Source organism: Williamsia sp. SKLECPSW1 (assembly GCF_054332755.1).
The window spans coordinates 284,217-395,872 of the sequence record NZ_JBTGLI010000001.1 but is presented as its reverse complement, the minus strand read 5'-3'; the positions used below and the strand labels follow the sequence as shown (position 1 = coordinate 395,872).

Here is a 111,656-nt window from a genome sequence, read left to right as displayed (position 1 = left end):
GGCGCCGCTGGCCGATCGGTGAGACGCCCCCGAGCACGTAACCCGTCGACCGCGTGACCGTCGCCGGCTCGGCCAGGTCGACGCGACCGACGCCGAGCGCCGCCGCGACGGCCTTCGGGGCCATGCGCCTGTGCACCGGCACGACGGCCACCGCGAGACCGTGCCGACCGGCCCCCGGCGCGGCCACCACGAGCGTCTTGAACACCCGCGCTCCCTGCACCCCCAGTGCCGTCGTCAGGTGTTCCACGGCCTCCTCGCCGAACGATCCGACCCCGGTCACGGAACGGTAACGGTGCACCGCGAAGGGGGTCCCGGCCGCGGCGAGTGCGGCCGTCGCAGGAGTGCTCACGCCCACGTCAGGCGCCTGTCGGTGCAGTTCACAGCGACCGATCGTAGTGCTGCGGAACATTCCGCCACGTGGCACTGTTGTGCGATTCGGAGACAGGGTCTCGACCGCTCGATCTCGTGGAGTTCACCTCCCCGTTATCGATTTGCGATCGTTGATCCGACCGGTCGGTCCCGACCGGCACGACGACACGAGAAGGAGGTCGAGATGACGAGCACCGTCCTCGACGACCGCATCGGTGTCCGACCCGTGTTCGTCCACCACATGCCCTCGGTAGGCTCGTCTGATGGCCGTGACCACGACAGGTCACGCGTGAGCACAGCCGAGAGGGTGAAGGTGCGCGATCCCGAAGCGACGGCAGCGGCCGAACCGGAGGCGATCGACCAGGAGGTCGAGACGCCTGCGGAGCGGGATGCACGGTTCGAGCGGGACGCCCTCCCGCTCCTGGACCAGATGTACGGCGCGGCCCTGCGCATGACCCGGAACCCGGCCGACGCCGAGGACCTGGTGCAGGAGACCTTCGTGAAGGCGTTCTCGGCCTTCCATTCCTTCAAGGCCGGCACCAACCTGAAGGCCTGGCTGTACCGCATCCTGACCAACACCTACATCAACGGGTACCGCAAGCGTCAGCGCCAGCCCGCGCAGTACCCCACCGACGAGATCACCGACTGGCAGCTCGCCGCGACCGCGGAGCACACGTCGACGGGTCTGCGCTCGGCGGAGATCGAGGCGCTCGACGCGCTTCCCGACGACGACATCAAGAACGCCCTGCAAGAACTCCCGGAAGATTTCCGGATGGCCGTCTACTACGCCGATGTGGAAGGCCTGCCCTACAAGGAGATCGCCCAGATCATGGACACTCCCATCGGAACGGTCATGTCCCGACTCCACCGTGGCCGCAAGCAACTGCGTGCGCTGCTGGCCGACGTCGCCGCGGAACGCGGCTTCGCCCGTCGATCCGGTGGCGACACCGCGGAGGTGACCCGATGACCGCTGATCACACCGACCGGACGCAGGTGCCGCAGGACCTGAGCGCGGAGGAGAACGCCGAGTTCGAGCAGCTCGACTGCTCGGCCGTCATCGCCGACGTGTGGCTGCTGCTGGACAACGAGTGCGACGACGACGTCCGCGAGCGCCTGCAGTCGCACATCGACGAGTGCTCGAGCTGCCTCGCCCATTACGGCATCGAGTCGCAGCTCAAGAGCCTCGTCAACCGCAAGTGCGGGGGCGATCGTGCGCCGGACTCGCTGCGCGATCGGCTGACGTCGGAGATCCGCAAGACCGTCATCACCCGCGCCACCGAGGGCTGACACCCGAGACAGACGACGAGGGCCGGACCTGTGATCAGGTCCGGCCCTCGTCGTGTCTGCAACGCCTCAGGCGTTGGGTCGCTTGCCGTGGTTGGCGGCGTTCTTCTTGCGACTGCGCTTCTTGCGTCCTCGCTTGCCCATGGTGACTCCCTTCGTCGCAGGCCATTCTCCCACGACCGTGTGACCCCATCCCAATCCGTCGCGATAGGTTGTCTCCGACAGTCGGCGTCGCGGCGACCCCGCGGCGTCGCCGGATCGGTGTGGAGGGTTGGCTGTGGCAGAACCAGTGGTGGCCGAGATCGTGGCGAGTGTCCTCGAGGTGCGTGTGGAGGCGGGCCAGGAGATCGTCCCCGGCGACACCATCGTCCTGTTGGAGTCGATGAAGATGGAGATCCCGGTCCTCGCCGAGGAATCGGGCACCGTCGGCGAGGTGAAGGTCGCGGTCGGCGACGTCATCCAGGCCGGCGACGTCATCGCCACCATCGACTGAGCCCGCGCCACACCGCGGGGGTCGCATGTCGACGCTGACGGATCTGCTCGCCGAGCACACCGACCTGTCCGGGTCGGTCGCGGGACATCTGCAACGCGTGGTCGCCGAGTGGCAGATCCTCGCCGACCTCTCGTTCGCCGACCTGCTGATGGTCGTCGAGACCGACGACGACGGTCTGATCTGTGTGGCGCAGTGTCGCCCGAACACGGCGCCGACGGTGTACCCCGTCGATCAGGTGGGGCTCTCGACGTCGCTGTCGGACGACCGTCTCGTGGCCGAGGCGATGTCCGGACGACGGATCGTGCGGGCACCCGAACCCGCCACCCTCGACTCCGGCCTGCGCCGGGAGAACGGTCCGTTGGCGGTGCGGCGCGAGGCCGTGCCCGTGACGTTCGAGGGCCAGGTGGTCGCCACGGTCACCCGGACCGCGGACCTCGCGCAGCAGCGACTGCCGTCGTCACTGGAGATGGCCTACCAGGACTGCGCCGACGACCTCTGTCAGATGCTCTCCGACGGCACGTTCCCGCAGAACGAGGGCAACCCCCGCGGCCTGTCCACCCCGCGGGCCGGTGACGGGTTCATCCGCGTCGACGGCGACGGCGTCGTCGCGTTCGCCAGCCCGAACGCGCTGTCGGCCGTGCACCGGATGGGATGGACCGCCGATCTGACCGGCAACCGGCTCGTGGACGTCATGGCCGAACTGCTGACCGACCGCTTCGAGGCCGAGGAGGTGGTCGGGATGATCACCGACGCCGTCGCGGGCAGGTCGGGGATGCGGACCGAGGCCGACGCGCGACGCGCGACCGTGCTGTTGCGGGCGGTGCCGCTGCACCCCGGCGGGCAGCCTGCCGGTGCCGCCGTGCTGCTGCGCGACGTCACCGAGCTCAAGCGGCGCGATCGGGCCCTGATCAGCAAGGATGCCACGATCCGGGAGATCCATCACCGGGTCAAGAACAACCTGCAGAGCGTGTCCGCGCTGCTGCGCCTGCAGGCGCGACGGACCGACAACCCGGAGGCCCGGGGCGCCCTGAACGAGGCCGTGCGCCGCGTCGCCGCGATCGCGCTGGTGCACGAGTTGTTGTCGGGATCGGTCGACGAGGCCGTCGACCTCGACGTCGTCGTCGACCAACTGGTGCCCGTGCTGGCCGACGTCGCGGCAGGGGACGGGCATGCCGTGGTGCGTCGCGCCGGGCGCCTGGGCGTGCTGGCGTCGGACCTGGCGATGCCCATGGTCATGGTCCTCACCGAGCTGATCCAGAACGCGGTGGAACACGGCTACACCGACGGCGAGGAGGGCGAGGTCGTCATCGACGCCGACCGCAACACCCGACGGCTCGTCGTCGCGGTCCGCGACGACGGCGTCGGCCTGCCCCCCGGGTTCGACCACCGGGCCGTCGAACGTCTCGGGCTGCAGATCGTGCACACCCTGGTGCGCATCGAACTCGGCGGGACCCTGGAACTGAGCAACCGCCCCGAGGGCGGTGCCCAGGCGGTCCTCACCGTCCCGCTGCGCTGACGCAGCCACCGACCGGGCCCGGACATGCGACGAGCCCGGCGGTTTCCCGCCGGGCTCGTCGTGGTTCGCGGTCTTCTCAGACGACGGTGCTGCGGCTCCGGGTGCGCGCGTTGCGACGCTTCAACGCCCGACGCTCGTCCTCGCTCATGCCGCCCCACACGCCCGCGTCCTGGCCCGACTCGAGCGCCCACGACAGGCACTCGGCGGTCACGGGGCAGCGGTTGCAGACGAGCTTCGCGTCAGCGATCTGCGCGATGGCCGGGCCGCTGGTCCCCACGGGGAAGAACAGCTCCGGATCCTCGTCACGACAGATCGCCTTGTGCCGCCAGTCCATTCCTGCTCCTTCGCATGCGCGTACGTGACGCGCGCCGATGTCATGTGTCGTTCACTCGTGCGTAGTGAATGTTTCCGCACTGTTGCTTGTGAATGCTTTCACGAATCACGATGAAGTCAATGGTGTCGCCCTTACACGTGGGCAACGTCACTGATTTCACGGGGGTGCCCCGTCGTGTCCTCGAACCGTTGTACTACGGTCGGGCCAGCTGTGCCGAGAATTTTCCGATCGGGCCGGTGATCCCTGTCACGCCATCAACGGCGTGATCCAGCGGCGACCGGCGGGGCGACCACCTCGAGGCGATCGTGGACACACCCGAACTCCGCCAGTGTGCGTTCCCCGATGTAGTCGCCGTCCATCTGCAGGTCGACCGGCTCCGACGCCTCGATACGTACCGACGTGACGTCGTCGTCGCGCACCAGATGCCCCAGACCGGGCGGGATGCCCAGCAACAGCTGCGCCGCCAGCGGCAGGATCTTGTGCACCCGCATCGACCTCGATGCGAAGAGGCCGAGCCCGGTGTCGAAAGCGGTGTCGGGGTTGGTGCACACCGGACGGTCGCCGATGTAGGTCCAGGGACTCGTGTTGCTGACGAACGCGAAGTGCACGTCCTCGACGACTCGTCGCCCCCCGTCCGGCGTCGGGGTGGAGACGGTCAGCGACGGGGATCGTCGCGATCCGCGCAGGAAGTGCGACACGGTGGTGGCGATGTAGCGCGCGTCGCTGGCGGCCTTGCCCGCGCGTCGCTGGTCCTCGATGGAGTGCACGACCTCGGCGTCGACGCCCATGCCGGCGTTGAACAGGAACCACCGGCGGTCGACGTGGCCCAGGCTGATCCGACGACGCGACCCCACCGACAGCAACGTGATGAGCTGGCCGGTCGCCTGGAGCGGGTCGGCGAGCACCCCCAGGGACCGGGCGAAGACGTTGGCGCTCCCGCCCGGGACCACGGCGAGCGCGGGGACGGGGTCCGTCTCGACCCCGGCACCGGGCGGGGCGATCAGCCCGTTGACGACCTCGTTCACGGTCCCGTCGCCACCGTGGACGATGACGACCTCGAATCCGCGGACACCTGCGGTGGCGGCGATCTCGCCGGCGTGCCCACGGTGTGTGGTCAGTTCGACGGTCAGATCGCACCGCGCGGAGAGCGTGTTGGCCAACGCGTCGCGTCCTGCGCCGGTCGTCGACGTCGCGAACGGGTTCACGATCAGGAGGGCGCGCACGATGTCCGAGCCTAGAGGGTCACCGCCCGTCGGAGTCCGGCCCGTCGTGCCGACCGCGCTCGTCGGCGATCAGGTCGGTGACGTGGTCGAGTGCGCGCGCCGTCAGATGTGCGTAGCGCTCGGGGTCGGCGACCGGCAGATCGTGGTCGGCGTCGGCCTCGATCACCCGCGCGTCCAGCAGGGCGGCGGCCTCACGTTGCAGGCGAGGCGGGCACACCCGATCGGACCGCAGCACCATCACGACCCGGGGCATCTGCGGACGCAGATGTCGGTGGTCGGTGCCTCCGACCGCGGCGAACACGCTCGCGAGTCGCGCACGTCCGGTCACCGTCATCTGTCGGGAGATCCACTCCCACCGGGCGGCCGCGTGCGGACTCCGGCGCGCCGCGACGCGCCAGTAGCGCGTGGGCAGCGACTTGGTCGCATCGTCGAGACGCAGGCGGTGGACGGCCGACACCGCCTGCAGGAACACCCGCTCGCGCAGGTCGACGCCGTACCGCATCGCCGCGGCCTGCACGACGATCCCCGCGACGCGGGAGGGGTGACGATCCGCGGTCACCATCGCGGTGATGCCGCCGAGCGAGTACCCCACGAGCACCGCCCGGGGCACGCCGAGGTGATCGAGGACGGCCACGATGTCGTCCGCGAGATCGGTGAAGTCGAAGCGCCGCACCCGGATCCCGGTGCCGTGGTTCGGCAGGTCGAACACGATGGCGGGACGCCGCGTGCCCACGACGTCGGCGAGTGCGAAGAAGTTGAGGTCGGCGGTGAGGGTGACGCCGTGCAGGAGCACGACCGGTGGAACGTCGGAATCATGCAGCCCCGGGGTGTGACGGACCGTCACCCGACCGCGCGCGCCGAGGTCCACCAGGGTCGTCTCCGTCCACGGCAGCTCCGGCTCGGCGAGCTGCGGGACCGGTCGAACCGGGGCGAGCATGGTCGTCACCGACCGCAGATCCGACACCATCGGCGCCACGCTGCGGACCGCCGTCATGGTGCGGGTCACACCTCGGACGCTGGCACACGCCGACCGCGGCGTCAACGGCCCCCGCCGCGACGACCGCGGCGGGGCGTGGCCGTCGCCCGAACTAGGCTGGTCGCGTGACGTCGACCGATCCGTCGAGCCCGGACCCGCAGGAGACCCGCCGACTCGACCCGCCGCCGACCGCGGTGCGCCGGGCCGGCGTCGTGGTCGCACTGGAAGGTGCCGTCGGGGTGGTCGCGGGCATCGTGTTCGCGATCCGCGGGCTCACCGGCGCCGAGCACTCCGGCTTCATCAACGCCTACGGCACCGCGGCCTGGTTCGTGATCCTCGGCGGCGGCGTCATCGCCGGTGGCGTCGCGCTCGTCCTGGGTCGTCGCTGGGGTCGGGCGATCGCGGTGGTCGCGCAGATCCTTCTCATCCCCGTCGCGTTCGCGCTGCTCACCGACAGTGGACGGCCCTACTTCGGTGCGCCGCTGCTCATCGTCGTGCTCGTCGTGCTGGTGCTGCTCTTCTCACCGTCGTCGGTGCGATGGCTCTCCGGTGGCGACGCCCCCGACGCCGACGCCTGACCGCGACGCCTCGGCCACTCAGCTGATTCGACGGCTCGGCCGTCCTGCATCGACGTAATCCGCGCTGCGATACCCGGTGACGCCGAGCGCACTGAGGTTCCGCGTCCGCCCGTCGAAACCCAGCACGGCGATCGACGCGGGAAGCATCGTCAGGTGCTGTCCGAGGGCGATCGGGGCCCCGACCCACCGCGCGAGCAACGATCGCGAGAAGTGGCCGTGGGTGACGACCACGACGTCGCCCTCCTCGAGCCGCGGCACCATCGCGTCGATCACGCCGTCGACACGTCGGGTCATCTCCACCGGCGACTCCCCGCCCGGGCCGCCGTCGTCGAAGACGTTCCAGCCCGGCCGATCCCGGTGGATGTCCGGACTCGTCCGGCCCTCGTACTCGCCGTAGTCCCACTCGGTCACCGCGGGATCGATCTCGTCGACCTCGAGGCCCGCGAGGTCGGCGGTCCGTCGGGCGCGCACCCTCGGCGAGCTGATGACCCGTGGCGAGGTCAGCGACAGCTCACCGATCGGCCCGACGAGCGACCGCGCCTGCTCGACACCGTGGTCGGTGAGGTCGATGTCGCTGACGCCGGTGTGGCGCCCGGTCTTCGACCATTCGGTCTCGCCGTGTCGGATCACGATCAGCCGATGCGTCGGTGCCTCCGCCGGGGTCGACTCCGTCGTGTCCGACGGCGTCCGCGGCCGTGTCGTCTCGCCCATGCGCCCATCGTGGCACCCGGCACGCCTATCCTCGACAGCGCATGGTGCACGCGGGAGCGACGCGCCTGGCCCGCTGACGTCGCAGTGCTGGAGAGGGAGCCGCCCGATGACCGTCCCGACCTACGCCGAGCGCCGATGAGCCGCACCCTCGCCGTCGCGAACCAGAAGGGCGGCGTCGCCAAGACGACGACCGTCGCCTCTGTCGGTGCCGCGTTGACCGGGATGGACCTCTCGGTGCTCGTGGTCGACCTCGACCCCCAGGGCTCGCTCACCTTCTCCCTCGGCCACGACCCCGACCAGCTCGAGGTGTCCGTGCACGAGGTGCTCCTCGGTGAGACGGAGATCGTCGACGCCCTGCTGTCCACCGAGGACGGGATGACGCTGCTGCCCGCCACCATCGACCTCGCCGGCGCCGAGGCGTTGCTGCTGATGCGTCCCGGTCGCGAGTACGCCCTCAAGCGCGCGCTGGCGCAGGTCGCACAGGACTACGACGTCATCCTCGTCGACTGCCCGCCCTCACTGGGGGTGCTGACGCTCAACGGGCTGACCGCGGCGTCGGAGGTCGTGGTCCCGCTCCAGTGCGAGACCCTCGCGCACCGCGGCGTCGGCCAGCTGCTGCGGACGGTCACCGAGGTCCAGCAGATCACCAACCCCGACCTGACGCTGCTCGGCGTCGTCCCTACCCTCTACGACTCCCGCACCACGCACAGCCGCGACGTCCTCGCCGACGTCTCCGACCGGTACGACCTGCCCGTGCTCCACCCCCCGATCCCGCGAACCGTCCGCTTCGCCGAGGCGTCCGCGTCGGGGACGAGCGTCATGACGGGTCGCAAGAACAAGGGCTCGGAGGCGTATCGCGAACTGGCGGAGAACCTCTGGGCGCACTGGGATGCGGGCAAGCCGCTGGCGGTCGTCGAGGCCGTCGTCTGAGCGGTCGCGCTCAGCTGGTCCCGCGCAGCACGTGCACGGTGCCGTCGTACTCGGCGGCGATGTCGGTGCCGATCGGCATCAGGCCCACGGTCCCGCCGGTGTAGCCCGGACGGGACACGGCGATCGTGCGACGCTGCGCCCCGGTGGCCGGGTCGACGACGGTGATCCCCGACGGGCCGGGGACGATCAGGTCGGCGCCCATCAGCACCGCCGGCCCCAGGGTGCCGGGGATCTGATAGCGCGGCGTCAGATCGGTCGGGTCCAGCACGACGGTGGCGCTGCCGGTGAAGACGGTGAGCACGGTCCCCGCCTCGGCGCTCGTCGAGCGCACGGGCACCGAGTTCGGCGGGATGTCGCCGGAACCGAGCACCTCGTGGGTGCTGCGCAGGCCGGCGTCGGTCCCGTAGACACGGATCTCCGGTCCGTTCGCCGGTGACGGCGTGGGCCCGGAGGTCGCGGTGGGGGAGCCGCCACGGTAGACGGCCACCGCCGACGAGGAGACCGCGACGACCTGCGGCACCGGGCCGGCGACGCTGTCGGTGATCAGGCGCGAGCCGAGCTGCGAGACCTTGCCGTCCTTGTCCTGTGCCGCCGAGATCACGGTGAGGCGGTAGCCGGCCTCGTCGGGGCACCGTTCGACGACGGCGATCTGGTCGGCCCCGGTGGCACTGGACAGCAGACGGCACCCCGAGCGCGGTTGGGTGTTCGGCTGCACGGATGCGGTCACCCGGCCGTACTCGACGCCGCGCACCAGTGTCGAGCCCCACGACTCGAGCCGCGTGGCGCCCTGGGCGACCACGTAGTCCGACGCGGTCTCCAGCGAGACCTGCGCGTCGGCGAGGCTGCTGCGCGTGGAGGCGCGGCGCCCGTCGTCGGATCGCAGCGCGGTGACCTCGCCGCAGCCGCGGCTGTTCCGATAGGCCGCGACGACACGGGGTGCGGACGGGAACGCGGCGATGACCCCGCACAACGACAGGTTCCGTCGGTAACTCCACAGCACCGACCCGTCGTCCGGGTCGTGCGCGACGACCGCACCGCCGTCGGCGGTGACGACGGCGGAGTCGGTGACGACCGGCATCGGGGTCACCGGCGAGGGTGCGGACCACGCGGGGACGAGCGCGGTGGGGGCCGCGGTCGCGTCGGCGACAGGCTGCAGCGGGGCTGCCGCGGAGTCGATGGACGTGTGCCGCGACGGGCTGACGTACCAGACCAGCGCGGCGACGACGATCACCACGACGACGATCACCGCGGTGACGACGAGGTCGGTGCGGGTCCGACGTTCCGGACGAAGCCGACGTCCCGATCCCGGGGGACGGGTGAGGGTCATCGCGTCGGTCCCACTCGCGTCGCTCCCACTCGGGTCGGGCTCACACGGTCACTGGTCGGAGGAGCCCGAGGGTGTCGACGACGCGTTCTCAGCCCCGGCGCCCGCGCCACGGCCACGACCGCGACGGCGCCGACGACGCGGTCGCGACGACCCGTCGCCCTCGCCCTGCTCCGTCGACGGTGCGGCGGAGTCGGTGCCCGAGGACGCCGTGGTCGTCGAGCTCGTGGTGGCGCCACCATTGCCGTTGCCGCCGCTGGTGCCGCCACTACGGGCGCCCCGTGTGCGACGACGTTCCCGATCGGCGCGCGGTGCACGCCGCTCACGCGACCCGCCGTCGGACGATCCGTCGCGCTCGCGGGCCGGTGGCGGCGCGATGCGGCCGGTGGCCGAGGTGGGGATGTCGAGGTCGGTGTGCAGGTGATCCGAGCTGGAGTACGTCTCGACGGGCTCGGGGATGTCGAGGTCGAGGGCGTCGTTGATGAGCTTCCACTTGTGCAGCTCGTCCCAGTCGACGAGCGTCACGGCGATACCGGTACGACCCGCACGCCCGGTGCGGCCGATGCGGTGCACGTACGCCTTGTCGTCCTCGGGGCACTGGTAGTTGATGACGTGGGTGACGTCGTCGATGTCGATGCCGCGGGCGGCGACGTCGGTCGCGACGATCACGTCGATGGTGCCGTCGCGGAACCGACCGAGCGCCTTCTCACGGGCGACCTGACCGAGGTCGCCGTGCACCGCGCCGACCTTGAATCCGCGCTCGGCGAGGTCGTCGGCGACCTTCTGCGCCGTCCGTTTGGTGCGGGTGAAGATCATCGTCGCGCCGCGGCCTTCGGCCTGCAGCACCCGCGCCACCAGCTCGGCCTTGTCCAGCGCGTGCGCGCGGTAGGCGTACTGCTTGGTCCGGTCGTGCACGGCGGAGTCGCCGGCGTGCTCGGCCCGGATGTGCGTCGGCCGGTTCAGGAACGTCCGCGCCAGCGTGACGATCGGGCCGGGCATGGTGGCCGAGAAGAGCATCGTCTGACGCTGGTCGGGCAGGGCGCGCATGATGCGCTCGATGTCGGGCAGGAACCCGAGGTCGAGCATCTCGTCGGCCTCGTCGAGGACGAGGATCTGCACCTTGCCGAGGATGAGGTGGCCCTGCTGGGCGAGGTCGAGCAGACGGCCCGGGGTGCCGACCACGACGTCGGCGCCGGCCTGCAGCTCGGCGATCTGCGACTCGTACGGCCGACCGCCGTAGATCGACACGATCGACAGCTTGCGCTTCGGGTTCGGCTGCGGGTCGACCTCGATGTCCTTGCCGGCGACCTGGAGGTCGCCGGTGACCTGCAGACACAGCTCGCGGGTCGGGACGATGACGAGTGCGCGCGGGGTGCCGTCGAGCGGACGCAGCGGGCCGTCGCTGCCGGGCGCGACCTGGGTGATGCGGTGCAGCAGCGGGACGCCGAACCCGAAGGTCTTGCCCATGCCGGTGCGTGCCTGACCGATGAGGTCGTCGCCGGCGAGCGCGAGGGGGAGTGTCAGCTCCTGGATGGCGAACGTGCGGGTCTTGCCGTCGGCCTCGAGGGCGGCGACGATCTCGTCGCTGACGCCCAGCTCGGCGAAGGTCGGTGCCACATGCGTTTCGGTGTCGACGATCGTCGTCTGGGGCACGTCGGGGTCGATGGGGGACTCGCCGGTGACGACGGTGGTCCCGTCGGTCGCGGTGCTCTCGTCGGTGACGGCGCTGATGTTGTCTGTACTGATGTGATTGCCTTCCGGTGTCGCGTCTGCGCGTACCCGGGGTGGTGGCGTTCTCTGGGGCGGGGGACCGCCCGCGGAATCCGATGGTTCGGGTCGTGCCTCCGGCGGTCCGGCCGGGATCGGCGGCTCGCGCGGGGCGTCGACGTACTCGGTACGCGCGCATCTTCTCGCGACGGTCGGTGTCCGCCGCGGCGACGCGGACCCGGGTCTCGTGTCGCCGGTCGCAGCGGCGACCGTCACGGCGAGTGTACGTCCCCGCAGCGTGGACGCCGCATCCGCGCGTCCGGACAGCCACGATCGATCGCTCGGGGCGGTCCGCGGGCGGGGGTCGCCTACGATCGGCGCATGGCCGCCTCGACCCCCGGAGAAGCCCCGCAGTCGTCGACCGGCGGGATGCTGCCCGGGTCGTCGGCGTCCCTCGCCCCGGAGGTCCGTCCCCGCGGGGAGATCCCGCCCCTGCCCGACGACCACCCCGGCATCACCGCGCTGTTCGGAGTCCTGCTGGCGGGGGAGATCGCCGCGTTCTACCGCCTCGTGTCCGAGGCAGAGATGGCGCCCGACCTGCGGGGTCGAGTCGCGATGGCGCAGATGGCCGGCGCCGAGATGGTGCACTTCGAGATCCTCGCCGACGAACTCGTCCGCCGAGGCTGCGACGTCGACGAGACGGTGGCGCACTACGCGCCCGTGCTCGACCGCTATCACGGCTCGACGACCCCCAACACCTGGCTCGAGTCGATGGTGAAGGCCTACATCGGGGACGGGCTGGCCGCGGACTTCTATCTCGAGGTGGCGCACACCCTGCCCCGCGACGCCGAGATCATCGTGCAGAAGGTGATGGCCGAGACGGGGCACTCGGCGTTCGCCCGCGACCAGGTCCGCGCGGCCGTCGCAGCCGACCCGGCGATGACGTCGCCGCTGCGTCTGTGGGGACGCAGGCTGCTCGGCGAGGCCATCACCCAGGCGCAGCACGTCCTGGCCTCGGAGGAGGCGCTGACCGACGTCCTGTTCAGCGAGTCCGCCGACCTCGGTCGTGTCTCGGCGTTCTTCGGCTCCATCCAGGACCGGCACGCGGCCCGGATGAACGACCTCGACCTGGGCTGACCGACCGGAGGTACGCCCACAGCGGAGTGCGCTGGGGTGGCGTCGTCGCGCTCCACTAGCCTTGGGTCGAGATCCCGACCGGGTGACGCGTGGAGGAGGACGACCGTGGCTGTGGACGTGAAGATCGGTATCTCGGACAGCTCTCGCGAGCTGCTCGTGCAGACCGATCAGACCAGCGACGACGTGCACGCCGCCGTCGAGGCCGCGCTGTCCGGCAAGGAGTCGCTTCTGCGGCTGACCGACGACAAGGGCGCCCGCTACCTGATCCCGGTCACCAAGATCGCCTACGTCGAGGTCGGTTCCGCCGAGCGTCCCCGCGTCGGCTTCGGCGCGGCCTGAGGGCTCAGCCCCCGAACGTCCCGCCCTGCAGCGGCACCCGTGACAGTCCGCCCCACAGCAACGCCACCGTGGTCTCGACCGCGTCGGCCTTGCTGATGGGGCGCCGCGCGTCGAGCCAGTAGCGCGCGTTCACCTGGCTGGCGCCGACGAGTCCCGCGGCCAGCATCCGTGAGCGGTAGGGGTCGAGTCCGGAGTCGTGCATGACGAGTCCGTAGACGGCGTCGACGCATGCCTCGGTCGCGCTCTCGACCCGCCGGATGGCGGCCGGGTCCAGCGCGTCGGACTCGAAGATCAACCGGTAGCCCTGGTGGTCCTGGTCGATGAAGTCGAAGAAGGCCTGCACCGCGGCTCGCACACGCAGACGGTTGTCGGTGGTGGTCTCCAGCGCGTTGCGGACCTGGGACACCATCGCCTCGGCGTGCTCCTCGAGCACCGCGAGGTACAGGTCGAGCTTTCCCGGGAAGTGCTGGTAGAGAACGGGTTTGCTGACCCCGGCGTGGATGGCGATCTCGTCCATCCCGGCCGAGTGGTATCCGCGTTCGACGAAGATCTCGCTGGCCGCGTCGAGGAGTTGAACACGACGCGCGCTCCGCGGCATGCGGACGTTGCGGCGTGCGGTCTCGTCGGCCCTCCCGACGGAGTCACGCTGGGGGGCTCCGGGCATGCGACGACACTACTCGGCGGCCGAACCGGGTGAGAGGCATGCTGGAGCCGTGTCGACATCCCGGGCAGAGCCGACGTCCCTGCGTGACCGCCTCGCACCGCTCGACCGCACCAGCCCGCCGTGGCCCGGTGGTCGCGTCGAGCTCGACGGACGGGGTGTGTTCCTGCGCCGCGTGCCCCGACCGGCCGCCGAGGACCTCCCCGTGGGTCGCGCCCTCTACGTCCACGGTCTCGGGGGGTCGTCGCTGAACTGGACCGACCTCGGTGAGGTCCTCGCGCCGGTGCTCGACGGGTACGCGATGGACCTGCCCGGGTTCGGCTTCTCCGATCCACCCGCCGACGGCGACTACTCGCTGACGACGATGGTCGCGTCGGTGATCGCCGTCCTCGAGCACCTCGGCGGCGCCCACCTGGTGGGCAACTCCCTCGGCGGGGCGATCGTCGCGCGGGTCGCCGCGGCCCGTCCGGACCTCGTCACCACCCTCACCCTCATCTCGCCGGCGTTCCCCGACCTGCGGCCGCGTGTGCGTCGCCTCAGCTTCGTGCCGCTGACGCTCGCGTCGGTGCCCCGGGTCGGTCCGGCGGTCTTCGGCTACCTCGGCCGATCGCACCCCGAACGGCAGGTGGCGCAGACCCTGCGCGAGATCATGGTCGACCCGTCCCGACTCGGGCCGGTGCGCACCGCGCAGGCCGTCGAGCACGCGGTGGCCCGCGCGGCGCTGCCCTGGGCGCCGGTCGCCCTCTCGCGGACACTCACCGCGCTGGTCGCCAGTTGGGTGTGGATGTCGGGCCGTGCGCACTGGCGCGTCGCGCAGGCGATCGGCTCGCCGACGCTCGTCGTCTGGGGTGGTCGCGACAAGCTCGTCAGCTCCGCGATCGCCCCGCGACTGATCCGGGCGATCCCGGACTCGCGGCTCGTCATGTTCGGCGCCGTCGGGCACGTGTGTCAGATGGAGATCCCGGTCGAGACGGCCCGCGAGATCGCCCGACACGTCGAGGTCGCGGAGGCGTCGCGGACGTCCTGACGTCGCCCGACCGCCCGGCGAGCGTCCCGGGCGCGTCTGTCGCGGTGTGAGATGGTGACGACGTGAGCTCCGGCGGCGGTGGACATCCCCGCACCCCGACGGCGCCCGGGCCGCGTGGTCCGTCGGCGCCCGGTGGCCGGTACCCCGGGCCCGGACCGGGTCCGCATCCCGGCGGTCCCCCGTCCGGGGACCTCCCGTCGGGCATGCGCCCCCATCCGTCGGGTCCCGTGCCGACGGGGTCGCGGCAGGGGCCCGATCGTCGCCCGCTGCCTCCGCCGCCGGCGCTGCCGCCCGGCGCGCAGGTCCCCCCGCGCGCGGACCGTCCTCGGGACGACCAGCCGCTGCGCGCGCACTGGGATCCGATCGACCTCGGCACCCGAGGCCGTCGCGGACCGCGACCGCCACGCAAGACGCAGAGTGCGATCGGACGGTTCGTCTCGACGTACGGGTGGCGCGCCTACGCCATCCCCGTGCTCCTCGTCCTGACCGTCGTCCTGTTGGTCGTGACCATCGCCGACGGCGGCTCGTCGTCGTCGGCTCCGCCGGCCACGACACCGTCGGAGGCGCGCAACCCGGCGGTGAACACCGAGACCACGGCCATCGGCGCCCCGCGCGGATCGATCGCGGAGTCGAGCCTGCCCGCCGGTCAGCTCCCCGACGGGGGCGCGTTCACGACGATGGGCGCGAAGACGTGGCGAACGGTGCCGGGCACCACGGGCGTCGTCGGGAACCCTCGGGCGAGCCGGACGTACACCTACTCGATCCAGGTCGAGAACGGACTGAACCCGGCGGACTACGGCAGCGACAGCAGCTTCGGCAAGCTCGTCGACGCGACGCTGGCCAACCCACGCAGTTGGATCGGCGGGGGAGCGGTGGCCTTCCGCCGTGTCGACACCGGCACCCCCGACTTCCGGGTGGCGTTGACCTCCACCGGAACCACGCGCGAGTTGTGCGGCTACCAGATCAAGCTCGAGTCGAGCTGTTACTACCCGCCCGACGGCCGCGTCACGGTGAACGAGGCGCGGTGGGTCCGCGGCGCCGTGTCCTACCAGGGTGACGACCTGCTCTACCGGCAGTACCTGATCAACCACGAGGTCGGGCACGCCATCGGCTACGAACAGCACGAACCGTGCGGCGCCCAGGGCGCGCTGGCGCCGATCATGATGCAGCAGACCTTCGGGGTCTCGAACAGTCAGATCATGGCGCTCGACCCCGACATGCGCGCCGACCGTGACCTCACCTGCCGCGCCAACCCCTGGCCGTTCCCACAGGCCTAGCCTGGACCGGTGACATCGCTGCCGCCGCTCGTGGATCCCGCGCCACCGCTGGGACGCGAGGAGATCGCCCGGTACAGCCGCCATCTCGTCCTGCCCGACATCGGACCGGACGGTCAACGTCGTCTGACGGCGGCACGCGTCCTCGTGATCGGCGCGGGCGGTCTCGGCTCCCCGGTGCTGCTGTACCTCGCGGCCGCGGGTGTGGGAACCCTCGGCATCGTCGAGTTCGACGTCGTGGAGGAGTCGAACCTGCAGCGTCAGATCATCCACGGCCAGTCCGACATCGGACGGTCGAAGGCGGCCAGCGCCCGGGACGCGATCGCCGAGACCAACCCCCACGTGGCGGTCGAGCTGCACGAGCACGCACTCGACAACGACACCGCTGTCGCACTCTTCGAGCGCTACGACCTCGTCGTCGACGGCACGGACAACTTCGCCACCCGCTACCTCGTCAACGACGCGGCCGTGCTCGCCGGGGTGCCGTACGTCTGGGGATCGATCTACCGCTTCGAGGGTCAGGTGTCGGTCTTCTGGGACGCCGCCCCGGACGACCGCGGGCTCACCTACCGCGACCTCTACCCGCAGGCCCCGCCCGCCGGGTCGGTGCCGTCCTGCGCCGAGGGCGGTGTGCTCGGGATGCTCTGCGGGACCGTGGGGTCGATCATGGCGACCGAGGTGGTCAAGCTCGTCACCGGTACCGGCGACCCGCTGCTCGGGCGGGTGCTGCTCTACGACGCGCTGCGGATGCGCTTCCAGACCGTCGACGTCCGCAGGGACCCGGACAGCCCGCGGATCACCGCGCTCGACGACTACGACGCGTTCTGCGGGACCGCCGCGCACTCGGAGCCGACCGCCCTCCCCGACGTCGTGTCACCCACCGATCTGCGCGCCGATCTCGACGCGCCCGCCCCACCCGTCCTCATCGACGTGCGGGAACCCGTCGAATGGGACATCGCCCACATCGCCGGCGCCACGCTGATCCCCGTGGGCGACATCGAGTCCGGTGCCGCGCTGCACCGCATACCCCGGGACCGTCCGGCCGTCCTCTACTGCAAGACCGGCGTCCGATCGGCCCGCGCGCTCGCGGCGTTGCGCCGCGCCGGTGTCACCGACGTCCGGCACCTCGACGGCGGCATCGTCGCGTGGACCCGTCAGGTCGACCCGTCGCTGCCGGTCTACTGAGGTGAGTGCCGCCTCGGCCGACGCCGATCCGACCGCGGAGGGCTCGGCCGGGGTGGTGCTCGCCTCCGCGCAGGGGCGGTGGGTCGTGGCCGCTGCCGTCCTCGGCACGGCGATCGTCATGCTCGACTCGACGGTGGTCAACGTCGCGCTCCCGCGGATCGCCGCCGACCTCGACGCCGGTCTCGCGTCGCTGCAGTGGACGGTCACCGCCTACATGACCACGCTGTCGGCGCTGGTGCTGCTCGGCGGTTCGCTCGGCGACCGGTTCGGGCGTCGCCGGGTGTTCATCGTGGGCATCGTCCTGTTCGCCTTCGCGTCGCTGGCGTGCGGACTCGCCCCGGGGATCGAGGTGTTGGTCGCCGCCCGCGCGGTGCAGGGCGTCGGGGGAGCACTGCTGACACCGGGATCGCTGGCGATGATCCAGTCGTCGCTGCGGCCCGCGGACCGCGCCCGCGCGATCGGGCTGTGGTCGGGGCTGGGCGGTGTCGCCTCGGCGGTGGGTCCGTTCGTCGGCGGTGCGCTCGCCGACGGTCCCGGGTGGCGCTGGGTGTTCCTGGTCAACATCCCGGTCGCGGTCGCGTGCATCGTCGTCGCGGTGCGCCACGTGCCGGAGACGCGGGACACTCAGCAGCACCACGGATTCGACGTGCTCGGCGCCGGTGCGGCGATCGTCGCCCTCGCCGCCACGACGGTCGCGCTGATCCGCGCCGCCGACGGTGGGTCGACCGTGGAGATCGTCGCCGAGGCGGTCGTCGGGGTGGCGGCGGGAGCGGTGTTCGTCGTCGTCGAACGGCGCGTACCCGAACCGATGGTGCCCCCGCGCCTGTTCCGTTCCCGCACCTTCACCGTCGTCAACGTCATGACGTTCGCCGTGTACGCCGCGATCGGCGGGCAGTTGTTCCTGACGGCCCTGCAGCTGCAGGTGGTCGCCGGCTACCCGGCGATCTGGGCGGGCGCGGCGCTGCTTCCGGTCACCGTCCTCATGCTGGTGCTCTCGGCGCGATCGGCCGCGCTCGCCGCCCGGATCGGGCCCCGCGTGCCGTTGACCGTCGGGGCGGTGGCACTCGCCGGGGGGTTGCTGCTGTTCCTGCGGATCGGGCCGCACACCGACTACGTCACCGACGTCCTGCCGGGCGCGCTGCTCATGGGCATCGGTCTGGTGACTCTGGTCGCGCCGCTGACCGCCACGGTCCTCGCGGCGGTCGACGACGCGCACTCCGGCCTCGCCAGCGGGGTGAACAACGCCGTCGCCCGGGCGGCGGGGCTCATCGCCGTCGCCGCGATCCCCCTGATCGCCGGCACCTCGGCGGCGACCGGTCTGGACGCCTCGTTCGACATCACGTTCCGTCGAGCCGTCCCGGTGTTCGCCGCGGTGGCCCTGCTCGGTGCGGTGATCGCCGGGGTGGGGTTGCGCGGGCGCGGTCCGGCCACCGCGCGTGTGGTCGCGACGTCCGCGGACACCGCCGGGCGCCTCCCCGGCAACGACACCCCGGATCGGTAACGTGACCTCTCGTGAACGCACCGGAACCACCCGCGCACGTCGTCGCGACGTTCGGGCTGTCCGGGACGGAGCCGATCGCGCTCACCCGCGAGTGGGAGGGCGGCTGGCGCATCGGTGAGGTGGTGCTGTCCCTCGTCCCGGATCACGCCCGCGCGGCATGGTCGGCGACGGTCCGCGAGGACCTCTTCGTCGACGGTCTGCGCGTGGCGCGCCCGCTCCGGGGCACCGACGGGCGCTACGTGGTGTCCGGCTGGCGGGCGGACACCTACATCGCCGGCTCGCCCGAGCCCCGCCACGACGAGGTCGTCTCGGTGGCGAACCGTCTGCACCAGGTGACGTCGGCGATCGAGCGTCCGAGATTCCTGCTGCAGGCACCCGCGCCGCCCTACACCGATGTGGACGTCTTCACCGCGGCCGATCGGGCCGCGTGGGAGGACGTCCCGTTGCGGTCCGCGCGCGCAGCGGGTTTCGGCGAACCGACGTCTCCCGACGGCGCCCGCAGCATCGAGATGCTCAAGACGCTGGCGACCCTGCGGACACCGGTGTCCTCACCGCCGCAGCTGGTCCACGGCGACCTGTTCGGCACCGTGCTCTTCGCCGGTGCGGCGGCACCCGGGATCACCGACTTCGTCCCGTACTGGCGACCGGCGGCGTGGGCGTCGGCGGTCGTCGTCGTCGACGCCCTGGCGTGGGGCGGTGCCGACGAGGATCTCGTCACCCGCTGGTCCGACCTGCCCGAGTGGCCGCAGATGATGTTGCGCGCGCTGCTGTTCCGTCTCGCCGTGCACGCCCTGCACCCGCGGTCGTCGGCCGGCGCGCTGGCCGGCCTGTCGCGCGTGGTCGACATCGTCCGTCTGATGGTCTGAGGACGTGGGGCGCCGCTACTCGCACATCGCGTTCGGGCCGCACGCGCTCGGACGACAGGACCGTGTCGGCAGTGCGGTCGCCTACGGGGCCGATCTCGACACCCCCGACGACGGGCCTCAGGAGATCACCGACCGCGAGGTCCGTCTGCTCACGTCGGTGTTCCAGTTCCACCTCGCCTCGATCACACCGCAGGGGTGGCCGTACATCCAGTACCGCAGCGGCCCACCGGGTTTCCTGCATCATCTCGGGGGCAACCGCTTCGGGTTCCCCGACTTCCCCGGCAACCAGCAGTTCGTCTCGGTGGGCAACATCGACTCCGACGACCGTGTCGCCGTGTTCGTCGCCGACTTCCCGCGCCGCACCCGCATCAAGGTGTTCGCCCGCGCCCGGGTGGTCGACGCCGCCGACGACCCCGACCTCGCGACCACGCTGGGCCACATCGCCGGTCGGCCCGTCGCCGCGCGTGTGGAGCGGTGTGTGACACTGGATGTCGAGGCGTTCGACTGGAACTGCTCACGCAGCATGGTGCCCCAGTACACCGCGGAGATGGTGGCCGAGCGGACCGCGCCCTACGCCGCGCGCATCACCGAACTGCAGGACGAGAACGACCGCCTGCGTGCCGAACTCGCCGCGGTGCGCGGCGAGTCCGACCGCTGATCAGCTGCCGAAGCAGAACGGCGTGCACGGCCCGTCGTAGACGATGGTGACGCGGGCACCCTCGCCCGACTTGGCGACCTGTGTCGTCGCGGAGAACGGCAGCGGCGAACCGCCACCACCGCCGGCGCCCCTGTAGCCACCGCTGCCGCCGAAGAACCCGCCACCGCCGCCACCGCCACCGGTCGCCGACGCGGCACCGCCGACACCGAGCCGACCGGGTTGCGAGTCTCCTGCGGGGCTGCCGCCGTTGTCCGGGCCGCCGGCACCGCCACCGAGGCGCAGGCCGTTGCTGTCGCCGGGCCGTCCGCCGTCGCCGCCGCGGGTCGCCGCCGACCCGCCGGCACCGGGGGCCGCGACGAGCCGCGAGGCCAACGACTGCGGCGACATCGCATCCCCACCGACCGTGCGGACGTCGCTCGCGCCGCCGCCACCGTTCGGGTATCCCGCGCCGCCGCCGTTGTAGCCGCCGGCGCCGATCCGGCTGCCGGGCGCGTTGTGCTGGCCGTTGCCGCCGACGTAGACGAACAGGCGTTGCCCGCCGAACACCGGTGCGTAGGCGAAGGTCTTGCCGGGCTTGGTGGACGCGAAGCCCGATCCGCCGGTGTCGGCGCCGCCGGCACCGACCGCCTCCACCAGCACCCGTCGCAATCCCTGCGGCACGGTGAACACCTGCGGCGCACCGGTGTAGGTGAAGGTGCAGCGGATGTCGCTCTGGAACAGCGCCTGCGTGCAGTTGCGCGGCAGGGGCGCGGCCGACGCGGCCGGAGCCGTGACGATGGTGGCGGTGACCGCCGCGAGCAGGGCGGCGACGGTCGACAACCGCCTACGGCGTGGCATCGGATGGTCCTCCTCGAAGAGCCCCCGACGCGGGTGTACCGGCGTCGGAGGGGACTGCGTGTCGCCGCTGACTCTACGAGGTGCACCCCCGGCCCGGACTCGATTGCCCGACGCGCGTCTCACAGGCGCCTCGGACCAGGGGTGAGAACACCGTGACGCCGGGGTCATCGCGGGACGCATCACGGCAACACCGGCTCCCTAGCGTGAGCCGCGACCACCCGCCGTGCCACGAGAGGACTCCCGTGACGACCACCACGAGACGCAGACACCACATCACCGACTGGGATCCCGAGGACCGCGAGGCGTGGGACAACGGCAACGAGGCCATCGCCCGCCGCAACCTCGTGTGGTCGGTGATCTGTGAGCACGTCGGCTTCTCGGTGTGGTCGCTGTTCTCGGTGCTCGCGCTGTTCATGGGCCCCGAGTACGGCATCTCGCTGGACCAGAAGTTCGTCATCGCCGCGACGGCCACCTTCGTCGGTGCCTGCCTGCGCATCCCCTACACCCAGGCCACGGCCCGGTTCGGTGGGCGCAACTGGGCGATCTTCAGCGCCGTCGTGCTGCTCGTCCCGACGTCGCTCACGCTGATGTTGATGCTCAACCCCGGCGACTTCGGATTCGGGTGGTTCCTGCTCGTCGCCGCGCTGACCGGTCTCGGCGGCGGCAACTTCGCGTCGTCGATGACCAACATCAACGCCTTCTACCCCCAGCGGCTCAAGGGCTGGGCGCTGGGCCTCAACGCAGGTGGCGGCAACATCGGTGTGCCCGCGGTGCAGCTGATCGGTCTGCTGATCATCTCGATCGCGTCGGACCGCCCGGAGATCGTCTGCTCCATCTACCTCGTGCTGCTGGCCCTCGCGGGCGTCGGTGCGGCGATCTACATGGACAACCTCGACCATCAGACGTCGTCGGGGAAGGCGATGATCGACTGCCTGCGCTACCGCGACACCTGGCTGATCTCGCTGCTCTACGTCGGCACGTTCGGCTCGTTCATCGGATTCGGGTTCGCGTTCAGCCAGGTCCTCAACATCAGCTTCACCGCCTCCGGCGACCCGAAGCCCGCGCTGGCCGCCGCGCAGATCGCCTGGATCGGTCCGCTCCTCGGGTCGCTGTCGCGGCCGTACGGCGGCAAGCTCGCCGACCGCATGGGCGGCGGCCGGGTGACGATGTGGTGTTTCGTCGCGATGGTCGCCTCGTCGGTGATCCTGGTCGCCGCGGGCACGGTCTCGGACTCGAACGACAACAGCATCACCGGCGGGGTGCTGGCAGCGTTCATCGTCGGGTTCATCCTGCTGTTCCTGATCTCCGGGGTCGCCAACGGCTCGGTGTACAAGATCATCCCGGCCGTGTTCGAGGCCAAGGCGCAGGAGAACCGGGGACTCAACGCGTTCGGCAAGATCACCTGGTCGCGGTCGATGTCCGGTGCCCTCATCGGCATCGCCGGCGCGTTCGGCGGACTCGGCGGTGTCGCGATCAACCTGGTCCTGCGCGCGAGCTACAAGTCGCACGAGTCGGCGACGACGGCGTTCTGGGTCTTCCTCGCGTTCTACGTCGTGGCCGGGGTCATCACCTGGTGGTTCTACGCCCGTGGTGAGAAGTCCACGGTGAGTGCAGGATCGGGATCGACCGCGACGCCCGCGGTGGGTGTGGCATGAGCGTGAAGACCGTCGTCGTCGTCGGGCACGGGATGGTCGGCCACCGGTTCGTCACCGACCTGCGTCGCGCCGACATCACCGGTCAGTGGCGCGTGGTGGTGCTGGGGGAGGAGTCCGACGCCGCGTACGACCGTGTGGGTCTGTCGTCCTACGTCAGTTCCTGGGACCGCGGCGACCTGGCGCTGGCGGGCAACGACTACGCCGGCGACGATCTCGTGGAACTGCGACTCGGTGTCCGCGCCGAGACCGTCGACCGTGACGGCCATCGGGTGATCACCTCCGACGGCACCGAGATCGGTTACGACGCACTGGTCATCGCGACCGGGTCGTACGCCTTCGTGCCGCCTGTCACGGGCCGTGACCATCCGCGGTGTTTCGTCTACCGGACCCTCGACGACCTCGACGCGATCCGCGCGGCCGCGGAGTCGGTGGACCCCGGCGCGGTCGGCGTGGTCGTCGGCGGCGGTCTGCTCGGACTGGAGGCCGCGAACGCCCTGCGGTCGCTCGGGATGTCGGCGCACGTGGTGGAGTTCGCGCCCCGCCTGATGCCGCTGCAGGTCGACGACGGCGGCGGCGCGCTGCTGGCCAGAATCGTCGGCGAACTCGGCGTCGCCGTGCACACCGGGGTGTCGACGACGGCCGTGCAGGCCCGCCACGACGGCGGCGTCACCGTGAGCCTGTCCGACGACACCGAGATCGACGCCGAGCTGCTCGTGTTCGCCGCCGGTGTCCGTCCGCGTGACGAACTCGCCCGTGCCGCCGGACTCGACGTCGGTGAGCGGGGCGGTGTGCTCGTCGACTCCAGCTGTCGCAGCGTGGATCCCGACATCTATGCCATCGGTGAGGTCGCCGCCGTCGACGGCCGGTGTTACGGACTCGTCGCTCCCGGGTACTCGACCGCCGAGATCGTGGCCGATCGACTCCTCGGCGGGGACGCGGCCTTCGCCGGCGCCGACATGTCCACCAAGCTCAAGCTGCTCGGCGTGGACGTCGCCAGTTTTGGTGATGCCATGGGTGTCACCGAGGGCGCGCTGGAGATCGTCCACAGCGACCCGATCGCCGGGACCTACGCGAAGGTCGTGGTCTCCGACGACGCGACGACCCTGCTCGGCGGGATCCTCGTCGGGGACGCGAGCGCCTACGCCACGCTCAGACCCATGGTGGGACGGGCGATCCCGGGGGACCCCGCCGCTCTGATCACCCCCGCGACGTCCGGCGGCGGGATCGGTGTCGGCGCGCTGCCCGACGAGGCCGAGATCTGTTCGTGCAACGCGGTCTCCAAGGGCGCCATCTGTGCCGCCGTCGCCGACGGGGCCTGTGACGTCGCGGCCGTCAAGGGATGCACCGGCGCCGGGACGACCTGCGGCGGGTGCGTCCCCAGCATCACGACGCTGCTCGCCGAGTCGGGGGTGGAACTGTCCAGCGCACTCTGCGCGCACTTCTCGCAGTCCCGCCGCGAGCTGTTCGAGGTCGTCGCATCAACCGGCATCCGGACGTTCTCCGAGCTCATCGCACGCTTCGGGACCGGTTCCGGGTGCGAGGTGTGCAAGCCGACGGTCGCGTCGATCCTCGCGTCGACGTCGTCGGACCACATCCTCGACGGCGAGCAGGCCGCCCTGCAGGACACCAACGACCACTTCCTCGCCAACCTGCAGAAGAACGGGTCGTACTCGGTGGTGCCCCGGATGCCGGGCGGCGAGGTGACCGCCGAGCAACTCATCGTGATCGGTGAGATCGCACGGGACTTCGGTCTGTACACCAAGATCACCGGCGGGCAGCGCATCGACATGTTCGGCGCCCGCGTCGACCAGCTGCCGCAGATCTGGCGACGCCTGGTCGATGCGGGGATGGAGTCGGGGCAGGCCTACGGCAAGAGCCTGCGGACGGTGAAGAGCTGTGTCGGGTCGAGCTGGTGTCGGTACGGCGTGCAGGACTCGGTGGCGATGGCCGTCCGTCTGGAGACGCGGTATCGCGGGCTCCGCTCCCCGCACAAGATCAAGTTCGGGGTGTCCGGGTGTGCGCGCGAGTGCGCCGAGGCCCGTGGCAAGGACGTCGGTGTGATCGCGACCGAGTCGGGATGGAACCTCTACGTCGCCGGAAACGGCGGACAGCGGCCGGTGCACGCGCAGCAGTTGGCGTCCGGTCTCGACGACGAGACGCTCGTCGCCTACATCGATCGGTACCTGATGTTCTACATCCGTACCGCGGACCGGCTGCAGCGCACCGCGCCGTGGCTGGAGTCGCTGGAGGGTGGACTGGACCATCTGCGCGACGTCGTCTGCTCCGACAGCCTCGGGATCGCGGCACAGCTCGAGGCCGACATGGACCGTCACGTCGAGGGGTACCGGGACGAGTGGGCCGCCGTCCTCGAGGACGAGGAGAAGCTGTCGCGGTTCGTCTCGTTCGTCAACGCCCCCGACGAGCCCGACCCGACGATCGGGTTCACCGAGTCCGACGGGCGCCGCGTCCCGGTGCTGCTGGGGTCACCGGGGATGCCGACCAGGCACTGACACGCGGGGTGACCTGCGGCGTCACCTCCCACCGACACCGGCGAAACGTCGTCGTCACACGACGGCGACACACTGGACGCACACGAGGACCGAGGAGATCGACCATGACGCTCACCCACCACGACCATGCCGCCGCCGGCACCGCGGGTGACACGCAGTGGGTTCCGGCCTGCCGTCTGGACGCGCTGGTCCCCGGCCGCGGCGTCGCGGTCCTGCTGCCCGACGGCATGCAGGTGGCTCTCTTCCTGCTGTCCTCCGGCGATCTGCACGCCGTCGGCAACGTCGACCCGTTCGGGCGGGCCGCGGTGATGTCGCGTGGTCTCGTCGGTGACCGGGACGGTGAGCCGACCGTCGCCTCGCCGCTGCTCAAGCAGGTGTTCTCGCTGCGGACCGGCCTCTGTCTCGACGGGACCCCGACCGATCCGGACACCGACGACACCGTCGGTCTCGGCACCTTCGCCACCCGGGTGGTCGACGGCCGGGTCGACATCGCGGCGTGGTGAGCCCCGCCCCGCCGGCGGAGGCGGTCGACGAGGCCCCCGCGCCACCGCTGTCGGGGTTCACCATCGGCATCACCGCGGCGCGTCGGGCCGACGAGTTCGAGGCGCTGCTGACGCGACGGGGCGCCGAGGTGGTGCACGCACCCGCGATCCGCATCATCCCGCTCGCCGACGACGCCGAACTCGAACGGGTGACCGCCGAGATCACCGGCGATCCGCCCGACATCGTCATCGCCACCACCGGAATCGGCTTCCGCGGCTGGATGGAGGCCGCGGACGGCTGGGGCGCGGCCGAGGCGCTCACCGAGGCGCTGACGCGGTCGACGGTCGTCGCGCGCGGGCCGAAGGCCAAGGGCGCCATCCGTGCCGCCGGTCTGCGCGAGGAGTGGTCGCCGCCGAACGAGTCGTCGAGCGAGGTCATCGACCACCTGCTCACGCAGGGGGTCACGGGTCTGCGGATCGGCGTACAGCTGCACGGCGCCACCACCGAGTGGGAGCCGCTGCCCGACCTGTGCGCGGTGCTGCGCGAGGCCGGTGCCACGGTGGTGCCGATCCCGGTGTACCGCTGGACACCTCCCGCCGACACCACCGCGCTGGACCAGATGATCCGACTGACCATCGGACACGACATCGACGGCATCACCTTCACCAGTGCGCCCGCCGTCGCCTCGATGCTCGGCCGCGCCCGCGAACTCGGCGTGCTCGACGACTTCCTGCACGCGCTGCGCACGACGGTGCCCGCGCTCTGCGTCGGCGCCGTCACCGCGGCACCACTGCAGGCGCTGCAGGTGCCGACCGTCCAACCCGCACGGTTCCGTCTCGGTGCGCTCGCCCGCACGATCGCCGACGAACTCCCGCGTCGCACCCAGGTGCTGCGCGTGTCCGGACACGACATGGTCGTCCTCGCCCGCGGGGTCACCGTCGACGGGACGCTGCGCCCGCTGACCGCCGCCGGCCTCGCGCTGCTGCGTGCCCTGACCCGCGTACCCGGTCGTGTCGTCGACCGGCACACCCTGCTCGCCGCCCTGCCCGGAGGCGGTGGGGACACCCATGCGGTGGAGACCGCGATGGCCCGATTGCGTACCGCCCTGGGCGATCCCACGATGGTCCAGACCGTCGTCAAGCGCGGGTACCGACTGGCCGTCGACCTCGAGTGGGAGGACGAGTGAGCGACCCGACGCTCGTCCTCGTCGCCCACGGCACGCGCTCGGCAGCCGGTGTCGGGACCGTCGCGCGACTCGCCGACCTCGTCGCCGACCGTGTCGGTCCGGTGCGGGTGGCGTTCGTCGACGTGCTGGGCCCGACGCCGTCGGAGGTCCTCGACGAGATCGACGGGCCGGCGGTGCTGATGCCGGCGTTCCTCGCCTCGGGCTACCACGTCCGCGTCGACATCCCCGAGCACGTGCGGGGCACCGGACGCACCGACGTCCGCGTGACATCGGCCCTCGGGCCCGACCCGGCGATCGCGCAGGTGCTGCTCGCCCGACTGCGGGAGGCGGGGTGGCGTGCGGGTGACCACGTGGTGCTCGCCGCCGCGGGATCGTCGGATCCCCACGCGCTCACCGACGTCCGCACGGCCGCCGACCAACTCGCGCGTCTCACCGGGGCGCCCGTCGACGTCGGGTACGCCGCGACCGCGTCACCGACCGTCGCCGAGGCTGTCGGGGCTGCGCGGGTCGCGGGTGCCCGACGGGTCGCCGTCGCGGCACACCTGTTGGCGCCGGGGATGTTCCACGCGCGGTTGACGGGCGCGGGCGCCGATCTCGTCGCCGAGCCGCTCGGTGCCGACCCGGCCCTCGCCGATCTCGTCGCCGCGCGCTTCCGCGCCCACGCACACACACTCGCCACCCCCTGACCCCTCGTCGACCCGTCGAGTGGGCGCTTCCAGACGTCGGTTGGGCGGTTGCAGACGTCGGTTGGGCAGTTGGGGACGCCGATCGGTTCCCTCTGCCCGACAGTCGGTCAGCCGGCCCGGGTGAGGACGTCGCGGATCGTCGCCGCGGTGAGTTCGGGTCGGCTCAGCGGGACCATGTGATCGCAGTCCTCGTGGTGGACGGTCAGCCGATCGCCGAGCCGATCGGTGAGAGCGTCGACGAATTCTGCCGAGGCGTAGGGCGGTCGGACCTTGTCGGCGACGATCATCGCCGTCGGGGTCCCGGCCCGCGGGAGGGCGAACGGCCGTGCCAGCTCACTCCACGTCGTCATGATCGCGCCGGGGTGCAGACGCCACGTCATGCGACCGTCCGCCGTGGGCAGCAGGTGCGTCTCGATCTCCTCGTCGAGCACGGCGTCGTCGACCTCCCACCACGCCTCGGCGCGCTTGCGGTCCCGCGCATCCTGTTCGTCACGGACGTACCAGGAGTCGAGTGTCGACGACGCGGCGTCGGCCATGCGGTCGCCGTCGAGGCCGACGGCGGGATCGAGCAGGACGAGACCGCCGACCCGCTCCGGGGCGGTCGCGGCCAGCTGCAGCGCGAGCGCACCACCATAGGAGTGCCCGACGACGACGACAGGCCCCGACGCGTGCTCGTCGAGCACCTCGACGAGGCCGGCGACCTGACATTCGATCGTCCACGGCGCCGCCCACGACGAGTGGCCGTGGCCCAGCAGGTCCGGTGCGACGACACGCAGATCGCCGAGGTGATCCTCCGCGAGCGTCCGCCACCGACGCCCGTGGCCGGTGACCCCGTGGACCACGAGCACCGTCTCACCGTCCGCCGGGCCGAATGTCGTCACCGCCATCGTCGTCATGGTCCCGATCATGCCGGGGGTCTGTGCACAGGGCATCCGGTACCGGCGGTGGCGGCTGTCGGTGCCAGGTGATCGAATCGGGGCCGGGATGAGGACCGGGGCGACGACGGGAGGGATGGCACACGATGCGTGAGGATCCGACGGGCGCCGCCCGCGACCGTCCGCGGCGCCGGGCCGAGGTCCCGGCAACGCTGGTCACCGGAGCCGCGGCCGAGGTCGTCGAGCGCACCTGGACCGGTGCGGCGCAGCGGCTCGTGTCCGGCCCGCTCCCCGGCGGCGGTCGCGGGTGGGCACCGACGCGTGTCACGGGCGGTCCCGGGACGGGCAAGTCGTCGCTCGTCGTCGACGTCGCGGTCTCCCGTCTGACCGCGACCGGGGCGGATCCCGAATCGGTGCTGGTCCTCGCGTCCGATCGCCGTGCGGCCGTGCGGCTCCGCGAGCAGATCACCCGCCGCGTTCTCGCCGACCCGGGTCGCGACCGCGACGTCGGGCATCGCTCCACCCGTGAACCGCTCGTCCGGACGGTGCACTCGTACGCCTTCGCGGTGCTCCGTCTGCAGGCGTCCGCGAACGGCAACCCACTCCCGCGCCTCATCACCGGATCCGAGCAGGACGCCGTGCTGCGTGAACTGCTCGCCGGTGACATCGCCGACGGTGCCCGGCACTGGCCCGAGCGGCTGCGCCCCGCGCTGCACACCGACGGGTTCGCCCAGGCACTGCGGGACCTGATCATGCGGGCGGCCGAACGCGGCGTCGGGCCCGAGAAGCTCATCACCCTCGGTCGCGCCCACGGGCGCGACGAGTGGATCGCCGCGGGTGTCGCCTACCGCCAGTACGAACAGACGACGCTGCTGCGCGCAGCGGTCGGGTCCGCGTCGCCGCAGGCCACGGCACCCGCGGTCGACGCCGCCGAGCTGATCGGCTCGGCGCTCACCGCGTTGTCCACCGACGACGAGCTGCTGGCCGGGGAACGCGCCCGCATCCGACACCTCCTCGTCGACGACGCCCACCATCTCGACCCGCAGGCCGCCCACCTCGTCCGACTGGTCGGGACCGGTGCCGAGACCGTGGTCGCCGGTGACCGGGACCAGACGGTGTTCGCCTTCCGCGGCGCGTCGCCGCGTTTCCTCGACGAGCTCGTCCCGGACTCGTCCGACGGCGACGATTCCGATCACGACGTCGTCCTCGACGTCGACCGGCGCGCGGTGCCCGAGATCTCGGCAGTCGTCGACGCGATCGCCGCCCGACTGCCCGGGAGGTCGCGTCCCGCGCGTCGACCCGCCGAAGCCGACGACGGTGACCGGCAGCCGGTCGACGTCCTCGGCGCCGGGCCGGCCGTCCGGGTGGAGGCGTACGGCTCGGCCGCCAAGGAGGCGACGGCCATCGCCGACGCCCTGCGTCGTGCGCACGTGTTCGAGGGTGTGCCGTGGTCGCGGATGGCCATCGTGGCGCGGTCGGTCGCACGATCCGTCCCTGCGCTGCGCCGCGCCCTGCGCGCGACCGGAGTCCCGGTCGTCACGCCCGCGTCGGAGTTGCCGCTGCACAGGCAGCGGGCCGTCGCGGCGCTGCTGTCGGTGCTGCGGGCGGTCGACGGCTCGGTCGACGGCGACGAGGCGCTCGCACTGCTGTCCGGCCCCGTCGGCGGAGCCGACCCGACCGCGGTGCGCCGCCTACGTCGTGGTCTCCGTCGCACCCTCGATGCCGATCCCACTGCGGCGGGAAGGGATTCCATCGACGTCATCGTCGCGGTCCTCGCCGACGACGACGGCCTCGCCGATCCCGACGCGACCGCCCGGTTCGACGCACTCACCGCGGCCGAGCGTGCTCCGCTGGCACGTGTGCGCGACGTCGTGCGGGCCGCCCGGCGGGAGGAGCGTCGTGGCGGAGGGGTCGAGGACGTGCTGTGGGCGGCGTGGGAGGCCACCGGCCTCGCCCGCCGCTGGTCGGCGACCGCACTGCGCGGCGGTCCCGCGGCCGACCAGGCCGATCGCGACCTCGACGCCGTCGTCGCGCTGTTCGACGTGGCAGCGGGCTTCACCGACAACCTCCCCGCCGCGGGGATCGCCGCCTTCGTCGACCACGTCGGGGCGTTGCGGATCGCGGGGGAGGCGCCGCGTCGGAACGGTGGTGCCGAGGCGGTCACCATCGTCTCCGCACACGCCGCGGCGGGACGGGAGTGGGACGTCGTCGCGGTCGCCGGTGTGCAGGACGGGCTGTGGCCCGCGCTGCGCAGCCGTGGCGGCATCCTCGGTACCCCCGCGCTGGTGGACCTGCTCGACGGTGTGGCCGTGGACGGGCTCGACACCGTCTCGCGCACGGCGGTCGCGCTGGCCGACGAACGTCGCCTGTTCCTCGTCGCCTGTTCGCGTGCGCGTCGGCGTCTGCTGGTGACCGCCGTCGACGACGGTGGCGGGGACGCGGCGCCGTCACGCTTCCTCGTGGAGCTGGCCGCACTCGTCGCGGGCGAGCAGCCCGACGACGAGGGTGTCCCGATCGTCTCGGCCGACGGCCTCCTCGAGGTCGCACCCGCGATCCGACGCACGCTGTCGTTGCCGTCGATCGTGGCCGCGTTGCGCGCCCGGGTCGCCCAGCCCGACCCCGATCCGCGCGTCGCGCAGATGCTCGCGCGTCTCGCGGACGCCGGCGTGCCCGGCGCTCACCCCGACGACTGGTTCGGTGTCGCCGAGCCGAGTACCGACGCGCCGCTGTGGGATCCGGCGCGCGGCCCGATCACGGTGTCACCGTCGAGCGTCGAGGCGATCCATCGGTGCTCGCTGCGGTGGATGTTCGAACGAGCCGGCGGGCGTGACGGCGACTCGGCCCCGGCCGTCGCCGGCACCGTCGTGCACACGCTGGTGCAGGCTCTGGCTGGGCAGATACCGCCCGACGACGTGACCGCCTCGCTGCGGCGCATCTGGGATCAGGTCGACGTCGGCGCGCAGTGGTACTCCGCGCACGAGCTGGACCGCGTGGAGTCGATGCTGGACCACTTCGGGACGTGGCTGGAACGCTCCCGCGGCGATCTGGAGGAGATCGGCGTCGAGGTCGAGGTCGACGTCGTCGTCCCGCCCGGTCCCGACGCGGACCCCGAGGACCCCCTCGCCGCGGCCGGTGTCCGCATCAAGGGCCGCATCGACCGCCTCGAACGGGACGGGCAGGGCCGGCCCGTCGTCGTCGACGTGAAGACCGGCAAGAGCGCGGTCAGCAAGGAGGACGCCGCTGTGCACCCGCAGCTCGCGACCTACCAGCTCGCCGTCCACCTCGGTGGTGTCGAGGGTGTCGCGCGGACCGAACCCGGTGGGGGACGGTTGGTGTACGTGTCGTCGTCGAACAAGACGACCGGTGCCGCCGAACGGGTGCAGCCCCCGCTCACCGCCGACCACATCGCGGAATGGACGCAGCTGGTCCGCGAGGCCGCCCGCCGCAGCGCCGGTCCGCGGTTCGTCGCGACGGTGAACGCGGGGTGCGTGCGGTGTCCGCTGACCGCGTCGTGCCCGGCGTCGCTCGCCGGGAAGGCGGTGACCGATGACTGACCTGCTCACGCGGCGCCCGATGATCTCGGCCCGGAGCCTCTCTGCCGCACTGGGTCTGCCGCCGCCGACCGACGAGCAGGTCGCGGTGATCGAGGCGCCGATGGAACCGCTTCTCGTCGTCGCCGGCGCGGGCGCGGGCAAGACCGAGACGATGGCCGCGCGCGTCGTGTGGCTCGTCGCCAACCGCCTGGTGTCGCCCGACGAGATCACCGGCCTCACGTTCACCCGGAAGGCCGCGGCCGAGCTGGCCGCGCGGATCCGCCGGCGGTTGGCGATGCTCGCAGGATCGTCGGCGATGCTGCAGTGGGACCCCGACGGGTCGGCGCGTGCCGTGCTGCGATCGGCCGATCCGGAGGTGAGCACCTATCACGCGTACGCCGGGCGGCTCATCGCCGACCACGGTCTGCTGCTGCCGGTGGAGCCTGCGTCGACGCTGCTCTCGGAGACCGAGCTGTGGCAGGTGGCGTTCGAGGTGGTCGCCGGATGGCCCGACGACCTCGAGACCGCGAAGACGCCGCAGGGCGTGACCGAGTCGGTGCTGTCGCTGTACTCCGACGCCGCCGAGCACCTCGTCGACCTCGGCGACATCGCCGGCAGCGGGATGGAGCTGCACCGTCTGATCGACACGCTGCCACCCGGGCCCCGGCAGCGCGCAGAACCCGCGCAGGCGCTGCGTGCGATGCAGGAGGTCGTCGGAGAACGTCACCGTCTGGTGCCGTTGGTGCAGCGCCTCGCCGACACCATGCGCAGCCAGAACGTCCTCGACTTCGGCAGCCAGATGTCGCTCGCGGCGCGGCTGGTGCGTGACCATCCCGAGGTCGCCGGGGCCGAACGGGCGACCGTCCGCGCGGTGCTGCTCGACGAGTACCAGGACACCGGCCACTCGCAGCGGATCCTGTTGTCGCGGTTGTTCGGTGGGCGATCGGGACCGGGGAGGCCGCAGGTGGCGGTGACCGCGGTCGGCGACCCCATCCAGTCGATCTACGGGTGGCGCGGTGCGTCGGCCGCGAACCTGCCACGCTTCGCGTCCGACTTCCCGACGTCCTCGGGTGACCCGGCCTCGCGGCGCGAGCTGCTGACGAGCTGGCGCAACCCGAGAACCGCTCTGCGACTGGCCAATCAGGTGTCGGAGGATCTGCGCGCCGCCGGGATCCCGGTGAGTGTGCTGCGGTCCCGCGACGACGCCCCGGAGGGCACCGTCGACGTCGCGCTGCACGAGACCGTCGTCGACGAACGCACCTGGATCGCCGACGCGGTGTCGCAGGAGTACGACGCCGCCGAGCGGGCGGGCACCGCCCCGCCGACCACGGCGATCCTGGTGCGCCGCAACGAGGACTCCGCCCCGCTGGCCGCGGAGCTCGAATCGCGTGGCATCCCGGTCGAGGTGGTCGGGATCGGTGGGCTGCTGTTCGTGCCCGAGATCCAGGACATCGTCGCCACCCTGCGTCTCATGGCCGATCCGATGGCGGGCACCGCCGCGATGCGGCTGCTGACCGGTGCCCGGTTCCGGCTCGGCGCGGCCGATCTCGCGGCGTTGTGGCGGCGCGCGCGGGAGCTCGCCGTCGTCGGCGGGTCCGGCGGTTCCGTCGCGGTCGACTCCGTCGGCGCGCTCGACGATGCCCTGGACGCGGTGTTGCCCGCCGACAGTGCCGACGAGGCGGGTCTCGGCGACGCCATCGCCGACCCGGGTGAGGCGTCCCGGTACAGCCCGACCGGGCACAAACGCATCGTCGATCTCGGACACATGCTGGAGGGTCTGCGTCGTCGGATCGGCCAGTCGCTGCCGGATCTCGTCGCCGATGTCGAGGCCACCCTCGGCGTCGCCGTCGAGACGCAGGTCCGCGCACGCCGCATGCGGGGTGTCATCACCGGACGCGAACACCTCGACGCGTTCGCCGAGCACGTCGCGACCTACGCCGAGCGGCCGTCGGCCACGCTGTCGGGGCTCCTGGCCTTCCTCGACTCGGCGGCCACCGTCGAGAAGGGACTGGAGATGGGTGCGGTCGAGATCGCCGACGACCGCGTCCAGATCCTCACCATGCACGCGGCGAAGGGCCTCGAGTGGGAGGTCATCGTGCTGCCCCACGTGTGCACCGACATCTTCCCCGGCGGCCGGTCCGACGGGACCTGGTTGGGCAGTGCCCGCGAGCTCCCGGCAGACCTGCGCGGCGACCTCGCCGACGCGTCGGGCGTCGGGTTCCCGCCGTTGCGTCTCGAGGGTGTCGAGGACCGCAAGGACCTCACCGACCGCATCGACGAGCACAAGCAGGCCCTGCGCGACCGCAAGCTGGAGGAGGACCGGCGACTGCTCTACGTCGCGCTCACCCGGACGCAGCGGCGGTTGCTGATCTCCGGACACCACTGGACCGCCCGACACGACAAGCCCAAGGGGCCGTCGGACTTCCTCACCGAGATCGCCGAGATCGTCCGTGCCGCAGACGATCCCGGCATGCGCATCGTGACATGGGTCGACGCACCCGCCGACGGGGCGACGAACCCGCTGGCCGAGCATGCGACCGCCGTCGAATGGCCGCGCGATCCCCTCGGCGCGCACCGCCCGTCGGTCCTCGCCGGGGCCGACCGTGTCCGCGACGCACTCCGCAGTCGCGGGGCGCCGGCTCTCTTCGACTCTCCGTCCGTGTCGACATCCGGGGACCCGGGCGCCGACGACCCCGACACCGAGGACGAGGTGACCGTCCTCGAACGCGAGGTCGACGCGCTGCTCGCCGAGCGGGCCGCGGAGAGCGTGTTCGACCTCGAGGTCGCCCTCCCGAACCACCTCTCGGTCAGCGAACTCGTCGAGCTCGACACCGATCAGGCCGCGTTCGCCCGTCGCCTCCGACGGCCGATGCCGTTCAAGCCGAACCGGCTCGCGCGCCGGGGTACGGCGTTCCACGCCTGGGTGGAGCGCCGATTCGGGGCGACACGACTGCTCGACACCGACGAGTTGCCCGGCGCCGCAGACGAGTCGAACGACGCCGACGCCGATCTCGCGGTGCTCCGGGAGGCGTTCTTGGCCTCACCGTGGGCGGCGCGGACCCCGGCGGAGGTGGAGGTGCCGTTCGAGACGGTCATCGGCGACACCGTCGTCCGCGGCCGGATCGACGCGGTGTTCACCGAGCCCGACGGCTCGGCGATCGTCGTCGACTGGAAGACCGGCGCACTGCCCGACGCGGCACATCGGGCCTCGCTGCAGGTCCAGTTGGCGGCCTATCGGGTCGCCTGGTCGGAACTGTCCGGTGTCCCGCTGGATCGCGTGCGGGCGGCGTTCCACTACGTGCGGCCGGGGGTCACGGTCGAACCGTCGGACCTGCCCGACCGCGACGGCCTGGCGCGACTGCTCGCGGTCAGGAGTCCCGACGGATCCGCAGAGCCGTGGTGATCATGGGGATCTGCATCGGCAGACGTGCCGCGGCACCGGCCAGCAGCAGCGGCTTGCCCCGGAACACCCGCAGGGTGTTCACGTTCGCCGGGAACACCGCGACGAACAGTGCGACCGCCGCGGTCGCAGCGGTCCGACGGGTCCGCGGGTACAGCAACCCGGCACCGATCGCCATCTCGGCGGCGCCGGAGGCGTAGGTGAGAGTCCGCGCGTCGCCGGGGATCTCGGGCGGCACGATCGAGTCGAACGGGGCGGGCACCGCGAAGTGCAGGACACCCATGCCGACCAGTGCACCGCCCATGATGCGCGCATCGCGCTGCGCGGTGCGACGGCGACGGAGGGCCGCCGGGGTCGGAAGTCTGTCCAGAAGCGTTGTCATGCGCACCACTGTGCCTGATCGGGACGGTCGATCGGGCTAGAGTCCCCGTGATGCCTGGACCCATTCGTCGCCGCCTGCGTCCGGACGACCTCGCCACCATGCCCGACCACGCGTTGGTCGGCGTCGTGCGGATCCCCGAGATGCAGGCCAGCCCCGTGCGGGCGATCAGCCGTCGAGTGTTGTTCGCGCTCGTGGCGTTGTTCGCGGCGGTGCTCATCGTCTACATCGACCGCGACGGCTACCGGGACTCGCAGGGGAGCCGGCTGTCGTTCCTGGACTGCTTCTACTACGCGACGGTGTCGCTGTCGACGACCGGCTACGGCGACATCGTCCCGTTCACCCCGGGCGCGCGGCTCGTGAACGTCCTCGTCATCACCCCGCTGCGCGTGATGTTCCTGATCGTGTTGGTCGGCACCACACTCGAGGTGTTGACCGAACGGTCCCGGCAGGCCCTGAAGATCCAGCGTTGGAGGAGCAAGGTGCGCAACCACACCGTCGTCGTCGGCTACGGCACCAAGGGCAAGACGGCGGTGCGCGCGATGCTGGCCGACGGGACGAAGCCGTCGGAGATCGTCGTCGTCGACTCCCACCAGACCGTCCTCGACGGGGCGGCAGCCGAGGGACTGGTCACGGTCCGCGGCGACGCGACACGGTCGGATGTGTTGCGGCTGGCCGGTGCCCAGCACGCCGTGTCGATCATCATCGCCACCAACCGCGACGACACCGCCGTCCTCGCGACGCTCACCGCCCGTGAGTTGGCGCCGCGCGCGAAGATCGTCGCGTCGATCCGGGAGGCGGAGAACACCCACCTCATCCGGCAGTCGGGCGCCAACTCGGTCGTCGTCTCGTCGGAGACGGCCGGTCGGCTCCTCGGTCTGGCCACCTCCACGCCGGCCGTCGTCGAGGTGATCGAGGACCTGCTCACCCCCGACGCCGGCTATGCGATCGCCGAGCGTGACGTCGAACGCGACGAGTACGGCGCGAGCCCCCAGCATCTCGTCGACATCGTCCTCGGGGTGGTCCGGGACGGTCGCCTGCACCGCGTCGACGACAGCGAGGTCGACGCCATCGAGGAGGGCGACCGCCTGCTGTACGTGCGGAAGGGTCCCGCCTGAGCCACGCGCGGTGTAGACAGAGCGGGTGACGCGAACCTGTGTGGTCGTCCAGTGGGTGCTCCGTGTACTCGTGCTGGGCCCCCTGTTCCGGCTGCGCGACCGGCCGGTCGTCGTCGGCGCCGAGAACATCCCGCGCCGCGGTCCGCTGATCCTCGTCGCGAACCACCAGGCCGTCTCCGACTCCTTCCACCTCGCGATCGCCGCGCGGCGGCCCGTCGTCTTCCTCGCCAAGGCCGAGTACTTCACCGAGGGCGGGTGGCGTGGGCGTCTGAAGCGGTGGTTCTTCAGTTCGATCGGACAGATCCCCGTCGACCGCGACGGCGGTGACGCGGCGTCCGACGCACTCGCGACCGCATGCGCCGTGGTCCGGTCCGGCGCGGCCTGGGCGATCCACCCGGAGGGCTCGAGGGTGATGTCGCACAGCATCCACCGGGGTCACACCGGTGCACTGCGGGTCGCGATCACGACCGGCGTGCCCGTCGTACCGATCGCGATCACCGGGACCGCCGACGGCACGCACTGGTGGTCGCGGCGCGACGTGACCATCCACGTGGGTGCGGTGGTCGATCCGACGGGCCTGGTGCCCGACGACGCCCGCGCGACCACCGACCGGCTGATGCGATGGATGGCGTCGGTCACCGGCTGGCCCTACGTCGACGACTACACGCCACGCCGACGGGCCGCCTGATCCGCGATCGTTAGGCTCGGTGGGTGGCCTTCCTCTCGCTCCCCGAACCGCCGCTGCTGTCGCGGTCCACCGTCGACCGCGCCGACGAGATCCGCGACGACGCCGACAGGCTCGCGACAGGCTGGCCTCGGGCGAGGGTGCTGCAGGTCGACTCGCAGGGGCGGTCGGGGATCGGTCCCGACGGGCTCCGGTGGGAGGACGCGGCCGCCGTCGGCGACACCATCCCGGACGACGCGGTGCTGATCGGTGTCCGCGACGGGGTCGACCTGTGGGCCCTGCGCGTCGAGACGATCGAGGGCAAGACCGCGGATCCGCGCGGCAGCCTCGGCCGCCTCGATCCCGACGAGGCGGGCCTGCTGGTCACCGCTCTGGGGATCCTGAACTGGCATGCGACGGCACGGTTCTCACCGGTGGACGGCAGCCCGACCGTCCCCGCCCGCGCCGGGTGGACCCGGAAGAGCACGGTGACCGGACGCGAGGAGTTCCCACGTTCCGACGCCGCGATCATCACCGTCGTCCACGACGGCGCCGACCACGTCCTGCTGGGTCGGCAGGCCGGGTGGCCGGAGAAGTGGTTCTCGACGTTCGCCGGCTTCGTCGAGCCGGGGGAGTCGGTGGAGCAGTGCGTCGTGCGGGAACTGCACGAGGAGACCGGGCTCGACGTCGTCGAACCGCGGTACATGGGCAGCCAGCCCTGGCCGTTCCCGCGGTCGCTGATGCTCGGTTTCGAGGCCCGGGCCGATCGGGACCAGCCCCTGGACTACCTCGACGGCGAGATCACCGAGGCCGTCTGGTTCGGCCGCGACGAGGTCGTCGCGGCCCTGGAGAGCGGCGACGAGTGGCTGCGTGGTCAGCCCGACCCGCAGGCCGAGGGTGGCCCGCGACTCCGACTGCCCGGTTCCATCTCCATCGCCCGCGCACTCGTCGTCGCCTGGGCGACCTCCTCCTGACCCGATCCGACGCAGTTCTTCCCGCTCAGCGGCAAGAACTGCGCCGGATGTCACCGTCGGGTCGAGAAGTCGACGATCCGTCGGTCCGAGGAGTGGATCCAGTCCCGACCGTGGGCGATCGTCGCGGCCTGGCTGCCGAACACCTCGGGATCGGGATCGACCGAGCTGAACGGGATCGACCACGCCGGGCGACCGGATCGGACGTCGATCGCCGTCATCGTGGAGCCGTCGTCCCCGACGAGGAAGTCGCCGCGCGCCGCACGCGGGGTGAACGCCGGCGTCGCGCTGCGACTCCATCGCACGTCGCCGTTCGCCAGGTCGAGTCCCGCCGACGGCCCGTCGGGCCCGTCGCGGACCACGACCGTGCGGCCCACGACCGCGATCGCCGTGCCCAGGGCGCCGCCGTCGCCCGTCACGAGCCGGTCGGCGCCCCATCGCCGCGCACCGGTTCTCCGGTCGTAGGCGGCGTCGCCCATGATCACCGGACCCTGCGGGTCCGGGCGGACGTCGACGGGGATGGACTGCACCGCTGACGAGCGGCTGGTCGCGACGACCCGACCGTCCCGCCCACGGAGCACCTGCCGCAGCACCGTCGCCGAGTCCGAGCAGGTCCCGACGGCATCGACGACGACCCCGCCCGGGAGCAGGGAGGCGTTGCGGACACAGTCCTGCGACCGTGCCCGCCACCGCTCACGCCCGTCGGCCGCGTCGAACTGCACCGACTCGCTGCCGGTCGTGACGAGCCCGACGCCGTCGGTGACCGCGAGGACCTGATCCTCGTACACCGACTCCCATGCCGCCCCGATGTCCATCGCGCGTGTCCAGTGGGCGGAGATGTCGGCGAACGTGCCCGCGTGGACCCGCACGTCGTCGTCCTCCGGGTCGCCCTCGGCGACGTAGAGGGTGTCGTCGTCGGTGGCCAGTCCGAACACGAACTCCCCGATGGACCGTCGCTGCGCACGTCCGGTCGCGGTGTCGATGGAGACGAGTTCGGTGCCCCGGGACTGCGCGTAGCAGTAGAGCTTCCCGTCGACCGGTGTGCCGCCGCATCCTTCGACGTCGGGGGCGGGCACCCGCCAGCGGACCCTCCCGGACGACGCGTCGATCCCGATCACGACGGCGTCGTCGAGGACGTATGCGTCGGTCGGGCTGCCGGCGATGGTGATCAGCGTGTCGCCGTCGACGACGAAACCCGGCGTCCCGGACCGATAGGACGCGCCGCCGCGGGGATCGCTGAACGCGCCGAACGGGCGGTGGAGATAGGTGGCGGCGTCGAGGGACCAGACGACGCCCGGGGTGATGGACGAGGCGCCGCTGTCCGTGCCGTCGTCGCGGTCCATCACGACGACCACCGCCGCGGTGACACTGACGACGGCTGCGATCGCCGCCGCGATCAGGGCCCAGGAGTGGCGCGAGAGCATCGTCAGAACTCCAGACCCGGTGTCAGGGCGATCGCGCGCACCTCGTCGTCGGACAGGGGCGGGGCGGGCGTCGTGCGCGGGGTCGCGTGCGACGTCACGACGATCTCGGTCCCCGACGGCCGGGTGACGGTGACGACCGTGAGGGCCTCGGGCACCTGCTGCTCGCCGGAGAAGGACATCGACGGACCGCTCACACCTCTCGTGGTCTCGACGACGGTGCCGTCCGGCAGCGCCCGACGGTCCTCCCCTGCATTCGTCGGGTCGGGGCGCTCCGGGGCGGGGGGCGTCTTCCCGCCGGTGATCGCGATGTCGACCCCGGCGGGTGCGTCCGGGTCGGCAGTCGTGGAACACAGTGTGCTGCGCGAGGAATCGCTCACCTGCAGCGGCAGGAACGGGACGCCGCCCGGTCGCACACCGGCGAGCACGGCGTCGAGCCGCCGGGCCTGCTCGCGGGTGACCGGCGGTGCGTCCGACTCGCCGAAGCCCGCTGAGCACCGGGCGCGCGGTGCGGGTGTGCCCGGCGGGACGGGGGTGCTCACCCGCAGGCGGGGGTCTGCGGCGACACGTGCGAGGTCGTCGACGGTCAGCGGCATCCGGCCACCGAACTCGCCGCCGGTCCTGCCGATCTGGTCGTCGGCGCCGGCACCGATCCGGGAGCCGTCCGTGGCGTACGCGGTCGCGGTCCGTGAGGACCGACGCTTCCCGTCTGTCTCCGTCCACGTGTCGTGCACGTCGACGACCGTGCCGTCCGGCAGGGTGCGGCGCTCGTCGAGATCGCCTGCCACACAGGGAGGTATGGGCCGATCCGACTTCTGCACCGTGACGTACAGATCGCCCTGGGCCCCGTCGCGGACGATCGAGCCGACGGCGGTCGTCGCACCCTCGCCGGCGTCCTGCTCACCGAAGTCGATGATCGGGGGGAAGACGAGCGACCGCGACGGACTGTCGAAGACGAGTTCGGCGCCGTCGGGCAGGTCGTCGAGGAGGCCGTCGGACATCGCGGTCGCCTTGGGTCCGCTGAACCACGGGAACTTCGGGTTGTCGTACGACTGTGTGCCAAACGAGGTGACAGCGCTGTACCCCCCGCGCGTGTCGGGCTGCTCGACGGTGGCGCACCCGGGGATCGGCGCCGTCGGGTCGAACGGTTCGTCGACGACGACCGGCGTGTGCGGAGGACTGGTCGACGGCGGTGCGGGCGAGGACGACGACTCGACAGGCGCGGCGACGTCAGATCGGTCGGGATGGGGTCGCGTGACCTCCAGACCGATGACCCCGAGTGCGGTCAGCGACACGACGACGAGAGCGGCCGTCACACGGCGTTGGACGATCACGCCGTACAGACAAACAGACAAAGCGGGCTGTCGTGAGCAATCCGTAGCAGTTCGTGTCGTCGAGCGACACGAACCGCGACGGATCGGTGATCAGCCGGCGAGTTTGGCGAGGACTTCCTTCACCGAGGGGTTGGTCGCAGTGGTTCCGTCGGCGTACTTCACCGTCGGGACCACGTGGTTGCCGTTGTTGACGCTGCCGACGAACTCGGCGGCCGAGGGCTCGCGCTCGATGTCGATCTCGGTCCACTCGACGCCCTCTCCGCGCAGACCGGTCTTCAGCCGGGCGCAGAAGCCGCACCAGGACGTGGTGTACATGGTCAGGGCGGGGTTCTCGCTGCTCATGAACACCAGAACGTACGCGGACCCGCCGAAGATTCCGCTGTCGGTGGGTCCGGGGATACTGGGGGCCATGCGCTCGCTCGACGGTCTCGACCCGGAACAGCAGGCCGCCGTCCTCGCGCCCCGCGGACCGGTCTGCGTGCTCGCGGGTGCCGGCACGGGCAAGACCCGCACCATCACACGTCGGATCGCCCACCTCGTCGGTGAGGGTCACGTCCGCGGTGACCAGGTGCTCGCCGTCACGTTCACCGCGCGCGCCGCGGGGGAGATGCGGGGTCGTCTGCGGTCGCTGGGGCTGTCGGGGTCGGGCAACTCGGTGCAGGCGATGACGTTCCACGCCGCGGCGATGCGTCAGTTGCGGTACTTCTGGCCGCAGGCGGTCGGCTCCGGGCGGTGGGAACTGCTCGACAACAAGTTCCCGGTCGTCTCGCGCGCGGCCCGGCGAGCCGGCCTCGACACGTCGACGGAGACGCTGCGCGACCTCTCGTCGGAGATCGAGTGGGCGAAGGCGTCGCTGATCGGTGTCGACGACTACGTGCGCGAGGTCGGCAGGCTGCGTCGCGAGACACCGTTCGCCGCGGAGAAGGTCGCCGCGGTCTACGCCGGATACGAGGCCGCGAAGGTCTCGCCCGACGGCGACCAACTGCTCGACTTCGACGACCTGCTTCTCGTCACCGCGGGCATCCTCGCCGACAACGCTGCGCTCGCCGAGGTCTTCCGGGACCGCTACCGCTGTTTCGTCGTCGACGAGTACCAGGACGTCACACCCGCCCAGCAGAGCCTGCTCGACGCATGGCTCGGCAACCGTGACGACCTCACCGTCGTCGGCGACGCGAACCAGACCATCTACACGTTCACCGGGGCGAGCCCGCGCTACCTGCTCGACTTCACCCGGCGCTTCCCCGAGGCGCACCTCGTCCGTCTCGAGCGCGACTACCGTTCCACGCCGCAGGTGGTCAGCCTGGCCAACCGTGCCATCGGTGCCGCACGCGGCCGTGTGGCCGGGACACGACTGGCGCTGGTCGGACAACGTCCGCCCGGCCCCGAGCCGGAGTTCGCCGAGTTCGACGACGAACCCGCCGAGGCCGCGGCCGTCGCGAAACGGATCACGACCCTGCTGTCGCAGGGTGTCCCGGCGTCGGAGATCGCGATCCTCTACCGCGTCAACGCGCAGGCGCAGGCCCATGAGGACGCGCTGACCGCGGCGGGCATCGCGTACCAGGTGCGCGGCGGCGAGGCGTTCTTCCAGCGTGCCGAGATCCGACAGGCCATGCGGGCGCTGCAGTCCGCGGCCGGTCGCGACGACCTCCCGGCCGACGCCGATCTCCCGACCGTCGTGCGTGCGGTCCTGGTCCCGCTCGGTCTCACCGACACCGAACCGGCGGGTACGCAGGCACGTCAGCGGTGGGAGTCGTTGCGGGCGCTGGTCACCCTCACCGAGGACCTCGTCGCCGACGTCCCCGACCTCGCGCTGCCGGGCCTCGTCGACGAGCTCGCGGCCCGCGCGCAGGCCCGGCACCCGCCGACGGTCCAGGGCGTCACGTTGTCGTCGCTGCACGCGGCGAAGGGCCTCGAGTGGGACGCGGTGTTCCTCGCCGGTGTCACGGACGGGTCGTTGCCGATCAACCAGGCGATCAACGGGTCCGACGAGGACGTCGAGGAGGAGCGTCGGCTCTTCTACGTCGGCATCACGCGGGCACGCGAGATCCTGCACATCTCGTGGGCGCTCGCGCGGGCCCAGGGCGGACGCAAGAGTCGTCGGCGCTCGCGGTTCCTCATCGGACTCGTGCCCGACGACTCACCTGCGTCCCGCATCGCCGAGCCGACCAAGCCCGGACGGCGACCGCGCTGCCGGGTCTGCGGCAAGCAACTCATCGGGAAGACGCCGTCGCTGCTCGGCCGGTGCGAGGACTGCCCGTCCGACCTCGACGAGGAACTGCTGCTCGCGCTGAAGGAGTGGCGGCGCTCGCAGGCCGCGGAGCAGAAGGTCCCGGCCTTCGTCGTCTTCTCCGACAACACGCTGATCGCCATCGCCGAACAGAAGCCGTCCGACGTCGCCGGGCTCGTCGCGATCCCGGGTATCGGGGCCAAGAAGCTCGACCAGTACGGCGAGATGGTGCTGGGTCTCGTCGCCGGGACCGTTCGCTGACGATTGACGGCAAACCTGCAGGTCAAAAAAAGGTTGTGCGGGATGCGAAGCATCTCGTAGTGTTCTGGTCGTCGGTACGGGGCTCGCCCGTGCGACGCCTCGATGAGCGGAAGGGAGTGAGTCGGATGAACAACGAATTCGTCAACGGCTTCGCTGCCACCGCTGCGCCTGCCGCCGGCCTCTGGTCGGTCGAGCGTCTGCGCTCTGCCTCCGCGGTGGGGTACCACGCCCCCGCCACGCAGGCCGTCGAGCATCACGCCGCAGCCGCGGAAGCCATCCTGGGCGCATCCGCCCCGGCCCGCCGCAGCGCATTCGCTCCCGCAGCCCGCCCCGCGATCCCCGTGCACACCTAGATCTCGGCTCAGCGCATCAGCGCTGACGACATCCCAGGCCACGGCGATCGCACCAGCGAGACCCGTGGCCTTCTTCGTTCCCGGTCCCATCCGGACCACTGGAGAAGCGCATCCCGGGTCACCAGCCACCAGTCCCGCCCGATCTCGCACCATCCAGTGGAGGAGCCGACATGACCGCCCCGGCCGTCGACACCCGACCGACCGACATCGACCTCATACCCGAGACCGCGGCCGCGCTCCGCCTGCCCTGCCGGGTCTCCGATCCCGACCTGTGGTTCGCGGAGAGCCCCGCCGACCTCGAGCAGGCCAAGGCGCTGTGCGCCGACTGCCCGCTCCGGCGGGCGTGCCTCGCGGCGGCGCTCGAGCGCGCCGAGCCGTGGGGCGTCTGGGGTGGCGAGATCCTCGATCAGGGGACCGTCATCGCGCGCAAGCGGCCTCGGGGTCGTCCGCGCAAGAACCCGGTGGCCGCCTGAGTGGCGACCGGTGGGATCACCACACACGAGGTCCCGGTGCCGGGCCTGTGATCAGTCCTCTGATCGCAGGCCCGGTACCCACTTCTCCATGATCCGGCGGTACGGCGCCTCCGCGTCGAGCTGTGCCGCGATGCCGACACATCCGCCGAGCACCCGGAACACCATGACGTATCCCGTGGGCACGTTCAGGTGGCGTGACGTCTTGTAGACGTCGCCCCGCAGGTCGGTGGCCTTGCCGGCCGCCCGCTGCATCCACTTCCGGGTGAAGTGGAACGACTCCGTCAGCAGCGGATCGACATAGGGCTTGAGGTAGTTCTCGATGTCGGTCGCGCTCACCCGATCGCGGTTGGCCCCGGTGATGAACCCCGCCTCGGCCATGGCCGCCACCAGCTCGTCGTACTTCTGGTCGCGGGCCAGAGCGAGGATCGGACCCGTCTCGGCGGGCAGGCCGTCCGGGTAGAACCCGACGGCGCCGTAGTCGAGCACGATCAGCCGCCCGTCGGCGTGGATCCGGAAGTTCCCGGGATGCGGGTCACCGTGCAGCAGTCCGACGCGTGCGGGGGAGGAGATCTCGAACTCGGACAGTTTGGCCGCGGCGGTGTTGCGCTCGTCGGCCGTACCCGAGGCGATCACCCGGGAGAGCGGCGTTCCCTCGACCCACTCGCTCACGACCACCTTCGGCGCGCTCGCGACGACCTTCGGGACCAGCACATCCGGGTCGCCGTCGAACTCCGTCGCGAACGCGCGCTGGTTGTTCGCCTCGGCCTGGTAGTCCAGTTCGTCCTCGGTGCGGGCGATCAACTCGTCGACCAGTGCCCGCACATCGGTGCCCGGAGTCATCCGCTGGATGATCGACGACAGCCGCGACAACGTCTTGAGATCGGCGCGCAGGGCGTGGTCGGCACCCGGGTACTGGATCTTCACCGCGACGTCGCGGCCGTCGGCCCAGGTGCCGCGGTGCACCTGGCCGATGCTCGCCGACGCGGCGGGCTCGTCGGAGAAATCGCTGAACCGCCGGCGCCAGGCCGTACCCAGTTGCGCGTCGAGCACCTGATGCACCTTCGCGGCAGGCAGGGGCGGGGCCTCTGCCTGCAGCTTCACCAGCGCCTCGCGGAACGGCTCGCCGAACTCGTCGGGGATGGCGGCCTCCATCACCGAGAGCGCCTGGCCCACCTTCATGGCGCCGCCCTTGAGTTCGCCGAGGGTGGTGAACACCTGCTCAGCTGCCTTTTCCATGAGCTCGGCGTTGATCTCGTCCCGGTCCCCGCCGGCGAGGCGCTTGCCGAACCCGGCCGCGGCGCGGCCCGCCATGCCCAACGGGAGAGCCGCGAGCCTCGCGTTGCGTCGACCACGCCCCTCGGTGATGTCGGCCATCTGCGGTGTCCTCCCTGTCCTCACCACGATATGTCACCGACGAAAACAGCAACCGCAGAGTGGGTGTGGTGTCCATCGCCGCATCTGCAGCCGTGACGGACGGCTGCGGTACTCCACGGTGTGCTCGACGGTCGGCGGGAACGGGATGCTGCGATCGCCGGGGTCACGCGCGGCGCGCGTGAGCCCCTCGGCGACGTGCTCGATCTGGTCGAGGGCCAGACCGGCCGTGGCGACGGTCGTCGCCGCGCTCGCGTGTCCGATGCTGCCGATCATCTGACCGCTGACCACCGGCCACTGGGGATCGCGGTCCGCGCGGTGGCAGTCCGCGCACCGCAGGCAACTGGTGCGTCCGGGCAGCACCAGCGGCCCCACGACACCGACGCCGCCGCGCAGGCACACCTGCAGATGCGGGATGCGCCGTGTCATCAACCCGGTCACGATCGACGGATCGTGGACGAGCGCGTCGCACAGCACCACCAGGTGCTCGGTCCATGCGGCGAGGGGGAGGTCGTCGTCGTGCTGGGGCCGGGGTCGCTGCGTCGACGTGGTGACGGCGACGCCGCTGTCGCGCAGGAGGCCGGTGAGCCGAGTGCTCAACGGTCCTCGACCGTGCACCCGCACCCCGAAGTCGCCCGTCGCCGCTGTCGGGGTGACCACTCCGGCCGTCTCCATGCGCTGCAGCAGCTCGGTGACGTCGGACGGTGCGAGGCCGATCGCGCGTGCGTCCCTGCGGATCTCGGTCGTGGTTCGCGGCGTCGTCAGTGATCGCAGGAATGCGACGAACGCCTGCGGCGACAGGTGGGGCGGGAGATCGACGAGTAGGCCGGCCTCGGCGTCGCCGCCGATCTGTACGGTGCGATCACCGCGGTGCACCACCGGGGTGTCGGGACGCAGGGTTGCGGCGTCGGTGCGGGACATGCGGGATACGGTCGCACCCCGATCCGACGAGAGACCGGCCGCGGAGCGAGTTGTCCACAGGTTCGTCGAGACGTCGGTGGCCTCAGACGGGCGCGGGACCGCCCTTGCCCGAGTCCGAGTCGCCCGAGTCCGAGTCGCCCGAGTCCGGATCGTCGCCGGGCTCGTCGTCGGTCGATGCCTGCTCGGCCGAGTCCTTCTCGTTCGTCTTCTCGCCCGTCGACGCCTCGTGCGCCATCTGCTTCTCCAGCTCGGCGATCGGATCGTCGGTGCCCCCACCGATCACGCGGTCGATGAACGCCGCGGGGGAGTCGACGTCGTCGCCGTCGGGCATGAGGTCCGGGTGCGCCCACACGCTGTCACGCGTGGTGATGTCGGAGGCGTCGAGCAGCTTGTCCCACAGCACCGCGGCCTCGCGGACCTTGCGCGGGCGGAGTTCGAGGCCGACGAGCGTGGCGAAGGTCTGCTCGGCCGGCCCGCCGGTCGCGCGGCGACGCCGCATCGTCTCCGCGAGGGCGCCGGCGCTGGGGATGCGGTCGGCGAGGGCGTGGTCGACCACACGCTCCACCCAGCCCTCGACGAGGGCCAGCAGCGTCTCGAGCCGTGCGAGTGCGGCCTGCTGCTCGGGCGAGGTCGTGGGCTCGAAGGAGGTGCCCGCCGACATCAGCTCCTCGATCCTCGACGGGTTCGAGAGCAGTTCGGTCGGGTCGATGGACTGGGCCGCCTCCTGGATGCCGGAGAAGTCCATGGTGATCCCGCGGGCGTACTCCTCGACCGTCGACAGCAGTCGCTGCCGCAGCCACGGGACGTGGGCGAACAGACGGACGTGCGCTGCCTCGCGGGCGGCGAGGAAGACGATGATCTCCTGGGCGGGCTGCTCGAGGCCGTCGGCGAACGCCGCGATGGCCTCGGGCAGCAGCACCGCGGTGCCGGTCGGGGCGAGCGGGAGGCCCACGTCGGTGGATGTCAACACCTCTTTGGCCAGGTGGCCGAGGCCCTGACCGAGCTGGGTGCCGAACGCCATGCCGCCCATCTGGCTGACCATGCCGAGCATGGGCCCCGCGAACTGCCGGGCCTCCTCGGGCAGGCCGGTCTCGAACATCCCGGAGATCTGCCGCGCGATCGGGTCGCACAGCACCTTCCAGGTGGGCAGGGTCTCCTCGAGCCACTGCACCGGGGTCCACGCCAGGGACTGCGTCACGCCTGCGGGGAGTGTGGTCGCGCCGTCCAGCCAGACCTCCACCAACCGCACGGCGTCGGTCACCGCAGAGCGCTGGCCGTCGTCGAGTCGCGTGAAGTCGCCGATCTGCTGACGGGCGAGGGACGTCGCGACCTGGTAGTTCACCGGCCCGCCGCCCCCGGCTCCGCCGCCCTGGCCCATCCCGCTGAGCATCGAGCCCAGTTGGGACAGCATCTGCCCCAGCTGATTCGGGTCGAATCCGCCGGCGCCGAACGGGTCACCACCGGGCGGGTTCGACGAGGAACCGTCGCCCGTGCGATCGCGGTCGTCGTCGCGTCCCGAGCTGAATCCGAATGGCAGGTCGTTCATGGCCTCCACGGTACCGGCGCGGGCGCACCCGTTCGCCGTGCTCAGGCCGTATGTGCTCGGGTTTCGCTCTCAGCGCAGCGCCACCGTGTGGGTTCGAGCGCCGGGTGCGGGCGACCCTGCAGCTCACACAGGTGGCCCCTCTACTGTGGTGCGCGTGAGAGTCGTCCCGGCCAACCGGCGGATGGTGACGCTGGCGGTCACCCTGGTGCTGTTGGTGCTGCTCGTGCTCGTCGGATCGTTCGTCCGGGTGCCCTACGTGAGCCTCGGTCCCGGCCCGACGGTGAACACGCTCGGCACCGTCGACGGCAAGCCCGTCGTCGCGATCGACGGGGCTCCGGTCCGTGCCACCGACGGCAACCTCAACCTCACGACGGTCTCGGTGACCGACGGGCTCACCCTCTTCCAGGCGCTCGGTATGTGGTTCTCCGGGCGGGACGCGTTGCAGCCGCGTGCGGAGATCTTCCCGCCGGACCAGTCCACCGAGGAGGTCCGACAGCAGGACCAGCAGCAGATGGGTGGATCCGAGGACGCGGCGACCATCGCGGCGCTGCGATACCTCAAGCGGCCGGTCGCGCTGTCGGTGGTGGTCGACCCGAAGGGTCCCGCCGCCGGGAAGCTGACTTCGGGAGACCGGATCGTCTCGGTGAACGGCAGTCCGGTGTCGACGCCGGATCAACTGCGCCAGGCGGTCTCGTCGTCCCGGCCGGGCGCGACGGTGACGTTCGGTGTCGCCGCGGCGAACGGAGCGACCCGGCAGGTGCCCGTCGTCCTCGGGTCCCGCCCCGACGACAGGTCTAAGGGCTACCTCGGTGTGACACCGGAGTACGTCAACGCCGACCCGTCGCTGCGGATCGACTTCACGGTCGGCGACATCGGCGGACCGTCGGCCGGTCTCATGTTGACCCTGGCGGTCATCGACAAGCTCGGACCGACGGACCTGACAGGCGGCCGCTTCATCGCGGGCACCGGGACCATGTCCGACAACGGCGACGTCGGCGAGATCGGTGGGATCACCCACAAGACGCTTGCCGCCCGTGAGGCCGGCGCCACCGACTTCCTCGTGCCCGAGGGCAACTGCGCCGAGGCGCGCTCGGATGTCCCCGACGGACTGCGTCTGGTCAAGGTCGACACCCTCACCGACGCGGTGACCGCGCTCGGCGACATCCGTGCCGGACGCGACGTGCCGCGATGCTGAGCGGCCGGGGTCACCAGTCCTCGGGGTCGTTCTCCAACGTGGCGGCGACCGCGGCCACGAGATTCGGTGCCAGCTCCGGATGCGACAGCAACTCGATCGGGGTGTCCTCCTCGCCGAGAGGCGGTTTGAGCTGCAGCAGACACAGGGTCTGCCCGTCGCGCAGTGCTGCTGCGATGAGGCGGGCGTCGGTCGCCTCCGGGTGTTCCCGGGCGGTCTGGCGGGCGGCCTCGTCTGCGGCGTCGGGGTCGGCCAGCAGGGGACCGAAGGCCTCGTCGAGGTCGGACTCGGCGTCGGGCGGGAGGACGATGATCTCCTGCACCAGAGCGCACCCGGCGACGGCCGCGGGCCAGCTGGTGGTGCCCAGCACGTGCTCGATCTCCGACAGCCCGCTGTCCTGCGCGACCGGCAGCGCCTCCTGCTCGATCAGCGTCAGTTCCGACTCGTCGAGGGTGTCCGCGAGGTCCGGTTGCGCCTGCGCGACGAGCGCCGTCGGGACCAGGGCGAACAGCACGGGCGGCTGCCCCCAACCGCCCGCGTCGACGAACTCGGCGACCTCACGCACGGCGGTCCCGAGCGCGGCGGGGGACAGTGGGGCGGAGTCAGGGGTCGTCACGGGATCATCCTGTCATCACCGGGGCCGGTTCTCCCGTGGGCGGGACCACCCTCGGCCCGTCAGTAAAGTAATGGCAAAGACGCGTGCTCACGGCACGCGTCGTCGTATCGCAGTGGGAGCGTGACAAGTGGGCGTACGGGGTCCGGCAGGGATGCCGACACTGTCCAAGCGGAGCAAGATCCTGATCGGTGTCGCCGTCGCGATCCTCGTGATCCTGCTGGTCGGGCCACGATTCGTGGGGCTCTACACCGATCTCCTGTGGTTCGACGACCTCGGCTACGGCAGCGTCTTCTCCACCATCATCTGGACGCGTGTCGTCCTGTTCCTGGTGACCGCACTCATCGCGGGCGGGATCGTGTTCGCGAGTCTGGCACTGGCGTACCGGTCGCGGCCGGTGTTCGTGCCGACGTCCGGACCCGGTGACCCGATCGCGCGATACCGCGCGGTGGTGATGGGGCGGATCCGGTGGTTCGCGATCCTGCCGTCGGTGCTCGTCGGGTTGCTGGCGGGGCTGGTCGCGCAAGGCTCGTGGGCGACGGTGCAGGTGTACCTCAACGGGCAGTCGTTCGGGGTGAAGGATCCCCAGTTCCACCTGGACAACTCGTTCTACGCATTCGATCTGCCGTTCTACCGGTTCGTCCTGAACTTCCTGTTCGTCATCCTCGTCATCACGTTCCTGGCGAGCCTGGTGACGCACTACATCTTCGGCGGCATCCACCTCGCCGGACGCAACGGCGCGCTGACCCGCGCCGCCCGCATCCAGCTCGCCGTCATCGCGGGACTCTTCCTGCTGCTGAAGGCGGTCGCCTACTGGTTCGACCGCTACTCGTTGCTCTCCAGCACCCGCAAGCAGGAGATCTTCACCGGCGCCAGCTACACCGACATCAACGCCGTGCTGCCGGCCAAGCTGATCCTGATGGCGATCGCCGTGATCTGTGCGGCGGCGTTCTTCGCGGGGATCGTGCTGCGTGATCTGCGCGTCCCGGCGCTCGCGACCGCTCTGATGTTGTTGTCGGCGTTGGTGATCGGCGTCGGGTGGCCGGCGGTGATGGAGCAGTTCTCGGTCAAGCCGAACGCCGCGCAGAAGGAATCGGAGTTCATCCAACGCAACATCGACGCCACACGCGCGGCCTATCAGATCGGCGACGATCGGGTCACCTACCAGGAGAACTGGACGGGGGGACCGGTCAACCAGCAGAACGTCGACAACGACTCGGCGACCATCTCCAACATCCGCCTGCTCGACCCGAACATCGTGTCCCAGGCGTTCACGCAGTTGCAGCAGCAGCAGAACTTCTACGGCTTCCCGACGCAGCTCGCGATCGACCGCTACCGCGTCGACAACCAGCTGCGGGACTACATCGTGTCGGTGCGTGAGCTCGACCCGAGCCGGTTCGCGGCGAACCAGCAGAACTGGATCAACAAGCACACCGTCTACACGCACGGCAACGGTTTCGTCGCCGCGCCGGCGAACCGGGTGAACGAGCCCGCCTCGTCCGGCACCGACGTCAACAACGGTGGACAGCCCGACTTCGACGTCAGTGACATCCAGAGCATCAACACGCCCGGCTACCAGCAGAACGCGCCGATCAAGGTCAAGCAGCCGCGCATCTACTTCGGCGAGCTGATCTCGAAGGTCAACCCCGATTACGCGATCGTCGGGTCGGCCAACGGCCAGCAGACCGAGTACGACACCCCGACCAGCAAGTACACCTACTCCGGCGATGCCGGTGTGTCCCTGGGGAACGTGTTCAACCGGTTGGCGTACGCCATCAAGTACACCGAGCGGAACATCCTGCTGTCCGGCGCGATCAACTCGAACTCCAAGATCATCTACAACCGGGATCCGCGGGACCGCGTGAAGAAGGCGGCGCCCTGGCTGACCGTCGACTCGAAGACGTACCCCGCGGTGATGGCGGACGGGTCGATCAAGTGGATCGTGGACGGGTACACCACCCTCGACAACTACCCGTATGCACAGAAGACGTCGCTGCAGGACGCGACGACCGACGCGCAGGAGCTGAACCAGGGGCAGACGGGGCGGAGCCAGGTGAACCGTCAGGTCGCCTATGTCCGCAACTCGGTCAAGGCCACCGTCGACGCCTACACCGGCAAGGTGACGCTCTACCAATTCGACGACAAGGACCCGGTCCTCAAGACGTGGATGAAGGTGTTCCCGGGAACGGTCAAGCCGCGGTCGGAGTTCGACGCGAACACCAGCCTGCGGGAGCACGTCCGCTACCCCGAGGACCTGTTCAAGATCCAGCGGTCGCTGCTCGCGAAGTACCACGTGAGCGATCCGGGGACGTTCTTCCAGGGCAACTCGTTCTGGTCGATCCCGGCCGACCCCACGGATTCCAACGCACTCGACCAGGGCCTGGATCAGCCCCCGTACTACTTCGTCGCGTCGGATCCGCGTCGTGAGAACGACGCGACCTTCCAGTTGACGAGTGTGATGAACACTCTGAACCGGGACTTCCTCGCCTCGTACCTGACGGTGTCGTCGGACCCGGACAACTACGGGCAGATGACGATTCGCGAGGTGCCGAGCAACCCGACCCGTGAGGGTCCGCGCCTGGCGTTCTCGGCGATGTCGACGTTCGGTCAGGTCAACGCGGACTTGAAGAACCTGGAGAACACCGCGACTACCCGGTTCGGCAACCTGCTGACGTTGCCGGTGGGTCAGAACGGGTTGCTGAACGTGGTCCCGCTCTACGCCCAGGCGAAGAACTCCGACGCCACGTTCCCGCGGCTGTTCCGTGTGATCGTGCGGTATCGCAGTTCCGACGTCGACCCGCCGAGCATCGGCTATGCGCCGACGATCGCCGAGGCGTTGCAGCAGGCGGGTATCAGCCCGGCCGCGGCAGCGGAGCCGGACAGCAACCCGAACGGGCAGCAGTCGTCCGGTGATCAGCAACAGCAGCAACAGCAGCCGGCGCAGCAGGGGCAGGTGCCGACGACGGCACCGTCGACCCCGACGCCGCCGCCCAGCTCGTCGGCGCAGGCGCCGGCGAACCGGGATGCTGCGGTCGCCCAGCTGAACTCGGCGCTCGATGCCCTGCAGTCGGCGCAGACCTCGGGCAACTTCGCGGCCTACGGACAGGCGCTCGATCGCCTGAAGCAGGCAGTGCAGCAGTACGAGTCGCTGCCGAAGTAACTGCAGGTCGCGGCGCGATTTGCAGTGCGCCACCCCGCGTGTGTAACGTTGTGTTCACCAACGCGGGGTGGAGCAGCTCGGTAGCTCGCTGGGCTCATAACCCAGAGGTCGCAGGTTCAAATCCTGTCCCCGCTACCACTGAGAGAACCGCGGTCCCCCAGGGGCCGCGGTTCTTTCGTTCTCCCACCGTGGTGGCGATCCCGCGGACGCGTGATCGCCACCACGACTGGGCGAGTTCTCTACTACCTCGTCGTGGAACCCACCGTGAGACCTCCGACGTCAGACGCCGGAGCTGAGTTCCTTCTCCTCGGCCGACGCTTCTCTGCGCGACTGTTCGATGTAGTGCTCGACCTTGTCCGTGGGCAGCTTCACCCACCACGCCAGTGCGAAGATGACGGCGCTGAACACGAACGTCACCGGGAACGCGGTGTCGAAATGCAGTATCCCCAGGCCCCCGCCGTAGTCACCGAACCAGGAGATCAGCGCGAGACCGCCCAACCAGGGGACGTACCAGACGGCGCCCCTCCAGTCCCATTCCGTCTGCCTCCCACGAGCAGCGTTGACCGACACCATGATCGCCAGCAGCACCAGGCCGAGCAGTACTGCGATGAACAGCTTCTCGTTGGTCGCCCAGCCGGTCCAGTAGACGATCAGGTTTGCCGACCAGAACGCCAGAAGCGCGATCACCAGAACGCCTTTCAGCCGGAACGGTCGTTCCTGACCCGGAATCTGCTTGCGGAACGTGACGACGGCGAGCGGGCCTGCGGCGAACGACAGCACTGTCGCCGACGTGATGAACCCGACGAGCTGCTGCCAACTAGGGAAGGGGAGGAACAGGATCAGTCCGACGACGAAGGCGAGGAACAAGCTGATCAAGGGCACCCCTCGACTGGTGGTCTTGCCCAGCGCCGCCGGGGCGTTCTCGTTCTTGGCCATCGCGTACGAGATCCGCGCGGTGACCGTGGTGTAGATGAGGCCGGTGTCGGCGGGGGAGACGACGGCGTCGATGTACAGCAGCGTCGCCAACCACCCCAGTCCCAGGATCGACGCGATCGCGGCGAGCGGGCCGAAGTCGTCGGTGAAACTGACGTTGCCCCATCCGTTCGCGATGGTGGCCGGATCCAACGATCCGATGAACGCGACCTGCAAGAGGACGTAGATGACCACGGTCAGCATTACGGATGCGATGACCGCGAACGGGACGTTGCGCCTGGGGTTGTCGGACTCGCCGGCGAGCTCGATCCCCTGACGAAAACCGAGGTAGGAGAAAACGATTCCCGACGTCGCGACAGCCGTGAAAACCCCGTGCCATCCGTCGGGCGTGAAACCCTGCGAGGTGAAGTTGTCGCTGTTGAACTGAGTGACGACGAACGTGACGATCACCAGCACGATCATCGCCAGTTTCCACCACACCAGGACGTTGTTCACCTTCGCGAACCACCTGATGCCGTAGTAGTTGATGACGACGAAGATCGCCATGCCGATCACGGCGGCACCGTAACCGAGCCCGGTCAGGGTGTGGACCGTGTCACCGTCGACGGTGTGCTTGGACGTGAACGCCGCGTACTTCGTCCCGTACTGCAGCGCCGCCTCCACCTCGATGGGTGCCACGGATGCACAGGCGATCCAGGTGATCCATCCGGTCAGATAGCTCGCGAAGGACCCGAAAGCGATGTGCGGGAAACGGACAACGCCGCCCGACAGCGGGAACATCGCGCCCAGCTCGGCGTAACAGAGGCCGATGATCAGGATCATCACTCCGCCGAGCGCCCACGAGATGATCGCGGCCGGGCCCGCTGTCTTGGCCGCGTTCATCGCCCCGAACAGCCAGCCCGACCCGATGATGGAGCCGACACCCGCGAACAGCAGACCGGTGCGGCCGATGTGTCTCCGGAGCGGGCCGTCCTCGGACGCGTCCGCTCCCTTCTCGGCGACGGTTGTCATCGTCATCCTCCTCGCTTCGCGGTCTCGCACGCCCGCGCTCGACGACCGGACGCGGGAGGTTCGTCGAACGTACGAGGCCGACGTCGGAGAATCGGCCGAGAGGGCCGGAAACTACATCGTTTTGCAACACTAAACGGTCATATCGGATACGTCGGGCAGTGGTTCGTGGTCACGCGGATGTGCCAGAAAGCGGTCCGCGGAGGTGGATTGTCGGAACGACGTTCTAGCGTGGTCCCGATGAGCATCCCGTCGACCACGTCTGCGATCGCGGTCGCGGCGGTCCCGGACGCCGGCCGGTCCCGATTGGTCGGGTCGGTTCTGGCCGGTGCGCTCTGCCTGTCGGTCTCGGCGATCCTCGTGAAGGTCGCCGGGGTCGAGGCGCCCACCACTGCCTTCCTCCGGTGCGCGCTCGCCGCCGTCGTGTTGGTCCCGCTGGCGTGGTGGGAGAAGCGGCGACAGAGTTCGTTGACGAGGCGCGGATGGCTGTGGGCGGGCGGCGCCGGAGTCGCTCTCGGCGTGGACTATTCGGCCTGGACGGCGTCGATCTACGACGTCGGGGCCGGCATCAGCACCGTGTTGATCAACGTCCAGGTGATCGTCCTGCCGCTCCTGGCCCTCGTGATCGACCGCGAGACCGTGCCCCGTCGGTTCGTGGCCGCGGCGCCCGTCCTGCTCGGCGGCGTCGTGCTCGTCGGCGGGATCGGTTCTGCGAACACCGTGGGTGACAAGGTAGTGCAGGGAACCTTGCTCGGCCTGCTGGCCGGGATCGGATACGGCACATATCTCTATCTGGCGCGGCGAGGGAGCCGAGGACAGAAGAACCTGCTCGTCCAACCGTTGACCGTCGCGACGGTGGTGGCAGCGATCACCGCGGCTGCGGCGTCGACGGTCACCGGCGGCCTGGCGTTCGGGACGATCACGCCGACGTCGTGGGCACTGCTGGTGATCCTGGCCGTCCTCGGCCAGGTGGTGGCCTGGTTGTTCATCCAGCACGCGTCGGTCCGGCTCCCGACCACCACCACGGCCGGTCTCCTGCTGATCCAGCCGGTGTTGGCGCTCGCGCTCGCCGCTGTCGTCCTGGGCGAGCACCCCAGCGTCCTCCAGATGTGCGGCGCGGCACTGGTGGTCGTCGGCGTCGCGGTCGCCAACCGTGTCCTCAGGCTGACGCCACGCCGAGCTGCCAGCTGACGCCGAAGCGATCCTGCACCCAGCCGAACGGTCCGAAGCCGTAGTCGCCGAGCGGCATGAACTCCTGACCGCCCTCGGCGAGGGCGGAGAAGATGCGGCGCTGGTCGTCGGCGGAGTCGCAGTCGACCCAGAAGGACACACTGGGAGTGAGATCCCAGGCGTGCGCGATCGCCGAGTCGCTGCACCGGACCCGCATGCCGGCGATCTCGAACTCGGCGAGGAACACGGTGTCCTCGCCGCCGGGCTCGTCGGCGGTGCGCCGTCGGTCGGAGATCACGCGCCCGCCGAAGATCTCGACGTAGGCGGCCATCGCGGCGGCGGCCCCACGCTGCGGGGGAGCGGGCTGGAAGGTGAGGAACGGCAGTGCGCGCATCGACTCATCCTAGGCTCCGCATTCCTCACGAATCGGGCGTGAGAACCAGTACCGACATCGTTGCCGCGGATCCGTTTCGCCACGATGTGGCGGGTTCGCCCGCGTCGTGGGGCGGGCGAATCCGGGTCGTGATGGCGAACGCTGCAGAACGCGGGCGAAATCCGCAGGATGCAGGCGACGACGCCAGGATCAGCGGTCGTCGAGAGCGTCTCGGATCTGCCGGCCCGTGGTGTCGTCGAATGCGACGAGGATCGCGCGGGACACCTGCGACGAGGTGGCGGCGATCGTCTCGACCGCCGCGGCGATCGCGTCCTCCTTCGGCCACCCGTAGACGCCGGCGCTGATGAGCGGGAAGGCGATCGACCCGACACCGAGCTCGTCGGCCACCTCGAGGCAGCGTCGGTAACACGACGTCAGCAGCGATCGGTCACGCTGCCCGGCAGCGTGGTTCGGTCCGACCGTGTGGATGATCCAGCGCGCGGGCATGTCCCCGGCGGTGGTCCACCCGGCGTCCCCGGTCGCCAGGCCGTTCGGGAACCGCGCGATGCAGTCCTCGAGGACCGCAGGCCCGCCCGCGCGGTGGATGGCACCGTCGACGCCACCGCCACCCCGCATCCGGGTGTTCGCCGCGTTCACCACGGCGTCGACCTCCAGGGTCGTGATGTCGCCGATGAGCACCTCGATCTCGGTCATCACCCCAGTGTCGCGGTCGCGGCCGTCACCCGTCGAGGGGACGGTCCCACACGATCGAGTACCGGAACAGCAGATGACGACGGAACCGCGCCCCGGGCAGCATCGTTCGTGCCAGTCGCCGCATCTGGGTGTAGGTCACCGGGGGTGGCCACACGGTCGGCGCGGCGTGATCCCACAGCGGGTGGGTCGCGGCCATCACGGCACCACCGGCGAACGACACCGCGTCGACCGGCTTCTCCCACCAGCGGTTGCTCGCCGCGCATCCGACGACCACCAGCGTCCCGCCCGGGCGGACGAGGCCGGCGAGGCGGCGCAGCCCCCGCGCCGCGGGCATGTGGTGCAGTGCGGCCACCGAGGCGACGGCGTCGAACGTCTCGCCCCGCAGGTCGTCCTCCAGGACGTCGACGCACCGGTACTCGACGTCGCAGCACTGATCACGCGCCGCCGCGATGCTGGTCTCGTCGGGGTCGATCCCGACCACGCGTGGGATGAACTCGCGCATTCTTCGTGTGAGCATTCCCTCGCCGCACCCGACGTCCAGGGCGCTGTGGAATTGGCGGTCTCGTAATTCGTCGAACAATCGATAATAGTGCGTGTTGTAATTCCAACGCTCACTGTCCGAACGGGTATAAGACGCATAGCTAGTGCTCACAGCCTCGCCTTTCGGTCGAATTCAGCGTGACCCCACGTACTGGCATCGCTGGCCGATGCCCGCGAATATACCGGTAATTTCTACAGTTAACAATAAATTCGCTTGAATTCGTCGCGTGAATTCACGCCCGGGACATCGCCCCGTCGACGACGATCAGGGCGTCACGATCACCGATCCGGTGGTGCTCCACGCCCTCGCGGGTGAGTCGGGCGCTGAGGGATGCGCAGCGAAGTGCCTCGTCGTAGGTGCCGTCGACGTGGGGGACCACGGGCCGGTCGACGAGACCCAATCCGGTGACGATCGGGGCCGGACCGGCTGCTGCCGGGTCGTCGACGTCGGCCACGTAGGTCAGATCCGGGGAGAGGACCGCGGCGCCGGCGCTGTAGCCGGCCCAGGTGAGTGACCCGGCGCGCACCCGTTCCACGATCGCCACGTCGGCGGCGCACACCGCGAGCGCGGCGCGCAGCACGAACGTGTTCCCGCCGCGCACCCACAGGGCGTCGAGATCGTCGAGACGCGCGACGTCGTGGGGTTCGCGGACGTCGACGGGGACCGGTCGCAGTCCGAGACGGCGCATCTCATCGGACTCCACCTCGGTGGCCGGTCCACGATCTCCCGGTCGGTCGTCGACGGCGTTCACCACGACTCCGACACGCGCCCGCGGACCGACCACATCGACGAGCCGGTCGGGGTGGTCGCCGAAGCCCAGGGAGGCGAGGAACAGGCGCACGGCTCAGCCCGGGAGGACGAACACGGGGACCGGGCTGGACCGCACGATCTTCGCCGCGCGGGATCCGAGGAAGACGCGTCGGATCTGGCCGCGCGGTGAGGTGCCGACGACGAGTGGCTCGGTGGGGGACAGGTCGGCCGCCGCGAGCGCCTCGCGCCACGATCCGCCCGTGACGACGGCGGTGGTGACGTCGGGCCCGACGACACCGTCGGTGCGCAGCGATTCGAGCGCGGCGTGTGACTGCTCGGTGAGCGCCGCGAGCACAGCATCCTCGGCGTGCAGCCCCACCTCGGGTGGGTACATGGTGCGGCCGCGCACCGCGAAGGTGACGACGCGCAGACCGACCCCGAGTCGCTCGGCGAGCGCGACGGCGGCACGGACGGCCGCCAGGGACTCCGGCGTCCCGGCGTAGGCGCAGGTGATCCGTGTCGGTTCCGACCCGCGTCCGGCGTATCCGCGCGGGCTGATCGCCGTCGCGACCGACGACGAGTGCAGCAGGCGGCCCCCGGTCGATCCCAGGGACACCTCGCCCTCGGGCCCGTCGGCCGGGCCGAGGACCAGCGTGTGGGCGGAGGTGTCGGTGACGGCCTGCATCAGCCCACCCGACACCGATTTGTGGTGCACTGCACGGTATTCGACCTCGGCCGGCGACGGCAACGCGGTCAAGGCGTCGGCCGCGCTGCGGGCGGCGCCGTCGGCGAGCCCGCGGGACCACTGCTCGAATTCCGCGTCTACCCGCGCCATCGACGGCGTCGTCCAGGGTGTGGGGATGACGGTGGCCACCACGAGACGCTGGCCGAGCATGTGTGTCACCGCCGCCGCGAGCGCGAGTGCGTCGGGGCCGCCGCGGTCGGGGTGGTAGCCGACGACGACGGTCACGGACGGGCCTTCTCCCCGCCGAGCAGGCTGTGATGGCGGCCCCACACGAGATAGAACCCGATCACCACGCCGACCCAGAGCGCGAACCACAGCCACGTGTACCAGTGCAACCCCGACAGGACGTAGATGCAGGCCGCGATGGCCAGCACCGGCGTCACCGGATACCCCGGGACCCGGAACGCCCGCGGGAGGTCGGGTCGTGTCCGCCGCAGGACGATCACACCGAGGGACACGACGATGAACGCGGTGAGGGTGCCGATCGAGACCATGTCCGCGAGCTTGTCCAGCGGGACGAACGCGGCGAGCAGTCCCACCACCACCGCGACGACGAGAGTGTTGTTGACGGGTGTCTGGGTGCGGGGGCTGACCCGCGCGAACCACCGCGGGAGCATGCCGTCCCGCGCCATCGCGAACAGGATCCGCGTCTGCCCGTACATGGTCACCAGCGTCACCGAGAAGATCGAGATGACCGCGCCCGCAGCGAGGATCGTCGCCGGCCACAGGTTGCCGGTGACCTTCTGCAGGATCGTCGACAGGCCGGCCTCGGTCTGGGACGCGAAATCCTGCCAGGGCTGGGCCCCGATGGCAGAGACCGCGACGAGGACATAGGCGGTGATCACCACGAGCAGCGCGGCGATGAGCGCACGGGGCATCGCGCGCTGCGGGTCCTTCACCTCGTCGCCGGCGGTGGAGATCGCGTCGAGGCCGATGAACGAGAAGAAGATCGTGCCCGCGGCGACGCTGATCCCGTGGACGCCGAACGGGAGGAAGTCGGAGAAGTTGCCGGAGTCGAAGGCGCTGAGTGCGACGGCGACGAACATGCCGAGCACGGCGATCTTGATGACCACCATGATCGCGTTCGCTCGGGCCGACTCGCTCGCACCCCGGATCAGCAGGAGGGCGCACATCGCCACCAGCACCACCGCGGGCAGGTTCAGCACGCCGGGGTCCGGGTCGAAGGGGCCGGCGATGATCGCGTCGGGCAGGCGGACGTGCAGGACGTTGGTCAGCAGTTCGTTGAGATATCCCGACCATCCCACCGACACGGCCGCCGTGGACACGCCGTACTCGAGCAGCAGACAGGCTGCGACGCCCATCGCGACGAGCTCGCCGAGGGTCGCGTAGGCGTACGAGTACGTCGAGCCGGACACCGGCACGGTGGAGGCCATCTCGGCATAGCAGAGGGCGGCGAGTCCCGCGGCGACGCCCGCGACGACGAACGAGAGGATCACCGCCGGACCGGCTTCCGGAACCGCTTGCGCCATGACGAAGAAGATGCCGGTACCGATGGTCGACCCGACGCCGAACATCGTCAGCTGGAACGTGCTGATGCTGCGGGTGAGTCCCTGGCCGCCGGCCTCGGATTCGACCGGACCGGTGACAGGCTTGCGACGCAGGACCTGCGAGCCGATCGACGACGTCATGGGTGGACTCTAGATGTCCGACTTCCTCCGCGTGGGCCGCTCGGCGTCGATCTCCGCGGCGTCCCCGGGGCAGACCCCGGCGGTGATGAGCGTCGTCGTCGCCGCCAACCAGGCGTCGTCGAGTTCCGCACGCGGGTCGATCAGGACCGCCACGACGACCGCGCCGCCGATCAGTTGTGAGACCGCCATCGACGTGGCGACCGGGGCGATGGCCCCGCGGCGCCGTGCCGCGTCGAGGTGCTCGTCGAGCACGGCGAAGGTGGGCGCGAAGCGGTCGAGGATGCGCGCGGCGAGGGTCGGATCGCCCCGGAGGTCGGCGACGATGCCCGGGAGTGCGGCCCGCATCGCCGGCCCGGTGAAGTGGTCGCGCGTCCACCGCAGCATCTGGCCGATCGCGACGCGCGGATCCTCGTCGAGGATCGCGATCCCGTCGAGACCGGTGGGCAGCACGGCCTCGTGGACCAGTTCGGTCTTCGACGCCCATCGTCGGTAGAGCGCGGTCTTCGTGGTCCCCGCGCGGCGGGCGACGGCGTTCATGGTCACCGCGGCGTATCCGCCGTCGACGAGCAGGTCGCGGGTCGCCGCCAGGACCGATTCGTCGATCGCGGCGTCGCGGGGCCGGCCACGTGTGCCGTTCCGGCCCGGAGTCGGCGGTGACTGTGCTCTCATAACGCTACCCACGGTAGCGTAACGATCGAGAGCAGGCGCCCATGTCCGACACCGGGACCCCACCCGACATCACCTCCCTGCAGCACTCGAGTCGGGATCTCGACGCCCTGCCGGCGGTGGTCGCCGGCTGGCTCGCCGAGCAGGAACCCGGCAGGGGGACGCCGACGGTGAGACTGTCCGACGCGATCGAGGCCAACGGCCAGTCGTCGGAGACCGTGGCGATGAGCTGCACATGGCCGGAGTCGTCGACACCGGAGCGTCTCGTCATGCGACTCGCGCCGACCGCGCAGGACGTGCCCGTGTTCACCGAGTACCGCCTGGACCACCAGTACGAGGCGATGCGACTGGTGGGGGAGCTCACCTCCGTCCCGGTGCCGACGGTGCGCGGCATCGAGCCGACGGGGTCCGTGCTCGGTGTCCCGTTCCTGGTGATGGACCACATCGACGGCGTGATCCCGCCCGATGTACTGCCGTACACGTTCGGCGACAACTGGTTCGCCGACGCACCACCGGAACAGCGGGCGCAGGCGCAGAGCGCGACGGTGCGGGTCATCGCCGCCCTGCACTCGATCCCCGACGCGGCCGGCGTCTTCGGTTTCCTCGACCGCCGCACGCCGGGTGAGACGGCGCTGCACCGACAGCTGTCATGGCTCGACGAGTGGTACTCGTTCGCACGCGACGAGGTGGGGCCGTCTGCCCGTGCCGATCGGGCCCTGCGCTGGCTCCACGCGAACATCCCCGCCGAGGTGGCGGCGGCCGACCCCGTGCTCTGCTGGGGTGACGCCCGGATCGGCAACGTCATCTACCGGGACTTCACCCCCGTCGGTGTCCTCGACTGGGAGATGGCCGCACTCGGTCCCCGTGAGCTCGACCTCGCGTGGATCGTGTTCGCGCACCGCGTCTTCCAGTCGATCACCGAGTCGATGGGCCTGCCCGGGCTGCCCGACACGCTCGTCGAGGCCGACGTCGTGGCCACCTACGAGGAGGCGACGGGTGTCCGGGTGGGGGATCTGCGCTGGTTCCACGTCTGGTGCGGGGTCGCGTGGTCGGCCATCCTCATGCGGGTCACCGCCCGTCGGATCCGCTTCGGTGAACTGCCCGTCGGGGCCGACGTCGAGGAGAACCTGCTCCACAACCCCCTCATCGACGACCTGCTGGGGGATGCATCGTGATCGGCCCCGTCGACGAGTACCCGGTCCACCAGACCCCGCTACCGATCGCACTCCCGGCCACGACGGATCGCAACTTCTACGACCGGTGCTACTTCAACGCCCACGACTCGTCGGGCGACGTCTTCGTCGTGATGGGGCTGGGGTACTACCCGGTCCTCGGCGTGACCGACGCGTTCGTACTGGTGCACCGCGGTGACCAGCAGACCGCGGTCCACGTCTCGGATGTGTTCCAGCACAACCGACTCCGTCAGGGCGTCGGATCGTTCACGCTCGACGTCGTGGAGCCGCTCCGGTCGGTGCGCCTGCGCCTGGACCCGACCGAGGGCATGGCGCTCGACGCCACGTTCACCGGGACCTTCGACGTCGTGGAGGAGCCCCGCCACATCCTGCGGGCCGGGAGCCGCACCACCCTCGACGCGCAGCGCTTCGCGCAGGTCGGCACGTGGATCGGCGGTCTCGAGATCGACGGCGAGCGCATCGAGTTCGACGGCACCTCCTGGATCGGTACCCGCGATCGGTCGTGGGGTATCCGGCCGATCGGGGAGGCCGAGCCGGCGGGCCGGCCGTCGGACCCGCCGTTCGAGGGTATGTGGTGGATGTACCTCCCGCTGGCCTTCGACGACTTCGGGGTCGTGATGGTCGTGCAGGAGGACCCCGACGGCACCCGCACCCTCGACGACGCGGTCCGGATCTGGCCCGACGGTCGGCGCGAACAACTCCGCAGCCCCGAGATCGCGATCACCTACCGCGACGGCGCGCGCATACCCGAATCGGCCGTGGTGACGACGCGATCGGCGTCGGGGGAGATCCGCATCGAGATCACCTCGCTGCTGGCCACCGCGCTGCACATCGGGGGCGGATACGGCGGTGACCCGGACTGGGTGCACGGGAAGTGGTGTGGCGAGCGGTTCGTCGAGCGTGTGAGCTACGACCTCACCGATCCCGCTGTCGCAGGGCGCATCCCGTTCGGGGTGTCCGATCACGTCCCTGCTGTCACCTGGACCGAGGCCGGGCGCACCCACCGCGGCGTCGGGATGTTCGAACACGCCTGTCTCGGACGTCACGACCCGTCGGGGTTCTCCGGCTGGGTCTGATCGAGACCGCGTATCCGGGCGGCGACGTCGCCTGCGCCTGTCACCGACACCGGCAAGAATTGACACGTGTTCTATTTTCTGTCGATCATGAATCGATGACCAGCGACGATCTCGACCCGTGCACCCCCGTCCTGGTCGGTGTGGGGGAGGCATCCGAGCGCATCGACGATCCCGACTACCGCGCACGGTCCGAGGCGCAGATGGCCGCCGACGCGCTGCGTGCCGCCCTGGCCGACACCGGCGCGGACCCCGACGCCGTCGCGGCCGCGGTCGACACGGCGGCCATGACACGGTCGTTCGAGGCGATGGGATTCGGGACCCCGCTCGGCGCCCCCACCGACTACCCCTGGGCGGTGCTGCGTCGCGTCGGCGCCGAGCCGGCACGCGTCGTCTACGAGGCGCTCGGCGGCCAGACGCCGCAGAGCCTCATCACCGAGATGTGCGACCGCATCGCCTCCGGAGCGTCCGAGACCGGGGTCGTGTTCGGCGCCGACGTCACCTCGACGACGCGACACTTCAGCCGCGGTGCCGGGGCCGCCGGGGACGTCCCCGACTTCTCCGAGGTCGTCGACGCCGGCCCCACCGACGACCGTGGCCGCGGCACCCACCTGGTGAACACCCGAGAGAACGTGCTGCACGGCCTCACCAACGCGCCGGCGCAGTACGGGATGCTGGAGAACGCCCGGCGTCACCGACTCGGCCTCGACAGGACGACCCACCGTCGTGCCATGGCGGAACTCTTCGCCCCAATGAGCGTTGTGGCGGAAAGTAATCCGCACAGTGCGGCGCCCACCGCGCGCAGCGTCGACGAGCTCGTCACCGAGACCGATCGCAACCGCCCCGTGGCCGACCCCTATCTGCGGTTCCTCGTCGCCCGCGACCAGATCAACCAGGGTGCGGCCTGCGTCATCACCTCGATCGGCGCCGCGCGGCGGCTCGGGATCGACCCGTCGCGGTGGGTGTTCCTGCGCGGTCACGCCGACCTGCGCGAGCGCCCGCTGCTCGAACGGCCCGATCTCTCGCGCAGCCCGGCGACGGTCGCCGCCGTCCGCCACGCCCTGCAGGTGGCCGGGGTCGAGATGGACGACATCGCGGTGATGGACCTCTACAGCTGCTTCCCGGTCGCGGTCTGGACGGTCACCGACGCGTTCGACATCGCCGCCGACGACCCGCGCGGCCTGACCGTGACCGGCGGCCTGCCCTATTTCGGTGGGGCCGGGAGCAATTACGCGATGCACGCCGTCGCCGGGGTCGTGCGGCGTGTCCGGCAGGAGCCGGGAGCCCTGGGTCTCGTCGGGGCGAACGGCGGCCAGCTCAGCAAGTACTCGGTCGGTGTCTACTCCACGACGCCGACCCCGTGGATCGCCGACGAGTGCGACGACATCCAGGCCGCGCTCGACGCCGAACCGGGGGTGCCGACGGTGCGATACGCCCACGGCGCCGCGACCATCGAGGCCTCGACGGTGCACCACGGGGCCCGGGGTGCGAGGACCGGCATCTGCGTGTGCCGGGACCGACAGGACCGCAGGTTCATCGCCACCGTCTGCGACGACGACACCGCCCTCATGGACCGCCTGCTCGGCACCGACGGCACCGACGACCCGATCGGCTCCACCGTGTACGCGCGGCACGTCCACCCGACGAACCGGATCGCCGTCTCCCGTGCGGCGATGGATCGTCTGCACCCTGTGCAGGCCCCGTCGTTGCAACGGTCCTTCGCGTCCGCGCGCGTGCGCCGCGCGGGCCACGTCTGCGAGATCGAACTGCTCGACGACACCCTCGGCCAGACGGCGCACCAGGAGCTCGACGAGATCGTCGCCGCGTTCCTCGCCGACCGGGACCTCTGGGTGGCGATCGTCCACTCGCGCGCACCGGACTTCTGCCGAGGCGCCGACCGTGCCGAGATCGGCTGGGGCAACACCGCGGTCACACCGCCGACTGGTTTCGCCGGCCTGACGGCCCGCACCGATCTGGACAAGCCGGTCATCGCCGCGGTGTCCGGTGCGGCGCACGACGGTGGACTGGAGATGGTCCTGGCGTGTCATCTGGTCGTCGCGAGTCGCGACGCCACCTTCGCCCTGGACCACGTCTCGACCGGACTCGTCGCCCAGGACGGGGGACTGGTGCGCCTGCCGATCGTCGTCGGCGAGCGCGTCGCGGCGGAGATGAGCATGGCGTCCCGCGTCCTCGACGCCGCCGAGGCGCAGCGGTGCGGGCTGGTCAACCGGGTCGTCGACGCCGGTGAGCTGCTCGCCGCCGCCCGGGAACTCGCGGAGGCCGTCGTCACGAACGCCCCGTTCGCGGTCCGACAGTCACTGCGGATGCGCCGCGAACTCGCCGACACGCCGGACGTCGTCACCGCGACACGCCGTGCCTGCGATGCGGTCGACGCGATGACGTTCTCGCAGGACCTCCTCGTCGGGACCACCGCGGTGTGGGACGGCGAGAAACCGGTCTGGACGAACACGTAACGAAACGGCGGGGCCCGGCGACTCACGGGGGAGTCGTCGAAGGGAACACCCATGCCGTCTGCCCTCCCGGGATCACCGCAGTGGACCGTGCTCGAATCACCGACCGGTCCACGGACGCGGGTCCTACGGGCCATCGCCATCGCGGCGGTGCTCGCGCTCGGTGTGTTCGTCGCCACCGCGTACTTCTCCGCGCAGAACACCGCGCAGGCCCTCGTGGGACACCCCGAGGTGCTGCGGCAGGGGTGCACCTGGGACTCGTCGGGCAACTTCGTGCAGAACTGCAAGGTCTGGTCGCCGTCGCAGAACAAGTTCGTGATCGTCCAGATCCGTGCCTCCAACGGCAGCACGCAGGGGGTCTACCTCCTCGACGGCATGCGTGCGCGCGACGACCGCTCCGCCTGGACGACCGACGTGCAGGCGGCGAAGGTCTATGACGGCTCCACCGACACCACGCTGGTCATGCCGGCCGGCGGCGCGTCGTCGTTCTACACCGACTGGAACGGTGGCGCCGGGGCGAACAACGTCCCCATCAAGCAGGAGACGTTCCTGACCTCCGAGCTGCCCGCCTACCTGCAGCAGCAGTTCGGTGTGTCGCCGTCGAACAACGCCATCGTCGGCCTGTCGATGTCGGCCGGACCGGCCGTCACCCTCGCCGAGAAGCACCCCGAGCAGTTCAAGGTGGTCCAGGCGATGTCGGGCTACTACCAGACCGACAACCCGCTCGGCGCGCTCGGCGTCTTCGCCACCCAGACCATGGTCTCGAACTACACCAACGGCATCGTCAACATGTGGGGTCCGCCCGGCAGTGCGCAGTGGCAGGAGAACGACGCGTCGAAGAACCTCGCCAAGCTGAAGCAGAACGGGCAGGTCCTGGTCGTCTCGTCCGGCAACGCCTTCCTCAGCCCCAGTGAGATGGCGAAGCTCGCGCCGCAGGACCAGGTCTCGGCGATCCTGCTGGAGGCGTTGGCCGCGGTGTCGACGGTGTTGTTCCAACTGCAGGCCGCCCAGCAGGGTGTGTCCGTGGTCTCGCTGCCGAACTACGGCGGTCACGACTGGGAGAACTGGGGCCGCGGCCTCGGCGAGGGACGCGAGACGGTGTTGAACGCGCTGCGTTCGTCGCCGCCGGTCACCCAGAAGACGACCGTCCTGCCGGCCGCGCAGATCGGGTCCGCGTCGTCGACCGCTTCGTCGTCGAAGGCCCCGACGTCGACGTCGGCGACGCCGTCCTCCGAGGCCTCGACCCCGGCGACGACGACGACCACCACGCCGTCGACGAGCACCACGACGACCACCGTCCCGGGGTCCGTGGCGGTCTCGGCGCCGGTGAGCCCGGACGTGTCGTCGGAGAGCGAGTCGTCGGCACCGTCGTCGGTCGACCCGTCGCAGAGCGCCGATCCGTCGGACTCCTCGGTCGCCACCACCACCACGACGCCCGCGCGCTGACGCGGGTCCGGCGGCCGGCCAGTCGGTTCCGGCCGCCCGGACCGGTGAGGTGACGGGGCGGGATCGTCAGCCGCGCCGACGGGCGAGGACGACGACGTCGTGCGTGTGATGTCCGCCGCCACCCTCGCCGGTGTGCCGTCGCGCGCGCGTCTCGTTCGTCACGAGCTCCCACGCGTCGGGGTCGAGGAGCGCCGCGATGTCACCCGGCAGGTGGATGTCGTCGACGGGATAGGTCTCGTGGCCCACCACCAGCAGCACGCCACCCGGTGCGACGGAGTCGATCACCGCGGCCACCGCGGCGCCCCCGGTCGACTTCTGGATCGGGAAGTACATCATCGACACCAGATCGAACGGCCCGGTCGGCACGCCGTCGGCGACGATGTCCGACCGCAGCCAGGTGATCCCGTCTGCGCTGTGCAGCTCGCGCGCCCGGTCGATGGCGACCTGGGAGATGTCGACGGCGGTCACCGACCACCCTCGAGCGGCCAGCCACCGGGCGTCGTCCCCTTCTCCGCACCCGAGGTCGAGTGCCCTGCCGGGCGTCAGGGATGACGCCTCGTCGACGAGGGTCCCGTTGGGGTCCCCGCTCCAGACGCGGTCGGCGTCGGCGTACTTGTCGTCCCAGTAACCCTGGTCCCACGGTGACTGATCTGTCACGTGCATCTCCTGTGAATAGTCCGTAACACCTGTACCGCGACGCTCGTCAGCCCCTAGTGTCACTTTCATGCTCATGCGTCGCTGTCAACGACCCATCCGGCGTGTCGCCATCCTGACCGTGACCGCGGCCGCCGCGATCGGTCTGTCGTGCAGCCCGGCCCAGGCGGACACGGGTCCCGACGTCTCATCGTGGCAGCACCCGAACAACGCGCTGGTCAACTGGTTCGCGGTGAAGCAGTCCGGGCAGGACTTCGCGATGGTGAAGGCCACCGAGGGCCTGTCGTACGTCAACCCGTGGTTCGTCCCCGACTCGATCGGCATGCGCCTGGCCGGGCTGGCCCGCGGGACGTACCACTACGCGGACCCCTCCCTGCCCGCCGCCCCGCAGGCGGCGTTCTTCGCCGCGGTCACCCTCGGTCAGAACGGGTGGGGCGACCTGCCGCCCGTACTCGACCTCGAGACCACCGGCGGTCTGGCCCCCGGTGCCCTGATCGCCTGGACGCAGCAGTACCTGGACACGGTGTCGCTGCTGACCGGGCGCACCCCGATCATCTACACCTATCCGACGTTCTGGCGGACCGCGATGGCCAACACGTCGCAGTTCACGCGGTATCCACTGTGGATCGCCGACTACAACGGCCGCTCGGCACCCGGACCGCTGCCCGGCGGATGGCAGTCGTGGACCTTCTGGCAGTTCACCGACTCGGCGGCGATCCCGGGCGTGCCCGGCCGCGTCGACAAGAACTCCTACAGCGGGGCGCAGGGTCCGCTGGGTCCGTTCGCGCGGATGTGACGTACGTTTCCTCCATGCGCGTCTTCACCTCTGCATCGGACATCCTCGCGGCCGTCGGCGAGGAACTCGGATCGAGCGACTGGCTCACGATCACCCAGGAACGGGTGAACCAGTTCGCCGACGCGACCGGAGACCACCAGTGGATCCACGTCGACGTCGAGCGTGCGACGAAGGAGAGTCCGTTCGGGGGCCCGGTCGCGCACGGCTACCTCACCCTGTCGCTGGTGCCGATGCTCGCGTGGCAGGTCTACTCCGTCGAGAACGCGAAGTTCGCGGTGAACTACGGCTCGAACAAGGTGCGATTCCCCTCGCCGGTCCTCGTCGGGTCCGAGGTGCAGCTGACCGCGACGTTGACGTCCGCGGAGGAACTGGCCGACGGTGCGGTGCAGATGGTCGTGACGCAGACGGTCACCGTGCGCGACGCCGCCAAGCCGTCCGTGGTGGCGGAGACGATCTCGCGCGTCGCGTTCTAGGCCGCGGCGGCCCGTGGGCCGATCGTCAGACCGTGGTCGTGGCGAGAAGCCACAACACCGACGACGCGTCGTCGGGGAGGGTGCACGGGGCACCCTTGGCGGCGCTCTGCACCGCGAGGCCGTCGGTGTAGACGAGGACGCGATCGACCCGGGCGGGGATCTGGTCGGCGGCGACCCCCGCGGCCGTGAACGCATGGGTGAGGAGTCGACGGTAGGCGTCGAGGACGCGTGCGCCGATCGCGGCGACGTCGACGTTGCGCGCTGCCTCGGTGTAGGTCTCCAGCTGCGCGAGCATGCGCGTGGTGTCGCCGTAGACGTCGTTCAGGTCGGCGATGACGGCCGACATGACGTCACGCCCGGAGAGGCCGTCCCAGTGCGCCGCGGCGATCGCCTTGTCGCAGTGGTCGGTGACCGAGTCGGCGAAGCGGCTCAGCGCGGCGATCAGCAGCGCGTCGCGATCGGCGAAGTGATACGTCGTCGACCCGAGCGACAGCCCGGCGGCGCCTGCGACCTCGCGCAGGGTGATCGCGTGGAGACCACGGTCGCCGATGAGCTTCAGGGTCGCATCCAGCAGGACGTCGCGCCCTGTTCCCCGCGCGACGGTCGCGCGACGTGTGCTCTCCACAGTGATTAACCACCCTTCCCGCCGACCGTTTCGAGGCCGGTGGTCGTGTTTGACAATAGCTACCGTACGTAAACCAGGTGCAGCGGGTGGCCGCAAACTTTCATCTGCACACATTGTGCCTCACGGATGAGCGGACCCGGCACCGCCGCGCGGTGCCGGGTCCGGGTCAGCCGGTGAGGCCGAGGGCGCTCGGCCCGTGTGTCAGCTGTAGAGGTTGCTGCCGCACACCGGCCATGCGCCGACGCCCTGCGACGCGAGCACGTTCTCGGCCACGCGGATCTGCTCCTCGCGGCTGGCGTTCGCCGGGCTGCCGGTGCCGCCGTTGGCCTGCCAGGTGCTCTGGGTGAACTGCAGGCCGCCGTAGTAGCCGTTGCCGGTGTTGATGGCCCAGTTGCCGCCGCTCTCGCACTGTGCGACGGCGTCCCAGTTGTGACCGCCCTCGGCGTTGGCGGTACCGGCCATGACGCCCAGCGGGGCCGCGGCGAGGATGCCGGTCATACCTGCGCGCAGGGCGAGCTTCTTCAGTGTGGTGCTCATACGAGTACCTCCATGCCGTCGCGGACGCCTCATGGGCATCTGCGGACGGACGTCTTCGTCTCTCCCGTCCGACGTGTTCCGGACGGTCGTCGCGACCGTGGCGTCCGGGGTGATCCCCGGGTCGGTCGCGAGCCGTCGGCGACACTACGAACAGGCCCCCGGGCCGGTCACATCGCGCGGATCGTCAGTCACGGGCTGATCACGAACAGATCACGACACGCGACAACACCGTCGTCCCTGCGCATCACGGCGAGTCGGGATCACGAGCGTCGCGAACGACCGTCCGGGGCGGGTGATGCAACACACGTGGTTTCTGTGGCCCCGGACACGCTCGTCGTCACCGCGACGGCGGTCGGAGACCGTCGATGACGACACGGATCATCGTCTCGGCGACCGCCGGGTCCCCGTCGTGTGTCGCCGTCATCGACAGTCCGCCGATCAGTCGGGAGACGGTCTCGGTGTCGACGTCGGGGCGAAGCTGTCCGGCAGCGCGGCCGGCGTCGAGGATGCGGCCGATCATCTCCCGCGTGGCGGTTCCCACGTCGCGGAAGACCGGCGCGTCGGCGCCGAGCTGGGCCAGGATGACCTCTTTCATCCCGCGCTTGACCGCGGCCGTGCGCAGGTACTCGCGCAACACCGCGGTGAGCGCCTCGTCCGGGGGGAGCGTGTCGGCGAACCGGTGGCCGGCCTCGACGATCTCCTCGCTCTGGACGCGGTAGGCGGCCTCGACGAGTGCCTCTCGGCTGGGGAAGTTGCGGTACAGCGTCCCGATGCCCACGCCGGCGGCCTCGGCGACGCGCTCCAGGGCCACCTCGGTCCCGTCCGAGCCGAACAGGTCGCGGGCGGCGGTGACGATGCGCGCTCGGTTGCGGACCGCGTCGGCGCGCGGTGCCCGGCGCGGGGTGCCTGTCCTCGACGTCGTCACGGCGTCGTACCTCCCAGCGGTTGCAAAGCGGAGGGTGCCTCCGTATCGTATCCGGAGGAAGCTTCCGTTTCTCGGTCCGAGTCTACCCGTCCATCTCTGGGAGAACTCATGTCGTTTCGTCCCTCGTCGTCCCTGGTGCTCGCCGCCGTCCTGGGATGCCAACTCATGGTGGTGGTCGACGCCACCATCGTCAACGTCGCACTGCCCGACATCCAACGCGCACTGGGGTTCTCGCCCGCCTCGCTGTCCTGGGTGCTCAACGCCTACACGCTCACCTTCGGTGGTCTGCTCCTGCTCGGTGCCCGCATGGGCGACATCCTCGGTCGTCGCAGGACGTTCCTGACCGGTGTCGCGCTGTTCGCGATCGCATCGGCGACCGGCGGCGTCGCGACCGACGCCTCGGTGTTGCTCGCCGCCCGCGCGGTGCAGGGTGTCGGGGCGGCGATCGCCGCGCCCGCGGCGTTGGCCCTGCTCATGACCCGTTTCCCGCAGCCCGCGGACCGGGCACGGGCCTTGGGGCTGTTCACCGCGGTCTCACTCGGCGGCTTCTCGATCGGCCTCGTCGCCGGCGGGATGCTGGTGCAGTGGCTGGACTGGCGGTGGGTCATGTTCGTCAACGTGCCCATCGGAGTCGCGGTGCTGGTGGCCGGGATGATCGCGCTGCCCGCCACGGAGCGGGAGCGGCGACCGTTCGATCTCGCCGGAGCCGTCCTGTCCACCGGCGGCGTCGGGGCACTGGTCTTCGGCCTCGTCCGCGCGGCCGAGGCGGGGTGGACGGCAGCGTCGACCCTGGTCCCGATCACGGTGGGTGTCGCAGCGTTGTGTGGATTCGTCGTCGCCGAACATCGTGCCGCACAACCGATCACGCCGCTGCGTATCTTCGCCGACCTCGGTCGCTCGTCGGCCTACGCCGGTCGGTTGCTCATGGTCGCCGGGTTCGTGGGGATGATGTTCTTCCTCACGCAGTTCATGCAGGACGTCCTGGGCTTCGGCCCGCTGACCACCGGGTTGGCCTACCTGCCCATGACGATGGCGACGCTGACCGCCACGCAGCTCTCCGCGCGGTGGGCGTCGACGCGGATCGGCCCCCGTCCGCTGCTGATGGTCGGGTTCGCACTCGCCGCCGCCGGCACGGGTTGGCTCACCACGATCGGCCCGACGTCGGTCTACGGCGAGTTCGTCGGCGCGATGGTCCTGGTGGGATTCGGTGGCGGACTGGCGTTCTTCTCGCTCACCACCGCCGCACTGCACGACGTCGACCCGGCAGACGCGGGCGCGGCGTCGGGGATGGTGAACGCGGTCCAGCAGCTCGGCGGTGCGCTCGGGCTCGCCGTGTTGGTCTCGGTGTTCGGTGCCGCCACCGCCGGAGTCGCGGGATCGGCTGCGGACGTCTTCACCTCGGGGGTCCGCGCCACCTTCTGGGTGTCGACCGGCCTGATGCTCGCCGGGATCGGGTTGATGGCGGTGACGCAGCCCGGGCGCGTGCTGCGCTCGCCGGTCCCCGCGGCGGTCGAGGAGGAACTCAGCGCGGTCTGACCCACCGACGACGACGGCCCGGACACCGCAGGGTGTCCGGGCCGTCGCCGTGGGCGCCGGTGGCGCCGTCCGTCACTTCAGCTCGGCGCTGCTCTTGTTCAGCACGCGACGTGCGATCACCAGGTTCTGGATCTGCTGGGTCCCCTCGAAGATGTCGAGGATCTTCGAGTCGCGTGCCCACTTCTCCAGCAGCAGGTGCTCGGAGTAGCCCAAGGTGCCGGCGAGTTCCACCGCGCGGGTGGTCACGTCGACGACGGTGCGACCGGCCTTCGCCTTCGACATCGACGCCTCCTTGGAGTTCGGCTCCTTGTTGTCGGCCAACCAGGCGGCGCGCAGCATCAGCAGGTAGGCACCCTCGAAGTCGGCCTCGAGACGGATGAACTCCGCGGCCGCGGCGTGCTGCGACTGCGCGGGCTTGTCGTAGTCGATCTCGACACCGGCCTCCTCGAGCAGTCGGCGGATCTCCTCGAGCGCGGCACGGGTCACGCCGACGGCCATGGCGGCCACCATCGGACGGGTGTTGTCGAACGTCTGCATGACGCCGCCGAACCCCTTCTTGGTGTCCACCTCCGGCGAACCCAGGAGGTTCTCCTTGGGGATGCGGCAGTTCTCGAAGCGGATCGCCGCGGTGTCGGAGACCTTGATGCCCAGCTTGTGCTCGAGGCGCTCGATCGTCACGCCCGGGTGCTCCCGCGGGACGACGAAGCTCTTGATGGCGGCGCGTCCGGCGCTCTTGTCCACCGTCGCCCAGACGACGATGTGCGTCGCGCGCGAGCCGGCCGTCACGTAGATCTTCTCGCCGTTGATGACGTACTCGTCGCCGTCGAGGACGGCCGTGGTGGACACCGCCGCGGAGTCGGAGCCGAAGCCGGGCTCGGTGATGGCCATGGCGGCCCACACCTTGCCGAAGTTCGCCAGCTGCTCGTCGGTGGCGACCGCCGAGATCGCCGCGTTGCCGAGGCCCTGGAAGGGCATGCTCAGAACGAGGCCGACGTCACCCCAGGACACCTCCATGGTGTTCAGGCAGGCCTGCATGTTCCCGCCGTTGGCGACGGCACCCGCGGGCAGTTCCTTCTGCGGCTGCTTGCGTCCGCCGTCGGCGCCGGCACCGGCCTGGCCCGCCTCGGACAGGCCGTCGTAGAGGCTCGCGAGGGTGTCGAGCTCGACGGGGTAGTCGTGCTCACGCAGGTCGTACTTGCGGGAGATGGGTCGGAAGATGTTCGACGCGGCCTGGTGGGCCTGGTCGACGGTGACCAGGAGCTTCTTCGGGAGCTCGAGATTGATGGCCATGATGTCTCTCTTTTCGAGGAAGGAACGGGGGAGTGGGGGTCAGAGGACGACGATGCCCTCGCCGATGCTGGCGGCACGCAGATCGCGGTACCAGCGCTCGACGGGGTGCTCCTTGGTGAACCCGTGACCGCCCAGCAGCTGCACGCCGTCCGAGCCGATCTGCATACCCTTGTCGGACACCAGCTTCCGGGCCAGCGCGGCCTCGCGGGCGAACGACAGGCCCTGCTCGGCACGGGAGGTGCCGCGCTGGGTGACCAGACGCAGGGCGTCGAGCTCGGTGGCCATCACGGCGACGGGGAAGGCCACGCCCTGACGGTTGGAGATGGGCTCCCCGAACGCGACGCGGTCGTTGACGTAGGGGACGACGTAGTCGAGGACGGCCTGCGAGGTGCCGACGGCCAGCGACGCCCAGCCGAGACGCGAGAGCCGCACGACGTCGCGGTAGGCGGCGAACGCGGCGTCGCCCTCCTCCTCGCCGAGCAGACCGGCCTTGGGCACGCGGACGCCGTTCAGCAGCAGGCGCCCCATCCCGGCGGCGCGGACGCCCATGCCCGGGTCCGCCTCGACGACGAGGCCCTCGGAGTCGGACTCGACGATGAAGAGTGCCGGCCGACCGTCGAGCTGGGCGCCGACGATGAACAGCTCCGACGACCCGGCTGCGGGCACGAAGGACTTCACGCCGTCGAGCTTGTAGCCGCTCGGGGTGCGGGTCGCGCGGGTGGTGATGGAGAACGCGTCGAACAGGGCACGCGGTTCGGCGATGACCACCGCGGACTGGGGGACCTCCTCGCCGGCGAAGTCGGGCAGGTACGTCTTCTGCTGCCCGTCGCTGCCGTACTGGGTGAGGGTCGAGGCCACACCGCTGGGGGCGAGGAGGGGCAGCGCGAGCCCCATGTCGCCGTAGGACAGGGCCTCGGCCACGAGTCCGTTGGTCACGACGCCGCGCTCGGAGGCGGCGCCGTCGAACTCCTCGGGCACGTTGATGGTGGTGATGCCCAGCTCGGCGAAGCGGGTCAACAGCTCCTCCGGGGCGACGGCGGCCTCGTCGGCGTCGTGTGCGGCCGGGCGGAGGATCTCCTCGGCGAACTCCTTCGCCGTGTCGGCGATCATCTGCTGCTCGTCGTCGGGACGCAGGTTGAAGTAGTCCTTGCCCGGTGTGCTCAGCCGCTTGGGCTGGCCGCCGCCCTGCACGGACTTGAAGGCCCGGCCTGCGGCACCGAGGGTCTGGAAGCCGGACTTGGTGCCCTGGAACGCGACCCGGTTGATCGGCTCGCGCAGGCCGAAGCGTTCGGCCAGGTCCGAGCCGGTGATCGTGCTCAGCACGCGCATCGCGACTCCGATCGCGTTCTGCTTGGGGGCTGCCTTGCCCACCGCGGAGGTGTCGCGGGGCTCGGTGTGAGTGGACATGTGTCACCTAACGGTTCGGTAATCGACGGACATGGAGTTGTCGGCTGCGAGTGCCGAACGCCGATCTTACTCAGCGGTAAGTTCGATCTTACCGAGTGGTAAGGACGATGTCACCCCCCAGGTGAACGGTGTGTTCACCAGCCGGGCGAACCGCCCGCGACCTGGGGCGATCCCCTAATCTCTCCGTCATGACGATCCCGAGGGGCCCGACGGCCACAGCGGCGCCACGGCTGTCGTCGACGACCGTCGCGACCCTCGTCGGAGGCGGTGTTGTGGCCGCCGCGTTCGCGATCCCGGTGTCGACGGTGGACGGCGGGCCGGTGCTGTGTCCGTTCCGTCTCGCGACCGGGTTGCCCTGCCCGGGATGCGGGCTGACCCGCAGCTGGGTGGCCCTCGCACACGGGGATTTCTCGACAGCTCTCGCGGACAACCTCTTCGGTCCGGTCAGCATGCTGTTCGTCGCGGCGACGGTGCTGATCGCGGTCGTGCTGCGCGTGGTGGCCCCCACCCGACCGCATGTGCTGGTCGTGGTCGCCCGCAGTCGGGTCGTGTACGCGGTGGTGGCCGTGTGGCTCGTCTACGGAGTGGCGCGGGCGGTCGACGCCGCCGTCGGCACCGGATGGTTCCCGGCCGTCACCTGACCCGGGCTGGTCGGGAGACGCCGGGCGTCAGGAGATCTCGAGCGCGTTCTCCGTCGGCAGCGTGCGCCAGTCGGTGTCCGCGCCCTTGAGGCCCTCGAGCATCGACATGTACGCACCGCGACCGCCGTCGGACAGGACGCCCTCGTGGATGGGGAACGCGACCCGCGGGGCGATCGCGCGCAGGAAGTCGACGCCCTCGCTGAGCTTCATCCACGGCGCCGCGGTCGGGATGGCGAGCACGTCGACGTCCTCCTCGGGGACGAACAGTGCGTCGCCGGGGTGCATGAGCGCGCCGGGGTTCGCGTCGTCGCCGAGGAGATAGGCGACGTTGTCGATCTGCGGCAGGTCGGGATGGATCACGGCGTGCCTGCCGCCGCGGATCCGCGCGGTGACCGAGCCGATCGAGAACTGCTCGCCGGGATGCGCGGCCGTCCAGGTGCCGGCGACCGAGTCGCCGTTGAGCTGCTCGGTGGTCTGCGGATCGGCGTAGAGCACTGCGTCGGGGTTGTCCGCGACGAGATCGGGCAGGCGGTCCACGTCGACGTGATCGACGTGCTGGTGGGTGATCAGGATGGCGTCGAGTCCGGTGATCCCGGCGAATCCGTCGGAGAAGACACCCGGGTCGAACAGGACTGTGGTGCCGTCGATCTCGACCAGGATGCAGGAGTGTCCGAAGTGTGTGACGCGCATGATCGCAGCGTAGCCACGCCGGGCGCGCGGCGCCGACGGACGGTGAGAGCGCCTCACCCCGTCGGGGTTCAGGGTCGGAGCGCGCCGAGGGCGTCGGTGTGCAGCAGTCCGTTCGTGGCGAGTGCGCTGCCGCCGTGCGGTCCGGGGGTCCCGTCGAGGGCGGAGAAGGTGCCGCCGGCCTCACGCACGAGCACGTCGAGGGCGGCCAGATCCCACAGTGACACCTCCGGCTCGGCGGCGATGTCCACCGCTCCCTCGGCGACGAGGCAGTAGTGGAAGAAGTCGCCGTAACCACGGACCCGCCACACCGCATCGGTGAGTGCGAGGAACTGCTCACGCAGACCGCGGTCCGCCCACCCGCTCAGGCTCGCGAACGACAGGCTCGCCGAGGACAGCTCAGCGACGGCGGAGACGGTGGTCGCGCGCTCGGCGCCGTCGGGGCCGCGGGTGTGCGCGCCCGCGCCGGCCGCCCCCCACCACCGTCGACCGAGGGCGGGCGCCGAGACGACGCCGACGGTCGGTGTGCCGTCCTCGACCAGGGCGATCAGCGTGGCCCACACCGGCACGCCGCGCACGAAGTTCTTGGTCCCGTCGATCGGGTCGATCACCCACTGCCGTCCCCGCAGCACCGCGTCGCCGCCGAACTCCTCACCGAGGAGCGCGTCGTCGGGACGCGATCGACCGAGCTCGTCGCGGAGCCGACGTTCGGCCTCCAGGTCCGCGTCGGACACCGGCGTCAGATCCGGCTTGGCGTCCACGTGGAGGTCGAGCGCGCCGAAGCGGGGGAGGGTGATCGCGTCGGCGACGTCGGCGAGGTGCAGCGCGAGCCGCAGGTCATCCGGGGTGGAGGGCATGCCCGGTACGGTAGAAGACACGCCGAACCGGGCGTGCGAGAGGAGGTCGGCGGTGCTGTCCATCGCGTTCACGATCATGTTCGCCGTGCTGCTCGTCGCCCTCATCCTGCAGTGGCAGCGGGGACGCGGCGCGGGCGGGCGCGGCGCGAACGGACGTGCCGCCGGAGGTGGAGTGCTCGGTGGACTGTTCGGCGGCGGCAGCGCCGGATTCGTCGAGGGCACCCTGACGGTCACCGGTGTGTCCGACCCCGCCGAGCAGGGCGACAAGAACGGTGACATGTTCTGCACCGTCTCGGGCACCATCATCGGACCGGACACCGCGCCCGCCGACGTCTACGGCCACCTCGTCCTCGGTGCGAACTCGCCGTGGCCCAAGGTCGGCACCGACATGCCGGTGGTCTACAAGCCGGGCAAGGCGGAGACCAGCTGGCGATTCGGCTCCCTCGAGGTCCCACCCGCCGCGTGAGGTGCGGCCGCCCGATCCGCCGGTCAGAACGTCCTCCCGGAGCAAGTAGCCTGGTCCACCGTGCAGCCTGACGTCCAGACCGACATCGAGAACCTCGACGCGACCCTCACGACGGTCGAGAAGGTCCTCGACCTCGAGGAGCTCACCCGTCGCATCGACGAACTCGAGCACGAGGCCGCCGACCCCGAACTCTGGAACAACCAGGAGAACGCGCAGAAGGTCACCTCGGAGCTGTCCCACGCCCAGACCGAGTTGCGTCGTGTCAGCGAGTTGCGCAGCCGCCTCGACGATCTGCCGGTGCTCTACGAACTCGCCGAGGACGAGGAGGGGGACGCGCGGACCGCGGGTCTGGCCGACGCCGACGCCGAGCGCGGGTCGCTGCGGGCCGACATCGAGGCCATGGAGGTCAAGACCATGCTGGCCGGCGAGTACGACCAGCGGGACGCGCTCGTCAACATCCGCTCGGGGGCCGGTGGCGTCGACGCCGCCGACTGGGCCGAGATGCTCATGCGCATGTACGTCCGCTGGGCGGAGAAGCACCACTACGGCGTCGAGGTGTACGACACCTCCTACGCCGAGGAGGCCGGGCTCAAGTCGGCCACGTTCGCCGTGAAGGCCCCCTACATGTACGGGACGCTGTCGGTGGAGATGGGGACGCACCGACTCGTGCGGATCAGCCCCTTCGACAACCAGGGCCGCCGCCAGACGTCGTTCGCCGAGGTCGAGGTGCTGCCGGTCGTCGAGACCACGGACCACATCGACATCGACGAGAACGACCTGCGGGTCGACGTGTACCGGTCGTCGGGGCCCGGCGGCCAGTCGGTGAACACCACCGACTCCGCGGTGCGTCTGACCCACGTGCCGACGGGCATCGTCGTCACCTGCCAGAACGAGAAGAGTCAGCTGCAGAACAAGGCCGCCGCGATGCGCGTCCTGCAGGCGAAGTTGCTGGAGCGCAAGCGCCAGGAGGAGCGGGCCGAGATGGACGCGCTCAAGGGCGACGGCGGATCCAGCTGGGGCAACCAGATGCGGTCCTACGTCCTGCACCCGTACCAGATGGTGAAGGACCTGCGGACCGAGTACGAGGTCAACAACCCGTCCGCGGTGCTCGACGGCGACATCGACGGATTCATCGAGTCGGGGATCCGCTGGCGCATGGCGTCCGGCGAGAACTGACGATCGCAGTGGGCTGAGGGGGAGACGTGAACGACATTCTCGTGCTCGCGGTCGGCTCACCGCCGGGGAGCGACCGTCTCGTGCGCGCCCTGTCGCTGCAGGGTCTGCAGATCGTCCTGTTCGTGCTCGGGGCGATGATCCTGACCCGGTTCATCCAGTGGACGACGGCGAAGATCACCGGCCGCATCGACCGGAGCTTCCAGGAGAGCGACGAGCTCGTGCGATCGGAGTCGGCGAAACACCGTCACTCCCTCGCCCAGGTGGTCGCCTGGGTCGCGATCGTCATCGTGTACATCATCGCCGCCTTCAACATCATCAAGGCGCTCGGTGTCCCGATCACCGGGTTCGTCGCGCCGGCAACGGTTCTCGGTGCCGCACTCGGTTTCGGCGCGCAGCGCGTCGTCCAGGATCTGCTGGCCGGCTTCTTCATCATCACCGAGAAGCAGTACGGGTTCGGCGACGTCGTCGAGCTCGCGATCCTCGGATCGGTGCAGACGGCACAGGGCACCGTCGAGGACGTGACATTGCGCATCACCAAGATCCGCTCCTCCGACGGCGAGGTCATCACCGTCCCCAACGGCCAGATCGTGAAGGCCATCAACCTGTCCAAGGACTGGGCGCGGTCGGTCGTCGACATCCCGCTGCCCGTCGGTGCGGACATCAGCCGCGTCACCGAGCTGCTGGCCTCGGTCGGGAAACAGACCTTCGCCGATCCGCGGATGCGCCCGCTGCTGCTCGACGAGCCGACATCGATGGGTGTCACCGACGTCGAACTGGACAACCTCACCGTCCGCCTGGTCGCACGAACCCTGCCGGGCAAGCAGTTCGAGGTCAGTCGCGACCTGCGGGCCCGGGTCATCCGGTCGTTCGGTCGGGCCGGCATCGCCCTGGCGAACGGCGGAGACATCGAGACCGGTGCGATGACCCCGTCCGGTGTCGGTGAGAAGCGCATCGACCCCGACGCCCCCGCCGCCGACACCCCCTCGAGGCAGACCCGATGAGCCCCGACGACCAGAAGCCGTCGACGACCCCGACCGCACACGAGCACAAGCGGACGCTGTGGTCCCGCATCCCTCGCCACATCCTCGGCGGGCGGGTGCGGACCACGACCGCCGTCATGGTGGTCGTCTTCATCGGTCTGCTCGCGCTGTACGGCCAACGCGTGGACCACTACGCCTCGGTCGACGCCGACCGTGCCCGCAACGCCCCGCGGTTCACTCCGACGACGACCCAGGACTACGTGCCGGAGACGACCCGGTCGTCGACCCGACGGTCGGTGTCGTCGACACCGTCGACTCCCTCGACCACCTCGCGCGAGAGCGATTCGACCACCTCGCCGGACGGCGGGTCGGGACCGACGCAGACCGCGCCGACGACGACCACCGGCGGTCTGCGCTTCCCGCCGATCCCGGGTCTGCAGATCCCCGGCCAGACACCGACGACGACACCCGCACGGTGACGCGCGCGGGGGCCCTCCGGGTCCCCGGGCGCGCCCGCACGCGTGGCTACACTGGCCGCCGTGATCAGCCTCGACAACGTCACGATGAAGTACAAGAACTCCGGGAGACCGGCGCTGCAGGGGCTGTCGTTGGAGGTCGAGAAGGGTGAGTTCGCCTTTCTCATCGGGCCGTCCGGCTCCGGGAAATCGACCTTCTTCCGCCTTCTGCTCAAGGAGGACAAGCCCACCAGCGGCGACATCCACGTCGGTCGCTTCCACGTGACGAAGCTGCCCAGCCGACGCGTGCCGCAGCTGCGGCAGTCCATCGGATGTGTGTTCCAGGACTTCCGCCTGCTCCAGCAGAAGTCCGTCGCCGACAACGTCGCGTTCGCCCTCGAGGTGATCGGCAAGCCGCGCTCGACCATCGAGAAGGTGGTGCCCGAGGTGCTCGACTACGTCGGCCTGTCGGGCAAGGCCGATCGCATGCCCACGGAGCTGTCGGGTGGCGAGATGCAGCGTGTGGCCATCGCCCGCGCGATCGCGAACCGACCGCTGCTGCTGCTCGCCGACGAGCCCACCGGCAACCTCGACCCGTCCACCAGTGAGGAGATCGTCGACGTGCTCGACCGTGTCAACCGTCGGGGCACCACGGTCGTGATGGCCACCCACGACCGCCACATCGTCGACGCGATGCGTCGGCGGGTTCTCGAGTTCGACCTCGGCCGCCTCGTCCGCGACGACCAGCGCGGCGTCTACGGGGTCGGCTGATGCGCGCGAGCTTCATCGTCAGCGAGGTCCTCAACGGACTGCGCCGCAACGTCACCATGTTCGCCGCGATGGTCCTCACCACCGCCATCACGCTCGCCATGTTCGGCGGCGGCCTGCTGGTGGTGCAGATGGCCGACAAGAGCCGCGACATCTTCCTCGACCGTGTCGAGATGCAGTTCTTCATCTCCGATCAGGTCGCCGACGCCGATCCCGAGTGCCGCGCCGACCCGTGCGCGGCGCTGCGGACCCGGATCGAGCAGACCCAGGGCGTCGAGTCGGTGCAGTACATCGACCGTGCCGAGGCGTTCCGCGACGCGAAGACGAAGACGTTCGCCAACGACCCCGACATCGCGTCGATGATCCGCGAGAACACGCTGCCGGCGTCGTTCAAGGTGCGCGTCTCCGACGCCAACCGGTTCGGGCCCGTGCTCGACGAGTTCCGTACCGCCGACGGCATCGACGGCGTCCTCGACCAGCGGGAACTGGTGAAACGGATCTTCAGCGTGCTCGACGGCGCCCGGAACGCCGCGTTCACCATCGCGCTGGTGCTGGCGTTCGCCGCGGTGCTGCTCATCGCGAACACGGTCCAGATAGCCGCGTACACGCGGCGCACGGAGGTCGGGATCATGCGCCTGGTGGGTGCGACCCGGTGGTACACGCAGCTGCCGTTCCTGCTCGAGGCCGTCGTCTCCGCCGTGGTCGGGTCGGTCATCGCGATCGCCGGGCTGTTCGCCGCGAAGGTCCTGTTCTTCGACCGAGCCCTCGGCGACCTCTACGGCGTCAACATCCTGGCGCGCATCACGATGGGTGACGTCGTGTTCGTGTCGCCGTGGTTGCTGCTGGCCGGTCTGGGGCTCGCGACGGTCACCGGGTACGCGACGCTGCGCTTCTACGTGCGGATCTGACCGAGGGCACGCTCGAACAGCACGATGCGCATGTCGCGACCGAACCGCGCCGGCAGGTCCGCCTCGCGCAGCACCCGGAACCCCAGCGAGCGGTAGTAGTCGACCATCGTCGTGTTGTGTGCGGCGGTGTCCAGACGCAGGCGGTCGTGTCCGGCCGCTGCGGTCGCGTCGGCGGCCCATTCGATCAGCGCCCGGCCCCACCCGTGGCCGGCGTGGTCACGACGGACCATCAGTCCGTGGACGTATCCGGCCGGCGCGTCGTCGTCACCCCAGAAGTCGGGGTCCGACCACGCGAGCCGCACACACGCGACGACCTCCCTGCAGCCCTCGGGGCCGTCCACCTCGGCGACGTGCCACTCGCCGAGGCGGGTGCCCGCGGCGACGTCCTCGACGGTGATCTCGCCCTCCTGCCACTGGTTCACGCCGGTCGCGGCGAGCCAGCGTGCGAGCCCGTCGCGCAGGTCGACGATCGCGGGTGCGTCCTCGGGGGTCGCGGCGCGCAGGTCGGGGAGAGGGACGACGTCGGTGACGGACACGGTTCGGATGCTAAAGGATTCGTCGGCGCGGCTCGTCCCTGCGTAGGCTGGACCGTCGACCGCAACCGCGTCGCGAGAACCGTCAGGAGGTGCACCGTGGTGAAGGAGAAGGGCCGCAAGGCCATCGCGACCAACCGCAAGGCGCGCCACCTGTACACGATCCTCGACACCTACGAGGCGGGGATCGCCCTCGTCGGCACCGAGGTGAAGGCGCTCCGCGACGGCAAGGCGTCCCTCGTCGACGCGTTCGCGACCATCGACGACGGCGAGGTGTGGTTGCGCGGTCTGCACATCGCGGAGTACGGCAGCGGTAGCTGGACGAACCACGCGCCCCGCCGTAACCGCAAACTCCTGTTGCACCGCAAGGAGATCGACAGTCTGGTGGGGACGCTGCAGACCCAGAACCTCACGCTGGTCCCGCTGTCGATGTACTTCTCCGACGGCAAGGTGAAGGTCGAACTCGCGCTCGCCCGCGGCAAGCAGGCGCACGACAAGCGCCGCGACATCGCCGAGCGGGACGCACGCCGCGACGTCATCCGGGAACTCGGGCGACGCGTGAAGGGCATGAGCTGACCGAAAGAGGGATGATCGTGCCCTCGTGTCTTGTTATGATCGAGTGCCTGTCGTGAGAGATCGCGGCAGGTCCTACACGGGGCTGAACGGTTTCGACTGCGTGCGTCGATGTAGGGGAAGCGTGCCGGTGCAGGCTAGAGACCACCGTAAGCGTCGTAGCAACCAATTAAGCGCCGATTCCAATCAGCGCGACTTCGCACTCGCCGCCTGAGCGAGTGTGAGTCTGTCGGCCCGGGTGTGCTCCCGCCCCGGGTACCGGCATCATCCAGGGAGCTCACCGTCCATCCCGGTCGCGGGGATGGACGGGACATCCAACAGCGACTGGGATCGTCATCCTGGCTCGTCCGCATGACCAGGAGATCCGAGTAGAGACAGAGCGGACTGCGCACGGAGAAGCCCTGCTGACACGACGAAGGACCCGGGTTCGATTCCCGGCAGCTCCACCACTGAGCCGCCCACCTGCATCACCGCAGGTGGGCGGCTTTTCTGGTTCCGGCGTGTCCGCACCGTCGGCGATGTCCGGCAGACGGCGTCGGAATGCCGGACCCCCGGGGGCCTGTTGCAACCACTGTCGGCCCGAGACTCGGGCCGAGCGCGACGACACGAGGAGGACGCCTCATGGCATCTGTCCCGACCCTGACCCTCAACGACGGCCGCAGCATCCCGCAGCTCGGTTTCGGTGTGTTCCAGATCGAGCCGGAGGAGACCGCGAAGGCCACTCGCCTCGCGCTCGAGACCGGGTACCGCCACATTGACACGGCCCAGATGTACGGCAACGAACGTGAGGTCGGACAGGGCATCCGGGACAGCGGCGTCGCCCGCGACGACATCTGGGTGACCACCAAGCTGAACAACGGTTTCCACCGCCCCGACGACGCGCGGAAGGCGTTCGACGAGAGCCTCGAGAAGCTCGGCGTCGACCACGTCGACCTGTTCCTCATCCACTGGCCGCTGCCGACCCGGTACGACGGCGACTACGTCTCGACCTGGCAGACGCTCATCGAGTTCCAGAAGCAGGGGCGCGCGAAGTCGATCGGCGTCTCCAACTTCCAGCCCGACCACCTCGACCGGCTCGCCGCCGAGACCGACGTCGTGCCGGCGGTCAACCAGATCGAGGTGCACCCCTACTTCACCAACGACACCGCCCGCGCCTACGGCAGGGACCACGGGATCGCCACCGAGGCGTGGTCGCCGATCGCCCAGGGCAAGGTCCTCGACGACGCGACGATCTCCGAGATCGCCGAGCGCGTCGGCAAGTCGACCGCGCAGGTGGTGCTCCGCTGGCACATCCAGCGGGACAACATCGTCTTCCCGAAATCGGTGACCGAGAGCCGCGTCAAGGACAACTTCGACATCTTCGACTTCGACCTCACCGACGACGACCTGACCGCGCTCGACAAGCTCGACGGCGGCGAGGACGGCCGCACCGGACCCAACCCCGACACGTTCGACTACATCCCCGACTGACCCATCCCGGACCGGCCCATCCTCGACCGACCCATCCCGGACGCGACGATCGGCGACCCCGTCAGATGACGGGGTCGTCGATCCGTTCGTGCAGCCAGGCGATCACCTGGCCCCAGGCGAGTGCGGCGAACGACCATGTGTGCGAACCGACTTCGTAGCGCTCGGTGACGGTGACACCCACGGACCGGGCGACCTGGGCGAGTTGCTTCGCCGCGGTGATCTGCGGCGAGTGGAGCTGGCCGTCACGGCCGCGCCGCCCCTCGGAGATGAACCATCCCGCGACGCCGTCGTACGGACCGTGCGCACGCATGACGGTCGTCGGGTCGAACTGGTTCCACGCCTCTGCGTCGCCGCCGTACAGGGCCTTGATCGTCGACTGCTTGTCGCCGACGTTCGGTCCGATGTCGCCCGAGATGTCGACGAACGTCGCGAAGTCGTCGGGATGGCGGACGACCAGGTCGATCGCGCAGGTGCCCCCCATCGACCAGCCGACGACGGCCCAGTTGCGTGCATGCGGAGACGCCCCGAAGCGACTGATCACGTAGGGCCGCACCTCGTCGGTGATGTGGGTGTCGACGTTGCCGCGGGGCCCGTCGACGCATTCGGTGTCGTTCGTGAGGTTCCCCGACGGGTCGACCAGCACGAGGATCGGTGCCACGCCGTGGTGGTCGCGGGCGTAGGCGTCGACGGTCTGCAACGCCTCGCCGCTGCGGACCCAGTCCTCCGGTGTGTTGATGACCCCGCCGATCATCACCACGGCCGGCAATGCGGGGGGTTCGGCGCCCACGAACCACGCCGGCGGGAGGTAGACGTACTCGGTGCGTGCACGAAAGCCGCTGAGGCGGTTCGGCACGTCGATCGGCACGATCCGTCCCTGCTTCGCCGCGGCGGGGGAGTTGCGGAAGGTGTTCAGCCGATCGGGTGTCGTCTCGTGCGGCAGCGGGTCGTTCGCGATGCCGGCCCAGGCGCGACTGAAGGTGGGGTAGTACCCCGACCACTGGTTGACGCTCAGCGCGAGACAGAACACGCACAGCAGCACCGCGACGACGGTCACGCCGTTCTGCCACCACCGCGCGGTCCGCACGCCGATCACGGCCGCAACGACGAGTCCGACGGCCACCGCGGTCCACACCCAGAACGAGGTGGGCGCAGACCCGGGTTGCAGCCCCCGGGCGTCGAGGACACCGAAGAGCGTCACCGCCGCGATCGCGCCGGCCACGGCGCCGATCGGCAGCCAGAAGACACCCCACCGCTTGGACCGCCGGAGGACCGCCGCCAGCACCAGCAGCGCCGTGATCACCGAGACGGCGATCGGGAACCAGCCGTGCAGCAGCCGGACGTCGAAGAGGGACCCTCCCGTGTGCGGGATGTAGGTCCATCCCGGGTTCACGGTGACACCGGACCGCGGACCGGAGGCGACGCGTCGTCGGCCACGCCGGTGCCGACGCGGTCCAGTGCGGCGCCGACGAAGTCGAGTGCGGCGCGCTGCCAGTCGAGGACGTGATCGAGCATGGCGTGACCGCCGTCGGCCACGGGGACATACGTGGCGTCGAGACCGCGCGCCCGGAGTTCGCCGACGCCCTTCTCCGTCCGGGTGGCGTAGGTGCGGGTGTCGGCGGTGCCGTGCATCGCGACGACGCGCACCCCGTCGTGGATGAGCCGCCAGTCCGCGTGCTGCCACCACGGCGCCAACGCCAACACCCCGTGTACCCGCGGATCGGCCGCGAGGTGCGCGGCGACCCGTCCGCCCATCGAGTGGCCGACGAGATGGACGGGGACACCCGGCGCACTCGCGGCGAGGCGGTCGAGGGCCTCCCGGGCGGGGACGAGGGGGTCGGCGTCGTCGTTCCAGCCGTAGAAGCGGTAGGCGACCTGGCGGACGCGGACACGACGGCCGAAGCGGATCGCCATGCTCGCGGTGAACGGATACATGCGCAGCGCCGACGGCGATCGCCACGAGAACGGTGCGCGACTGACGTCCGTGCCACCCGGCAGGACCAGCACGAGTGCCGACGGTGCGTGCGACATCACGACGTTCTCCTCTCCCTGCCGGGCGGTCCGTGTCCGGTCTGTCGAGACTAATGCCGGTCCGATTTGGCAGAATCGCAGCGGTGGCGCACCCCCGAGCCGGACAACCGGCACTCCCAGAGGATCTCGTCGACATCGCGGCGCTCGAGGATGCGTACTACTCCACGGTTCCCGATCCCGACGATCCCGTCCAGCAGGTCGTGTTCGGGACGTCCGGGCACCGCGGGTCGAGCCTCGACGGCGCCTTCACCGAGGCGCACATCATCGCCACGACGGCGGCGATCGTCGAGCACCGGCGCGGTGCCGGGATCACCGGCCCGTTGTTCATCGGCTTCGACACCCATGCCCTGTCTCGACCTGCGTGGCGGACCGCCGTCGAGGTCCTCGTCGCGGCCGGTGTGACCGTCGCGATCGACGAGATGGAGCGGCACACCCCGACCCCCGCCGTCAGCCACGCCATCCTCGTGCACAACGCGGCGAACGACGACCGCGCCGACGGGATCGTCGTCACCCCGTCGCACAACCCGCCGCGGGACGGCGGGTTCAAGTACAACCCGCCGGACGGCGGCCCCGCCGGGTCCGACATCACCTCGGCGATCGCGATCCGCGCCAACGAACTCCTGCGCTCCGGCGTCGGTGCGGTGGCGCGGGTGCCGTTCGAGCGGGCGATCACCGACGACCTCGTCATCCGGTACCCGTTCAGCACCACCTACGTCGACAGCCTGTCGCAGGTGCTCGACATGGAGGCCATCCGATCCTCCGGCGTCCGGATCGGCGCCGACCCGCTCGGCGGTGCCTCGGTGGGCTACTGGGCCGAGATCGGTTTCATGTACAACCTGGCGAATCTGACCGTGGTCAACCCCACCGTCGACCCCCAGTTCGGGTTCATGACCCTCGACACCGACGGCAAGATCCGGATGGACTGCTCGTCGCCGAACGCGATGGCGTCTCTCATCGCGGCGCGCGACTCCTACGACATCGCGACCGGCAACGACGCCGACGCCGACCGGCACGGGATCGTCACGCCCGACGCCGGTCTGATGAACCCGAACCACTTCCTCGCCGTCGCCATCGACTACCTGTTCACCCACCGGCCCGGCTGGGGTGCGTCCGCCGCCGTCGGCAAGACGTTGGTGAGTTCGTCGATCATCGACCGGGTCGTCGCGGCCCTCGGTCGCCGGCTGATCGAGGTGCCCGTCGGGTTCAAGTGGTTCGTCCCCGGACTGCTGTCGGGCGACATCGCGTTCGGCGGTGAGGAGAGCGCGGGGGCGTCGTTCCTGCAGCGCGACGGATCGGTGTGGTCCACCGACAAGGACGGCATCATCATGGCGCTGCTCGCCGCCGAGATCCTGGCGGTGACCGGTCGGTCCCCGTCGCAGCACTACGCCGACCTCGTCGAGCGCTTCGGTGACCCCGTCTACGCCCGCCGGGACGCACCGGCGTCGCGGGAGCAGAAGGCGGTGCTCGCGAAGCTGTCCGCGTCGCAGGTGACCGCCGACACGCTCGGTGGTGCACCGATCACCGCGGTCCTCACCGAAGCGCCCGGCAACGGTGCACCCATCGGTGGCCTGAAGGTCGTCACCGACGACGCCTGGTTCGCCGCCCGCCCGTCGGGCACCGAGGACCTCTACAAGATCTACGCGGAGTCGATGAAGGGCGCCGACCATCTCGCCACGGTCCAGGACGAGGCGCAGGCGCTGGTCGACGCCGCTCTGCAGGGCTGATCGACGGCGCGTACCCTCAGGCGGTTCTCAGTCGGGCGGGGTTACCGTATCGGGCGTGAGCGAATCCCGTCGTCCCCGCGTGAGCGCGAAGTATCAGCCCAGTCGCACCTCGAGCCGGGCCACCTACCTCCTCGCCGGGGTCGCGATCGTCGTCATCGCCGTCGTCGTCATCGGCGGGATCATCTGGAACAGTCAGCGCACCAAGGGCAGTGCCGATCAGGCGGTCCTCGCGGAGAACGCGAGTCTGATCATCGGCAAGGCCGACGCCCCGCACACCATCGACGTGTTCGAGGATTTCCAGTGTCCGTACTGCAAGGAGTTCGAACAGGCATCCGGACAGGCGATGGTGAACGCCGCGAATGCGGGGAAGTTGCGCGTCCGGTATCACATCCTCAATTTCCTGGACCGCAACTCGGGATCGGGTGACTATTCGTCGCGAGCCGCGGGAGCGGCACTCTGTGTCGCGCAGGCGGGTGGTGCCGATCAGTTCCTGAAGTACCACACCGAATTGTTCGCCAAGCAGCCCGAGGAGGGTGGCGACGACCCCGACAACGCCGAACTGGCGGCGATGGCCGGATCGGTCGGGGCGTCACCGCAGACGCAGCAGTGCATCTCCTCCGGGGCCCGCGTCGACGCGGCGAAGGCCGATGCGAAGCAGTCGCTGACCCAGCTCAGCAAGGCGCTGGGCGGGCAGGCCGGCACCCCCACCGTTCTCAGCGAGGGCAAGCCCGTCCCGAACGTGCTGGCCGGTCCGGGCTGGCTGACCACCCTGCTGTCGGACAACTCCTCGAGCTGATCCGGGGATTTGGTCGCCGTCGAAGCGGTGGTGTAATTTCGGTCGGGTCGCCGCGAGGCGTACGGGGCTATGGCGCAGCTGGTAGCGCACCACACTGGCAGTGTGGGGGTCAGGGGTTCGAGTCCCCTTAGCTCCACCCACACCACGACGGCCGGTTCTCGAGGATCTCGAGAACCGGCCGTCGTCGTCTGTCCGGGCTGCGTGCGTCAGTGCGCGGCTTCGAACGCCTCCACGACCTCGATCGGGATCCGGCCGCGGTTGCTGACGGTGAAACCGTTGTTGTTCGCCCAGTCGCGCATGGCCTGGGTCTGCTCCTTCGAGCGGGTACCGCCGTTGCCGTTGGCCGCAGCGCGGCGGGCTCCTCGTCGACCGTTGACCGCGCGCGACGCCTCGACGTACTTCTCCAACGAATCGCGGAACTGCTGCGCGTGCTTCGGGGAGGTGTCGAACTCGTACTGCTTCCCGTCGAGAGACCAACGGACGGTTTCGAACTCCTCGAGCACCTTCCCGTCGATGTCGTCGATGAATTGCACGATCTGCTTTTTGGCCATGTGTGTACCAATTCCCTTCTTGACAGCTCGGACTGCTCGGGACAAAACATTAGATGACGATCAAGAATAGGGCAATCATGTCTGATCAATGACGCACCGTGTCGCATGAAAAATGTCCGAGAAAAGCGTTCGTCGACGTCTCCACATATGTACAGGAATGTGTCAGACGAATCGTTCGGTGCGCCACTTGCAGTCGTCATACGGCATGCGGTGTGTCGTACGCGACTTTGCGCGAGTCCCGAGAAGTCGGTGTCGTCGCGTACGCTGAACGCAGATCATCTCCGCCCGCGATCTCATGTCGGGCGATGCGCGTCATCGGTGGCGCGCCGGAAAGGCTTTCTCATCATGACGACAGATTTCTCTGCTCTCGGCGTGCCCGCACCGCTCGTGTCGGTACTCGCCGCCGAGGGGAAGACACAGGCATTCCCCATCCAGGCCGACACCCTCCCGGACTCCCTCGCGGGCCGGGACGTGCTCGGGCGTGGCCGCACCGGGTCGGGCAAGACGCTCGCCTTCGCCATCCCGCTCGTCGCCCGCATCGCCGCCGACGGCGCGGCTCCCGTCCGTCGGCGTGGGCGCCCCCGGGCGTTGGTGCTCGCACCCACCCGCGAGCTGGCCACCCAGATCGCCGCGGTCATCGACCCGCTCGCGAGCGCGGTCGGACTCCGCACCACGACCATCTTCGGTGGCGTGAACCAGAAGCGTCAGGTCGACGCCCTGCAGGGCGGGGTCGACGTCGTCGTCGCCTGCCCGGGTCGGCTCGAGGACCTCATGGGCCAGGGCCACCTCACCCTCGACGACATCGAGATCACCGTGATCGACGAGGCCGACCACATGGCCGACCTCGGGTTCCTCCCGGTGGTCACCCGGATCCTGGGCCGCACCCCGCGCGGCAGCCAGCGGTTGCTGTTCTCGGCGACCCTCGACAACGGTGTCGACGCACTGGTGAAGCGGTTCCTGCAGAACCCGGTGTCGCACTCGGTGGACGAGGCCCACTCGCCCGTCGAGGCCATGACCCACCACGTCTTCCAGGTCGCCGACACCGGCACCAAGACCGATGTGGTCGAGGCCCTCGCCGGCGGCACCGGTCGCCGCATCCTCTTCATGCGCACCAAGCACCAGGCCAAGAAGCTCGCGAAGAAGCTCACCGCGTCGGGTATCCCGGCCGTCGACCTGCACGGCAACCTGTCGCAGGCAGCTCGGGACCGCAACCTCGCCGCATTCGGCGACGGCAGTGTGCGCGTCCTCGTCGCCACCGACGTGGCCGCCCGCGGTGTCCACGTCGACGACGTCGAGCTCGTCATCCACGTCGACCCGCCTGCCGAGCACAAGGCCTACCTGCACCGCTCCGGGCGCACGGCCCGCGCGGGCGCCTCCGGCGACGTCGTCACCATCGCCCTGCCCGAACAGCGCAGCGACCTGACCAAACTGCTGCGTCGCGCCGGGATCCGGGTCGACATCACACCGGTCACCGCGGGTTCGGCCGTCCTGGCCGACCTCGTCGGCGAACAGGCGGAGCGCATCGCGCCGCCGCCGGTCACGCAGGTCCACACCCAGTCGCGTCCGGCCTCGGGCGGGGCCTCCCGCGCACCCGGCCGCCGACGAGGCGGACGTGGCGGCTCAGCACGCGCGGGCGCCGGCACGGGACGTTCCGCCGGTGCGGGACGCTCGGGCGGTTCGGGTCGCTCCGGCGCCGCCGGGGGTTCCGGTCGGACCGGCGGAGCCGGTCGGGGTCGGAGCCAGTCGTCGGGCCGGTCCCGCACGGCCTGATCGCCCGGCGCCGCGCCGATCAGCGGGTGGCGGCCACCGCGAAGATCAGGACGATCAACAGCGCGAGCAGCGCCAGGATCATCAACGCGACACCGACCCATCCGAGGATGCGTCCGGCGATCGCCATCTGACGTCCGTCCTGCGTGCCGCGCGACTCGTCGATCTCGGCGAGCGCGAGGTTGCCGAGGATGACGGCGGGGATCCCGAGGAACAGCAGACACGTCACCAGTCCGGCGATTCCGCAGACCAACGCACCGATCGCCTTCCCGTTGGTCTGGCGGACCATCGGGTAGGCGTACGGCGGTGGCTGCGGTGCGCCGTACGGCGGCTGACCGCCGAAGGGCGGCTCCTTCCCGAACCCGGGCTCCTGCCCGTGGGGAGGCTGCTGACCATACGGCTGTTCCTGGCCATACGGGGGTTGTGTCATGGCGGCGAGCTTAGCGGCGACAGAGGGTTCGTATCCTGGCTGCGTGTCCCAGTCGAAGATCGTGCTCTTCTACGTCTTCGCCCCGCTGCCGGACCCCGAGGCGCTCCGTCTCTGGCAGCACACGCTGTGTGCGTCGCTGGGGTTGCGGGGTCGTGTCGTGCTGGCGCCGCACGGGATCAACGCGACGGTCGGTGGTGACATCCGCGCGGTGAAGCGGTACGTCCGCTCGACCCGGGAGTACCCGGCGTTCGCCCCCGCCGACGTCACGTGGTCCGACGGAGGTGCCGAGGACTTCCCGCGACTGTCGGTCCGGGTGCGGCCCGAGATCGTCACGTTCGGCAGGCCCGATCTCGTCGTCGACGACGACGGTGTCGTCGGGGGAGGTGTGCGACTCGATCCCGACGCCCTGCACGCTCTCGTCGACGCCCGCGGCGACGACGTCGTCTTCTTCGACGGCCGCAACGAGATCGAGTCGCGTGTCGGGCACATGCGCGGTGCGGTCCGCCCACCGGCGAGGGTGACGACCGACCTGACCGCGATGCTCGACGCCGGCGACTTCGACCATCTCCGCGACCGTCCCGTGGTCACCTACTGCACCGGCGGCGTCCGGTGTGAGGTGCTCAGCGCGCTGATGATCCAGCGGGGGTTCTCCGAGGTGTACCAACTCGACGGCGGGATCGCCCGCTACGGAGACCATCTCGGCGACCGCGGGTTGTGGCAGGGCTCGCTGTACGTGTTCGACCGCCGCACCACCGTGCGGTTCTCCGCCGACGCCGCCGTCGTCGGCACCTGTGATCGCTGCGGTGCGCCGGGTGACACCGTCGTCGACGTGTCCGCCGAGGATCGCCATCAGGCGGTCCGGTGCCCGTCCTGCGCCGCCGCAGGCGGGCCGGCATGAGGCCGCCGGTGCCGGTCGTGGTGCTCTCGGGGTTCCTCGGCGCCGGCAAGACGACCATGGTCAACCACCTCCTGCGATCCGGGTCGCGTGCGCGGATCGGGGTGGTGGTCAACGACTTCGGGGCGGTGTCGGTGGATGCGCTGCTCGTCGCGGGGTCGGTCGACGGCGCCGTGCGGTTGGGCAACGGGTGCATCTGCTGCACGGCCGACGCCGACACGCTGGGCGAGGTGCTCGCGGGTCTGGTGTCACCGTCGTCCGCGCTCGACGCGATCGTCGTCGAGACGAGCGGTCTGGCCGAACCCGTCGCCGTCGTGCGGATGATCACCGCCTCCGCCGACCCACGGATCGCCTACGGCGGCCTGGTCTATGTCGTCGACGCGGAGAACATCGACGCGATCCGCCCCGACCATCCCGAGATCGATCGGCATGTCGCCGTCGCCGACCTGGTCGCGATCAGCAAGGTCGACCGCGTCGACGACGCTCGCCGGGAGGCGGTCGTCGCCCACGTCCGGTCGCTGAACCCGACCGCCGCGGTGACCCAGGTCGTCGACGGGCGGGTGGATCCGGCGCTGCTGCTCGACATCCCCGACGAGCGCGTCGACAGCGGACCGCGTCAGCTCGAGCTCGCCGACCTCCTCGTCGCGGACGACGGCTGCCACGACCACGACCACCGCCACGCCCACGACCGCTACGAGTCGCTGGCACTGGTCGACGCCCGACCGCTGCACCCACGGCGTCTCGCGGCGTTGCTGGAACGGCCGCCGTCCGGCGCGTACCGGATCAAGGGAGTCGTGCGCCTCGGTGGTCCGGGACATCGCGCGCCGATCGTGGTGCATGCGGTCGGCGGCTTCGTCGACGCCACACCGCATCGGGGTGCCGCCGGGGCGGGGGAGCTGGTCGTCATCGGGGCCGGGATGGACGTCGATGCGGTGCGCTCCGTACTCGACGACCTCCCCGTCCGAGACGACGAGACGGTCGACGCCCGGGCCGCGATCGCCGTGACCCGTCACCTGCGCACGACGGCGGGTGCACCACGATGAGCGGCGCCATACCGGATCGCCGGGAACTGTGCCGCGCTGTCCTCGATCTCCTCGCGCAGCGGGCGCCGACGTCGTCGATCTGTCCGTCCGACGTCGCACGGCGGCTGAATCCCGACGACTGGCGGCCCCTGATGGAGCCGGTCCGGGAGGCGGCACGTGAGCTGGTCGCCTCGGGCGACGTCGAGATCACCCAGCACGGCGAGGTGGTGGATCCCGACACGATCCGCGGACCGATCCGCATCCGTCTGCCGCGCGGCACGGACTGATCACCCGAGGGTCACGGGCCCATCACGACACGCCGCAGACGTCAACGATCTCACCGGTGTGTCGACGCAATTTTTTGCGCTGGCAGTCACCTCGTGTGACAGTTGTGACTGCAGTGGCCTGTGAGGCCACCTGCGTTGCTGCCCTGAGTGTTCCTCGAGTGCCGAAAGAGATGCGATGACCAGCACACGCCTCCGCCGCCGGATCGTCTCGTCGGTCGCCGGCGCCGCCGCGGTCGTGATCGCGGCCGGTGCCGTCACCGTTCCCGCGGTGTCGGCCGCCCCCGCGACGCCTGCCGCCCCCGCGCCGGCCCCCGAGAAGAAGGACGCACTCGCCGGCCGCACCGTGTTCCTCGATCCCGGCCATCAGGGTTCGGCAGCCGGACACGACCTGCGCAAGCAGGTCCCGGACGGCCGCGGCGGGACGAAGGACTGCCAGACGACCGGCGCGGTCGGCGTGAACAAGGCGGCCGAGCACACGGTCAACTGGGACGTCGTGCAGTTGGTGAAGGCCGGCCTGGAGAGCCAGGGCGCCAAGGTCGTGCTGAGCCGTCCCGACGACACCGGGTGGGGCGGGTGCGTCGACGAGCGTGCGGCCGCCGCCAACGCCTCGAAGGCCGACATCGCGGTGAGCGTCCACGCGGACTCGACGTCGCCCGGCGCGGACCCGGTGAAGAAGGGTTTCCACATCATCGTCCCGCAGCTGCCCGTGCCCGACGTCGCCGTCACACGGGTCGCGTCGACCACGGGCAAGGTCGCCTCGAACCAGATGCGTGACTCGTTCAAGGCCGCCGGGTTCCCGCCCGCCAACTACGCCGGCGTCGTCGACGGGATCCAGACCCGGTCCGACATCGCCGCGGTCAACCTGACCCGCGTGCCCGAGGTCTTCGTCGAGATGGGCAACCTCTCGAACCCGGCCGAGGCCGACCAGCTCGCGAGCAAGAGCGGACAGGTCAAGTACGCGGTCGCGCTCATCGACGGCATCGTCAAGTACCTCATGGCGACGCCGGCCTCGACGGCCCTGAGCCCCAGCCTGCCGCAGGGCAGCCAGAACCCGCCGACCGGCGAGACTCCGCCGACGACGTCCAACCCGCTCGACCTCTCGGGCCTGCAGGCGGTACTGCCGCTGCTCACCCAGGTCCTGCAGAGCAAGGACCCGTCGTCGGTCCTCGCGCTCATCCAGGGTCAGGGGTCCGACGCCGCGTCGGACATCCTGAAATCGGTCCTTTCGGTCGTCTACACAGCCTTTGGTGGCAAACTGCCCATCTGAGCGACCTCGAGGGAAGGGACCCCGCCGGATGGGTGTGCGCGACCTGGTGTTCATGCGACCGCCCGTCCCCGACCTCACCGGTCGGTCGGTGTTCGTCACCGGCGCGGCGGGCGGCATCGGACGTGCCCTCGCAGTCGCCGCGGCCGCGGCCGGGGCTCGTGTGGCGATCACCGACATCGACGGTGCCGGACTCGCCGAGACCGAGAACCTGATCGCCGGGTCCGGAGGGACCGTCCTCGACGCGTCGGTCGGCGACATCACCGATCACGACTGGGTCGACGCACTCGCCGCCCGGATCATCGCGGCGCACGGCGTGGTCGACGTCGTCTGCAACGTCGCCGGGGTGTCGGCCTGGGGGACCGTCGAGAACCTCAGCCACGAGACGTGGCGACGCATGATCGAGGTCAACCTCATGGGTCCGATCCACGTGATCGAGGCGTTCGTGCCGCCGATGGTGGAGCGCGGCGGCCGTGGCCATCTGGTCAACGTCTCCTCGGCGGCGGGACTGCTCGCGTTCCCCTGGCACGCCGCGTACAGCGCGAGCAAGTTCGGCATCCGCGGGGTGTCGGAGGTGCTCCGGTTCGACCTCCGACGCCACCGGATCGGGGTCTCCCTGGTGGTGCCCGGCGCGGTCGCCACCCCCCTGGTCGGCACCGTGGACATCGCCGGGATCGACCGCGATCACCCTGTCGTCCGAAAGGCCGTGGAGCAGTTCGAGTCCCGGGCGGTGTCCCCTGAGCATGTCGCCGACGCGATCCTCGCGGGCATACGGCGCAACCGGTTCCTCGTCTACACCTCGATCGACATCCGTGTCGCCTGGTGGTTCGCGCGGAAGTTCGCCCTGCCCTACGAGATCGTGATGCGGATCGGCAACGACCGCTTCGATCGCCTCGCGCGTATCAGTCGCGCCACCAGTCGTCGAACGGGGTGACCGGCACCGTGCGCTTGTGACGGGTACGGGTGAACAGCGACTCGATCCGCTCGGCGACCTCGTCGTCGACGTCCTCGCCCTCGAGGTAGCTGTCGATCTGGGCGTAGGTGACGCCGAGTGCCTCCTCGTCCGGCAGCGCCGGACGGTCGTCTTCGAGGTCGGCCGTCGGCACCTTGCTGGTCACCGACTCGGGGGCGCCGAGATGGCGCAGGATCGCGGCGCCCTGCCGTTTCGTCAGACCGGTCAACGGGGTCAGGTCGACGCCGCCGTCGCCGTACTTGGTGAAGAATCCCGAGACCGCCTCTGCGGCATGGTCGGTGCCGACGACGAGCATCTGCAGCTGACCGGCGATGGCGTACTGCAGGATCATCCGCTCCCGCGCCTTGACGTTGCCGCGGACGAAGTCGCTGGGACGTTCACCCAGTGCGTCGCCGACGACGTCGACGGTCGCGTCGGCCCCGGGCCTGACGTTGGTGACGACCGACCGGTCGGGACCGATGAACCGCAGCGCGATCTGGGCGTCGTCCTCGTCGGCCTGCGTGCCGTAGGGGAGCCGTACGGCGACGAACTGCGCGTCGCCGCCGTCGGCGCGAATCTCTGAGACCGCCTGCTGGCAGAGGTGTCCCGTCAGGGTGCTGTCCTGTCCGCCGCTGATCCCCAGCACGAAGCCGGCCGCCCCGGTGGCACGGAGGTAGTCCTTGAGGAAGTCGACGCGACGCCGGACCTCGGCGGCGGGATCGATCTCCGGGGTCACGTCGAGCTCGGCGATGATGGCCTTCTGCAGAGGACGCATCTCACGATGGTAGCGACGGGTGCCGATGTCGCGCAGTGGGAGAAGACCGGCAGGATCGGGGCATGACGGCAGACGTGCACCACAAGACGAGGCCGGGTGCGCCCCGGGATTTCTTCGCCGCGGAGGCGGCTGGGTTGCGGTGGCTCGCCGCGGCCGGGGCGCCGGTCGTCGAGGTCGTCGACGTCGGGGACGAGCACATCGACCTGCGCCGACTCGACAGCGCCGCACCCGACCGTGCGGCCGCCCACGCATTCGGCGAGGCACTCGCGCGGATGCATGCGGCGGGCGCCGACGCGTTCGGGTCACCGCCCGACGGGTTCGACGGGACGACCTTCATCGGCAGCCGCGCGCAGCCGTGTACCCCGGCGCCGACGTGGGGTCGGTTCTACGCCGAGCAGCGGGTGCTGCCGTTCGTCGGTGTGGCCGTCGACGCCGGCAACCTCGCCGAGGAGGACGCCGTCGTGGTCCGAGAGGTGTGCGGGCGCATCGCCGAGGGCGCCTTCGACGACGACGAGCCACCGGCCCGTCTGCACGGGGACCTGTGGAACGGCAACGTGATGTGGACGCCCGAGGGGGTCGTCATGATCGACCCCGCGGCCCACGGCGGGCACCGGGAGACCGACCTGGCGATGCTGGACCTGTTCGGGTGCCCACGCCTCGACGAGATCGTCGCGGCCTACGACGCCGAGTCGCCGTTGCGCACGGGGTGGCGGGAGCGGACGCCGTTGCACCAACTGCATCCGCTCGCTGTGCACGCCGCCGGACACGGACCGGGATACGGCCGTGCCCTGGGCGCGGCCGCGCGAGCGGTGCTGGAGCTGTGACCCGGCGGGGTCAGACGCCGCGGTAGCGCGCCCGGGGAGCCGACGGGATCTCGGTGGCCCGCTCGGTGGGGCGATAGGCGTCGGTGGACGGCCTGCGGGTCGGCGGTTCGGCGCGACGGGGCCGGTAGGCCTCCCGCGACCCGAGGCTCTCGCGGGCGATCACACCGGGTTCGGGCGCGCGGCGCATCTCGTCGGGGCGACGTGGCGTGCCCGATCGGCGCGGCGGCTCGGGGGTCCGCCGAGGCGGTTCCGACGCCCGGCGGGGTGATGGGTCGGCAGGGCGGCGGCGCGGCGGGTCGCCGGCAGCGGCACGTCGCCGCGGCGTCTCGGCCGCTGTGCGACGGGCTCCCTCGGCCGCGCGGCGTCGGGGTGTCTCGCCGGTGTCGCGACGGGGCGTCTCCCCCGTGTCACGTCGCGACGTCTCGCGGTCGTCACGACGGGAGGATGCGCGCCGGGTGCCTGTCGCGCGTTTCGCGGGCGCCGCGCGACGCCGGGTCCGCTGCGCCGTGGCGGTCGCGTCACCGCGGGTCAGATACCAGCGCGCCGCGCCGAGCAGGCCCACCACGACGAACGTCCACGCCATCACCGGGAACGTCTTCGCGATGGGCAGCATGACGTTGATGATCAGACCCCGGATGCCGGAGCTGCTGTCGGCCTCGAGGGAGTACAACGCCACCAGTGCGACGGCGAACGCGATGAGCGGGGGCTGGGTGATCGCCGTGAAGAGGGCCTTGCGACGCACCGCGAGAACCGCGGCGACGCAGCCCATGACGTACAGCACGCGGAACCACGTGGACAAGGCCCCGCTGCTGCCGCCGTCGATGAGCGCGCCCAGGGCGGTGGGCACGAGGGCGACGAGGACCGCGCCCCACCAGGGCACACCCCGGACCGTCGGCAGGACCGACTGACGACCCGTCGGTACGCCCGCACGGGCCTGGGGGGCGGAGAACACGGTCAGACCCTACCGGGTGTACCCCCGTTCGCCGGTGCACCGTGGCGGCTCACCCCGGTGGTGTCACACCCCGGACGCTGACGTCCACCGGCGCCGGTCGGTCGGTCGGGAGCCCTTCCGTACCGGCGTACGCGTCCAGCTCGCCGAGTGCACGGGCCGTCACCAGGACGCGGGACTGCATCGACGCCACCGTCGCGTTGTATGCGGTCACCGCCGAACCCAGGCTCACGCCCACGCGGTGGAAGTGGTCGGCCATGGTGGCCACGCGGTGGTGCAGCTCACGCCCGAGTCGGTGGATCTCCTCCGCGTCGCGGGCGACGGAGTCCTCCCGCCAGCTCAGCGCCACCGTCCGCAGCAGCGCCACCAACGTCGACGGGGTGGCCGGCACGATGTCGCGTCCGAACGCGAACTCCAGCAGGTCCGGATCGGCCCGGCAGGCGGCCTCCAGGATGGCGTCGCTGGGGATGAACAGGACGACGAACTGGGGGGAGCGCCGTACCTCCTGCCAGTACCCCTTCGCCGACAGTGCGACCACATGGGCCTTCACCGCCCGGGCGTGATCGACGAGCAACGCCGCCTCGAGGTCGGGGTCGTCGGTCGCGGCCGCGTCGAGGTAGGCGTGCAGCGGGACTTTGGCGTCCACCGCCACGTCGTGTCCGCCGGGCAGGTGGACCACGAGATCCGGGCGCTTGCCGGTCGACGTGCGCAGCTGAGGGGTGAAGTCGCAGTGTCTGCTCAGGCCCGCGGCCTCGACGGCGGCACGCAGGTGGACCTCACCCCACCGCCCGCGCAGGTGTGGCGTGTGCAGTGCGGACGCGAGCCTGCGTGCCTGGTCGCCGAGCTCGCTCGACGCCGCGCGCATCCCGTCGAGCTGGGCGGCCAGACCCGCGTCGGCGCTGATGCGTGCTCGGTCGACGCGGTGCATCTCCGCGGCGAGCCGGTCCAGCGTCTCGCGCACCGGCCCCAGCGCGTCACCGGAGACCCGGCGGTCGCGCAGGATCCAGCCGGCGACCGCGCCGAGCACCGCACACACCACACCCACGACGACGACGGTTGTGCTCATGGCCGCCAGGGTGCCGGACGGGTCCGACAACCCCGCCGACGAGCGCCCGGGGACCGCGTCAGGCGGCGCGGCGGGCGTGGTGCGTCTCGTGGGCCTGCAGGCGCCGCTTCAGTTCGATGCCGTACCGGAAGCCGCCCATCGACCCGTCCGAGCGCTGCACACGGTGGCAGGGCACGAACAGCGCGGCGGCGTTGCGCGAACATGCCTGTGCACCGACACGCCCCCCGTTCTCGTGCCCGAAGCGGGACGCGAAGTCGCGGTAGGAGACCGGCCGGCCCGGCTCGACGCGGCGGAGTTCGGCCCAGGCGGTCTCCAGGAAGGCGCCGTTGCTGCGTTGGGTGACCGCCACGGCGTCGAGTGCTGTCAGGTCTCCGTCGTCGTAGCGTCGCGCGGCCTCGACCGCGGCCGGGAGGTCACCGGGTGTGACGGCCTCCGGGCGGAGGCGGGGGTGCACGAGGGCGAGGAGTTCGTCGACGTCGCCGGTCCAGCCGGACGCGACGACGACGTCGTCGACCGCGACGATCGTGAACGGTTCGCCGAGGACGGTGGTCTGTGCGGTGATGCCTGTGGTGGTCATGGGGTCTCCTGCCCGGATCGTGGTGATGCTGTCGTGGAATCGGACGCACGCGACGGCGGATCGGTTCCATCGCCGTCCGGAGGCGGTGTCGTCGTCGGCCGGAGGAGGGGGACGCTCGGGGCGAGGGCGTGCCGCCACAGGTGCATCGACACGTAGCTGCGCCACGGCGCCCACCGGCCCGTGTCGGTGAGGTCGATGCCGAGTGCGTCGGCGTGACGTCGCAGCACGAGGTCGCCGTCGAGGAGGATGTCGGGGTCGCGCAGGACGCGCATCACGACGTAGTCGGCGGTCCAGCGCCCGATCCCGGGCTGCGCGAGCAGTGACGCGCGCAGCTCGCCGGCCTCCATGCCCGGATGCAGCGGCAGCGCACCCTCCGCCACGGTGCGGGCGACCCCGCAGATGGCGGCCACGCGGCGACGCGGTCCGCGCAGGACCTCGTGGCCGCGCTCGGCGATCGCCGCCGGGGTCGGGAACAGTCGGGTGACGGCCTGACCCGACGACGGATCCGTCCCGGTGTCGATCGGTTCCCCGAGCGTGTCGACGAGCCGCCCGACGTGGGTACGGGCCGCTGCCAGGCTGATCTGCTGACCGACCATCGTCCGGATGAGCGTCTCGAACCCGTCGACGGCGCCGGGGACCCGGATTCCCGGCCAGTCGGCGACGAGCGGACCGATCTCGGGGTCGTCGGCCAGAGCGGCGTCGACCGCCTCGGCGTCGGCGTCGAGGTCGAGCAGGCGGCGGAGCCGGGCGATCGCCGGGCCGAGGTCACGGAGGTCGCGCGCTCGGACGGCGCCCTCGACATGATCGGCGTGCAGCGTGGCCGACACGATCGCGTGCCCGTGGGGTGTGGTGACCGCGCGGTGGAATGTCGTGCCGTCGTGGTGTTCGAGCCCGTCGACGGCGTGCCCGGCCAGGAACCAGTCCAGCCACGCCGGTGCGAACGGCCGGCGCACGCCCAGTCGCAGGCGGATCGTCGTCCCGTCGTGGACGCCGGGGTCGCCGCCGCGTCGCCGCAGCGCCGTCGGTGACTCTGCGAACACCTCGCGGATGGTGTCGTTGAACTGGCGGATGCTGGCGAAGCCGGCGGCGAAGGCGATGTCGGACATCGGCATCGGGGTGCACTGGATGAGCAGCCGCGCGGTGGTGGCGCGGTTCGCCCGCGCCAGTGCCAGCGGCCCGGCACCGAGCTGCTCGGTGAGCACCCGCGTGACGTGGCGCGCGGAGTACCCCAGCGACTGCGCGAGCCCGTCGACGCCCGACCTGTCGACGACGCCGTCGCCGATGAGCCGCATCGCGCGCGACGCGAGGTCGTCGCGGACGTCCCACAGTGGTGAGCCGGGGACGGCGTCGGGGAGACAGCGACGGCACGCCCGGAAGCCGCGCTGCTGTGCCGCCGCCGCGGTGAGGACGAAGGCGACGTTGTCGCGGCGCGGACGGATCGCCGGACACGATGGGCGGCAGTAGATCCCGGTGGACGTGACGGTGACGAAGAACTGACCGTCGAACCGACGGTCGCGCGAGGCCAGCGCCCGGTAGCACCCGTCGTGGTCCAGTGCGATCGCGCCGCCGTCGGCCGTCAGCGCTGTCGGGGGTGCCGTCATGTCCTCCACGGTGCCAGTCGCGCCGGTCGTCCACCAGCGGGTTTCGGACACGACGATCCGCGTGCCCGCCGACCGGTCAGCAGCAGCGGGCGCCCGGGTTCGCGTCGGCGTCGGCGTGCCGGGCGCGCCAGTACTCCCGCTCGGACATCAGCGGTGTGCCGGGGTGATGTCGACGATGGTGGGCGACGTACCGCTGGTAGTGATTGTCCCCCATGACGTCCCCGACGTAGCGGCGGAGCGTCGAGAGACCGGTGCGGATCCCGGTCATGTCCGTCTCGCCCCCAACGGATCCCGGGTCTTCTCGTACTCACGCCACTGCTCGGCGACAGCCCGCTCGGCGGGTGTGGTGACCAGACCGCTCGGTGCGAACAGATGCGACGGCACCGGCTCCACCTCGGTCGTGGGGAGTCCGCCCGCCCGCACCGCGCGGATGCACACCCACAGCCCGACCGCGGCGACGATCAACACGAGCACCGCGAACACGATCGACAGGGTGCCCTGGATGAAGGTGTTGCGGATCACGGCGTCGATCTCCTCGGCGGTCTTCGCCGTCCTGAACGTCGTCTGTCCGGAATCGCGCGCGGCGACGAAATCACTGTGCTGCTGCCAGTACCCGATGGCCGGGTTGGAGGAGAAGATCTTCTGATACGACGCGGTCATCGTGACCGCGAGGTCCCAGACCAGCGGCACACCGGGGATCCACGCCCAGCGGAACATGCCCTTCTTCATCACCACCACGAGCACGACGGTCAGAGCGATCGCCGCGAGCAACTGGTTGGCGATGCCGAACAACGGGAACAGGGTGTTGATGCCGCCGAGTGGGTCGGTGACGCCCATCAGCAGGATCGATCCCCACCCGGCCACGACGATCAGCGTGCAGATCCAGGCGCCCACACGCCAGGACGGATCGGCGAAACGCTTGGCGCCCTTGATGTTGCTGAGTCCGTCGGACAGCATGAACCGCGCGACGCGGGTGCCGGCGTCGACCGTGGTGAGGATGAACAGCGCCTCGAACATGATCGCGAAGTGGTACCAGAACGAGCGCAGCGAATCGCCGCCGAACGCGCGTTGCAGTGTCTCGGACATGCCCATCGCGAGGGTGGGGGCACCGCCGGCCCGGGAGACCAGCGAGTCCTCGTCGACGCCGTCGGCGAACGCCTGCAGCTGTTCGGCCGACGTCGGAGGACCGGGGAGGCTGAGCTTGGTGTTCGTGTACTCGGCGGCAGTCTGCGCGGTGCCGCCGGTGACGGACTTCGGTGCGTTCATCGCGAAGTAGAGGTGCTGGTCGAGGATGCAGGCGGTGATGAGCGCCATGATGGCCACGAACGACTCGGTGAGCATGCCGCCGTAGCCGATCACCCGCGCCTGACCCTCCTTCTCGAGGAGCTTGGGCGTCGTGCCCGACGCGATCAGCGCATGGAACCCCGACAGCGCACCGCACGCGATGGTGATGAACAGGAACGGGAACAGCGATCCGGCGAACGCCGGCCCCTTGCCGTTGCCGGCGAATGCGCTGACGGCCGGCGCCTCCATGACGGGCCGGGCGATGAGGATCCCCACGGCGAGCAGCACGATCGTCCCGACCTTCATGAAGGTCGACAGATAGTCGCGCGGGGCGAGCACCAGCCACACGGGCAGGACCGCCGCGGCGAAGCCGTAGACGATGATCGCCCACGAGAGGAAGACGGGCGAGAGGGTGAACCAGTCCTTGCCCCATGACGTCTCGGCCACCCAGCCACCGGCGACGATCGCGAGGACGAGGAGCACGAATCCGATCGCCGACACCTCGGAGATGCGACCGGGACGCAGGTAGCGCAGGTAGACGCCCATGAACACGGCGATCGGGATGGTCATCGCGAGAGAGAAGACGCCCCAGGGGCTCTCGGCGAGGGCGTTGACGACCACGAGTCCGAGGACGGCGATGAGGATGATCATGATGACGAACACCGCGACGATGGCCGCGGTGCCGCCCACGGCGCCGAGCTCGTCGCGGGCCATCTGGCCCAGGCTGCGCCCGCGTCGTCGGGTGGAGATGGCCAGGACCAGGTAGTCCTGGACGGCGCCGGCGAAGACGACGCCGACGATGATCCAGATGGTGCCGGGGAGGTACCCCATCTGCGCCGCGAGCACGGGTCCGACGAGCGGCCCTGCGCCGGCGATCGCGGCGAAGTGGTGGCCGAACAGCACCCGCCGATCGGTCGGCATGTAGTCCTTGGCGTTGTCGAGCAACTCGGCGGGTGTCGCGTGGTCGTCGCGGGGGACGATCACCTTCGTCTCGATGAGCCGGGCGTAGAACCGGTACGCGATCACGTAGGTGCAGACGGCGGCCAGGACGAACCAGACGGCGTTCACCGACTCGCCGCGCACGATCGCGATCACGGCCCAGGACACGGCGCCCAGGAGTCCGATCGCGGCGAAGAGCAGTCGCTTGCCGACGGTCATGGGGGAGCGGTCGACGATGGCGACCGGAGGTGCGGCGGGGTCTGTCCGGACGAGCTCGATCTCGGGGTTGTCGAGGACGTCGCCGGAAGCATCCCTGGTGGCTGTCACGAGCGGGTCAACTCCTGTGCGGGCCGTGGGGTGTGCAGGGGCCGGATGTGGCCCGGGTCACTCTACATTCGGGGCGACCTGCACCGAATGCTGGATGAACGCGCGACTACGTGTCATTCTCGTAACGTGCGCGTAACACGGCGGAAGGAACGGGACATCCCGCTCTCGGAGTACCCGGGGTGGGCTGTCGACATCATGATGGGCCTCTACGGCGAGCGGCCGGTGGCCGACGCTATCGCGGCCGAGGGCCATCCCGGCGCGGCGGAACCCGCCGCCGTGGCCGACCTCGCGGCCGTCGAATCGGTGTTCGCCCGGGTGCGCTCGTTCCGGCGCGGCCGGATCAGACGGGACTGACCCGGAGCACCTTGTCCGCGCCGCCACCGTTGTCGGTGGTGACGAGCAGGGACCCGTCCGGCGCTGTCGTGAGCGACCGGAGTCGTCCCTCACGGCCGTCGAGCAGGTCGACACGATCGGTGGTCGTGCGGCCGTCGGGCGACAGACGCAACAGCATCAGTCGTTGGGCCTTGAGCGTGGCGACGGCGAGCATGCCGGAGTACTTCCCCCACGACGGACCGAGGACCTCGACGTCGGCGACGGCGAGCGTCGGGTCGCCCGACGACCACACCGCTCCCACCGCCGACGGGAACTTGCGGGTGTCCGTCATCGGCACGCTCTCGTCGTAGGCGCCGGTGCCCGTGTCGGGGTCCCACCCGTAGTTCGCCCCGGGCACCTCGAGGTTGACCTCGTCGTCGATCGTGGGCCCGTGCTCGGTCGTGTAGAGGCGATCGGTGCCGGGGAGGAACGTCATCCCCTGCGGGTTCCGGTGTCCGAAGGAGTGGATCGGGGTGCCCGGCACGGTGCCTGCCGCCGGGGATCCATCGGCGTTGATGTGCAACACCTTTCCGCCGAGCGACCCGAGATCCTGGGCGACGGTGGGGGATGCGGTGTCACCCGTCGAGACGAACAGCGACCCGTCGGGCGCGGGCAACACGCGGCAGCCGCTGTGGCGTCCACTGGCGTTGATCGGGATCCCGGTGAGGACGTCCTGCGCGCGCGTCATCGACGTCCAGTCCGGGGCCGCGGTCCACTGCACCAGACGCACGTCCCCCGCGGTGCTCGCGAAACACGTGTAGACGGATCGGCTGGTGGTGAAGTCGTTCGCGAGGGCCATGCCCATGAGCCCACCCTCGCCGCGTGCGCGGACGTCGCCGGTGTCCGCGCGGACCTGCTCGACGCGGCCGTCGCTGTGGCGCACCACGATCCGCCCCGATCGCTCACCCGTGACGACGTTCCCCGCCTTGTCGAGGACGACGTCCCAGGGGTGGTCGAGCTCGGTCATCACATCGGAGACACGCACGGAGTCGGCGGCGCCGGACGACGGCGAGGGACCCGATGGCGTGGTGGCCGCGGAATCCGGGTCACCGTCACCGCCCGAGCTGCACGCGGAGATGGTGAGGGCGGCGACGACCGCTGCCGCGACGGGGGAATACCGGGCGATCCGCGATCGGTTCACCTCTTCGACCGTACCAGCGGGAGAGCCTTTCCCGAGGGGGCGGCGAGTGTACCGTCGTCCGTACAGCCGAGAAGCGTTGCTGTGCCTTGACGACGTCCGCGACCAGCCGTGCGGCGACGCACGCGGCGAAGGAGCAGCGCATGGCCGACAAGAAGGACGAAGACCAGCCGCAGCTGAAGGATCCCGATCTCTACGAGGAACTCCGCGACGAGGGGAACTCGAAGGAGAAGGCGGCGCGGATCTCCAACGCGGCCGCCAATCGCGGCCGGTCCGAGGTCGGACACAAGGGCGGGACATCACCCTCGTACGAGGACTGGACCGTCGACGAGCTGAAGGATCGGGCCAAAGAGCTTGATCTGCACGGCTATTCGGACAAGAACAAGGACGAGCTGGTGGAGATGCTGCGCGACCGCTGAGTCGCCGCACCACCGGCACCACCCGCACGACGAACGGAGCATGAACGATGACTGACCAATTGACCGGCAAGACCGTGGCCTTCCTCGTCGCCCCCGAGGGGATCGAGCAGGTCGAACTCACCGAGCCCTGGAAGGCCGTCGAGCAGGCCGGCGGGACGCCGAAGCTCGTCTCCACCGACAGCGGTTCGGTCCAGGGTTTCAACCATCTCGACAAGGCCGACACGTTCCCCGTCGACTCCACCGTCTCGGACGTCACGCCGTCCGACTTCGACGCGCTGGTCCTGCCGGGCGGCGTCGCGAACCCGGACTACCTGCGCACGGTGGACGAGGCCGTCGCGTTCACGAAGGGATTCTTCGACGCGGGCAAGCCCGTGGCCGCGATCTGCCACGCCCCGTGGACTCTCGTCGAGGCGGGTGTCCTGTCCGGGCGCACCATCACCTCGTGGCCGAGCCTGCAGACCGACATCCGCAACGCGGGTGGCACGTGGGTCGACGAGGAGGTCGTCGAGTGCACCTCCGGCCCCAACACCCTGGTGAGCAGCCGGAACCCCGACGACCTGCCCGCATTCTGTGAGCGCGTCGTCTCCGTCGTGGCGAAGGGCTGACGCCCATGCAGATCGGCTTCAAGCTGATGGCCGAGGCGTTCGACCCGAAGGAGATCGTCCGCCAGGCCGTCGTCGCCGAGCAGGCAGGGTTCGACTTCGTCGAGGTGTCCGACCACTTCCACCCGTGGCTCTACAGCCAGCAGCACTCCGGGTTCGCATGGTCGATGCTGGCGGCGATCGGCGCGCAGACGTCGACGCTGCAGCTCGCCACCGGAGTCACGTGCCCGATCATCCGGTACCACCCGGCGATCGTCGCGCAGGCCGCCGCGACCACCGCGGTGCTGTCCGACGGGCGCTTCACGCTCGGCCTGGGCTCGGGTGAGCGGCTCAACGAGCACATCACCGGGGCGCCCTGGCCGTCCGCGCACATCCGGCACGAGATGCTGCGGGAGGCGATCGAGGTCATCCGGCTGCTCTGGTCGGGCGGATACCAGTCGTACGAGGGCAAGCACATCACCCTCGACGACGCGCGGGTGTTCGACCTGCCGGACGACCTGCCGGAGATCGTGGTCGCCGCCGGCGGGACGAACGCGGCGGAGATCGCCGCCCGTGCCGGCGACGGTCTGTTCTGCACCGAACCCGACGGCGACCTGGTCTCCGCCTACCGCTGCGCCGGCGGGTCGGGGGCGCGCTACTGCGAGGTGCCGATGGCCTGGGCCACCGACGTCGACTCCGCTGTCAGCGCGGCCCACTCGATGTTCCGCTTCGGCCTCACCGGGTGGAAGGTGCAGTCGGAGTTGCCGAACCCGATCAACTTCGAGGCGGCGACCTCGTCGATCCGCGAGTCCGACATCGCCGACGCGATGTCGTGCGGGCCGGACCTGGACGCCCACGTCGCGTCGGCGAAGGAGTTCGCCGACGCCGGGTTCGACCACCTGACGGTGCTCAACGCCGGCCCGGACGTCGACGCCTTCCTCGAACTCTGCAAGTCCGAATTGATCGAAACGATCCGTTCGTCCGTCTGACGCCTGGGTGTGTGACCATGGCGGCATGAGTCGCCAGGTCACCACCCGAGGATCGGTGTACGCCTCGCACCTGCGGTCGCTGTCGGTGGTCGCGGTGCAGGTGGTGCTCGTGGCGGCTGCGCTGTGGGTCGTCGGATGGGTGGTCTCCCGGACGTGGGTGATCATCCTCCCGGTCGTCCTGGCGACGATCGTGTGCACCGTGCTGTGGCCGCCGGTGCGATGGTTGCGGTCGCGGTCGGTGCCGCCCGCGCTCGCGGCGTTGATCGCCGTGGTCGTCGCAGCGGGCGTCATCGCCGGGATAGTGGCCGCCGTGGCGCCGTCGATCGCCGACCAGGCGTCGGTGCTGTCGGCGAAGTCCGTCGACGGCATCCGTCAGGTGCAGGATTGGCTGCAGGGTCCGCCGCTGAACATCAGTGACTCGCAGTTGAACTCGGCGGTGTCGGCGATCACCGACCGCCTCGAGTCGAGTGGCGCGCAGATCGCGGCGGGCCTGTTCACCGGTGTCGGGGCGGCGACGTCGGCACTGGTGACCTTGTTCACCGCTGCCGTCGTCACCTTCTTCCTGCTCAAGGACGGTCCGCGGTTCCTCCCGTGGCTGCGACGGTCGGTGGGGAGTCCCGGCGCGACGCACGTCGCCGAGGTGCTGAGCCGCATGTGGGGGACGCTCGGTGGTTTCATCCGCACGCAGGCGCTGGTCAGCCTCGTCGACGCGGTGCTCATCGGGATCGGACTGGTGGTGCTCGGGGTGCCGCTGGCCTATGTGCTGGCGATCATCACCTTCGTCGGCGGGTTCGTGCCGATCGTCGGCGCCTTCGTCGCCGGCGCTCTGGCAGTGCTCATCGCGCTGGTGTCCAACGGACTCGTCACCGCGTTGATCGTGCTGGCGATCATCGTCGCGGTGCAGCAGTTGGAGGGCAACATCCTCCAGCCGTGGCTGCAGTCGAAGTCGATGAACCTGCACGCGGTGGTGGTGCTGTTGGCGGTCACCTTGGGCGGCACGGTGTTCGGGGTCGTCGGTGCGTTCCTCGCCGTCCCTGCCACGGCCTGTGGCGCCGTCGCCATCCGCTACTACGGCGAACAGGTCCGCGCCCGGACCGACGATCCCGAGGACGTCGATGAGGAGCCGGACGACGTCGAGCCGGTGTCGCTCGAGAAGAACCGCGACGCGGAGGACGCGGCGGAATCCTGACCGGTCAGAGGACCTTGTCGCCGTACATCTCCCCGAGCGGGTCGGCGATCAGCTCGATGCGCGCGCCGTCGGGGTCACGGAAGTAGATCGACACCCCGTTGTGTTCCACCGTCTCGACGCCGGCGTCGGCGAGCTTGTCGCGCAGGTGCTCCCAGCGCTGCGGCTCGACGCTGATCGCGACGTGGTGCAGGCCGCCGAGGACCTCCTGGTACGGCCCGACGTCGAGGCCCGGGAAGTCGAAGAAGGCGAGCAGGTTCTGGTTGCCGATGTCGAAGAAGAAGTGGGTCGACCCGGCGTAGTCGCGGTTCTCGATCAGTTCGGTGAGCGGGAACTCGAGGATCCCCTGGTAGAAGCGGATGGTCCGTTCGACGTCACCGGAGACCAGGGCCGTGTGGTGCAGACCGCGGGCGCTGGAGGCGGGGCGGTCGGCCGGCGCGGTCAGATACTTCTCGCCCAGGCGTTCACGCTGTGCGGCGAACTCTTCTCTGCGGTCGGTCTCCTGCGACGTCATGACCACTTCCGTTCGTCGGCTGCTTCTCGTCGACGACCTTACGCGGCGGCCGTGCGCGACCGTCCGACCTGGGAAACCTAGAGTGGACACCCGTGAGCCTCACCCTCGGAATCGTCGGCCTGCCCAACGTCGGCAAGTCGACCCTGTTCAACGCCCTGACGCGCAACGACGTGCTGGCCGCCAACTACCCCTTCGCGACCATCGAGCCGAACGTCGGCGTCGTCGAACTCCCCGACGCGCGACTGGCACGTCTGGCCGAGATCCACTCGAGCGAACGCATCCTGCCGGCGACGGTGTCCTTCGTCGACATCGCCGGCATCGTGAAGGGCGCGTCGGAGGGCGAGGGGATGGGCAACCAGTTCCTCGCCAACATCCGCGAGGCCGACGCCATCTGCCAGGTGGTCCGCGTGTTCGCCGACGACGACGTCGTCCACGTCGACGGGCGCGTCGACCCGCTGGCCGACATCGAGGTCATCGAGACCGAACTGATCCTCGCCGACCTGCAGACGCTGGAGAAGGCGATCCCGCGGTTGGAGAAGGACGCGCGGAAGAACAAGGACCTCGCCGAGACCCTCGCCGCCGCGCAGAAGGCCAGTGAGCTCCTGAACTCGGGCAAGACCCTGTTCTCGCAGAAGGATTCGATCGATC

111 protein-coding genes, 2 tRNA genes and 1 other RNA gene (2 of these 114 cut by a window edge) are annotated in these 111,656 nt (G+C 70.5%); 65 read left to right on the top strand and 49 right to left on the bottom strand.

The genetic code is table 11. The features are described from left to right. Nucleotides 1-349 carry the 5' portion of an aminoacyl-tRNA deacylase gene (locus ACXVUM_RS01935; RefSeq protein ID WP_458520195.1) on the bottom strand. The gene continues 143 nt to the left of window position 1, outside the view, so only the first 349 of its 492 coding nucleotides appear in the window; the start codon lies at nucleotides 347-349; its stop codon lies beyond the left edge, outside the window. Between the two features lie 204 nt (nucleotides 350-553). On the opposite strand from ACXVUM_RS01935, the gene ACXVUM_RS01930 reads away from it, so the two are divergent. After that, a complete protein-coding gene (locus ACXVUM_RS01930; RefSeq protein WP_458520194.1) occupies nucleotides 554-1,336 on the top strand; it encodes a sigma-70 family RNA polymerase sigma factor in 783 nt (260 codons plus the stop codon). After that, nucleotides 1,333-1,656: a mycothiol system anti-sigma-R factor gene (gene rsrA / locus ACXVUM_RS01925; RefSeq protein ID WP_458520193.1), complete on the top strand. Its 324-nt coding sequence runs from the start codon at nucleotides 1,333-1,335 to the stop codon at nucleotides 1,654-1,656. The genes ACXVUM_RS01930 and rsrA overlap by 4 nt, the downstream gene beginning before the upstream one ends. A 66-nt stretch (nucleotides 1,657-1,722) precedes the next feature. Here the strand turns inward: rsrA and ACXVUM_RS01920 are convergent, their stop codons facing one another. After that, nucleotides 1,723-1,797 (bottom strand): 50S ribosomal protein bL37, encoded by a 75-nt coding sequence (locus tag ACXVUM_RS01920; RefSeq protein WP_371865352.1) that lies wholly within the window; start codon nucleotides 1,795-1,797, stop codon nucleotides 1,723-1,725. A 133-nt stretch (nucleotides 1,798-1,930) separates the two neighbouring features. Between ACXVUM_RS01920 and ACXVUM_RS01915 the strand changes: the two genes are divergently transcribed. Both ACXVUM_RS01915 and ACXVUM_RS01910 read left to right on the top strand, forming a co-directional pair. After that, a complete protein-coding gene (locus tag ACXVUM_RS01915; RefSeq protein WP_458520192.1) occupies nucleotides 1,931-2,146 on the top strand; it encodes a biotin/lipoyl-binding carrier protein in 216 nt (71 codons plus the stop codon). Nucleotides 2,147-2,171: 25 nt separating this feature from the next. Continuing rightward, nucleotides 2,172-3,662 (top strand): sensor histidine kinase, encoded by a 1,491-nt coding sequence (locus ACXVUM_RS01910; RefSeq protein ID WP_458520191.1) that lies wholly within the window; start codon nucleotides 2,172-2,174, stop codon nucleotides 3,660-3,662. A gap of 76 nt (nucleotides 3,663-3,738) precedes the next feature. On the opposite strand, the gene ACXVUM_RS01905 is transcribed toward ACXVUM_RS01910, so the two are convergent. The 3 genes from ACXVUM_RS01905 to ACXVUM_RS01895 all read right to left on the bottom strand — a co-directional run bounded on the left by ACXVUM_RS01905 (nucleotide 3,739) and on the right by ACXVUM_RS01895 (nucleotide 6,225). Then, the gene (locus ACXVUM_RS01905; RefSeq protein WP_458520190.1) at nucleotides 3,739-3,996 is read right to left on the bottom strand and encodes a WhiB family transcriptional regulator; all 258 of its coding nucleotides are present in this window, start codon (nucleotides 3,994-3,996) and stop codon (nucleotides 3,739-3,741) included. A 254-nt stretch (nucleotides 3,997-4,250) separates the two neighbouring features. Then, nucleotides 4,251-5,219: a diacylglycerol/lipid kinase family protein gene (locus ACXVUM_RS01900; protein WP_458520189.1), complete on the bottom strand. Its 969-nt coding sequence runs from the start codon at nucleotides 5,217-5,219 to the stop codon at nucleotides 4,251-4,253. Nucleotides 5,220-5,238: 19 nt separating this feature from the next. Then, nucleotides 5,239-6,225, bottom strand: a complete 987-nt coding sequence (locus ACXVUM_RS01895; RefSeq protein WP_458520188.1) for an alpha/beta fold hydrolase — start codon at nucleotides 6,223-6,225, stop codon at nucleotides 5,239-5,241. A 95-nt stretch (nucleotides 6,226-6,320) separates the two neighbouring features. Between ACXVUM_RS01895 and ACXVUM_RS01890 the strand changes: the two genes are divergently transcribed. Further along, the gene (locus ACXVUM_RS01890) at nucleotides 6,321-6,773 is read left to right on the top strand and encodes a hypothetical protein (RefSeq protein ID WP_458520187.1); all 453 of its coding nucleotides are present in this window, start codon (nucleotides 6,321-6,323) and stop codon (nucleotides 6,771-6,773) included. An 18-nt stretch (nucleotides 6,774-6,791) separates the two neighbouring features. Here ACXVUM_RS01890 and ACXVUM_RS01885 read toward each other — a convergent pair whose 3' ends face one another. Continuing rightward, nucleotides 6,792-7,484, bottom strand: coding sequence for an acid phosphatase (locus tag ACXVUM_RS01885; RefSeq protein ID WP_458520186.1), 693 nt, complete (start codon nucleotides 7,482-7,484; stop codon nucleotides 6,792-6,794). 135 nt (nucleotides 7,485-7,619) lie between these two features. Between ACXVUM_RS01885 and ACXVUM_RS01880 the strand changes: the two genes are divergently transcribed. Continuing rightward, a complete protein-coding gene (locus tag ACXVUM_RS01880) occupies nucleotides 7,620-8,414 on the top strand; it encodes a ParA family protein (protein ID WP_458520185.1) in 795 nt (264 codons plus the stop codon). A 10-nt stretch (nucleotides 8,415-8,424) separates the two neighbouring features. On the opposite strand, the gene ACXVUM_RS01875 is transcribed toward ACXVUM_RS01880, so the two are convergent. Together ACXVUM_RS01875 and ACXVUM_RS01870 are read right to left on the bottom strand one after the other, a co-directional pair. After that, nucleotides 8,425-9,741: an Rv3212 family protein gene (locus ACXVUM_RS01875; protein WP_458520184.1), complete on the bottom strand. Its 1,317-nt coding sequence runs from the start codon at nucleotides 9,739-9,741 to the stop codon at nucleotides 8,425-8,427. A 48-nt stretch (nucleotides 9,742-9,789) separates the two neighbouring features. Continuing rightward, the gene (locus tag ACXVUM_RS01870) at nucleotides 9,790-11,403 is read right to left on the bottom strand and encodes a DEAD/DEAH box helicase (protein ID WP_458522757.1); all 1,614 of its coding nucleotides are present in this window, start codon (nucleotides 11,401-11,403) and stop codon (nucleotides 9,790-9,792) included. Between ACXVUM_RS01870 and ACXVUM_RS01865 the strand changes: the two genes are divergently transcribed. The 3 genes from ACXVUM_RS01865 (at nucleotide 11,366) to ACXVUM_RS01855 (ending at nucleotide 12,921) form a co-directional block, all read left to right on the top strand. Continuing rightward, nucleotides 11,366-11,488: a hypothetical protein gene (locus ACXVUM_RS01865; protein WP_458522901.1), complete on the top strand. Its 123-nt coding sequence runs from the start codon at nucleotides 11,366-11,368 to the stop codon at nucleotides 11,486-11,488. The genes ACXVUM_RS01870 and ACXVUM_RS01865 overlap by 38 nt on opposite strands. A gap of 338 nt (nucleotides 11,489-11,826) precedes the next feature. Next, nucleotides 11,827-12,582, top strand: coding sequence for a ferritin-like fold-containing protein (locus tag ACXVUM_RS01860; RefSeq protein WP_458520183.1), 756 nt, complete (start codon nucleotides 11,827-11,829; stop codon nucleotides 12,580-12,582). 105 nt (nucleotides 12,583-12,687) lie between these two features. Continuing rightward, complete coding sequence (locus tag ACXVUM_RS01855; RefSeq protein ID WP_458520182.1) at nucleotides 12,688-12,921, top strand: DUF3107 domain-containing protein; 234 nt, start codon at nucleotides 12,688-12,690, stop codon at nucleotides 12,919-12,921. A 4-nt stretch (nucleotides 12,922-12,925) separates the two neighbouring features. Here the strand turns inward: ACXVUM_RS01855 and ACXVUM_RS01850 are convergent, their stop codons facing one another. Then, complete coding sequence (locus ACXVUM_RS01850; RefSeq protein WP_458522756.1) at nucleotides 12,926-13,519, bottom strand: TetR/AcrR family transcriptional regulator; 594 nt, start codon at nucleotides 13,517-13,519, stop codon at nucleotides 12,926-12,928. 115 nt (nucleotides 13,520-13,634) lie between these two features. On the opposite strand from ACXVUM_RS01850, the gene ACXVUM_RS01845 reads away from it, so the two are divergent. From ACXVUM_RS01845 to ACXVUM_RS01820, 6 genes are all read left to right on the top strand, one after another. Beyond that, entirely contained in the window at nucleotides 13,635-14,609 is a 975-nt protein-coding gene (locus tag ACXVUM_RS01845) for an alpha/beta fold hydrolase (RefSeq protein ID WP_458520181.1), read from the top strand. 284 nt (nucleotides 14,610-14,893) lie between these two features. Continuing rightward, nucleotides 14,894-15,886, top strand: a complete 993-nt coding sequence (locus ACXVUM_RS01840) for a DUF3152 domain-containing protein (protein WP_458522755.1) — start codon at nucleotides 14,894-14,896, stop codon at nucleotides 15,884-15,886. Between the two features lie 9 nt (nucleotides 15,887-15,895). After that, nucleotides 15,896-17,068, top strand: coding sequence for a molybdopterin-synthase adenylyltransferase MoeB (gene moeB, locus ACXVUM_RS01835; protein WP_458520180.1), 1,173 nt, complete (start codon nucleotides 15,896-15,898; stop codon nucleotides 17,066-17,068). Between the two features lies 1 nt (nucleotide 17,069). Beyond that, nucleotides 17,070-18,569: an MFS transporter gene (locus ACXVUM_RS01830; RefSeq protein ID WP_458520179.1), complete on the top strand. Its 1,500-nt coding sequence runs from the start codon at nucleotides 17,070-17,072 to the stop codon at nucleotides 18,567-18,569. A gap of 11 nt (nucleotides 18,570-18,580) precedes the next feature. Next, complete coding sequence (locus ACXVUM_RS01825) at nucleotides 18,581-19,435, top strand: TIGR02569 family protein (RefSeq protein WP_458520178.1); 855 nt, start codon at nucleotides 18,581-18,583, stop codon at nucleotides 19,433-19,435. Nucleotides 19,436-19,439: 4 nt separating this feature from the next. Continuing rightward, entirely contained in the window at nucleotides 19,440-20,093 is a 654-nt protein-coding gene (locus ACXVUM_RS01820) for a pyridoxamine 5'-phosphate oxidase family protein (RefSeq protein WP_458520177.1), read from the top strand. Here the strand turns inward: ACXVUM_RS01820 and ACXVUM_RS01815 are convergent, their stop codons facing one another. Beyond that, complete coding sequence (locus ACXVUM_RS01815; RefSeq protein ID WP_458520176.1) at nucleotides 20,094-20,930, bottom strand: glycine-rich protein; 837 nt, start codon at nucleotides 20,928-20,930, stop codon at nucleotides 20,094-20,096. A gap of 242 nt (nucleotides 20,931-21,172) precedes the next feature. Here ACXVUM_RS01815 and ACXVUM_RS01810 point away from each other — a divergent pair, with 242 nt between their 5' ends. The 5 genes from ACXVUM_RS01810 (at nucleotide 21,173) to ACXVUM_RS01790 (ending at nucleotide 27,450) form a co-directional block, all read left to right on the top strand. Then, on the top strand, nucleotides 21,173-22,585 hold the full coding sequence (locus ACXVUM_RS01810) for a nitrate/nitrite transporter (protein ID WP_458520175.1): 1,413 nt from the start codon (nucleotides 21,173-21,175) through the stop codon (nucleotides 22,583-22,585). Continuing rightward, nucleotides 22,582-25,095, top strand: a complete 2,514-nt coding sequence (gene nirB, locus ACXVUM_RS01805) for a nitrite reductase large subunit NirB (protein ID WP_458520174.1) — start codon at nucleotides 22,582-22,584, stop codon at nucleotides 25,093-25,095. Before ACXVUM_RS01810 ends, nirB begins: the two co-directional genes overlap by 4 nt. A gap of 104 nt (nucleotides 25,096-25,199) precedes the next feature. Beyond that, entirely contained in the window at nucleotides 25,200-25,598 is a 399-nt protein-coding gene (nirD, locus tag ACXVUM_RS01800; protein WP_458520173.1) for a nitrite reductase small subunit NirD, read from the top strand. After that, complete coding sequence (locus ACXVUM_RS01795; protein WP_458520172.1) at nucleotides 25,595-26,764, top strand: uroporphyrinogen-III synthase; 1,170 nt, start codon at nucleotides 25,595-25,597, stop codon at nucleotides 26,762-26,764. The genes nirD and ACXVUM_RS01795 overlap by 4 nt, the downstream gene beginning before the upstream one ends. Further along, on the top strand, nucleotides 26,761-27,450 hold the full coding sequence (locus ACXVUM_RS01790; protein WP_458520171.1) for a sirohydrochlorin chelatase: 690 nt from the start codon (nucleotides 26,761-26,763) through the stop codon (nucleotides 27,448-27,450). Before ACXVUM_RS01795 ends, ACXVUM_RS01790 begins: the two co-directional genes overlap by 4 nt. Before the next feature lie 107 nt (nucleotides 27,451-27,557). Here ACXVUM_RS01790 and ACXVUM_RS01785 read toward each other — a convergent pair whose 3' ends face one another. Continuing rightward, nucleotides 27,558-28,346 (bottom strand): alpha/beta fold hydrolase, encoded by a 789-nt coding sequence (locus ACXVUM_RS01785; protein ID WP_458520170.1) that lies wholly within the window; start codon nucleotides 28,344-28,346, stop codon nucleotides 27,558-27,560. A 125-nt stretch (nucleotides 28,347-28,471) separates the two neighbouring features. Here ACXVUM_RS01785 and ACXVUM_RS01780 point away from each other — a divergent pair, with 125 nt between their 5' ends. Further along, nucleotides 28,472-31,879 (top strand): ATP-dependent helicase, encoded by a 3,408-nt coding sequence (locus ACXVUM_RS01780; protein WP_458520169.1) that lies wholly within the window; start codon nucleotides 28,472-28,474, stop codon nucleotides 31,877-31,879. Further along, a complete protein-coding gene (locus tag ACXVUM_RS01775) occupies nucleotides 31,872-35,261 on the top strand; it encodes an ATP-dependent helicase (RefSeq protein WP_458520168.1) in 3,390 nt (1,129 codons plus the stop codon). The genes ACXVUM_RS01780 and ACXVUM_RS01775 overlap by 8 nt, the downstream gene beginning before the upstream one ends. On the opposite strand, the gene ACXVUM_RS01770 is transcribed toward ACXVUM_RS01775, so the two are convergent. Then, the gene (locus tag ACXVUM_RS01770; RefSeq protein WP_458520167.1) at nucleotides 35,227-35,640 is read right to left on the bottom strand and encodes a DoxX family protein; all 414 of its coding nucleotides are present in this window, start codon (nucleotides 35,638-35,640) and stop codon (nucleotides 35,227-35,229) included. The two genes, ACXVUM_RS01775 and ACXVUM_RS01770, sit on opposite strands and share 35 nt — an antisense overlap. A gap of 50 nt (nucleotides 35,641-35,690) precedes the next feature. Between ACXVUM_RS01770 and ACXVUM_RS01765 the strand changes: the two genes are divergently transcribed. The 3 genes from ACXVUM_RS01765 to nudC are packed head-to-tail and all read left to right on the top strand — an operon-like array spanning nucleotide 35,691 to nucleotide 38,393. Next, complete coding sequence (locus tag ACXVUM_RS01765; RefSeq protein ID WP_458520166.1) at nucleotides 35,691-36,755, top strand: potassium channel family protein; 1,065 nt, start codon at nucleotides 35,691-35,693, stop codon at nucleotides 36,753-36,755. 25 nt (nucleotides 36,756-36,780) lie between these two features. Further along, nucleotides 36,781-37,443: a lysophospholipid acyltransferase family protein gene (locus tag ACXVUM_RS01760; RefSeq protein WP_458520165.1), complete on the top strand. Its 663-nt coding sequence runs from the start codon at nucleotides 36,781-36,783 to the stop codon at nucleotides 37,441-37,443. A 23-nt stretch (nucleotides 37,444-37,466) separates the two neighbouring features. Continuing rightward, nucleotides 37,467-38,393 (top strand): NAD(+) diphosphatase, encoded by a 927-nt coding sequence (gene nudC, locus ACXVUM_RS01755; RefSeq protein WP_458520164.1) that lies wholly within the window; start codon nucleotides 37,467-37,469, stop codon nucleotides 38,391-38,393. 50 nt (nucleotides 38,394-38,443) lie between these two features. Here the strand turns inward: nudC and ACXVUM_RS01750 are convergent, their stop codons facing one another. The 3 genes from ACXVUM_RS01750 to ACXVUM_RS01740 all read right to left on the bottom strand — a co-directional run bounded on the left by ACXVUM_RS01750 (nucleotide 38,444) and on the right by ACXVUM_RS01740 (nucleotide 41,487). Further along, nucleotides 38,444-39,814, bottom strand: coding sequence for an outer membrane protein assembly factor BamB family protein (locus tag ACXVUM_RS01750; RefSeq protein ID WP_458520163.1), 1,371 nt, complete (start codon nucleotides 39,812-39,814; stop codon nucleotides 38,444-38,446). 2 nt (nucleotides 39,815-39,816) lie between these two features. After that, nucleotides 39,817-41,145, bottom strand: a complete 1,329-nt coding sequence (locus tag ACXVUM_RS01745; protein WP_458520162.1) for a hypothetical protein — start codon at nucleotides 41,143-41,145, stop codon at nucleotides 39,817-39,819. 90 nt (nucleotides 41,146-41,235) lie between these two features. Then, the gene (locus ACXVUM_RS01740; RefSeq protein ID WP_458522754.1) at nucleotides 41,236-41,487 is read right to left on the bottom strand and encodes a mycoredoxin; all 252 of its coding nucleotides are present in this window, start codon (nucleotides 41,485-41,487) and stop codon (nucleotides 41,236-41,238) included. 67 nt (nucleotides 41,488-41,554) lie between these two features. On the opposite strand from ACXVUM_RS01740, the gene ACXVUM_RS01735 reads away from it, so the two are divergent. The 3 genes from ACXVUM_RS01735 (at nucleotide 41,555) to ACXVUM_RS01725 (ending at nucleotide 44,459) form a co-directional block, all read left to right on the top strand. After that, nucleotides 41,555-43,633: an ATP-dependent DNA helicase UvrD2 gene (locus ACXVUM_RS01735; protein WP_458520161.1), complete on the top strand. Its 2,079-nt coding sequence runs from the start codon at nucleotides 41,555-41,557 to the stop codon at nucleotides 43,631-43,633. A gap of 125 nt (nucleotides 43,634-43,758) precedes the next feature. Next, nucleotides 43,759-43,986, top strand: a complete 228-nt coding sequence (locus tag ACXVUM_RS01730; protein ID WP_458520160.1) for a hypothetical protein — start codon at nucleotides 43,759-43,761, stop codon at nucleotides 43,984-43,986. 170 nt (nucleotides 43,987-44,156) lie between these two features. Beyond that, nucleotides 44,157-44,459 (top strand): WhiB family transcriptional regulator, encoded by a 303-nt coding sequence (locus ACXVUM_RS01725; protein WP_458520159.1) that lies wholly within the window; start codon nucleotides 44,157-44,159, stop codon nucleotides 44,457-44,459. 51 nt (nucleotides 44,460-44,510) lie between these two features. On the opposite strand, the gene ACXVUM_RS01720 is transcribed toward ACXVUM_RS01725, so the two are convergent. The 3 genes from ACXVUM_RS01720 to ACXVUM_RS01710 form a co-directional block, all read right to left on the bottom strand. Beyond that, on the bottom strand, nucleotides 44,511-45,833 hold the full coding sequence (locus tag ACXVUM_RS01720; RefSeq protein ID WP_458520158.1) for an ABC1 kinase family protein: 1,323 nt from the start codon (nucleotides 45,831-45,833) through the stop codon (nucleotides 44,511-44,513). A gap of 33 nt (nucleotides 45,834-45,866) precedes the next feature. Continuing rightward, the gene (locus ACXVUM_RS01715; RefSeq protein WP_458520157.1) at nucleotides 45,867-46,751 is read right to left on the bottom strand and encodes a hypothetical protein; all 885 of its coding nucleotides are present in this window, start codon (nucleotides 46,749-46,751) and stop codon (nucleotides 45,867-45,869) included. Nucleotides 46,752-46,833: 82 nt separating this feature from the next. Then, a complete protein-coding gene (locus ACXVUM_RS01710) occupies nucleotides 46,834-48,297 on the bottom strand; it encodes a zinc-dependent metalloprotease (protein WP_458520156.1) in 1,464 nt (487 codons plus the stop codon). 181 nt (nucleotides 48,298-48,478) lie between these two features. Between ACXVUM_RS01710 and ACXVUM_RS01705 the strand changes: the two genes are divergently transcribed. Continuing rightward, on the top strand, nucleotides 48,479-49,492 hold the full coding sequence (locus ACXVUM_RS01705; protein ID WP_458522753.1) for a YlbL family protein: 1,014 nt from the start codon (nucleotides 48,479-48,481) through the stop codon (nucleotides 49,490-49,492). A 10-nt stretch (nucleotides 49,493-49,502) separates the two neighbouring features. On the opposite strand, the gene ACXVUM_RS01700 is transcribed toward ACXVUM_RS01705, so the two are convergent. Next, nucleotides 49,503-50,105 carry a PPA1309 family protein gene (locus ACXVUM_RS01700; RefSeq protein ID WP_458520155.1) on the bottom strand — a complete coding sequence of 201 codons (603 nt, stop codon included), beginning with the start codon at nucleotides 50,103-50,105 and terminating at the stop codon, nucleotides 49,503-49,505. Between the two features lie 127 nt (nucleotides 50,106-50,232). Here ACXVUM_RS01700 and ACXVUM_RS01695 point away from each other — a divergent pair, with 127 nt between their 5' ends. After that, a complete protein-coding gene (locus tag ACXVUM_RS01695; protein WP_458520154.1) occupies nucleotides 50,233-53,262 on the top strand; it encodes a UPF0182 family protein in 3,030 nt (1,009 codons plus the stop codon). 61 nt (nucleotides 53,263-53,323) lie between these two features. Beyond that, nucleotides 53,324-53,400, top strand: a tRNA-Met gene (locus ACXVUM_RS01690). 141 nt (nucleotides 53,401-53,541) lie between these two features. Here the strand turns inward: ACXVUM_RS01690 and ACXVUM_RS01685 are convergent. Then, nucleotides 53,542-55,206 carry an APC family permease gene (locus tag ACXVUM_RS01685; protein WP_458520153.1) on the bottom strand — a complete coding sequence of 555 codons (1,665 nt, stop codon included), beginning with the start codon at nucleotides 55,204-55,206 and terminating at the stop codon, nucleotides 53,542-53,544. Between the two features lie 237 nt (nucleotides 55,207-55,443). Between ACXVUM_RS01685 and ACXVUM_RS01680 the strand changes: the two genes are divergently transcribed. Then, the gene (locus tag ACXVUM_RS01680; protein WP_458520152.1) at nucleotides 55,444-56,394 is read left to right on the top strand and encodes a DMT family transporter; all 951 of its coding nucleotides are present in this window, start codon (nucleotides 55,444-55,446) and stop codon (nucleotides 56,392-56,394) included. On the opposite strand, the gene ACXVUM_RS01675 is transcribed toward ACXVUM_RS01680, so the two are convergent. The 7 genes from ACXVUM_RS01675 to ACXVUM_RS01645 all read right to left on the bottom strand — a co-directional run bounded on the left by ACXVUM_RS01675 (nucleotide 56,363) and on the right by ACXVUM_RS01645 (nucleotide 61,814). After that, the gene (locus tag ACXVUM_RS01675) at nucleotides 56,363-56,767 is read right to left on the bottom strand and encodes a VOC family protein (protein WP_458520151.1); all 405 of its coding nucleotides are present in this window, start codon (nucleotides 56,765-56,767) and stop codon (nucleotides 56,363-56,365) included. The two genes, ACXVUM_RS01680 and ACXVUM_RS01675, sit on opposite strands and share 32 nt — an antisense overlap. A 189-nt stretch (nucleotides 56,768-56,956) precedes the next feature. After that, entirely contained in the window at nucleotides 56,957-57,460 is a 504-nt protein-coding gene (locus ACXVUM_RS01670) for an O-acetyl-ADP-ribose deacetylase (protein WP_458520150.1), read from the bottom strand. Nucleotides 57,461-57,485: 25 nt separating this feature from the next. Beyond that, a complete protein-coding gene (locus tag ACXVUM_RS01665; protein WP_458520149.1) occupies nucleotides 57,486-58,112 on the bottom strand; it encodes a class I SAM-dependent methyltransferase in 627 nt (208 codons plus the stop codon). 121 nt (nucleotides 58,113-58,233) lie between these two features. Further along, the gene (locus ACXVUM_RS01660) at nucleotides 58,234-58,842 is read right to left on the bottom strand and encodes a Type 1 glutamine amidotransferase-like domain-containing protein (protein WP_458520148.1); all 609 of its coding nucleotides are present in this window, start codon (nucleotides 58,840-58,842) and stop codon (nucleotides 58,234-58,236) included. Nucleotides 58,843-58,845: 3 nt separating this feature from the next. After that, the gene (locus ACXVUM_RS01655) at nucleotides 58,846-59,721 is read right to left on the bottom strand and encodes a universal stress protein (RefSeq protein WP_458520147.1); all 876 of its coding nucleotides are present in this window, start codon (nucleotides 59,719-59,721) and stop codon (nucleotides 58,846-58,848) included. After that, entirely contained in the window at nucleotides 59,718-61,145 is a 1,428-nt protein-coding gene (locus ACXVUM_RS01650) for an amino acid permease (protein ID WP_458520146.1), read from the bottom strand. Before ACXVUM_RS01650 ends, ACXVUM_RS01655 begins: the two co-directional genes overlap by 4 nt. Before the next feature lie 9 nt (nucleotides 61,146-61,154). Beyond that, nucleotides 61,155-61,814, bottom strand: a complete 660-nt coding sequence (locus tag ACXVUM_RS01645; protein WP_458520145.1) for a TetR/AcrR family transcriptional regulator — start codon at nucleotides 61,812-61,814, stop codon at nucleotides 61,155-61,157. 41 nt (nucleotides 61,815-61,855) lie between these two features. On the opposite strand from ACXVUM_RS01645, the gene ACXVUM_RS01640 reads away from it, so the two are divergent. The 4 genes from ACXVUM_RS01640 (at nucleotide 61,856) to ACXVUM_RS01625 (ending at nucleotide 67,994) form a co-directional block, all read left to right on the top strand. Then, a complete protein-coding gene (locus tag ACXVUM_RS01640; protein WP_458520144.1) occupies nucleotides 61,856-62,986 on the top strand; it encodes a phosphotransferase family protein in 1,131 nt (376 codons plus the stop codon). Then, the gene (locus tag ACXVUM_RS01635) at nucleotides 62,983-64,080 is read left to right on the top strand and encodes a hypothetical protein (protein ID WP_458520143.1); all 1,098 of its coding nucleotides are present in this window, start codon (nucleotides 62,983-62,985) and stop codon (nucleotides 64,078-64,080) included. Before ACXVUM_RS01640 ends, ACXVUM_RS01635 begins: the two co-directional genes overlap by 4 nt. A 95-nt stretch (nucleotides 64,081-64,175) precedes the next feature. After that, entirely contained in the window at nucleotides 64,176-66,551 is a 2,376-nt protein-coding gene (locus ACXVUM_RS01630) for an enoyl-CoA hydratase-related protein (RefSeq protein WP_458520142.1), read from the top strand. Nucleotides 66,552-66,602: 51 nt separating this feature from the next. Next, nucleotides 66,603-67,994, top strand: a complete 1,392-nt coding sequence (locus tag ACXVUM_RS01625; protein ID WP_458520141.1) for an alpha/beta hydrolase — start codon at nucleotides 66,603-66,605, stop codon at nucleotides 67,992-67,994. Nucleotides 67,995-68,060: 66 nt separating this feature from the next. Here ACXVUM_RS01625 and ACXVUM_RS01620 read toward each other — a convergent pair whose 3' ends face one another. Next, a complete protein-coding gene (locus ACXVUM_RS01620) occupies nucleotides 68,061-68,657 on the bottom strand; it encodes a class I SAM-dependent methyltransferase (protein ID WP_458520140.1) in 597 nt (198 codons plus the stop codon). 61 nt (nucleotides 68,658-68,718) lie between these two features. Here ACXVUM_RS01620 and ACXVUM_RS01615 point away from each other — a divergent pair, with 61 nt between their 5' ends. Continuing rightward, the gene (locus tag ACXVUM_RS01615) at nucleotides 68,719-69,444 is read left to right on the top strand and encodes a glycoside hydrolase family 25 protein (protein ID WP_458520139.1); all 726 of its coding nucleotides are present in this window, start codon (nucleotides 68,719-68,721) and stop codon (nucleotides 69,442-69,444) included. Nucleotides 69,445-69,458: 14 nt separating this feature from the next. After that, nucleotides 69,459-69,917, top strand: a complete 459-nt coding sequence (locus tag ACXVUM_RS01610; RefSeq protein ID WP_458520138.1) for a MaoC family dehydratase — start codon at nucleotides 69,459-69,461, stop codon at nucleotides 69,915-69,917. 25 nt (nucleotides 69,918-69,942) lie between these two features. On the opposite strand, the gene ACXVUM_RS01605 is transcribed toward ACXVUM_RS01610, so the two are convergent. The 3 genes from ACXVUM_RS01605 to ACXVUM_RS01595 form a co-directional block, all read right to left on the bottom strand. Next, nucleotides 69,943-70,542 carry a TetR/AcrR family transcriptional regulator gene (locus ACXVUM_RS01605; protein WP_458520137.1) on the bottom strand — a complete coding sequence of 200 codons (600 nt, stop codon included), beginning with the start codon at nucleotides 70,540-70,542 and terminating at the stop codon, nucleotides 69,943-69,945. A 201-nt stretch (nucleotides 70,543-70,743) separates the two neighbouring features. Next, nucleotides 70,744-71,079: a transglycosylase family protein gene (locus ACXVUM_RS01600; protein WP_458520136.1), complete on the bottom strand. Its 336-nt coding sequence runs from the start codon at nucleotides 71,077-71,079 to the stop codon at nucleotides 70,744-70,746. Between the two features lie 337 nt (nucleotides 71,080-71,416). Further along, nucleotides 71,417-72,004: a TetR/AcrR family transcriptional regulator gene (locus ACXVUM_RS01595; RefSeq protein WP_458520135.1), complete on the bottom strand. Its 588-nt coding sequence runs from the start codon at nucleotides 72,002-72,004 to the stop codon at nucleotides 71,417-71,419. 108 nt (nucleotides 72,005-72,112) lie between these two features. Between ACXVUM_RS01595 and ACXVUM_RS01590 the strand changes: the two genes are divergently transcribed. Next, nucleotides 72,113-73,540 (top strand): MFS transporter, encoded by a 1,428-nt coding sequence (locus ACXVUM_RS01590; RefSeq protein ID WP_458520134.1) that lies wholly within the window; start codon nucleotides 72,113-72,115, stop codon nucleotides 73,538-73,540. A 72-nt stretch (nucleotides 73,541-73,612) separates the two neighbouring features. Here the strand turns inward: ACXVUM_RS01590 and ACXVUM_RS01585 are convergent, their stop codons facing one another. Both ACXVUM_RS01585 and ACXVUM_RS01580 read right to left on the bottom strand, forming a co-directional pair. After that, nucleotides 73,613-74,830, bottom strand: a complete 1,218-nt coding sequence (locus ACXVUM_RS01585) for an acyl-CoA dehydrogenase family protein (protein ID WP_458520133.1) — start codon at nucleotides 74,828-74,830, stop codon at nucleotides 73,613-73,615. A gap of 39 nt (nucleotides 74,831-74,869) precedes the next feature. Continuing rightward, nucleotides 74,870-76,237 (bottom strand): acyl-CoA dehydrogenase family protein, encoded by a 1,368-nt coding sequence (locus ACXVUM_RS01580; RefSeq protein ID WP_458520132.1) that lies wholly within the window; start codon nucleotides 76,235-76,237, stop codon nucleotides 74,870-74,872. Nucleotides 76,238-76,425: 188 nt separating this feature from the next. Between ACXVUM_RS01580 and ACXVUM_RS01575 the strand changes: the two genes are divergently transcribed. Continuing rightward, nucleotides 76,426-76,878, top strand: a complete 453-nt coding sequence (locus tag ACXVUM_RS01575) for a DUF2752 domain-containing protein (RefSeq protein WP_458520131.1) — start codon at nucleotides 76,426-76,428, stop codon at nucleotides 76,876-76,878. A gap of 27 nt (nucleotides 76,879-76,905) precedes the next feature. Here the strand turns inward: ACXVUM_RS01575 and ACXVUM_RS01570 are convergent, their stop codons facing one another. Continuing rightward, nucleotides 76,906-77,568: an MBL fold metallo-hydrolase gene (locus ACXVUM_RS01570; RefSeq protein WP_458520130.1), complete on the bottom strand. Its 663-nt coding sequence runs from the start codon at nucleotides 77,566-77,568 to the stop codon at nucleotides 76,906-76,908. A gap of 68 nt (nucleotides 77,569-77,636) precedes the next feature. Continuing rightward, the gene (gene hisN, locus ACXVUM_RS01565; RefSeq protein WP_458520129.1) at nucleotides 77,637-78,422 is read right to left on the bottom strand and encodes a histidinol-phosphatase; all 786 of its coding nucleotides are present in this window, start codon (nucleotides 78,420-78,422) and stop codon (nucleotides 77,637-77,639) included. Between hisN and ACXVUM_RS01560 the strand changes: the two genes are divergently transcribed. From ACXVUM_RS01560 to ftsX, 6 genes are read left to right on the top strand one after another with little or no spacing between them, the layout of a single operon-like run. Then, a complete protein-coding gene (locus tag ACXVUM_RS01560) occupies nucleotides 78,421-78,888 on the top strand; it encodes a hypothetical protein (protein WP_458520128.1) in 468 nt (155 codons plus the stop codon). The genes hisN and ACXVUM_RS01560 overlap by 2 nt on opposite strands. A gap of 60 nt (nucleotides 78,889-78,948) precedes the next feature. After that, the gene (prfB, locus tag ACXVUM_RS01555; RefSeq protein WP_458520127.1) at nucleotides 78,949-80,064 is read left to right on the top strand and encodes a peptide chain release factor 2; all 1,116 of its coding nucleotides are present in this window, start codon (nucleotides 78,949-78,951) and stop codon (nucleotides 80,062-80,064) included. Between the two features lie 35 nt (nucleotides 80,065-80,099). Further along, nucleotides 80,100-81,065 (top strand): mechanosensitive ion channel family protein, encoded by a 966-nt coding sequence (locus ACXVUM_RS01550; RefSeq protein WP_458522752.1) that lies wholly within the window; start codon nucleotides 80,100-80,102, stop codon nucleotides 81,063-81,065. Beyond that, on the top strand, nucleotides 81,062-81,523 hold the full coding sequence (locus ACXVUM_RS01545) for a hypothetical protein (RefSeq protein WP_458520126.1): 462 nt from the start codon (nucleotides 81,062-81,064) through the stop codon (nucleotides 81,521-81,523). The genes ACXVUM_RS01550 and ACXVUM_RS01545 overlap by 4 nt, the downstream gene beginning before the upstream one ends. Before the next feature lie 60 nt (nucleotides 81,524-81,583). Then, the gene (gene ftsE / locus ACXVUM_RS01540) at nucleotides 81,584-82,270 is read left to right on the top strand and encodes a cell division ATP-binding protein FtsE (RefSeq protein WP_458520125.1); all 687 of its coding nucleotides are present in this window, start codon (nucleotides 81,584-81,586) and stop codon (nucleotides 82,268-82,270) included. Beyond that, nucleotides 82,270-83,175: a permease-like cell division protein FtsX gene (ftsX, locus tag ACXVUM_RS01535; protein ID WP_458520124.1), complete on the top strand. Its 906-nt coding sequence runs from the start codon at nucleotides 82,270-82,272 to the stop codon at nucleotides 83,173-83,175. Before ftsE ends, ftsX begins: the two co-directional genes overlap by 1 nt. Here ftsX and ACXVUM_RS01530 read toward each other — a convergent pair. Then, nucleotides 83,160-83,711 carry an N-acetyltransferase family protein gene (locus tag ACXVUM_RS01530; protein ID WP_458520123.1) on the bottom strand — a complete coding sequence of 184 codons (552 nt, stop codon included), beginning with the start codon at nucleotides 83,709-83,711 and terminating at the stop codon, nucleotides 83,160-83,162. The genes ftsX and ACXVUM_RS01530 overlap by 16 nt on opposite strands. Before the next feature lie 99 nt (nucleotides 83,712-83,810). Between ACXVUM_RS01530 and smpB the strand changes: the two genes are divergently transcribed. The 3 genes from smpB to ACXVUM_RS01515 all read left to right on the top strand — a co-directional run bounded on the left by smpB (nucleotide 83,811) and on the right by ACXVUM_RS01515 (nucleotide 85,751). Beyond that, entirely contained in the window at nucleotides 83,811-84,284 is a 474-nt protein-coding gene (gene smpB, locus ACXVUM_RS01525; protein ID WP_458522751.1) for an SsrA-binding protein SmpB, read from the top strand. A 78-nt stretch (nucleotides 84,285-84,362) separates the two neighbouring features. Further along, nucleotides 84,363-84,730: a transfer-messenger RNA gene (gene ssrA / locus ACXVUM_RS01520) on the top strand. Nucleotides 84,731-84,902: 172 nt separating this feature from the next. Further along, complete coding sequence (locus tag ACXVUM_RS01515) at nucleotides 84,903-85,751, top strand: aldo/keto reductase (protein ID WP_458520122.1); 849 nt, start codon at nucleotides 84,903-84,905, stop codon at nucleotides 85,749-85,751. 61 nt (nucleotides 85,752-85,812) lie between these two features. Here the strand turns inward: ACXVUM_RS01515 and ACXVUM_RS01510 are convergent, their stop codons facing one another. Then, entirely contained in the window at nucleotides 85,813-87,141 is a 1,329-nt protein-coding gene (locus ACXVUM_RS01510) for an alpha/beta hydrolase (protein ID WP_458520121.1), read from the bottom strand. Then, the gene (locus ACXVUM_RS01505; RefSeq protein ID WP_458522750.1) at nucleotides 87,138-87,779 is read right to left on the bottom strand and encodes an alpha/beta fold hydrolase; all 642 of its coding nucleotides are present in this window, start codon (nucleotides 87,777-87,779) and stop codon (nucleotides 87,138-87,140) included. Before ACXVUM_RS01505 ends, ACXVUM_RS01510 begins: the two co-directional genes overlap by 4 nt. A gap of 83 nt (nucleotides 87,780-87,862) precedes the next feature. Between ACXVUM_RS01505 and pgm the strand changes: the two genes are divergently transcribed. The 3 genes from pgm (at nucleotide 87,863) to ACXVUM_RS01490 (ending at nucleotide 90,435) form a co-directional block, all read left to right on the top strand. Continuing rightward, a complete protein-coding gene (gene pgm, locus ACXVUM_RS01500) occupies nucleotides 87,863-89,503 on the top strand; it encodes a phosphoglucomutase (alpha-D-glucose-1,6-bisphosphate-dependent) (protein ID WP_458520120.1) in 1,641 nt (546 codons plus the stop codon). Between the two features lie 55 nt (nucleotides 89,504-89,558). Beyond that, nucleotides 89,559-90,299: a DsbA family protein gene (locus ACXVUM_RS01495; protein ID WP_458520119.1), complete on the top strand. Its 741-nt coding sequence runs from the start codon at nucleotides 89,559-89,561 to the stop codon at nucleotides 90,297-90,299. A 63-nt stretch (nucleotides 90,300-90,362) separates the two neighbouring features. Beyond that, nucleotides 90,363-90,435: transfer RNA gene (locus ACXVUM_RS01490), tRNA-Ala, on the top strand. Between the two features lie 70 nt (nucleotides 90,436-90,505). Here the strand turns inward: ACXVUM_RS01490 and ACXVUM_RS01485 are convergent. After that, nucleotides 90,506-90,850, bottom strand: a complete 345-nt coding sequence (locus ACXVUM_RS01485) for a histone-like nucleoid-structuring protein Lsr2 (RefSeq protein ID WP_458520118.1) — start codon at nucleotides 90,848-90,850, stop codon at nucleotides 90,506-90,508. Nucleotides 90,851-91,195: 345 nt separating this feature from the next. Between ACXVUM_RS01485 and ACXVUM_RS01480 the strand changes: the two genes are divergently transcribed. Continuing rightward, entirely contained in the window at nucleotides 91,196-92,620 is a 1,425-nt protein-coding gene (locus ACXVUM_RS01480; protein WP_458520117.1) for a DEAD/DEAH box helicase, read from the top strand. Nucleotides 92,621-92,639: 19 nt separating this feature from the next. Here the strand turns inward: ACXVUM_RS01480 and ACXVUM_RS01475 are convergent, their stop codons facing one another. Continuing rightward, nucleotides 92,640-93,047 (bottom strand): DUF4190 domain-containing protein, encoded by a 408-nt coding sequence (locus tag ACXVUM_RS01475; RefSeq protein ID WP_458520116.1) that lies wholly within the window; start codon nucleotides 93,045-93,047, stop codon nucleotides 92,640-92,642. A 43-nt stretch (nucleotides 93,048-93,090) separates the two neighbouring features. Between ACXVUM_RS01475 and trhO the strand changes: the two genes are divergently transcribed. The 5 genes from trhO (at nucleotide 93,091) to ACXVUM_RS01450 (ending at nucleotide 97,449) form a co-directional block, all read left to right on the top strand. Then, nucleotides 93,091-93,945 (top strand): oxygen-dependent tRNA uridine(34) hydroxylase TrhO, encoded by an 855-nt coding sequence (gene trhO, locus ACXVUM_RS01470; protein WP_458520115.1) that lies wholly within the window; start codon nucleotides 93,091-93,093, stop codon nucleotides 93,943-93,945. Continuing rightward, nucleotides 93,942-94,985, top strand: coding sequence for a CobW family GTP-binding protein (locus ACXVUM_RS01465; RefSeq protein WP_458520114.1), 1,044 nt, complete (start codon nucleotides 93,942-93,944; stop codon nucleotides 94,983-94,985). The genes trhO and ACXVUM_RS01465 overlap by 4 nt, the downstream gene beginning before the upstream one ends. Then, a complete protein-coding gene (locus ACXVUM_RS01460; RefSeq protein ID WP_458520113.1) occupies nucleotides 94,982-95,251 on the top strand; it encodes a DUF3253 domain-containing protein in 270 nt (89 codons plus the stop codon). Before ACXVUM_RS01465 ends, ACXVUM_RS01460 begins: the two co-directional genes overlap by 4 nt. 175 nt (nucleotides 95,252-95,426) lie before the next feature. Then, nucleotides 95,427-96,518, top strand: a complete 1,092-nt coding sequence (locus ACXVUM_RS01455) for an N-acetylmuramoyl-L-alanine amidase (protein WP_458520112.1) — start codon at nucleotides 95,427-95,429, stop codon at nucleotides 96,516-96,518. A gap of 28 nt (nucleotides 96,519-96,546) precedes the next feature. Next, nucleotides 96,547-97,449: an SDR family oxidoreductase gene (locus ACXVUM_RS01450; protein WP_458520111.1), complete on the top strand. Its 903-nt coding sequence runs from the start codon at nucleotides 96,547-96,549 to the stop codon at nucleotides 97,447-97,449. Here the strand turns inward: ACXVUM_RS01450 and nadE are convergent. Next, entirely contained in the window at nucleotides 97,418-98,242 is an 825-nt protein-coding gene (gene nadE, locus ACXVUM_RS01445) for an ammonia-dependent NAD(+) synthetase (RefSeq protein WP_458520110.1), read from the bottom strand. The two genes, ACXVUM_RS01450 and nadE, sit on opposite strands and share 32 nt — an antisense overlap. Nucleotides 98,243-98,304: 62 nt before the next feature. On the opposite strand from nadE, the gene ACXVUM_RS01440 reads away from it, so the two are divergent. Next, nucleotides 98,305-99,066, top strand: a complete 762-nt coding sequence (locus ACXVUM_RS01440; RefSeq protein WP_458520109.1) for a fructosamine kinase family protein — start codon at nucleotides 98,305-98,307, stop codon at nucleotides 99,064-99,066. A 10-nt stretch (nucleotides 99,067-99,076) separates the two neighbouring features. Here ACXVUM_RS01440 and ACXVUM_RS01435 read toward each other — a convergent pair whose 3' ends face one another. From ACXVUM_RS01435 to ACXVUM_RS01410, 6 genes are all read right to left on the bottom strand, one after another. After that, entirely contained in the window at nucleotides 99,077-100,018 is a 942-nt protein-coding gene (locus tag ACXVUM_RS01435; RefSeq protein ID WP_458520108.1) for a DUF6542 domain-containing protein, read from the bottom strand. Between the two features lie 49 nt (nucleotides 100,019-100,067). Further along, entirely contained in the window at nucleotides 100,068-101,081 is a 1,014-nt protein-coding gene (locus tag ACXVUM_RS01430; protein ID WP_458520107.1) for a DNA recombination protein RmuC, read from the bottom strand. Between the two features lie 58 nt (nucleotides 101,082-101,139). Continuing rightward, a complete protein-coding gene (locus ACXVUM_RS01425; RefSeq protein WP_458520106.1) occupies nucleotides 101,140-101,658 on the bottom strand; it encodes a methylated-DNA--[protein]-cysteine S-methyltransferase in 519 nt (172 codons plus the stop codon). Next, nucleotides 101,655-103,259, bottom strand: a complete 1,605-nt coding sequence (locus ACXVUM_RS01420) for a DNA-3-methyladenine glycosylase 2 family protein (protein ID WP_458520105.1) — start codon at nucleotides 103,257-103,259, stop codon at nucleotides 101,655-101,657. Before ACXVUM_RS01420 ends, ACXVUM_RS01425 begins: the two co-directional genes overlap by 4 nt. Nucleotides 103,260-103,335: 76 nt before the next feature. Beyond that, nucleotides 103,336-103,527 (bottom strand): YbdD/YjiX family protein, encoded by a 192-nt coding sequence (locus tag ACXVUM_RS01415; protein WP_458520104.1) that lies wholly within the window; start codon nucleotides 103,525-103,527, stop codon nucleotides 103,336-103,338. Beyond that, nucleotides 103,524-105,809: a carbon starvation CstA family protein gene (locus tag ACXVUM_RS01410; protein WP_458520103.1), complete on the bottom strand. Its 2,286-nt coding sequence runs from the start codon at nucleotides 105,807-105,809 to the stop codon at nucleotides 103,524-103,526. The genes ACXVUM_RS01415 and ACXVUM_RS01410 overlap by 4 nt, the downstream gene beginning before the upstream one ends. A gap of 126 nt (nucleotides 105,810-105,935) precedes the next feature. Between ACXVUM_RS01410 and ACXVUM_RS01405 the strand changes: the two genes are divergently transcribed. Next, nucleotides 105,936-106,163: a hypothetical protein gene (locus tag ACXVUM_RS01405; protein WP_458520102.1), complete on the top strand. Its 228-nt coding sequence runs from the start codon at nucleotides 105,936-105,938 to the stop codon at nucleotides 106,161-106,163. Here the strand turns inward: ACXVUM_RS01405 and ACXVUM_RS01400 are convergent. Then, complete coding sequence (locus ACXVUM_RS01400) at nucleotides 106,150-107,322, bottom strand: PQQ-dependent sugar dehydrogenase (RefSeq protein ID WP_458520101.1); 1,173 nt, start codon at nucleotides 107,320-107,322, stop codon at nucleotides 106,150-106,152. The genes ACXVUM_RS01405 and ACXVUM_RS01400 overlap by 14 nt on opposite strands. 140 nt (nucleotides 107,323-107,462) lie before the next feature. Here ACXVUM_RS01400 and ACXVUM_RS01395 point away from each other — a divergent pair, with 140 nt between their 5' ends. Genes ACXVUM_RS01395 through ACXVUM_RS01380 form a run of 4 tightly spaced genes read left to right on the top strand, consistent with a single transcriptional unit; the run spans nucleotide 107,463 to nucleotide 110,497 of the window. Continuing rightward, the gene (locus ACXVUM_RS01395; protein ID WP_458520100.1) at nucleotides 107,463-107,738 is read left to right on the top strand and encodes a DUF7218 family protein; all 276 of its coding nucleotides are present in this window, start codon (nucleotides 107,463-107,465) and stop codon (nucleotides 107,736-107,738) included. 47 nt (nucleotides 107,739-107,785) lie between these two features. Then, nucleotides 107,786-108,343 carry a type 1 glutamine amidotransferase domain-containing protein gene (locus tag ACXVUM_RS01390; protein ID WP_458520099.1) on the top strand — a complete coding sequence of 186 codons (558 nt, stop codon included), beginning with the start codon at nucleotides 107,786-107,788 and terminating at the stop codon, nucleotides 108,341-108,343. 5 nt (nucleotides 108,344-108,348) lie between these two features. Further along, entirely contained in the window at nucleotides 108,349-109,308 is a 960-nt protein-coding gene (locus ACXVUM_RS01385) for a TIGR03557 family F420-dependent LLM class oxidoreductase (protein WP_458520098.1), read from the top strand. Between the two features lie 25 nt (nucleotides 109,309-109,333). Next, complete coding sequence (locus tag ACXVUM_RS01380; RefSeq protein WP_458520097.1) at nucleotides 109,334-110,497, top strand: AI-2E family transporter; 1,164 nt, start codon at nucleotides 109,334-109,336, stop codon at nucleotides 110,495-110,497. 4 nt (nucleotides 110,498-110,501) lie between these two features. Here the strand turns inward: ACXVUM_RS01380 and ACXVUM_RS01375 are convergent, their stop codons facing one another. Beyond that, entirely contained in the window at nucleotides 110,502-111,008 is a 507-nt protein-coding gene (locus tag ACXVUM_RS01375; RefSeq protein WP_458520096.1) for a VOC family protein, read from the bottom strand. A 92-nt stretch (nucleotides 111,009-111,100) separates the two neighbouring features. Here ACXVUM_RS01375 and ychF point away from each other — a divergent pair, with 92 nt between their 5' ends. Beyond that, nucleotides 111,101-111,656, top strand: partial view of a redox-regulated ATPase YchF gene (gene ychF, locus ACXVUM_RS01370; RefSeq protein ID WP_458520095.1) — the 5' portion only. It continues 524 nt past the right edge of the window; only the first 556 of its 1,080 coding nucleotides appear in the window; it begins with the start codon at nucleotides 111,101-111,103; the stop codon falls past the right edge of the window.

What these genes read in the sequence shown, in the direction of transcription:
- nirD (WP_458520173.1), top strand. Translation starts at nt 25,200, where the DNA reads ATGACGCTCACCCACCACGACCATGCCGCCGCCGGCACCGCGGGTGAC.
- ACXVUM_RS01580 (WP_458520132.1), bottom strand. Translation starts at nt 76,237, where the DNA reads ATGTCCACTCACACCGAGCCCCGCGACACCTCCGCGGTGGGCAAGGCA.
- ACXVUM_RS01570 (WP_458520130.1), bottom strand. Translation starts at nt 77,568, where the DNA reads ATGCGCGTCACACACTTCGGACACTCCTGCATCCTGGTCGAGATCGAC.
- ACXVUM_RS01815 (WP_458520176.1), bottom strand. Translation starts at nt 20,930, where the DNA reads ATGCCACGCCGTAGGCGGTTGTCGACCGTCGCCGCCCTGCTCGCGGCG.
- ACXVUM_RS01625 (WP_458520141.1), top strand. Translation starts at nt 66,603, where the DNA reads ATGCCGTCTGCCCTCCCGGGATCACCGCAGTGGACCGTGCTCGAATCA.
- ACXVUM_RS01680 (WP_458520152.1), top strand. Translation starts at nt 55,444, where the DNA reads ATGAGCATCCCGTCGACCACGTCTGCGATCGCGGTCGCGGCGGTCCCG.
- ACXVUM_RS01515 (WP_458520122.1), top strand. Translation starts at nt 84,903, where the DNA reads ATGGCATCTGTCCCGACCCTGACCCTCAACGACGGCCGCAGCATCCCG.
- ACXVUM_RS01875 (WP_458520184.1), bottom strand. Translation starts at nt 9,741, where the DNA reads ATGACCCTCACCCGTCCCCCGGGATCGGGACGTCGGCTTCGTCCGGAA.
- ACXVUM_RS01585 (WP_458520133.1), bottom strand. Translation starts at nt 74,830, where the DNA reads ATGGCCATCAATCTCGAGCTCCCGAAGAAGCTCCTGGTCACCGTCGAC.
- ACXVUM_RS01740 (WP_458522754.1), bottom strand. Translation starts at nt 41,487, where the DNA reads ATGAGCAGCGAGAACCCCGCCCTGACCATGTACACCACGTCCTGGTGC.
- ACXVUM_RS01640 (WP_458520144.1), top strand. Translation starts at nt 61,856, where the DNA reads ATGTCCGACACCGGGACCCCACCCGACATCACCTCCCTGCAGCACTCG.
- ftsX (WP_458520124.1), top strand. Translation starts at nt 82,270, where the DNA reads ATGCGCGCGAGCTTCATCGTCAGCGAGGTCCTCAACGGACTGCGCCGC.
- ACXVUM_RS01630 (WP_458520142.1), top strand. Translation starts at nt 64,176, where the DNA reads ATGACCAGCGACGATCTCGACCCGTGCACCCCCGTCCTGGTCGGTGTG.
- ACXVUM_RS01610 (WP_458520138.1), top strand. Translation starts at nt 69,459, where the DNA reads ATGCGCGTCTTCACCTCTGCATCGGACATCCTCGCGGCCGTCGGCGAG.
- ACXVUM_RS01375 (WP_458520096.1), bottom strand. Translation starts at nt 111,008, where the DNA reads ATGACGTCGCAGGAGACCGACCGCAGAGAAGAGTTCGCCGCACAGCGT.
- ACXVUM_RS01475 (WP_458520116.1), bottom strand. Translation starts at nt 93,047, where the DNA reads ATGACACAACCCCCGTATGGCCAGGAACAGCCGTATGGTCAGCAGCCT.
- ACXVUM_RS01885 (WP_458520186.1), bottom strand. Translation starts at nt 7,484, where the DNA reads ATGGGCGAGACGACACGGCCGCGGACGCCGTCGGACACGACGGAGTCG.
- ACXVUM_RS01465 (WP_458520114.1), top strand. Translation starts at nt 93,942, where the DNA reads ATGAGGCCGCCGGTGCCGGTCGTGGTGCTCTCGGGGTTCCTCGGCGCC.
- ACXVUM_RS01560 (WP_458520128.1), top strand. Translation starts at nt 78,421, where the DNA reads ATGCCCGGTACGGTAGAAGACACGCCGAACCGGGCGTGCGAGAGGAGG.
- nadE (WP_458520110.1), bottom strand. Translation starts at nt 98,242, where the DNA reads ATGCGTCCTCTGCAGAAGGCCATCATCGCCGAGCTCGACGTGACCCCG.
- ACXVUM_RS01380 (WP_458520097.1), top strand. Translation starts at nt 109,334, where the DNA reads ATGAGTCGCCAGGTCACCACCCGAGGATCGGTGTACGCCTCGCACCTG.
- ACXVUM_RS01775 (WP_458520168.1), top strand. Translation starts at nt 31,872, where the DNA reads ATGACTGACCTGCTCACGCGGCGCCCGATGATCTCGGCCCGGAGCCTC.
- ACXVUM_RS01715 (WP_458520157.1), bottom strand. Translation starts at nt 46,751, where the DNA reads ATGTCCCGCACCGACGCCGCAACCCTGCGTCCCGACACCCCGGTGGTG.
- ACXVUM_RS01385 (WP_458520098.1), top strand. Translation starts at nt 108,349, where the DNA reads ATGCAGATCGGCTTCAAGCTGATGGCCGAGGCGTTCGACCCGAAGGAG.
- ACXVUM_RS01650 (WP_458520146.1), bottom strand. Translation starts at nt 61,145, where the DNA reads ATGACGTCGTCGATCGGCTCGCAGGTCCTGCGTCGCAAGCCTGTCACC.
- ACXVUM_RS01710 (WP_458520156.1), bottom strand. Translation starts at nt 48,297, where the DNA reads ATGAACGACCTGCCATTCGGATTCAGCTCGGGACGCGACGACGACCGC.
- ACXVUM_RS01905 (WP_458520190.1), bottom strand. Translation starts at nt 3,996, where the DNA reads ATGGACTGGCGGCACAAGGCGATCTGTCGTGACGAGGATCCGGAGCTG.
- ACXVUM_RS01750 (WP_458520163.1), bottom strand. Translation starts at nt 39,814, where the DNA reads ATGCTCTCGCGCCACTCCTGGGCCCTGATCGCGGCGGCGATCGCAGCC.
- ACXVUM_RS01685 (WP_458520153.1), bottom strand. Translation starts at nt 55,206, where the DNA reads ATGACAACCGTCGCCGAGAAGGGAGCGGACGCGTCCGAGGACGGCCCG.
- ACXVUM_RS01765 (WP_458520166.1), top strand. Translation starts at nt 35,691, where the DNA reads ATGCCTGGACCCATTCGTCGCCGCCTGCGTCCGGACGACCTCGCCACC.
- ACXVUM_RS01910 (WP_458520191.1), top strand. Translation starts at nt 2,172, where the DNA reads ATGTCGACGCTGACGGATCTGCTCGCCGAGCACACCGACCTGTCCGGG.
- ACXVUM_RS01930 (WP_458520194.1), top strand. Translation starts at nt 554, where the DNA reads ATGACGAGCACCGTCCTCGACGACCGCATCGGTGTCCGACCCGTGTTC.
- ACXVUM_RS01505 (WP_458522750.1), bottom strand. Translation starts at nt 87,779, where the DNA reads ATGTCGCACGCACCGTCGGCACTCGTGCTGGTCCTGCCGGGTGGCACG.
- ACXVUM_RS01615 (WP_458520139.1), top strand. Translation starts at nt 68,719, where the DNA reads ATGCTCATGCGTCGCTGTCAACGACCCATCCGGCGTGTCGCCATCCTG.
- ACXVUM_RS01575 (WP_458520131.1), top strand. Translation starts at nt 76,426, where the DNA reads ATGACGATCCCGAGGGGCCCGACGGCCACAGCGGCGCCACGGCTGTCG.
- ACXVUM_RS01590 (WP_458520134.1), top strand. Translation starts at nt 72,113, where the DNA reads ATGTCGTTTCGTCCCTCGTCGTCCCTGGTGCTCGCCGCCGTCCTGGGA.
- ACXVUM_RS01645 (WP_458520145.1), bottom strand. Translation starts at nt 61,814, where the DNA reads ATGAGAGCACAGTCACCGCCGACTCCGGGCCGGAACGGCACACGTGGC.
- ACXVUM_RS01780 (WP_458520169.1), top strand. Translation starts at nt 28,472, where the DNA reads ATGCGTGAGGATCCGACGGGCGCCGCCCGCGACCGTCCGCGGCGCCGG.
- ACXVUM_RS01395 (WP_458520100.1), top strand. Translation starts at nt 107,463, where the DNA reads ATGGCCGACAAGAAGGACGAAGACCAGCCGCAGCTGAAGGATCCCGAT.
- ACXVUM_RS01730 (WP_458520160.1), top strand. Translation starts at nt 43,759, where the DNA reads ATGAACAACGAATTCGTCAACGGCTTCGCTGCCACCGCTGCGCCTGCC.
- ACXVUM_RS01880 (WP_458520185.1), top strand. Translation starts at nt 7,620, where the DNA reads ATGAGCCGCACCCTCGCCGTCGCGAACCAGAAGGGCGGCGTCGCCAAG.
- ACXVUM_RS01420 (WP_458520105.1), bottom strand. Translation starts at nt 103,259, where the DNA reads ATGACGGCACCCCCGACAGCGCTGACGGCCGACGGCGGCGCGATCGCA.
- ACXVUM_RS01390 (WP_458520099.1), top strand. Translation starts at nt 107,786, where the DNA reads ATGACTGACCAATTGACCGGCAAGACCGTGGCCTTCCTCGTCGCCCCC.
- ACXVUM_RS01450 (WP_458520111.1), top strand. Translation starts at nt 96,547, where the DNA reads ATGGGTGTGCGCGACCTGGTGTTCATGCGACCGCCCGTCCCCGACCTC.
- ACXVUM_RS01735 (WP_458520161.1), top strand. Translation starts at nt 41,555, where the DNA reads ATGCGCTCGCTCGACGGTCTCGACCCGGAACAGCAGGCCGCCGTCCTC.
- ACXVUM_RS01545 (WP_458520126.1), top strand. Translation starts at nt 81,062, where the DNA reads ATGAGCCCCGACGACCAGAAGCCGTCGACGACCCCGACCGCACACGAG.
- ACXVUM_RS01430 (WP_458520107.1), bottom strand. Translation starts at nt 101,081, where the DNA reads ATGAGCACAACCGTCGTCGTCGTGGGTGTGGTGTGTGCGGTGCTCGGC.
- ACXVUM_RS01670 (WP_458520150.1), bottom strand. Translation starts at nt 57,460, where the DNA reads ATGACCGAGATCGAGGTGCTCATCGGCGACATCACGACCCTGGAGGTC.
- ACXVUM_RS01620 (WP_458520140.1), bottom strand. Translation starts at nt 68,657, where the DNA reads ATGCACGTGACAGATCAGTCACCGTGGGACCAGGGTTACTGGGACGAC.
- hisN (WP_458520129.1), bottom strand. Translation starts at nt 78,422, where the DNA reads ATGCCCTCCACCCCGGATGACCTGCGGCTCGCGCTGCACCTCGCCGAC.
- ACXVUM_RS01600 (WP_458520136.1), bottom strand. Translation starts at nt 71,079, where the DNA reads ATGAGCACCACACTGAAGAAGCTCGCCCTGCGCGCAGGTATGACCGGC.
- ACXVUM_RS01485 (WP_458520118.1), bottom strand. Translation starts at nt 90,850, where the DNA reads ATGGCCAAAAAGCAGATCGTGCAATTCATCGACGACATCGACGGGAAG.
- rsrA (WP_458520193.1), top strand. Translation starts at nt 1,333, where the DNA reads ATGACCGCTGATCACACCGACCGGACGCAGGTGCCGCAGGACCTGAGC.
- ACXVUM_RS01720 (WP_458520158.1), bottom strand. Translation starts at nt 45,833, where the DNA reads ATGGCCGACATCACCGAGGGGCGTGGTCGACGCAACGCGAGGCTCGCG.
- ACXVUM_RS01460 (WP_458520113.1), top strand. Translation starts at nt 94,982, where the DNA reads ATGAGCGGCGCCATACCGGATCGCCGGGAACTGTGCCGCGCTGTCCTC.
- ACXVUM_RS01455 (WP_458520112.1), top strand. Translation starts at nt 95,427, where the DNA reads ATGACCAGCACACGCCTCCGCCGCCGGATCGTCTCGTCGGTCGCCGGC.
- ACXVUM_RS01705 (WP_458522753.1), top strand. Translation starts at nt 48,479, where the DNA reads ATGGTGACGCTGGCGGTCACCCTGGTGCTGTTGGTGCTGCTCGTGCTC.
- ACXVUM_RS01725 (WP_458520159.1), top strand. Translation starts at nt 44,157, where the DNA reads ATGACCGCCCCGGCCGTCGACACCCGACCGACCGACATCGACCTCATA.
- nirB (WP_458520174.1), top strand. Translation starts at nt 22,582, where the DNA reads ATGAGCGTGAAGACCGTCGTCGTCGTCGGGCACGGGATGGTCGGCCAC.
- ACXVUM_RS01415 (WP_458520104.1), bottom strand. Translation starts at nt 103,527, where the DNA reads ATGACCGGGATCCGCACCGGTCTCTCGACGCTCCGCCGCTACGTCGGG.
- ACXVUM_RS01440 (WP_458520109.1), top strand. Translation starts at nt 98,305, where the DNA reads ATGACGGCAGACGTGCACCACAAGACGAGGCCGGGTGCGCCCCGGGAT.
- ACXVUM_RS01425 (WP_458520106.1), bottom strand. Translation starts at nt 101,658, where the DNA reads ATGACCACCACAGGCATCACCGCACAGACCACCGTCCTCGGCGAACCG.
- ACXVUM_RS01770 (WP_458520167.1), bottom strand. Translation starts at nt 35,640, where the DNA reads ATGACAACGCTTCTGGACAGACTTCCGACCCCGGCGGCCCTCCGTCGC.
- ACXVUM_RS01850 (WP_458522756.1), bottom strand. Translation starts at nt 13,519, where the DNA reads ATGCCGCGGAGCGCGCGTCGTGTTCAACTCCTCGACGCGGCCAGCGAG.
- ACXVUM_RS01785 (WP_458520170.1), bottom strand. Translation starts at nt 28,346, where the DNA reads ATGACGACGATGGCGGTGACGACATTCGGCCCGGCGGACGGTGAGACG.
- ACXVUM_RS01480 (WP_458520117.1), top strand. Translation starts at nt 91,196, where the DNA reads ATGACGACAGATTTCTCTGCTCTCGGCGTGCCCGCACCGCTCGTGTCG.
- ACXVUM_RS01860 (WP_458520183.1), top strand. Translation starts at nt 11,827, where the DNA reads ATGGCCGCCTCGACCCCCGGAGAAGCCCCGCAGTCGTCGACCGGCGGG.
- ACXVUM_RS01675 (WP_458520151.1), bottom strand. Translation starts at nt 56,767, where the DNA reads ATGCGCGCACTGCCGTTCCTCACCTTCCAGCCCGCTCCCCCGCAGCGT.